At 69.1% G+C, this 110,787-nt stretch carries 101 protein-coding genes, 2 tRNA genes and 1 pseudogene; 42 read left to right on the top strand and 62 right to left on the bottom strand.

The window, feature by feature from the left end; translation table 11 throughout:
* Window positions 1-101: 101 nt before the first annotated feature.
* From ACFSVL_RS03585 to ACFSVL_RS03575, 3 genes are read right to left on the bottom strand one after another with little or no spacing between them, the layout of a single operon-like run.
* Window positions 102-692 (bottom strand): TetR/AcrR family transcriptional regulator, encoded by a 591-nt coding sequence (locus tag ACFSVL_RS03585; RefSeq protein ID WP_378300368.1) that lies wholly within the window; start codon window positions 690-692, stop codon window positions 102-104.
* An 18-nt stretch (window positions 693-710) separates the two neighbouring features.
* The gene (locus ACFSVL_RS03580) at window positions 711-3,281 is read right to left on the bottom strand and encodes an FtsX-like permease family protein (protein WP_378300411.1); all 2,571 of its coding nucleotides are present in this window, start codon (window positions 3,279-3,281) and stop codon (window positions 711-713) included.
* Window positions 3,282-3,286: 5 nt separating this feature from the next.
* Complete coding sequence (locus ACFSVL_RS03575) at window positions 3,287-4,027, bottom strand: ABC transporter ATP-binding protein (protein WP_378300366.1); 741 nt, start codon at window positions 4,025-4,027, stop codon at window positions 3,287-3,289.
* Between the two features lie 150 nt (window positions 4,028-4,177).
* On the opposite strand from ACFSVL_RS03575, the gene ACFSVL_RS03570 reads away from it, so the two are divergent.
* From ACFSVL_RS03570 to ACFSVL_RS03560, 3 genes are all read left to right on the top strand, one after another.
* On the top strand, window positions 4,178-5,377 hold the full coding sequence (locus ACFSVL_RS03570) for a sensor histidine kinase (RefSeq protein WP_378300364.1): 1,200 nt from the start codon (window positions 4,178-4,180) through the stop codon (window positions 5,375-5,377).
* Window positions 5,365-6,000 carry a response regulator gene (locus ACFSVL_RS03565; RefSeq protein WP_378300362.1) on the top strand — a complete coding sequence of 212 codons (636 nt, stop codon included), beginning with the start codon at window positions 5,365-5,367 and terminating at the stop codon, window positions 5,998-6,000. Before ACFSVL_RS03570 ends, ACFSVL_RS03565 begins: the two co-directional genes overlap by 13 nt.
* Window positions 6,001-6,113: 113 nt before the next feature.
* The gene (locus tag ACFSVL_RS03560) at window positions 6,114-6,305 is read left to right on the top strand and encodes a hypothetical protein (RefSeq protein WP_378300360.1); all 192 of its coding nucleotides are present in this window, start codon (window positions 6,114-6,116) and stop codon (window positions 6,303-6,305) included.
* Here ACFSVL_RS03560 and ACFSVL_RS03555 read toward each other — a convergent pair whose 3' ends face one another.
* From ACFSVL_RS03555 to ACFSVL_RS03485, 15 genes are all read right to left on the bottom strand, one after another.
* Window positions 6,306-7,472 (bottom strand): 4-hydroxybenzoate 3-monooxygenase, encoded by a 1,167-nt coding sequence (locus ACFSVL_RS03555; protein ID WP_378300358.1) that lies wholly within the window; start codon window positions 7,470-7,472, stop codon window positions 6,306-6,308. It abuts the gene before it with no gap.
* Between the two features lie 73 nt (window positions 7,473-7,545).
* The gene (locus ACFSVL_RS03550) at window positions 7,546-8,319 is read right to left on the bottom strand and encodes an AraC family transcriptional regulator (protein WP_378300356.1); all 774 of its coding nucleotides are present in this window, start codon (window positions 8,317-8,319) and stop codon (window positions 7,546-7,548) included.
* 336 nt (window positions 8,320-8,655) lie between these two features.
* The gene (locus ACFSVL_RS03545) at window positions 8,656-11,958 is read right to left on the bottom strand and encodes a serine hydrolase (protein ID WP_378300354.1); all 3,303 of its coding nucleotides are present in this window, start codon (window positions 11,956-11,958) and stop codon (window positions 8,656-8,658) included.
* Window positions 11,955-12,920 (bottom strand): ABC transporter ATP-binding protein, encoded by a 966-nt coding sequence (locus ACFSVL_RS03540; protein WP_378300352.1) that lies wholly within the window; start codon window positions 12,918-12,920, stop codon window positions 11,955-11,957. The genes ACFSVL_RS03545 and ACFSVL_RS03540 overlap by 4 nt, the downstream gene beginning before the upstream one ends.
* Window positions 12,921-13,020: 100 nt before the next feature.
* On the bottom strand, window positions 13,021-14,922 hold the full coding sequence (locus tag ACFSVL_RS03535) for a dipeptide/oligopeptide/nickel ABC transporter permease/ATP-binding protein (protein WP_378300350.1): 1,902 nt from the start codon (window positions 14,920-14,922) through the stop codon (window positions 13,021-13,023).
* A 1-nt stretch (window position 14,923) separates the two neighbouring features.
* Entirely contained in the window at window positions 14,924-15,904 is a 981-nt protein-coding gene (locus ACFSVL_RS03530) for an ABC transporter permease (RefSeq protein ID WP_378300348.1), read from the bottom strand.
* Window positions 15,904-17,496, bottom strand: a complete 1,593-nt coding sequence (locus tag ACFSVL_RS03525; protein WP_378300346.1) for an ABC transporter substrate-binding protein — start codon at window positions 17,494-17,496, stop codon at window positions 15,904-15,906. The genes ACFSVL_RS03530 and ACFSVL_RS03525 overlap by 1 nt, the downstream gene beginning before the upstream one ends.
* Before the next feature lie 10 nt (window positions 17,497-17,506).
* Window positions 17,507-18,400, bottom strand: a complete 894-nt coding sequence (locus ACFSVL_RS03520) for a serine hydrolase (RefSeq protein ID WP_378300344.1) — start codon at window positions 18,398-18,400, stop codon at window positions 17,507-17,509.
* A complete protein-coding gene (locus tag ACFSVL_RS03515) occupies window positions 18,397-19,782 on the bottom strand; it encodes a serine hydrolase (RefSeq protein WP_378300342.1) in 1,386 nt (461 codons plus the stop codon). Before ACFSVL_RS03515 ends, ACFSVL_RS03520 begins: the two co-directional genes overlap by 4 nt.
* 119 nt (window positions 19,783-19,901) lie before the next feature.
* A complete protein-coding gene (locus ACFSVL_RS03510) occupies window positions 19,902-20,789 on the bottom strand; it encodes a serine hydrolase (protein WP_378300340.1) in 888 nt (295 codons plus the stop codon).
* A 175-nt stretch (window positions 20,790-20,964) separates the two neighbouring features.
* Window positions 20,965-22,617, bottom strand: a complete 1,653-nt coding sequence (locus ACFSVL_RS03505; RefSeq protein ID WP_378300338.1) for a PucR family transcriptional regulator — start codon at window positions 22,615-22,617, stop codon at window positions 20,965-20,967.
* A 77-nt stretch (window positions 22,618-22,694) separates the two neighbouring features.
* Window positions 22,695-23,801: an o-succinylbenzoate synthase gene (menC, locus tag ACFSVL_RS03500; RefSeq protein WP_378300336.1), complete on the bottom strand. Its 1,107-nt coding sequence runs from the start codon at window positions 23,799-23,801 to the stop codon at window positions 22,695-22,697.
* The gene (locus tag ACFSVL_RS03495; RefSeq protein ID WP_378300409.1) at window positions 23,798-24,664 is read right to left on the bottom strand and encodes a GNAT family N-acetyltransferase; all 867 of its coding nucleotides are present in this window, start codon (window positions 24,662-24,664) and stop codon (window positions 23,798-23,800) included. Before ACFSVL_RS03495 ends, menC begins: the two co-directional genes overlap by 4 nt.
* Window positions 24,665-24,711: 47 nt before the next feature.
* Entirely contained in the window at window positions 24,712-25,869 is a 1,158-nt protein-coding gene (locus ACFSVL_RS03490) for a M20 family metallopeptidase (protein WP_378300334.1), read from the bottom strand.
* The gene (locus ACFSVL_RS03485; protein ID WP_378300332.1) at window positions 25,866-27,341 is read right to left on the bottom strand and encodes an amidohydrolase family protein; all 1,476 of its coding nucleotides are present in this window, start codon (window positions 27,339-27,341) and stop codon (window positions 25,866-25,868) included. The genes ACFSVL_RS03490 and ACFSVL_RS03485 overlap by 4 nt, the downstream gene beginning before the upstream one ends.
* A 150-nt stretch (window positions 27,342-27,491) precedes the next feature.
* On the opposite strand from ACFSVL_RS03485, the gene ACFSVL_RS03480 reads away from it, so the two are divergent.
* Window positions 27,492-27,899: a VOC family protein gene (locus ACFSVL_RS03480; protein ID WP_378300330.1), complete on the top strand. Its 408-nt coding sequence runs from the start codon at window positions 27,492-27,494 to the stop codon at window positions 27,897-27,899.
* 3 nt (window positions 27,900-27,902) lie between these two features.
* On the opposite strand, the gene ACFSVL_RS03475 is transcribed toward ACFSVL_RS03480, so the two are convergent.
* The 6 genes from ACFSVL_RS03475 to ACFSVL_RS03450 all read right to left on the bottom strand — a co-directional run bounded on the left by ACFSVL_RS03475 (window position 27,903) and on the right by ACFSVL_RS03450 (window position 33,963).
* Window positions 27,903-28,784, bottom strand: a complete 882-nt coding sequence (locus ACFSVL_RS03475) for an MBL fold metallo-hydrolase (protein ID WP_378300328.1) — start codon at window positions 28,782-28,784, stop codon at window positions 27,903-27,905.
* Window positions 28,759-29,994 carry an MFS transporter gene (locus ACFSVL_RS03470; protein ID WP_378300326.1) on the bottom strand — a complete coding sequence of 412 codons (1,236 nt, stop codon included), beginning with the start codon at window positions 29,992-29,994 and terminating at the stop codon, window positions 28,759-28,761. Before ACFSVL_RS03470 ends, ACFSVL_RS03475 begins: the two co-directional genes overlap by 26 nt.
* On the bottom strand, window positions 29,991-31,220 hold the full coding sequence (locus ACFSVL_RS03465; protein ID WP_378300324.1) for a carboxylesterase family protein: 1,230 nt from the start codon (window positions 31,218-31,220) through the stop codon (window positions 29,991-29,993). Before ACFSVL_RS03465 ends, ACFSVL_RS03470 begins: the two co-directional genes overlap by 4 nt.
* A gap of 590 nt (window positions 31,221-31,810) precedes the next feature.
* Entirely contained in the window at window positions 31,811-32,359 is a 549-nt protein-coding gene (locus tag ACFSVL_RS03460) for an RNA polymerase sigma factor (protein ID WP_378300322.1), read from the bottom strand.
* A gap of 6 nt (window positions 32,360-32,365) precedes the next feature.
* On the bottom strand, window positions 32,366-32,557 hold the full coding sequence (locus ACFSVL_RS03455) for a ferredoxin (RefSeq protein WP_378300320.1): 192 nt from the start codon (window positions 32,555-32,557) through the stop codon (window positions 32,366-32,368).
* On the bottom strand, window positions 32,557-33,963 hold the full coding sequence (locus ACFSVL_RS03450) for a fatty acid desaturase (protein ID WP_378300319.1): 1,407 nt from the start codon (window positions 33,961-33,963) through the stop codon (window positions 32,557-32,559). Before ACFSVL_RS03450 ends, ACFSVL_RS03455 begins: the two co-directional genes overlap by 1 nt.
* Window positions 33,964-34,082: 119 nt before the next feature.
* Between ACFSVL_RS03450 and ACFSVL_RS03445 the strand changes: the two genes are divergently transcribed.
* From ACFSVL_RS03445 to ACFSVL_RS03430, 4 genes are all read left to right on the top strand, one after another.
* Window positions 34,083-35,324 (top strand): PucR family transcriptional regulator, encoded by a 1,242-nt coding sequence (locus ACFSVL_RS03445; protein ID WP_378300317.1) that lies wholly within the window; start codon window positions 34,083-34,085, stop codon window positions 35,322-35,324.
* 150 nt (window positions 35,325-35,474) lie between these two features.
* Window positions 35,475-37,193 (top strand): GMC oxidoreductase, encoded by a 1,719-nt coding sequence (locus ACFSVL_RS03440; RefSeq protein ID WP_378300315.1) that lies wholly within the window; start codon window positions 35,475-35,477, stop codon window positions 37,191-37,193.
* Between the two features lie 298 nt (window positions 37,194-37,491).
* On the top strand, window positions 37,492-40,977 hold the full coding sequence (locus tag ACFSVL_RS03435) for a polymorphic toxin type 44 domain-containing protein (RefSeq protein ID WP_378300313.1): 3,486 nt from the start codon (window positions 37,492-37,494) through the stop codon (window positions 40,975-40,977).
* A 23-nt stretch (window positions 40,978-41,000) separates the two neighbouring features.
* Entirely contained in the window at window positions 41,001-41,606 is a 606-nt protein-coding gene (locus tag ACFSVL_RS03430; RefSeq protein ID WP_378300311.1) for a hypothetical protein, read from the top strand.
* 31 nt (window positions 41,607-41,637) lie between these two features.
* On the opposite strand, the gene ACFSVL_RS03425 is transcribed toward ACFSVL_RS03430, so the two are convergent.
* The 3 genes from ACFSVL_RS03425 to ACFSVL_RS03415 form a co-directional block, all read right to left on the bottom strand.
* Window positions 41,638-41,711: transfer RNA gene (locus ACFSVL_RS03425), tRNA-Leu, on the bottom strand.
* 570 nt (window positions 41,712-42,281) lie between these two features.
* The gene (locus ACFSVL_RS03420; protein WP_378300309.1) at window positions 42,282-43,610 is read right to left on the bottom strand and encodes an NAD(P)/FAD-dependent oxidoreductase; all 1,329 of its coding nucleotides are present in this window, start codon (window positions 43,608-43,610) and stop codon (window positions 42,282-42,284) included.
* Window positions 43,611-43,694: 84 nt separating this feature from the next.
* On the bottom strand, window positions 43,695-44,378 hold the full coding sequence (locus tag ACFSVL_RS03415; protein ID WP_378300307.1) for a uracil-DNA glycosylase: 684 nt from the start codon (window positions 44,376-44,378) through the stop codon (window positions 43,695-43,697).
* A 53-nt stretch (window positions 44,379-44,431) separates the two neighbouring features.
* Between ACFSVL_RS03415 and ACFSVL_RS03410 the strand changes: the two genes are divergently transcribed.
* A complete protein-coding gene (locus ACFSVL_RS03410; protein WP_378300305.1) occupies window positions 44,432-45,922 on the top strand; it encodes a S10 family peptidase in 1,491 nt (496 codons plus the stop codon).
* A 40-nt stretch (window positions 45,923-45,962) separates the two neighbouring features.
* Here ACFSVL_RS03410 and ACFSVL_RS03405 read toward each other — a convergent pair whose 3' ends face one another.
* A complete protein-coding gene (locus tag ACFSVL_RS03405) occupies window positions 45,963-46,565 on the bottom strand; it encodes a response regulator transcription factor (RefSeq protein WP_378300303.1) in 603 nt (200 codons plus the stop codon).
* Entirely contained in the window at window positions 46,562-47,701 is a 1,140-nt protein-coding gene (locus tag ACFSVL_RS03400; RefSeq protein ID WP_378300301.1) for a sensor histidine kinase, read from the bottom strand. The genes ACFSVL_RS03405 and ACFSVL_RS03400 overlap by 4 nt, the downstream gene beginning before the upstream one ends.
* Window positions 47,702-47,836: 135 nt before the next feature.
* Here ACFSVL_RS03400 and ACFSVL_RS03395 point away from each other — a divergent pair, with 135 nt between their 5' ends.
* The 4 genes from ACFSVL_RS03395 (at window position 47,837) to ACFSVL_RS03380 (ending at window position 52,734) form a co-directional block, all read left to right on the top strand.
* A complete protein-coding gene (locus ACFSVL_RS03395; RefSeq protein WP_378300299.1) occupies window positions 47,837-48,721 on the top strand; it encodes an ABC transporter ATP-binding protein in 885 nt (294 codons plus the stop codon).
* A 24-nt stretch (window positions 48,722-48,745) separates the two neighbouring features.
* Entirely contained in the window at window positions 48,746-49,465 is a 720-nt protein-coding gene (locus ACFSVL_RS03390) for an ABC transporter permease (protein WP_378300297.1), read from the top strand.
* Between the two features lie 152 nt (window positions 49,466-49,617).
* Window positions 49,618-51,132, top strand: a complete 1,515-nt coding sequence (locus ACFSVL_RS03385; protein WP_378300295.1) for an alpha/beta hydrolase — start codon at window positions 49,618-49,620, stop codon at window positions 51,130-51,132.
* A gap of 129 nt (window positions 51,133-51,261) precedes the next feature.
* Window positions 51,262-52,734 (top strand): alpha/beta hydrolase, encoded by a 1,473-nt coding sequence (locus ACFSVL_RS03380; RefSeq protein WP_378300407.1) that lies wholly within the window; start codon window positions 51,262-51,264, stop codon window positions 52,732-52,734.
* A gap of 44 nt (window positions 52,735-52,778) precedes the next feature.
* Here the strand turns inward: ACFSVL_RS03380 and ACFSVL_RS03375 are convergent, their stop codons facing one another.
* From ACFSVL_RS03375 to ACFSVL_RS03345, 7 genes are all read right to left on the bottom strand, one after another.
* Window positions 52,779-54,494, bottom strand: a complete 1,716-nt coding sequence (locus ACFSVL_RS03375) for a S8 family serine peptidase (RefSeq protein WP_378300293.1) — start codon at window positions 54,492-54,494, stop codon at window positions 52,779-52,781.
* Between the two features lie 83 nt (window positions 54,495-54,577).
* Window positions 54,578-55,576, bottom strand: a complete 999-nt coding sequence (locus ACFSVL_RS03370) for an ABC transporter ATP-binding protein (protein ID WP_378300291.1) — start codon at window positions 55,574-55,576, stop codon at window positions 54,578-54,580.
* Complete coding sequence (locus tag ACFSVL_RS03365; protein ID WP_378300289.1) at window positions 55,569-56,594, bottom strand: ABC transporter ATP-binding protein; 1,026 nt, start codon at window positions 56,592-56,594, stop codon at window positions 55,569-55,571. Before ACFSVL_RS03365 ends, ACFSVL_RS03370 begins: the two co-directional genes overlap by 8 nt.
* 5 nt (window positions 56,595-56,599) lie before the next feature.
* Complete coding sequence (locus tag ACFSVL_RS03360; RefSeq protein ID WP_378300287.1) at window positions 56,600-57,556, bottom strand: ABC transporter permease; 957 nt, start codon at window positions 57,554-57,556, stop codon at window positions 56,600-56,602.
* Window positions 57,549-58,475, bottom strand: coding sequence for an ABC transporter permease (locus ACFSVL_RS03355; protein ID WP_378300285.1), 927 nt, complete (start codon window positions 58,473-58,475; stop codon window positions 57,549-57,551). The genes ACFSVL_RS03360 and ACFSVL_RS03355 overlap by 8 nt, the downstream gene beginning before the upstream one ends.
* A 103-nt stretch (window positions 58,476-58,578) precedes the next feature.
* Window positions 58,579-60,207: a peptide ABC transporter substrate-binding protein gene (locus ACFSVL_RS03350; protein WP_378300283.1), complete on the bottom strand. Its 1,629-nt coding sequence runs from the start codon at window positions 60,205-60,207 to the stop codon at window positions 58,579-58,581.
* A gap of 205 nt (window positions 60,208-60,412) precedes the next feature.
* Window positions 60,413-61,366 (bottom strand): Ppx/GppA phosphatase family protein, encoded by a 954-nt coding sequence (locus tag ACFSVL_RS03345; RefSeq protein WP_378300281.1) that lies wholly within the window; start codon window positions 61,364-61,366, stop codon window positions 60,413-60,415.
* 179 nt (window positions 61,367-61,545) lie between these two features.
* Between ACFSVL_RS03345 and ACFSVL_RS03340 the strand changes: the two genes are divergently transcribed.
* The gene (locus ACFSVL_RS03340; RefSeq protein WP_378300279.1) at window positions 61,546-62,289 is read left to right on the top strand and encodes an oxidoreductase; all 744 of its coding nucleotides are present in this window, start codon (window positions 61,546-61,548) and stop codon (window positions 62,287-62,289) included.
* Window positions 62,286-63,020 (top strand): SDR family oxidoreductase, encoded by a 735-nt coding sequence (locus ACFSVL_RS03335; RefSeq protein WP_378300277.1) that lies wholly within the window; start codon window positions 62,286-62,288, stop codon window positions 63,018-63,020. Before ACFSVL_RS03340 ends, ACFSVL_RS03335 begins: the two co-directional genes overlap by 4 nt.
* A gap of 3 nt (window positions 63,021-63,023) precedes the next feature.
* Here ACFSVL_RS03335 and ACFSVL_RS03330 read toward each other — a convergent pair whose 3' ends face one another.
* Window positions 63,024-63,911 (bottom strand): LysR family transcriptional regulator, encoded by an 888-nt coding sequence (locus ACFSVL_RS03330; RefSeq protein ID WP_378300276.1) that lies wholly within the window; start codon window positions 63,909-63,911, stop codon window positions 63,024-63,026.
* A 197-nt stretch (window positions 63,912-64,108) separates the two neighbouring features.
* Between ACFSVL_RS03330 and ACFSVL_RS03325 the strand changes: the two genes are divergently transcribed.
* On the top strand, window positions 64,109-64,339 hold the full coding sequence (locus ACFSVL_RS03325) for a hypothetical protein (RefSeq protein WP_378300415.1): 231 nt from the start codon (window positions 64,109-64,111) through the stop codon (window positions 64,337-64,339).
* Between the two features lie 74 nt (window positions 64,340-64,413).
* Here the strand turns inward: ACFSVL_RS03325 and ACFSVL_RS03320 are convergent.
* A pseudogene (locus ACFSVL_RS03320) lies at window positions 64,414-64,938 on the bottom strand (lytic murein transglycosylase); the annotation flags it as partial.
* Between the two features lie 252 nt (window positions 64,939-65,190).
* Here ACFSVL_RS03320 and ACFSVL_RS03315 point away from each other — a divergent pair.
* The gene (locus ACFSVL_RS03315) at window positions 65,191-65,712 is read left to right on the top strand and encodes a hypothetical protein (protein ID WP_378300275.1); all 522 of its coding nucleotides are present in this window, start codon (window positions 65,191-65,193) and stop codon (window positions 65,710-65,712) included.
* A gap of 81 nt (window positions 65,713-65,793) precedes the next feature.
* On the opposite strand, the gene ACFSVL_RS03310 is transcribed toward ACFSVL_RS03315, so the two are convergent.
* From ACFSVL_RS03310 to ACFSVL_RS03295, 4 genes are all read right to left on the bottom strand, one after another.
* Window positions 65,794-66,315, bottom strand: coding sequence for a DUF501 domain-containing protein (locus ACFSVL_RS03310; protein WP_378300405.1), 522 nt, complete (start codon window positions 66,313-66,315; stop codon window positions 65,794-65,796).
* 273 nt (window positions 66,316-66,588) lie between these two features.
* Window positions 66,589-66,954: a septum formation initiator family protein gene (locus ACFSVL_RS03305; RefSeq protein WP_378300403.1), complete on the bottom strand. Its 366-nt coding sequence runs from the start codon at window positions 66,952-66,954 to the stop codon at window positions 66,589-66,591.
* Window positions 66,955-67,147: 193 nt separating this feature from the next.
* A complete protein-coding gene (eno, locus tag ACFSVL_RS03300) occupies window positions 67,148-68,434 on the bottom strand; it encodes a phosphopyruvate hydratase (protein ID WP_378300273.1) in 1,287 nt (428 codons plus the stop codon).
* A 115-nt stretch (window positions 68,435-68,549) separates the two neighbouring features.
* Window positions 68,550-69,041, bottom strand: a complete 492-nt coding sequence (locus ACFSVL_RS03295; RefSeq protein ID WP_378300271.1) for a VOC family protein — start codon at window positions 69,039-69,041, stop codon at window positions 68,550-68,552.
* Between the two features lie 70 nt (window positions 69,042-69,111).
* Between ACFSVL_RS03295 and ACFSVL_RS03290 the strand changes: the two genes are divergently transcribed.
* Window positions 69,112-69,516, top strand: coding sequence for a tetratricopeptide repeat protein (locus ACFSVL_RS03290; RefSeq protein ID WP_378300269.1), 405 nt, complete (start codon window positions 69,112-69,114; stop codon window positions 69,514-69,516).
* A gap of 204 nt (window positions 69,517-69,720) precedes the next feature.
* The gene (locus ACFSVL_RS03285; RefSeq protein WP_378300267.1) at window positions 69,721-69,903 is read left to right on the top strand and encodes a hypothetical protein; all 183 of its coding nucleotides are present in this window, start codon (window positions 69,721-69,723) and stop codon (window positions 69,901-69,903) included.
* A 352-nt stretch (window positions 69,904-70,255) separates the two neighbouring features.
* Here the strand turns inward: ACFSVL_RS03285 and ACFSVL_RS03280 are convergent, their stop codons facing one another.
* Window positions 70,256-71,056 carry a murein transglycosylase gene (locus ACFSVL_RS03280; protein WP_378300265.1) on the bottom strand — a complete coding sequence of 267 codons (801 nt, stop codon included), beginning with the start codon at window positions 71,054-71,056 and terminating at the stop codon, window positions 70,256-70,258.
* Window positions 71,057-71,323: 267 nt separating this feature from the next.
* Here ACFSVL_RS03280 and efeU point away from each other — a divergent pair, with 267 nt between their 5' ends.
* From efeU to ACFSVL_RS03255, 5 genes are all read left to right on the top strand, one after another.
* The gene (gene efeU / locus ACFSVL_RS03275) at window positions 71,324-72,175 is read left to right on the top strand and encodes an iron uptake transporter permease EfeU (RefSeq protein WP_378300263.1); all 852 of its coding nucleotides are present in this window, start codon (window positions 71,324-71,326) and stop codon (window positions 72,173-72,175) included.
* Window positions 72,176-72,177: 2 nt separating this feature from the next.
* Window positions 72,178-73,329, top strand: a complete 1,152-nt coding sequence (gene efeO, locus ACFSVL_RS03270; protein WP_378300261.1) for an iron uptake system protein EfeO — start codon at window positions 72,178-72,180, stop codon at window positions 73,327-73,329.
* The gene (gene efeB, locus ACFSVL_RS03265) at window positions 73,326-74,600 is read left to right on the top strand and encodes an iron uptake transporter deferrochelatase/peroxidase subunit (RefSeq protein ID WP_378300259.1); all 1,275 of its coding nucleotides are present in this window, start codon (window positions 73,326-73,328) and stop codon (window positions 74,598-74,600) included. Before efeO ends, efeB begins: the two co-directional genes overlap by 4 nt.
* Before the next feature lie 105 nt (window positions 74,601-74,705).
* Window positions 74,706-75,770 (top strand): LLM class flavin-dependent oxidoreductase, encoded by a 1,065-nt coding sequence (locus tag ACFSVL_RS03260; RefSeq protein ID WP_378300257.1) that lies wholly within the window; start codon window positions 74,706-74,708, stop codon window positions 75,768-75,770.
* Window positions 75,771-75,774: 4 nt separating this feature from the next.
* A complete protein-coding gene (locus ACFSVL_RS03255; RefSeq protein ID WP_378300255.1) occupies window positions 75,775-76,185 on the top strand; it encodes a PPOX class F420-dependent oxidoreductase in 411 nt (136 codons plus the stop codon).
* Window positions 76,186-76,244: 59 nt separating this feature from the next.
* Here ACFSVL_RS03255 and ACFSVL_RS03250 read toward each other — a convergent pair whose 3' ends face one another.
* From ACFSVL_RS03250 to ACFSVL_RS03220, 7 genes are all read right to left on the bottom strand, one after another.
* Window positions 76,245-76,808 carry a hypothetical protein gene (locus ACFSVL_RS03250; protein ID WP_378300253.1) on the bottom strand — a complete coding sequence of 188 codons (564 nt, stop codon included), beginning with the start codon at window positions 76,806-76,808 and terminating at the stop codon, window positions 76,245-76,247.
* Complete coding sequence (locus ACFSVL_RS03245; protein ID WP_378300251.1) at window positions 76,808-78,154, bottom strand: hypothetical protein; 1,347 nt, start codon at window positions 78,152-78,154, stop codon at window positions 76,808-76,810. Before ACFSVL_RS03245 ends, ACFSVL_RS03250 begins: the two co-directional genes overlap by 1 nt.
* On the bottom strand, window positions 78,154-78,957 hold the full coding sequence (locus ACFSVL_RS03240; RefSeq protein WP_378300249.1) for an ABC transporter ATP-binding protein: 804 nt from the start codon (window positions 78,955-78,957) through the stop codon (window positions 78,154-78,156). Before ACFSVL_RS03240 ends, ACFSVL_RS03245 begins: the two co-directional genes overlap by 1 nt.
* A gap of 21 nt (window positions 78,958-78,978) precedes the next feature.
* Complete coding sequence (locus ACFSVL_RS03235) at window positions 78,979-79,767, bottom strand: zf-HC2 domain-containing protein (protein ID WP_378300247.1); 789 nt, start codon at window positions 79,765-79,767, stop codon at window positions 78,979-78,981.
* 38 nt (window positions 79,768-79,805) lie between these two features.
* Window positions 79,806-80,360, bottom strand: coding sequence for an RNA polymerase sigma factor (locus ACFSVL_RS03230; protein ID WP_378300401.1), 555 nt, complete (start codon window positions 80,358-80,360; stop codon window positions 79,806-79,808).
* 381 nt (window positions 80,361-80,741) lie between these two features.
* The gene (locus ACFSVL_RS03225; RefSeq protein ID WP_378300245.1) at window positions 80,742-81,656 is read right to left on the bottom strand and encodes a MazG family protein; all 915 of its coding nucleotides are present in this window, start codon (window positions 81,654-81,656) and stop codon (window positions 80,742-80,744) included.
* On the bottom strand, window positions 81,653-82,651 hold the full coding sequence (locus ACFSVL_RS03220; protein ID WP_378300243.1) for a hypothetical protein: 999 nt from the start codon (window positions 82,649-82,651) through the stop codon (window positions 81,653-81,655). The genes ACFSVL_RS03225 and ACFSVL_RS03220 overlap by 4 nt, the downstream gene beginning before the upstream one ends.
* Before the next feature lie 81 nt (window positions 82,652-82,732).
* On the opposite strand from ACFSVL_RS03220, the gene ACFSVL_RS03215 reads away from it, so the two are divergent.
* Window positions 82,733-83,146: a hypothetical protein gene (locus ACFSVL_RS03215; RefSeq protein WP_378300241.1), complete on the top strand. Its 414-nt coding sequence runs from the start codon at window positions 82,733-82,735 to the stop codon at window positions 83,144-83,146.
* A gap of 6 nt (window positions 83,147-83,152) precedes the next feature.
* Here the strand turns inward: ACFSVL_RS03215 and ACFSVL_RS03210 are convergent, their stop codons facing one another.
* Window positions 83,153-83,944 carry an NAD(P)H-binding protein gene (locus tag ACFSVL_RS03210; RefSeq protein WP_378300239.1) on the bottom strand — a complete coding sequence of 264 codons (792 nt, stop codon included), beginning with the start codon at window positions 83,942-83,944 and terminating at the stop codon, window positions 83,153-83,155.
* A gap of 109 nt (window positions 83,945-84,053) precedes the next feature.
* On the opposite strand from ACFSVL_RS03210, the gene ACFSVL_RS03205 reads away from it, so the two are divergent.
* Complete coding sequence (locus ACFSVL_RS03205; protein ID WP_378300237.1) at window positions 84,054-84,947, top strand: LysR family transcriptional regulator; 894 nt, start codon at window positions 84,054-84,056, stop codon at window positions 84,945-84,947.
* Between the two features lie 6 nt (window positions 84,948-84,953).
* Here ACFSVL_RS03205 and mfd read toward each other — a convergent pair whose 3' ends face one another.
* Together mfd and ACFSVL_RS03195 are read right to left on the bottom strand one after the other, a co-directional pair.
* Window positions 84,954-88,514: a transcription-repair coupling factor gene (gene mfd, locus ACFSVL_RS03200; RefSeq protein ID WP_378300399.1), complete on the bottom strand. Its 3,561-nt coding sequence runs from the start codon at window positions 88,512-88,514 to the stop codon at window positions 84,954-84,956.
* A 24-nt stretch (window positions 88,515-88,538) separates the two neighbouring features.
* Window positions 88,539-89,480 carry an LLM class flavin-dependent oxidoreductase gene (locus tag ACFSVL_RS03195; RefSeq protein ID WP_378300235.1) on the bottom strand — a complete coding sequence of 314 codons (942 nt, stop codon included), beginning with the start codon at window positions 89,478-89,480 and terminating at the stop codon, window positions 88,539-88,541.
* Window positions 89,481-89,568: 88 nt separating this feature from the next.
* Here ACFSVL_RS03195 and ACFSVL_RS03190 point away from each other — a divergent pair, with 88 nt between their 5' ends.
* The gene (locus tag ACFSVL_RS03190; RefSeq protein ID WP_378300233.1) at window positions 89,569-90,345 is read left to right on the top strand and encodes an MmyB family transcriptional regulator; all 777 of its coding nucleotides are present in this window, start codon (window positions 89,569-89,571) and stop codon (window positions 90,343-90,345) included.
* Here the strand turns inward: ACFSVL_RS03190 and ACFSVL_RS03185 are convergent.
* A complete protein-coding gene (locus tag ACFSVL_RS03185) occupies window positions 90,323-90,829 on the bottom strand; it encodes a DedA family protein (RefSeq protein ID WP_378300231.1) in 507 nt (168 codons plus the stop codon). The two genes, ACFSVL_RS03190 and ACFSVL_RS03185, sit on opposite strands and share 23 nt — an antisense overlap.
* Window positions 90,801-91,406, bottom strand: a complete 606-nt coding sequence (locus tag ACFSVL_RS03180) for a class I SAM-dependent methyltransferase (RefSeq protein WP_378300229.1) — start codon at window positions 91,404-91,406, stop codon at window positions 90,801-90,803. Before ACFSVL_RS03180 ends, ACFSVL_RS03185 begins: the two co-directional genes overlap by 29 nt.
* 131 nt (window positions 91,407-91,537) lie before the next feature.
* On the opposite strand from ACFSVL_RS03180, the gene ACFSVL_RS03175 reads away from it, so the two are divergent.
* Genes ACFSVL_RS03175 through ACFSVL_RS03165 form a run of 3 tightly spaced genes read left to right on the top strand, consistent with a single transcriptional unit; the run spans window position 91,538 to window position 94,498 of the window.
* Window positions 91,538-92,677, top strand: coding sequence for a sensor histidine kinase (locus ACFSVL_RS03175; RefSeq protein WP_378300227.1), 1,140 nt, complete (start codon window positions 91,538-91,540; stop codon window positions 92,675-92,677).
* Window positions 92,674-93,327: a response regulator gene (locus ACFSVL_RS03170; RefSeq protein ID WP_378300225.1), complete on the top strand. Its 654-nt coding sequence runs from the start codon at window positions 92,674-92,676 to the stop codon at window positions 93,325-93,327. The genes ACFSVL_RS03175 and ACFSVL_RS03170 overlap by 4 nt, the downstream gene beginning before the upstream one ends.
* A 19-nt stretch (window positions 93,328-93,346) precedes the next feature.
* The gene (locus ACFSVL_RS03165) at window positions 93,347-94,498 is read left to right on the top strand and encodes a PQQ-dependent sugar dehydrogenase (protein ID WP_378300223.1); all 1,152 of its coding nucleotides are present in this window, start codon (window positions 93,347-93,349) and stop codon (window positions 94,496-94,498) included.
* A gap of 2 nt (window positions 94,499-94,500) precedes the next feature.
* Here the strand turns inward: ACFSVL_RS03165 and ACFSVL_RS03160 are convergent, their stop codons facing one another.
* Window positions 94,501-95,217, bottom strand: coding sequence for an SDR family NAD(P)-dependent oxidoreductase (locus ACFSVL_RS03160; protein ID WP_378300221.1), 717 nt, complete (start codon window positions 95,215-95,217; stop codon window positions 94,501-94,503).
* Between the two features lie 31 nt (window positions 95,218-95,248).
* Between ACFSVL_RS03160 and ACFSVL_RS03155 the strand changes: the two genes are divergently transcribed.
* The 3 genes from ACFSVL_RS03155 to ACFSVL_RS03145 are packed head-to-tail and all read left to right on the top strand — an operon-like array spanning window position 95,249 to window position 96,571.
* Window positions 95,249-95,782, top strand: coding sequence for a MarR family winged helix-turn-helix transcriptional regulator (locus tag ACFSVL_RS03155; RefSeq protein WP_378300219.1), 534 nt, complete (start codon window positions 95,249-95,251; stop codon window positions 95,780-95,782).
* Between the two features lie 10 nt (window positions 95,783-95,792).
* The gene (locus ACFSVL_RS03150) at window positions 95,793-96,191 is read left to right on the top strand and encodes an NUDIX hydrolase (protein WP_378300217.1); all 399 of its coding nucleotides are present in this window, start codon (window positions 95,793-95,795) and stop codon (window positions 96,189-96,191) included.
* Complete coding sequence (locus tag ACFSVL_RS03145) at window positions 96,191-96,571, top strand: VOC family protein (RefSeq protein ID WP_378300215.1); 381 nt, start codon at window positions 96,191-96,193, stop codon at window positions 96,569-96,571. The genes ACFSVL_RS03150 and ACFSVL_RS03145 overlap by 1 nt, the downstream gene beginning before the upstream one ends.
* Window positions 96,572-96,575: 4 nt before the next feature.
* On the opposite strand, the gene ACFSVL_RS03140 is transcribed toward ACFSVL_RS03145, so the two are convergent.
* Entirely contained in the window at window positions 96,576-97,166 is a 591-nt protein-coding gene (locus ACFSVL_RS03140; protein WP_378300397.1) for a TetR family transcriptional regulator, read from the bottom strand.
* Between the two features lie 141 nt (window positions 97,167-97,307).
* Window positions 97,308-98,267, bottom strand: a complete 960-nt coding sequence (locus ACFSVL_RS03135) for an acyl-CoA desaturase (RefSeq protein WP_378300213.1) — start codon at window positions 98,265-98,267, stop codon at window positions 97,308-97,310.
* Between the two features lie 197 nt (window positions 98,268-98,464).
* On the opposite strand from ACFSVL_RS03135, the gene ACFSVL_RS03130 reads away from it, so the two are divergent.
* The 4 genes from ACFSVL_RS03130 (at window position 98,465) to ACFSVL_RS03115 (ending at window position 102,825) form a co-directional block, all read left to right on the top strand.
* Window positions 98,465-98,536: transfer RNA gene (locus tag ACFSVL_RS03130), tRNA-Gln, on the top strand.
* A gap of 90 nt (window positions 98,537-98,626) precedes the next feature.
* Complete coding sequence (locus tag ACFSVL_RS03125; protein ID WP_378300211.1) at window positions 98,627-100,306, top strand: GGDEF domain-containing protein; 1,680 nt, start codon at window positions 98,627-98,629, stop codon at window positions 100,304-100,306.
* 45 nt (window positions 100,307-100,351) lie between these two features.
* Complete coding sequence (glmU, locus tag ACFSVL_RS03120) at window positions 100,352-101,848, top strand: bifunctional UDP-N-acetylglucosamine diphosphorylase/glucosamine-1-phosphate N-acetyltransferase GlmU (RefSeq protein WP_378300209.1); 1,497 nt, start codon at window positions 100,352-100,354, stop codon at window positions 101,846-101,848.
* Window positions 101,845-102,825: a ribose-phosphate diphosphokinase gene (locus ACFSVL_RS03115; RefSeq protein ID WP_116200125.1), complete on the top strand. Its 981-nt coding sequence runs from the start codon at window positions 101,845-101,847 to the stop codon at window positions 102,823-102,825. The genes glmU and ACFSVL_RS03115 overlap by 4 nt, the downstream gene beginning before the upstream one ends.
* 626 nt (window positions 102,826-103,451) lie before the next feature.
* Here ACFSVL_RS03115 and ACFSVL_RS03110 read toward each other — a convergent pair.
* Window positions 103,452-103,877 carry a pyridoxamine 5'-phosphate oxidase family protein gene (locus tag ACFSVL_RS03110; protein ID WP_378300207.1) on the bottom strand — a complete coding sequence of 142 codons (426 nt, stop codon included), beginning with the start codon at window positions 103,875-103,877 and terminating at the stop codon, window positions 103,452-103,454.
* 96 nt (window positions 103,878-103,973) lie between these two features.
* Here ACFSVL_RS03110 and ACFSVL_RS03105 point away from each other — a divergent pair, with 96 nt between their 5' ends.
* On the top strand, window positions 103,974-104,846 hold the full coding sequence (locus tag ACFSVL_RS03105) for a TIGR03621 family F420-dependent LLM class oxidoreductase (RefSeq protein ID WP_378300205.1): 873 nt from the start codon (window positions 103,974-103,976) through the stop codon (window positions 104,844-104,846).
* Here the strand turns inward: ACFSVL_RS03105 and ACFSVL_RS03100 are convergent.
* The gene (locus ACFSVL_RS03100) at window positions 104,782-105,459 is read right to left on the bottom strand and encodes a TetR/AcrR family transcriptional regulator (RefSeq protein ID WP_378300203.1); all 678 of its coding nucleotides are present in this window, start codon (window positions 105,457-105,459) and stop codon (window positions 104,782-104,784) included. The two genes, ACFSVL_RS03105 and ACFSVL_RS03100, sit on opposite strands and share 65 nt — an antisense overlap.
* A 123-nt stretch (window positions 105,460-105,582) precedes the next feature.
* Between ACFSVL_RS03100 and ACFSVL_RS03095 the strand changes: the two genes are divergently transcribed.
* A complete protein-coding gene (locus ACFSVL_RS03095; RefSeq protein WP_378300201.1) occupies window positions 105,583-106,428 on the top strand; it encodes an esterase/lipase family protein in 846 nt (281 codons plus the stop codon).
* A 7-nt stretch (window positions 106,429-106,435) separates the two neighbouring features.
* Here ACFSVL_RS03095 and ACFSVL_RS03090 read toward each other — a convergent pair whose 3' ends face one another.
* Window positions 106,436-107,080, bottom strand: a complete 645-nt coding sequence (locus ACFSVL_RS03090) for an NAD(P)-dependent oxidoreductase (protein WP_378300199.1) — start codon at window positions 107,078-107,080, stop codon at window positions 106,436-106,438.
* A 102-nt stretch (window positions 107,081-107,182) separates the two neighbouring features.
* Window positions 107,183-108,298, bottom strand: coding sequence for a hypothetical protein (locus ACFSVL_RS03085; protein WP_378300197.1), 1,116 nt, complete (start codon window positions 108,296-108,298; stop codon window positions 107,183-107,185).
* 325 nt (window positions 108,299-108,623) lie between these two features.
* Here ACFSVL_RS03085 and ACFSVL_RS03080 point away from each other — a divergent pair, with 325 nt between their 5' ends.
* The 3 genes from ACFSVL_RS03080 (at window position 108,624) to ACFSVL_RS03070 (ending at window position 110,413) form a co-directional block, all read left to right on the top strand.
* Window positions 108,624-109,223, top strand: coding sequence for a 50S ribosomal protein L25/general stress protein Ctc (locus ACFSVL_RS03080; RefSeq protein WP_378300195.1), 600 nt, complete (start codon window positions 108,624-108,626; stop codon window positions 109,221-109,223).
* A 10-nt stretch (window positions 109,224-109,233) separates the two neighbouring features.
* Complete coding sequence (pth, locus tag ACFSVL_RS03075; protein ID WP_378300193.1) at window positions 109,234-109,827, top strand: aminoacyl-tRNA hydrolase; 594 nt, start codon at window positions 109,234-109,236, stop codon at window positions 109,825-109,827.
* Window positions 109,828-110,044: 217 nt separating this feature from the next.
* Complete coding sequence (locus ACFSVL_RS03070; RefSeq protein ID WP_378300191.1) at window positions 110,045-110,413, top strand: DivIVA domain-containing protein; 369 nt, start codon at window positions 110,045-110,047, stop codon at window positions 110,411-110,413.
* Window positions 110,414-110,787 lie beyond the last annotated feature (374 nt).

Below are 110,787 nucleotides of genomic sequence, written 5' to 3'. Positions count from 1 at the left end.
CAGACCGGCCCGGTGACCCCGCCCCCACATCCTCACAGTGGCGTTCGGTGCATGCCACGCACCCAAAGTGGCATTGGGGCGCGAGTCGCGGCGGGGCGGCGTCAGTCCAGCATGGCCAGCCGGTTCACCAGAACCTCCAGAACTCCGGCTGGCCAGGGGAACTTCGGGGAAGCTGGGCGTAGTTCGGCTAGGCCGTGCAGTCCGACCCAGAGGGCGGTCGCGTCCGAGAAGGCGGAGGTGCTGCGCGACAGGCCCGCGTCCGCGCAGTCCTGTACCGCTTGCACCAGCAGGCCGAACACGTCCTGTCCGATCGGCTCCGCCACCGGGGCCATCTCCGCGGTCCGCGAGGCGTTCAGGATGCGGTAGCGCTCCAGGGCGAAGCCGAGGTACGTCGTGCATATCGCGCGCAGCCGCTCGTCCGGCCGGTCTGACTTGGCCAGTTCGGTCTCGATCCGGTCCTTCAGCTCGGCAAACGCTTCCTGCACCACCGCCAGCAGGATCTGGTCGCGGTCGGCGAAGTGCCGATAGATCGACGGGGCCGCGATGCCGATCCGGCGGGCGACCGCGCGCAGGGTGACCGAGTCCTCGCCGCCGCCTTCGGCGAGGATTTCGGTCGCCGCTCGCACGATCTCCTCCCGCAGCCGGGCACCTTCGCCGCGGCGGTTTCGGGAGCGTCCTTCCGCTGCGTTCACCAGCGTTAGGCTATCGGGCTATTCGCGAAGGCCGATGGCGTCGATGGGCTTGGCGCGCAGAGTGACCCGAGTGGACAGTCCCAGCGAAACCAGGCTCAGCAGGAACGCGCCGGCGATGATTCCGCCGAAGACCGCAGGCGTTCCGGACGGCAGCGGGGTGCCGCGCAGTCCGAGATTCAGCAGTACCAACGGAATTGCCGCCACCACGGTGCCGAGCAGGGCCGCGATCCCGGCGGTCGTCAGTGCTTCCAGCCGCATCATCCGGACGACCTGGCCTCGCGTGGTGCCGATCAGCCGTAGCAGGGCGAATTCCCGCGATCGTTGCGCTGTGCTCATCACCAGTGTGTTGGCTACCGAGATCACTACGTAGCCGAGGATTACCCCTACTGCGACCAGGTTTAGGTAGAACTGCTGTTGCCCTGCGGCATTGTTGGCGGCGGTCACGGTGGAGCCGGGTGCCACGGTGAGACCCGGGTAGCGGATGCTGAGGTCGCGCAGGGCAGCGGTGACCGCGGCTGGGTCCGCGTTCGGGTCTTGGCGCACCAGAACGGAATTGTCCATCCGGTCGCCGGTGTGCGAGCGGGCGAGATCGGCGGGCAGTACGTATTCGCCGAACGCCTGGTTGTGCGTGTAGACCGCGACCAGTTTCACCTTGGCCGGGCTGCCGTCGGCGAACCAGAAGTCGACCTCGTCGCCGATTTTCTTGTCGTACCAGTCGGCTTCGCCCTTGCTCATCGCGACGGTGTCGCCGCGCAGGTCGGCCAGGTTCCCGGACACCACGCCGAGATCGAGGACGCCGCGCACCTGGTCGCCGTTCAGGCCCTGCGCCGGGTATTTCATGACCCGCAGCCGGCGTTCCTCCGGGACGGTGGTGACCACGTCGGTGCGGATCACCGACGTTGCCGCCGCGACGCCGGTGATCCGCCGCGCGGCGGCGGCGACTTCCGGGGACAGCGCGCCGGTGGTGCTCGTCAGCACGTGGTCCGCGGTGGTCGAGCGGACCGCCTGTTCCTGCCTCGCGGCGGCGGCGGACGTCTGGCTGTAGAACATCGAGATCGCGAACGCGACCGCCAGCATCACCGGAGTCACCGCGGACGCGAGCCGCCGGGCGTTGGCCTGGGTGTTCGCCGCGGCGAGGTAGCCGCTGATCCGGGAGACCCCGGTGTACACCGGGGCGATGATCCGGGTCGTGAAGGCGACCACCTTCGGCCCGAGCACCGACAGTCCGATCACGACCACCAGCGCGGACATCGACGAAGCGGCGAGGGCACCGTCGCCGGTCACGTACATCGGGACTGTCGCGCCGCCGAATCCGAGCACCACCAGCAGCCAGCCGATGAGCACGCGGGTCCGGCCGAGTTCGCGACGTTCGACCGCAGCTTCGCCGAGCGCTTCGATCGGGCGGATCGACGCCGGGCGGCGCGCCGCCGACCACGCGGCCACTCGTGCCGCGCCCAAGCCGAGCAGGAACGCGACGACGAGCGGAAGCGGGCCGATCGCGAGGTCGAAGTCCGGCGGGATGACGCCGATCCCGGCGAACGCGTTGCGCAGTCCGTAGCCGACGGCCACGCCAAGGCCCGCGCCGAGCACTCCCGCGGTGACCGCGACCAGCATGGTCTCGGCGCTGATCAGCTTGCGGATTTGCTTCGGGGTGGCCGCGATCGCCCGCAGCAGCGCGAATTCCCGGCGCCGTTGGTTGATCACCAGGGCAAGCGTGCTCGACACGACGAAGATGGCGACCAGGATCGCGAATCCGCCGAAGGAGCCCGCGAGGGCGAGCAGCAGCATCCGGGTCTGGCTGACGTCAAGGAATTCGACGGTGCTGCGCCCGACGCCGGTCGTGACCGTGACCCGTTCTCCGCTGACTGCCGCGCTGATGCGGTCTTCCAGGTCGTCGGCGGACACTCCAGGATCGGCCAGCACGCCGATCGCGTGCACCTGACCGGGTTTGCCGGACAGGTCAGCGGCTCGTTCGGCGGAGAAGAACACCGCTGATTGCCGCTCCAGACCGTTGCCGGTTTTGGGCGCGGCGATGCCGGTGACGCGGAAGTCCATCGGCGTGGAGCGGGTCGAGATCCGTACCGTGCTGCCGACCGTGACCCCGCTGCGAGCCGCCAGCTCCGCGTCGAGAACGACCTCGTTCGCGGCGGCGGGAGCGTGGCCTTCGCGCAGCGAGAACGGGGCCAGCGCGGCCGCGTCCCAGTTGTGTCCACGCGATTGCGTGCCGTTCGGGCCGGTGAGCACCTGGCCGTCGGACGTCACGACGTTCGCCGGGAAGCTTTGCTCTGGAACCGCGCGCCGCACTCCCGGCACTTCGGCGATCCGGCTGACCAGCGTCTCCGGCACCGTCGTCTGTTCGGTGACCTGCTCGGACTCGCCGAAGTCCGCGCCAGGCGGTTTCGTGGTCTGCACGCCGCCGACGACCACCGGCGCTTCGGCGTAGCGCTGGGTCGGAACTCCGGCGCGCAGCCCGGATTCCATGAGAATGCCGCAGCCCGCGACGAGCGCGGTGCCGCAGAGGATCGCGATGAACGCGCCGACGAACCCGCTCAGCCGGGCTTTCGTCGTCTGCCAAGCCAACGACCACATGGCGGTCACCACTCCCCGAGGTGGGTCATCCGCTCCGCGACCCGTTCCGGGGTCGGCTGCGCGAGGTGGCCGGCGAGCTTGCCGTCGGCGAGGAACAGCACGCCGTGCGCGGCGGACGCGGCGACCGGGTCGTGCGTGACCATCAACACGGTCTGGCCCATCTGATCGACCACGGCGCGCAGCAGGTCGAGCACCTGGCGTGCGGTGCGGGTGTCGAGCGCGCCGGTCGGTTCGTCGGCGAGCACGACCTCGGGCCGGGTGATCAGCGCGCGGGCGATCGCGACGCGCTGCTGCTGACCGCCGGACAGTTCCGCTGGACGGTGCTCCAGCCGCTTCGCGATGCCGACGCCGTCGACGATCTCGCGCAGCCAGGCGGGGTCTGGTTTCTGGCCGGCCAGCCGCATCGGCAGTGTGATGTTCTGCAGCACGTTCAGCGACGGCAGCAGGTTGTAGGCCTGGAAAATGAACCCGATCCTGGTCCGGCGCAATTCGGTGAGCGATTTCTCGCGCAGCCGGCTGAGTTCGGTGTCCCCGAGCAGGACGCGGCCCGAACTCGGCCGGTCCAATCCGGCCGCGCAGTGCAGGAAGGTGCTCTTGCCGGATCCGGACGGTCCCATGACCGCGGTGAAGGAGCCCCGCCGGATCTCGGCCGACACGCCGTCCAGCGCGATGACCGCGCCGTCGCCGGAGCCGTAGATCTTGCGTACCGCTTCCAGCTTCAAGGCGTTCGCGCCGCCTGTGTTCATCTTCGTGTCGCTCCTCGGACCGGCAGGGTTCTCTGTCGGTACTGAAGCTATGGCGGCGCGCGGGCGGAAACGATCCCGGGAACGGGAGTCTCGGGGGTAGCGCAGGCACCACCATGCCGGCGCGCGAAGTGCTGATGGGAAACTGTGCGGGTGAAAAACCGGCTGCGTTCGTGGTGGTCCGGCCTCCGCTATCTGCTGGTCGGAGCCGCGACGTCATTCCTCGCGATGCTGCTCTTTTTCGCGATGGGCATCGTGCTCGTCACCTGCTTGATCGGTGTCGGGATCCCGGCGCTTCCGGTCGCGCTGAAACTGATCCGCTACCCGCTGCGCTTCGAACGCCGCCGCGCCGCCCGCAGGCTCGGCGAGCCGATCGCGGAGCCGTACGCCGACGTCTCTCCGATCCGCGATCCGGCGAGCCTGCGAGACCTCGCGTGGCTGGCATTGCACGCCGTGTTCGGCTTCATCGTCGGCGTGCTCGCGTTCAGCCTGCCGCTCGGCGGACTGCGCCAGATCCTCACCGGGATGTTCTGGTGGCTGGTGCCCGGCGGGATCCCCAGTTCTCTGGCGTTCGTGGTGGACTCGTGGCCGCTCGCCGCGCTCTGTGTGTTCAGCGGCCTCGTCATGATCGCGCTCACGTTCTGGGCCGCGCCGCTGGCCCGCTGGCAAGCCCTTGCGACGCGGGCACTTCTCGGCCCGCGACCGGGCACTGGGCTCACCGACCGGGTCGTCGAACTGACCGCGACCCGTGCCGCCGCGCTGGAGGCGCACGGTGCCGAACTTCGCCGCCTCGAACGTGATCTGCACGACGGCACGCAGGCGCGGCTGTCCGCGGTGGTGCTGCAGATCGGGATCGCGGATCAGCTTTTCGAGCGGAATCCGGCCAAGGCACGGGAATTGCTCGGCAAGGCGCAGGACGCGGCGACCGAAGCACTCGCCGAATTGCGCACCGTCGTGCGAAGCATCCACCCGCCGCTGCTGACCGACCGCGGCCTCGACGGCGCGATCACCGCGCTCGCCGACCGATGCGCGGTTCCGTGCACTGTGGACGTTCGCAGCAGCGCGCGCCGGCCAGCCGCGGTCGAGGCGGCGGTGTACTTCATCGTCGCCGAAACGCTGGCGAACGTGACCAAGCATTCCCGCGCCGAGCAGGCGTCGATTGTGCTCGACGGCACCGTCGACACCCTGCGGATCGAAATCCGCGACGACGGCCGCGGCGGCGCGGACGAATCCCAGGGCAGCGGACTGGCCGGGATCCGCAAACGCGCCGAGGCCTTCGACGGGACGGTGACGCTCACGAGCCCGCCCGGTGGACCGACTGTTCTGGAAGTGGAGTTGCCATGCGGGTCGTGATCGTCGAGGACGACGCCCTGCTGCGGGAGGGTCTCGTCCTGCTGCTGGACACCTCGGGCATCGAGGTCGCCGCGGCCTTCGACAACACCGACGAGTTCCTCGCGTTCGTCCGCGAGGACCGGCCGGACGCGGTGATCACCGACGTCCGGCTGCCCCCGACGCACACCGACGAGGGCCTGCGCGCGGCCGTCCAAGCTCGACAGCTGCACCCAGGGCTGCCGGTGCTGGTGCTGTCCGCGCACGTGGAAACCGGGTACGCGGCCGAACTGCTGGCGGACGGCAAGGGCGCGGTCGGCTACCTGCTCAAGGAACGCGTCGGCAAGGTCGCGAAGTTCCTCGACTCGCTGCAGCGGGTGGTCGAGGGCGGCACGGCGATGGACCCCGAGGTGGTGACCCAGCTGCTGGCGCACCGCCGCGACCCGATCGACGCCCTCACCGCACGCGAACGCGAGGTGCTCGGGTTGATGGCGGAGGGGTACAACAACGCCACGATCGCCGAACTGCTCGTGGTGAGCGACGGGACGGTGCTCAAGCACATCCGCAACATCTTCGCGAAGCTGGGGCTGCCGGAGGACAGCGGACATCGGCGGGTACTGGCAGTGCTGGCCTACCTGCGGTCGTGAGTGGCAATCCCGGTTAGAACCGGGATTGCCACTCACGAGGTAGCGCAGGCACCACCTCAAGTTGGGTGTCCACAGCATGGCCGCGCCCTGCCACGCTCCCTAGGGTTTTCGCCATGGAGACTTCCCGAAGCCGCACCCCCGCCGTAACCGCCTCGCTGTGGCTGTTTTTCCTCGCTGGCGCGGCTACCAACACGATTGGCCAGTTCACCGGACTGGACGAGACTTACCGGCTGGTCGCCGGTGGCGTGGCGGCGGTGTGCCTGGTGCTGTTGCTCGTGCGGTTCCTGGCCCGCCGCAAGGACTGATCAGTTCAGCCCGGCGATGAACTCGCTCAGCAGCCGGTTCGCCGGGCCGGGCTCGAACAGCCGCTCCAGCTCCGCGCGGGCGGCCTGACGGCGGAATTCTCCCGCGTACGAAGCGTCCCCGGCGTTGTGCACCAATTCGGTCCACCACATCGCGAAAGCCTGGTAATTCCACACGTGCCGCAGCGCGGTCGCCGAATAGCTGTCCAGCAGGCTTGAATCGTTTTCCTTCCGATAGCGGACTACCGCGTTCGCGAATAGCTCAGCGTCGTGCAGGGCAAGGTTCATTCCTTTCGCGCTCATCGGCGGGATGATGTGCGCGGCGTCGCCAAGCAGGTACAGGCGGCCGTGGTTCATCTTGCTATGTACGACGCTTCGCAGCGGGACCAACTGGGTGCTGGCGATCGGGCCCCGCGTGGCGGGTTCGCCGAAGCGGGCTTCGATCTCATCCCAGATGCGCTCGTCGGTCCATTCTTCCAGGGTGCTGTCGAGCGGGCATTGCAGATAGAACCGGCTCGCCTGCGGGCCACGCGCGAATTGCCCGGCGAATCCGCGGTGGTTAAGCGCCATCATGGACTGGTGGTTGGCGGGCACTTCCGCCAATACGGTCAGCCAGGCGTAGCCGTATTCGTGCGTGTGGCGCGTGAGATCGGGAATGGCGGCTCGGCTGACGCCCCGGTCGCCGTCGCATCCGGCGATGAACTCACAGCTGATTGTCCTGGCTGCGCCGGTGTAGCGGACGAGCGGGCGGTCGAGGTTCTCGATCGATACTTCCGCAGAGAAGCGGAGATCTCCGCCGTCGGCGAGGAAAACCTCGATCAGGTTGCGGACCAGGACCTGCTGCGGGCAGAACCGGCCGTCGCCCTGGTCGCCCGCGTCCAGGGCGAGCGGGCGGGTTTCGCCGTCGATCCGGAAGTTCAGCACCGGCTGGGTCGGGACGCCGCCGACTACCCGGTCTTCGAGGCCGTGCGCTCGGAACATCCGGGCGGCGCGGGTGTCGATGACTCCGGCACGCTGCCGCTGTTCGACGTACTCGCGGCTGCGCTTCTCCACCACGACGCAGTCGATTCCGCTGTGCAGCAGGAAAATTCCCAGGGTGAGCCCGGCGACCCCGGCGCCTACGATCACGACGGTGGTGTTCTCGTCCACTTCGGACAGTGTTGCGGTCATGTCTCCAGGTTCGCCCGTCGCGGCGGCCAGTGGTACCAGCGGCCCGACTGGCTATTCCGGAAACCCGCCAACCTCACCGGTCGCCGCGGCGCAGCTCCTGCTGATAGCGGCCGGGGGTCTGGCCGACCACGGCGGTGAACGCCTCGATGAAGCTCGTCGGGTTGGCCCAGCCCAGCCGCGCCGCGGTGTCGATGACCGCGTCGCCCTCGGCGAGCCGGATGAGCGCGTGCTGGACCCGCAGCAGGCTCCGCCACTGATGAAAGCTCATCCCCAGCTCGGTCTGGAACAGCCGGCTCAAGGTCCGCTCGCCCGCGCCGACGGTCCGGCCGAACTCGGCCAGGGTCAACGACGCCGCGGGGTCGGCGTGGAGGAGATCGGTGACCGCGCGCAGGCGGTCGTCGGACGCGGCCGGGAGGTACATCGCCTCGTCCCGGCCGACGACCAGCTCGTCCACGACCACGCCACGGAGCCGCTCCCGCGCCTCGGGCCGGAGCGTCCGGCCGCTGGTGAGCACCAGCAACGCCTCCCGCAGCAGCGGCGACACGGCGAACACGGTCGGCTGGTCCGGCAGCGACGCGGACAGTTCGCCGGAGAACTCGAGCACCCGGACCTCGGTCTGCCCGTACGCGCGGTGATAGTGCTCGAAACCCGGCGGCGTCCAGGCGACCCGGTTCGCCGGGGCGACCCAGGTGCCGCGCTCGGTGGTGGTGGCGAGGACGCCCGCCGACGGGTACAGCAACTGGCCCTGGACGTGCCGGTGCGGCGCGATGCCGTCGCCGTGCGCGAGCTGGCCGCGCTTCTCCACGATCTGCGAGACCAGAGCGGGCCTCGGGCGGATTTCCGGCACGGTCCGAGTTTACTCGGAGTGACCAGCGGAGGGGCTGGGCTGCAGCGGCCCACCCGGCACGTAACCGTTGCTATGAAGCCATTAGGCCGTGACTGTGGTCGGATTGGTAACGACCTGCACAGCCAAGCGGCGCGATGGGTACGGTTTCAGGTGCGTCCGCCCAGGCCGAAGGAGTCAGGGCAGGCTCTTGCTGGGCTGAGCACGGGGTGACGGGAGCGGGGTCGTCGTCTGTGAGGGCCTCCCTGAGGGAATCTGATTCTCTCAGGGAGGCCCTCACAGACCTGCACACACTCGGCAAGCGTGCGGCCGCACAGCTTGCGTTCCTGGCATCAAGCCTCAGGACACCTTCGGCGTCGCCCGTGCACCGAAGTGCATGTACGGCTCCCCCGTCGGCAGCGTGTAGAACAGCACCGGCGTCCAGAACTGCCCGCCCGGCATCCGGAGCACGAACAGCGTGTCCGAGACCGCCTCCAGGTCGTACTCCTGGGTCTTGTCCGGCATCAGCTCCGCCAGCGGTCCGGTAACCGTGTACAACACGCGCAACCCACCCTCGCGCTCGACCACCTCGACATGCGCGCCAGCCCGTTCGTACACGCCAAGGTGGCGGCTCCCGTCCACCTTCACCGGAGTGGCCGGGGGTTCGAGCGGACGCGGCATGGCGACGTCGGCGAGTTCGGCGAAGACCTCCCGGTACAGCTCGGTGTACAGGTCCCGCGCGTGGCCGCCGTTCGTCAGCAGTGTGACGGCGAGACCGGCGTCCGGCAGCAGGCGCAGGAACGCCGACTGGCCGATCGTGTTGCCGTCGTGGCCGATGACGCGGCGGCCGTTCCAGTCGTCGCGGATCCAGCCGAGGCCCCACGAATCGCCGAGGGTGTGCGTGTCCGGGAGGTCGGCCTGCTTCTCCGCCATCGCCGCGGCCGATTCCGCCGACAGGATCCGCTCGCCGTCGCTGGTCAGGCCGCCGGCGAGGTGCAGGCGGGCGAAGGCGAGGACGTCCTTTGCCCGCGCGGTGATCAGGCCGGCCGGTCCGGCCGAGCGCGGCAGCTGCCAGGCGGGAGCCGGGGCCGGGTCCTCGCCGTCCGGCGCGACGTGTCCGACAGCCGCGCGGAACAGCAGCGCCTCTTCCGGCAGCGTGACGGTGTGGGTGAGGCCGAGCGGGGTGTACAGCTTCTCCCGCATCGCGACGTCCCAGGTCTTCCCGGTGAGCTTCTCGATCACCCGGCCGATGAGGACGAAACCCGAGTTGCAGTAGGAGAAAGTCGCGCCGAGAGGATGGTTCTGCGCGGCGTCCTCCAGCTGGTCGACGAACTTCTCGACACAGTCGTCGCCGCGGCCGGTGTCGGTGAAGATGTCGCCGTCGATACCGCTGGTGTGAGTCAGCAGGTGGCGCATGGTGACGCGCTTGGTGACGTCCGGATCGGACAGTCGCAGTTCGGGCAGCACGTCGATGATCGGCGCGTCGAGGTCGAGCAGGCCCTCGTCGACGAGCTGCATCACCACGGTCGACGTCCAGACCTTGGAGATCGAGCCGATCTGGAACAGCGAGTCCTCGGTGACCTCGACCTTGGTCGCCTTGCTCAGCACGCCGTGGGTCGCGAACACCTCCTCGCCGGTCTCCACGCGCAGGATCCCCAGCGACGCACCGGGAACGTCGTGTTTGCGCGCCAGTTCCGCCAGCCGTCGGCTCCAGTGCGCGGCGTCGATCGGCACTCGCGAACCCGCGTACTGCTCGATCCAGTCGACCACGCGCTGGTTGTAGTCGGCGCGGTGCGACGGCGGACCGTCCAAAACGAACAGATGCGCGCCGCCGGGGTACAGCACGAGCCGGGACGGGACATCGCGCTCGCGCAGCGCGGTGAACCACTGCTCAGCCTGTCCGACCGGGCACCGGACGTCTTCGCCGCCTTGCAGAATCAGCGTTGGCGTGCGGACGTTCTCGACCTGCGCGTGCGGCGAGGAGTTCTCGTACTTGCCCCACGAAAGCCCGGCGAATTCGTTGACCGCCATGAAATGCCCGCCGTCGGACGTGCCCGCGAGGCTGGTCAAGTCGCTGACGACGCCACCGGCCACGGCGGCGGCGAAACGGTCATCGCGGCTGGTCAGGTAGCAGGTCATGTAGCCGCCGTAGCTGTAGCCGGTGACGGCGAGACGGTCCGGGTCGGCGAGGCCTTCGGCGACCAGCTGGTCGATCGGTTCCAGGAAGTCCGGCGCGTCCGCGTGGCCCCAGGCTCCGATCGCCGCGGTGAAGAACGCTTCGCCGTAACCGTCGCTGGCTCGCGGGTTGATCAGCAGCACTGCCCAGCCGCGCGCGGCGAGCGTCTGGTGGTACAGGTGGATCGAGTCCGCCGCGCCATTCCAGGAGTTGTGCGGGCCACCGTGGATGTCGATCAGCAGCGGCTGCGGGCCGGTGCGTTCAGTGTCGCGGATCAGCCAGCCCTGGACGACAGTGCCGTCGCTGATGGTGAATTCCCGCGACTCGCGAGCGAACAAGTCCACTTCGGACTCACTGTGCTTCGTACGCACGTCGACCGAACCCGTGGCGCGGTCGAGGACGGCGATCTCACCGAAGGATTCGGCGGTAGCCAACACAATCGCCGCGCGATCGCCGACCAAGTCCACTCCGGACACGACGTTGTCGTCGCCAGTCAGCACCGCACGAGGTTCGCCACCGACAATGTCCACTTCGTACAGATGAGTGCAGCCGCGGTCGCGGATCGCGAACAACACCGCGTCGCCCGTCGCGGTCACCTGCGGCAGCGCGCCCGGGTAACCGGGGCCGCCGGACATCACGTTGCGGTCGAGGCTGGCGGCCAGGTTGACCGTCTCGCCGCCGTCTAGCGGAACGCGCAGCAGACCGAGGTGCCCGGTGGTGGTGTCGGTGCGGCCGACCACGAGCAGCGCCTTGCCGTCTGCGGTCCAGCCGGCGGTGCCCGCCATGCCCTTGTCGGTGCCGACCCGCTGGGGTTCGGCGTTCCGCTCGGTGACGTCGAGGACGTAGGCGGCGGACCGGAAGGTGAGGTCGGCGTCGTCGTCCAGGGCCGCGGTGAGCGCCACGTGCGTGCCGTCGGGCGACCAGGCGGGCTGGCCCGCGTGCCAATCGCCGAAGGTGCGCTGCTGGACTTCGCCGGTGGCGACGTCGAGGACGTGCACGTGGCTGCGGAGAGTCTTCAGCAGGCCGGGGCCGTCGGACTTGTAGTCCAGCCGCTCGGCGACGATCGGCGTGTTCGCCGGCGGCGCTTCGACAATCGCGGCGAGATCGATCGCGGCGGAGAACGCGATCTTGCTGCCGTCCGGGCTCCACACCGGTGCGCCCGCGCCGAGCGGAAGCTTCGTGAGCTGCTCGGCCTCGCCGCCGTCCGCCGGGAGGACCCAGACCTGCGGCGGACCGTCCTGGGCGCGCAGGAACGCGAGCCGGGAGCCGTCCGGGGACCATTTCGGTGCCGCGTCGCCGTTTCCGCGGGTGAGCTGGCGAGCCTCGCCCGAGGAAGTGCCGACCGTCCAGAGCGCGTCGACGTTCCGGTCCGCCTCCCGGTCCGCGGTACGCAGCACGTAGACGATCCGGCTGCCGTCCGGGGAAAGCGCGGGCTGGCTTGGCGCGGCGAGGTCGTACAGGTCATCGATGCCGAGACGGCGGGTCATACGCTGGCTCCTCTGGGGATCGCGGGCTCGTGGCCCTCACTGAAATGGCAGGCTGCCGCGTGCTGCCGGGACGCGGAGTCCTCGGATGGATCGGCCCGGAGGCAGATCTCGCGGTCGCTCCGTACAAGCGGGCCGACCGGGCATCGCGGGTGATATCGGCAGCCGGCCGGCGGATGGTGCGGATCCGGCGGTTCCGCGTCCGCGGTCGCGCCGGGTTCGAGGTCGAACAGCGACTTGTGCGCCGACGGGGCGGCGTCGAGCAGGTCGCGGGTGTAGGGATGCTGCGGATCGGTGAGCACCTGCGCGGCCGGGCCCGCTTCGACGATCCGGCCCAGGTACATCACCGCGACGAAATCGCTGAGGTAGCGGACCACGGCGAGGTTGTGCGAGATGAACAGCATCGACAGGTCGAGCTTCCGCTGCACCGACCGCACGAGGTTGAGCACCGCGCCCTGCACCGAAACGTCGAGCGCGGAGGTGATCTCGTCGGCGATCAGCGCTTCGGGCTGGCCCGCGAGCGCCCGGGCGAGCGCCACGCGTTGCCGCTGCCCGCCGGACAGCTGGCCCGGCAGGTGCGCGGCCCGTTCCGGATCGAGATTCACCAGCTCCAGCAGCCGGGCGACCTCGGCGCGGCGTTCTGTCCCGCGCGGCATGGCCTCGGCGATCGAGTCTCCGATGGTCATCCGCGGGTTGAGCGAGGAATACGGATCCTGGAACACCATCTGCAGCGGACGCCGGCGCGGCAGCTTCCGCACGTCCACGCCGCCGAGCAGAACCCGGCCCGCACTCACCGGCGACAGTCCGACGGCCGCTTTGGCGAGCGTCGACTTGCCCGAGCCCGATTCGCCGACGAGGCCGACGACTTTGCCCGCCGGGACGGTCAGCGAGACGCCGTCCACGGCGGTGAGCCCGCGCCGTCCGCCGTACCGGACGCTGACCGAATCGAAGACCAATTCGCTCATTCCGCCCCCTCTCCTTCGCGGTCCGTGAGGGGAACCCTGAGGGACTCTGATTCCCTCAGGGTTCCCCTCACGGACTTTGACCAGAGACAGTGCGCGGCGGTCATTCCGCACCTCCCGACATGGCCACAGAGCCCACCACTTCTTCCGACAGTGCCTCATCCGGATGCCAGCACGCCACCCGATGTTCCGGCGCGAGCACGGTCAGCTCCGGGTCCTCCTCGCGACACTGATCGGTCGCCACCGGGCACCGGCTGGCGAACGCGCAGCCGGCCGGCAGCCGATCCGGTTCCGGTGGCCGGCCGGGGATTACCGCGAGCGGTGCGTCCGGATCGGTCTCCAGGTCGAGAGTCGTGGCCAGCAACGCGCGCGTGTACGGGTGCCGAGGCGGGCCGGCGACGGGCAGATCCTCCACGATCCGCCCGGCGTACATCACCAGAATCCGTTCGCACGTCTGGGAAACGACCGCGATGTCGTGGCTGATCAGGATGATCGCGGTGTCCCGTTCGGCGCGGGTCTGGGCCAGCAGCCGCAGCAGCTGCCGTTGCACGGTCACGTCCAGCGCGGTCGTCGGCTCGTCCGCGATGATCAGCCGCGGGTCGCCCATCAGGCCCATGCCGATCATCGCGCGCTGCCGCATGCCGCCGGAGAACTCGTGCGGGTACTGCTTCGCCCGCCGTTCCGCCGCCGGGATCCGGACCGCGCGCAGCCGGTCGACCGCTCGCTCGAACGCCTTCGCCCGCGAAAGTCCTTGGTGCTGCTCGGAAACCTCGGCGAGCTGACGGCCGATCCGCCGGGTCGGGTTGAACGACGTCATCGGGTCCTGGAACACCATCGCCAGCGACGTCCCGAGCAGGGCGCGCAATTCGCGTTCCGGCGTCGTCAGCACGGGAGTGCCGGCGAAGTCCAGCCGATCCGCGGTCACCGAGCCGGGCGATTCGATCAGCCGCGACACCGCGAGGCCGGTCAAGCTCTTGCCCGAACCGGATTCGCCGACGACTCCGATCGCCTCGCCCGCTCGCACGGTGAAGCTCACGCCGCGTACCGGCACCGTCCAGCCGGTCGGACGAGGGAAGGCGACTTCCAGATTCTCCACCACCAGAACGGCGTCTTCCGAAGCGGCAGAGTCCACTTTGGACTTCCGCCGCACCCGGGGAGCCAGCCGCGGCAACCGGGTCCGCACGCCGATCACTCCGGCGACCGTCTCGCCGAACAGGTTGAACGCGAGCCCGGCGAGGACCACCGCGAGGCCGGGCGCGAGCGCCGCCGCCGGGTTGACGTAAATGCCGTTGAGCCCCTCGTTGAGCAGCCGTCCCCAGTCGTAATCCGGGGCCTGCACGCCGATCCCGAGGAACGACAGCCCGGAGAACGCCAGCAGCGAACCGCCGGCTCCGATGGTGGCGTTGACCGCGAGCGGTTCGCCGATGTTCGGCAGGATGTGCCGGAACAGCAACCGGATCCGGCCCACTCCGGCGACCCGCGCGGCGGCCACGAAGTCCCGCCCGGCCACCGAGGCCGCCAACGTCTGGGTCAGCCGCGCGAACTGCGGAGCCAGCGCGAACCCGATCGCCATCACCGCGCCTTGGGTGCCCACCCCGAAAATCACCGCGAAGAACAGCACCAGCAGCAGTCCGGGGAACGCGACCGCGATGTTGATCGCCGCCGTCAGCAGTCGTCCGAGCGGACGCGGCAGCACCGCGGGCAGCATGCCGAGCACGAGACCGGTCGCGACGCCGAGTGCGGCCGCGATCAGCGCCAGCAGCACCGAAAGCCGGGTCGCCACCAGCGCGCGGTAGAAAATGTCGCGGCCCAGTTCGTCAGTGCCGACCCAATGATCGGCCGACGGACCCTGGCTGATCGCGTTCGTGTCGACCGTCGAAGCCGCGTCGTGCCACAGGATCGGGCCCAGCACCGCGAGCGCGAGCACCAGCACGAGCAGGGCGGCGGAGAACGCGCCGAGCGGGGTGCGCACGGCGGCCAGCCACTGTTGTCCCCGTTTCGCCATCTCAGTTCTCCCGGATCGTCGAACGCGGATCGAGGACCGCCAGCAGGAAGTCCACGATGAGGTTCACCAAAAGCACGCCGATGCCGTACACGAGCACGATCCCCTGCACCAGCGGATAGTCCTTCTGCAGAATGGATTGCGAGATCGTCGAACCCAGTCCGGGCCAGGCGAAGACGTTTTCCACCAGCACGGTGCCCGCGACCAGGGTGGTGAGCATCATTCCGCCGAGCGTCAGCGTCGCGGTCAGCGCGTTCGGCAGCGCGTGGCGCAGGTAGACTAGCCGGGCGGGCAGCCGTTTCGCCCGTGCGGTGCGGACGAAATCGTTGCCCAGCACGGAAAGCGTCTCCACCCGGACGATCCGGGACAGCGTCGAGGCCGGGCCGAGTGCCAGCGCGATGATCGGCAGCACCAGCGAACCCGCGCCGTCGTGTCCGGCCACCGGGAACCAGCCGAGCTGCACCGCGAAGAACGCCACCAGCGCCACCGCGACCAGAAACTCCGGGATCGCGGCGAACAGCACGGTGGCCGAGGTGAACCCCAGCTCGGTGCCGCGCCGCCGGCCGCCGCGGGTCAGCACCGCGAAGGTCAGGCCGAGCGGGATCGCCAGCCCGATGACCACCACGAACGCGGGCAGCGCCAGCTGCAGCGTCGCGGGCAGCCGGTCCGAGATGACGTCGCCGACCGGCTGCCCCGTCAGCATCGACGTGCCGAAATCACCGCGGAACAGCCCGCCGAAGTAGTCGAGGTACTGCTGCCACAGCGGATGATCCAGCCCGAGCGCGGCACGCCGGGCGTTGACCATCTCGATCGGCGCGGTCAGGCCGAGCGCCGAGCGCACCGGGTCGCCCGGGATCAGCTGGATCATCAGGAACGCCATGGTCACCAGCACCCACAGCGACACCACGAACCGCCCGAGGCGGCGGGCGCCGAAGGTCAGCCATGGACTGACCTTCGGGCCCGCGACGGCGATCGTGCCGGTCATCAGGCGTACATCCGGATCGTGGTCGGCTTGAGGTAGCCGTTGACGATCTCGAATTTCGCGTTGCTGCCGTAGGTCGGGACCACCGTGTTCGCGAACTGCACGACGTCCTGCTTCTCGAACAGCGCCGATTCCGCGGCCATCCAGTCCGCGCAGCCCGCCTGCCCGGCTTGCGTGGAAGCCTTGGCAACCAGCGCGTCGTACTGCGGGTTCTTGATGTGCGCGAAGTTCGTGCCCTGCGGCGGCTGCCCGCCGGACACGAACGGCACCAGCTGGCTGGGCAGGGTGAGGCCGAGCGGAGCCATCGAGATGTCCCACTCTCCGGTGGCGAACAACAACTGGCTGAGCCCCGGGCTGTCGACGCCCTTCAGCGTGACGTCGACGCCGGCGCTCTTCCAGCCCTGCTGCATCAGCTCCGCGCCAGGGGGCATCGTCGGACCGGCCTGCGTGCCGTAGATCGCGGTCAGCGCGAGCCGCTTCCCGTCCTTCACCCGGATGCCGTCCGCACCCGGTTTCCAGCCCGCCGCGTCGAGCGCCGCCTTGGCCGCGGCGACGTCGAAGCCGGGGATCTTCCCGGTGACCGAATCGCCCTCGCACGGCCGGGGTTCGATGGTGACCATGCCCTTGACCGGCGCGCTGCCGTCGCGGGTCAGCACCTTCGCGACCTGCGGAAGGTCGATCGCCTGGATCAGCGCGCGGCGCATCGCCTGGTCCGCGCCGAACCGGCCGGGCGCCTGGTTGAAGAACAACTCGCCGAACGGGGAGACGATGTCGGCGTGGTACAGCCGCTGCGCCTTCAGCCGCTGCTGGTCCTGGCCGATCACCGAGCCGGCGTTGACCTCGCCGGACAGCAGCAGGTTCGACATCGTGGTCATGTTCGGGATGACCCGGATGTTGACCTTGTCCGGCAGGCCCTTCTGCTTGGAGTCGAACTGGCCCGCACCCCAGGTGTAGTCCTTGCGCCGGGTCAGCGTGTAGTGGTCGTTCGGCACGATCTCGGTCATGGTGAACATGCCGGTGCCGTTTTCGCCCTTGGCGAGCGTCTTCCGGTCGGCCAGTCCCTTGGCGCAGACGATGGGCAGGCCGGCGAGATTGCGGAGCAGGAACGCGTCCGGAGCCCCGCTGGTGATCGTGACCTTGTCCGCGTCGGCGGCCGCTTTCGTGCCAGTCTTCACCGTGACGCCGGCGAGCGGGGACTTGTTCGCCGGGTCGCCGACGAAGCTGATGTTCGCCGCCACGTCGGCCGCGGTCAGCGGGCTGCCGTCGGAGCAGGTGACGCCCTTGCGCAGGGTGAAGGTCGCCGTCGTCGTGGTGGCTTCCCACTTCTCCGCGAGCGCCGCCTCCGGCTGGCCCTTGGAGTCGAGGTTGATCAGGCTGTCGTAGAGGAACCCGTCGAGGTTGCGGGCGACCGACAGCACGGTGATCGCCGGGTCGAGCGTCCCCGGGTCGGTCGGGATGGCGTAGGTGAAGGTCTTGCCGTCGACCAGTTTCTGATTCGCGGTCCGGTCCGTCCCGGATTGCGCTGATCCCCCGCACGCGCTCACGGTCAAGGCCACCACGCCCGCCATCGCGGCGGTGAGCCGGGCAGTTTTCATGGGATTTCTCCTATGGGGTCGCGCTCTGGAGGTAGTCGATCGCCAGCCGGGCGGCGGCGCCGATGGACGCGTCGACCGCGGGAAGGCGGTCTTCGAGCGAATGCGCGCGAGTGAACACCGCGACCGCGAACCGGCGGCCGTCCCCCAGGGTCACCACGCCCGCTTCGTTGCGGATTCCGGGCAGCGTCCCGGTTTTCGCCGCGATCGCCACGCCGGACGGGAAGCCGGACGACAGCCGGTGCGGCCAGATCTGCTGCGCCATGATCGTGCGCACCCGTTCGCAGGCCTCGGGTTCGCCTGCCCGGTCGGTCCAGATCGCGTCGAGCAGCGTGGTGATCTCGCGCGGTGTGGACGACGTGGTGCGTTCCGGGTCCCGCACCGAAAGCTTGTCCAGCTGCTCCGGCGTGGCCCCGCCAAGCAGGGCTTCGAGGTCGGAGTCCGGGGTGCCGCCGAGATCCGTGACGACGGACGCGAACAGGTCCTCGCAGCAGCCGATCAGCCGGGTGCGGGCGAGCCCGAGATCGGCCAGCACCTGGTCCACGGTTTCCTGGCCCAGCCGGTGGTAAAGCACGTCGGTCGCGGCGTTGTCGCTCATCGTGAGCATGAAGTGCGCGAGGTCGCGCCAGCTCATCTCGACGTCGTCGGCGCAGCCCGCGGTGCCGATGCCGCCGATCCGGTACCGCGCGGTCACCTTGGTCCGTTCGGTGTCGTCCAGCCGTCCGGCCGCGACCTCGCGGGCGTAGGCGAGCGCCACCGGGATCTTGAACACCGACGCGAGAACGACCGGGGCGTCCCCGCCCGCGGACACTTCGGGACCCGGCACGCCGATTTCCCGGGCATGCAGGAATCCTTCCGTGCCAGCGTCGGCGAAGACGGCCTCGATCTGTGCGCGGATCCCGCTCACTGCCCGACCCGTCGGTCGGCGCGACCGGTGTGGATGAACTGGGCGCGGCCGGTTCCGTCGTCGCCGACGAACGCGTGTGCCATGTAGACACCCGGCAGCTGTTCGGTCTTGGCGACGAACGTGTCGCCCTGGCTCGGCAGCAGTTCTTCCTTCCCCGAGGGCGCGCCGATTTCGGCGAAGATTCCCTTCGGGGTGCGTTCCATCCAGAGCTTGCCGTCCTCCTCCGTGACGACGGTGTCGGCGACCATCGACGAGTACTCGCCCACGTACCGGGAAAAGTCGGCCGGAGCTTCGGCGGGATTCGGCTCGGGCCGCGCCGGAACGGTGACGCCCGCGAGTTCGTCCAGCAGCTTGGTGAAGATCTCCTGGTACACGTGCATCGGCTGGCCGCCGTTGGTCAGCAGCGCGACTGCCACGTCCTGCTCGGGCACCACGCGCAGGAAAGCCGACTGGCCGATGGTGCCGCCGTCGTGGCCGATCACCGTGCCGCCGTCCCAGTCGAAGAGCATCCAGCCGAGGCCCCAGCGATCGGCCATCCCGAGGTGGGGCACGTCCACCTGCGCTTCGCGCATCGCGAGCAGCGACTCCGGCAGGACGACCTGGGTGCCGTCGTCGGCCTTGCCTTCGTTCAGGTGCATCCGGACGAAGGTGAGCAGGTCGCGCGGGCGCATCGCGAGCGTCGACCCGGCCGGCGAGTTGGAGCGGGTGAGCGCCCAGATCGGCGCGGGCACCGGGTCCTCGTCCGGCTTCGGGGAGATGTGGCCGATCGCGGCGCGGTAGCGGATCGCGTCATACGGGCCGGATGCCGCGTGGGTCAGGCCGAGCGGGGCGAAGAGGTGCTCGCGCACGCAGTCGTCCCAGCACTTGCCGCGCAGCACCTCGATGACGCGGCCGAGCACGCAGTACCCGGCGTTGTTGTAGGAGAATCGCTCGCCGGGCGGGAAGAGCTGCGGCACGTCGGACAGCGTCGCGACGAGCTTCTCCACGCAGTCGTCGCCGGGTCCGGTGTCGGTGAAGATGTCGCCCTCGAAGCCGGCGGTGTGGCAGGTCAGCTGACGGACGGTGATGGCGGCCGCGGCCTCCTCGTCGCCGAGCGCGAACTCCGGGAGGTAATCGCGCACCGGCCGGTCGAGGTCGAGGCGGCCCTCGTCGACGAGCTGCATGGCCAGCGTGGTCGTCCACACCTTGGTGATCGACCCGATCTGGAACACCGAGTCCACAGTGGACTCAACGCCGGTGCCCTTGTTGACCACGCCCGCCGCGTGGTCGATCACCTCGCCGTCGGCGAGCACCGCGATCGCGGCTCCGGGAACCTGATGTCTGGCCAGCAGAGCGGCGAAATTCTCCTGAAGCCAGGTCTCGATTTCGGAAATTTTCGACATGTGCACCTTCTGTCCGGGGGAGGGTGGACCGGCGTTTCGGAAATGCTAGGTCCGTGGCGGACGTCACTAGTTCGTCCGGACCGAGGAGAGCGCGGGGAAAGTTCCTCCGCTCCGACGAATCAGGCCGCTCGCAGCGACTCCACCGCCGTCGCCGCGGCGAACCCGATGAACGCGTCCCGCTCGGGCACCCGGGAGCGGGAATCCCCGGCACGGGTGAACACCGCGACCGAGTACCGGCCGCCGTCCGGGTACTCGACCACGCCGACCTCGTTGCGCACGGCGGGCAGCGTCCCGGTCTTGCCGCTGGTGCGGATCCCGTCGTCCGGGAACCCCGAACGCAGCCGGTGCGGCCAGACCTGCAGTTCCATCCAGCGTCGCACGTCCGCGCACGCCTCGGGCGCGGCCGCTTCGTCGCGCCAGATCAGGCCAAGCAGCCGGGTCATTTCGGCGGCGGTGGTGCGGCAGGACTTCTCCGGCTGCAGCGCGCGCAGCCCGGAAACCTGTTCGTAGGTCAGTTCGGCGAGCGCCCGTTCGTCGTCCTCGTAAGAGACGCCGAGATCTTCGCCGATGGTGGCGAGCAGTTCGCCGCAGTCCTGCGGCACGACGGTTTGGGTGAATCCGAGGCGGCGCAGCGTGCTGTTCACCGCGTCCTTGCCGACCTCGGCGAGAATCAGGTCGGTGGCGACGTTGTCGCTGATTCCGATCATCAGAATCGCCAAATCGTGCCAGGACATCAGGACTTCGTGCCGGAAGGTGGCGAGGCCGTACGGGCTCGGCGTCGGATGCCCCGGCTTGACCGCGATCCGGGTGCCGAGGTCGAGCGTCCCGGCGGCGGCCTGCCGGGCGAGTTCGAGCGCGATCGGGACCTTGAACACCGACGCGGGAACGACCGGGACGTCCTCGCCGATCCCGATGCTGCGGGTGCCGTAGACCTCGGCGGCGTGCAGCCGGACCTCGACGCCGACCTCCTTGGCGCGGCGGGTGATCGTTTCGGATGCGGTGGCCATGGCCCTCCTGTCTACTGTGGACTTCTCCGGCAGCAGGAGGGAAGTTCTTGGTGCGCCCGGAAACCACGCTGTCCCGACCTGCCGGGTTCCCATTGTGTGGGAGGTCGGCCGACCCGGAGTTGGTGCGATCGTAGGAAGGTTGCTCGGCGATTCCCGTCAGGAGAGCAAGACGGGCTCAGACTTCTTCGGGCCGTTCCACGCGCGGCAGCAAATGCAGCTGCAGCATCGCCGCGAACCGATCCCCCGGATCGTCGAGATCAATCCCGCCGACCTCAGCAAGCCGGCGCAACCGGTAGCGGAAGGTGCTCGGATGCACGTACGCGGCGGCCGACGCGGCACTGATGTCCCCGAACGAATCAAGCCAGCACCGCAGCGTGTGCACCAGCTGGGACTGATGTTTGGTGTCGTACTCCAGCAGCCGCGCGATCGGCCCGGTCGCGACGTCGCCGCGTGCTGCGGAAAGATCGGCCAGCTCCAGCATCAACGCCTCGATGTGCGCGTCTTCGGAGGTGATCACCCGCTTCGAACCGCCGTTGGTGAGCAGCACCCGCAACGCCCGATCGGCCCCGTCGCGGGACGCGTGCAGCCCGGATCTGTCTAGCGCCAGCGGGCCGATGCCGATCGCCGCGGCGACCCGGCGGCCGGTGCGCTCCAGGAAGGTCGACGCGACGCGCACCGAGCGTTCACGGCAATCTCCGTGATTCCCTGGCATCGGGACGATGCCATACGCGACATCGCCGACCAGCGCTACCGCCGATCGGGGCTGAACGGCGCTGAGGTGCATGGCGAACGCGTCGGCGACTCGCTGGCGTTCCGCGACCAGCCGGATGTCGTCGTCCGGCGCTTCGAGCAGCCCCATGGCGAGCACGATCGTCGGCTGCCCGAGCAACCCGAGGCGCGCGATGGCTTCCTGCGCGCCGGAACCGCCTTCGAGCGCCGTGCTCACCAGATCGGCCCGCAGCCGGCGTTCGACGTCGGCCCCGGCGCGCAGCCGAAGCATATGCAGCGCAACGATTTTCGACGCGTCGATCAGGGCCGCGGTGCGTTCTTCGCTGAGCTCTTTGTCGACAGCGGCCCAAATCGACCCGAGGATCTCGTCCCCCGCCCGGACCGCGAGCGCGGCGCGGATCATGACGATCTTCTTGTCGTAACCGTCTCCCGGATAGACGTAAACCGGGCCCTGATCGCGGTAGAGCCGCTCGAAAATGCCATCGTTTTCCAGCTGGCGAGTGAACCGTTCGGGCACTTGGCGGCCGAGGATCGTTTCGACGCGGGAAGGATCGGCCTCGTCCTGACGACCGGAGAACGCGAGCACCCGCGAGTTGCGGTCCTCGATGGTGACCGGCGCGTCGAGCAGCGCGGCGACGGCGTTGGCGAGGGCGAAAAGGTCACCGGACGGCATCCCGCCGAGGGTCTGCGGGGAAACGTCGCCGACGTCGCCCTCCGCGAGCAGCGTGCGGAGCATGGCGGCCAGCTGCGCCCACGACGCGCCGCTGGCGAGCCCGAGCAGCGCGACCCCGGACGAACTGGCCGCCCGGGACAGTTCCGTCGAGGCGGCGACCGGCGACCGCACGACCAGCGCGGCGGCCCCGCGCGCCGCGACGGTGTGCAGCAGCTGGACGATCTCGGCGGATTCGCGCACGCCGACCCCGAGCACCACCGCCTGCGCCGGAAACTCGGCGTCGTCGTGCGGGTCGTGGATCACCACGCCGCCGAGCTGCCGTCGCGTGTCGCGGCCGACCGCGACCGGCTCGAGGAGCACGTCCCCGAGCGCTTCGAGGACGCGTCCCAGACTCGTGTGCGGTTTGCTCGGCACCGGTGTCAGCACCCCCCGAAGGTAGATCCGGCCTCGCCCGGACCGGCTGGTCCGATCCGACCAAATCTACCTCCGGAATTCGTAGCGGGCTACGAACCGATCCACACCTTTTCCGAGGTCACCTCGTCGAGCAGCTCCGGAATCGGGGCGACGCCGAGGCCCGGTCCGGTCGGCACCGGAAGGTGGCCGCCGGACAGCACGAACGGTTCGGTGATGTCGGTCCGGTAGAACCGGTCGGACGCCGAGGTGTCGCCGGGAAGGGTGAAGTTCGGCAGCGAGGCCAGCGCGACGTTCGCCGCCCGGCCGAGGCCGGTTTCGATCATCCCGCCGCACCACACCGGAATCCCGTGCGCCGCGCACACGTCGTGCACGCGCCGCGCTTCCAGGTACCCGCCGACGCGGCCCGGTTTGATGTTCACGATCTGGACCGCGCCGAGTTTGATCGCGTCCGCCGCCGCGCGCGCCGACACAATCGACTCGTCGAGGCAGATCGGCGTCTGGATCCGGCGCGCCAGTTCGGCGTGGCCGAGCACGTCCTCCTCTTCCAGCGGCTGCTCGATCAGCAGCAGGCCGAACGGGTCGAGTCGGGCCAGCTGCGGCGCGTCGCCGAGGGTGTACGCGGTGTTGGCGTCGACCTGCAGCAGCACGTCGTCGCCGAAGCGTTCGCGGACCGCGCGCACCGGTTCGACGTCCCAGCCGGGTTCGATCTTCAGCTTGATCCGCACGTAACCCTCGTCGAGGTACCCGCCCACGACGTCGAGCAGCTGCGGGATCGTGTCCATGATCCCGACCGAAACGCCGCACGGCACGGAATCGCGCACCGATCCCAGCTCGGCGGCGAAAGACCGTTCGTGCGCGCGGAGTTCGGCGTCGAGCACCGCCATCTCCAGCGCGCCCTTGGCCATCCGGTGGCCCTTGAACTTCGCCAGCAGCGGAGTCACCTTCGCCGCGGTGATGTCGTCCTCCGCCAGCAGCGCCGGCACCAGGTGGTGGCGCAGCACGTGTTCGGCACCGTCGTTGTACTCCGAGGAGTACAACGGCCCGGCCATCGTCACGCATTCGCCCCAGCCCTCGCCGGTCGGCGTGACCGCGCGCAGCAGCAAGAGCTCGCGGACGGACTGGGTGCCGAACGAAGTCCGGAACGGGGCGACGAGCGGCATCTGCACCCGGCGCAGTTCCACACCGCTGAGTTTCACTGCTCCTCCTTGGAAATCACGTAAAAGCCGGCTCGGTCGAAGCCGGTCACCCGGCCCCCGGCGGCCATCAATCCGCCGAGCGATTCGCGCAGCGCGGCCCGCCACGCGGCGGCTCGGCCGGGATCGGTGGTGCGCAGGCCTTCGATGTCGGGCGGGACGGCGACGAGCACTGTCGGTCCGTCGGCGGAACCGGCGGCTGGGCCACCGTCCGCACCAACGGAGAGGGCCACGTTCGCGCCTTGGCTGATTAGCGCTTTGGCGTCCGTGCGGATCGGCTCGCCGAACGCGGCGTTCCGCACGGCCGGACTGGTCAGTTCCCAGGACACCATCAGCCGGTCGGTGTCGCCGGAACCGTTGATCCCGTCCGTCATCGGCCCGTAGAAATCCCGCAGATAACGCACCGGGAGCGCGCCGAGCTTGCCGAGGTTGAAATACGCGTTCCGGCGGACCAGCGGGTCAAAAGTCCATTTGACCGCCGAGACATCCTGTTCCAGCGCCCAGCCTCGCTGATGCAATTTCAGCGCGTAGCCGATTCCGCGTCCCACGCCCGCCTTGGCGACTCCGGCGATGTGACTGTGCAGGCTGCCTTTTCCGGGGTTGCCGAAAAATCCGACGCACGCACCGAGCAGCTCGCCGCCGGCGAACGCGCCCGCCACGTAATTCCCCGCCGACGAAAGCGCGCGCAGCAGCTCCGTAGTCACCGGGCGGGTGCCCGGCGCGGACCGCCAGATCGTCTCGAACAGCACTCCGACCGCGGTCATTTCCGCGATCTCGGTGATCTCCCGGACTTCGACCCCCGACGCGGCGGCGGCCGCCCGCGCCGCCGCGACCGCTTCCGCCGCGACGGGTCTTTCCGTGTTCATCGCAAGATTCGTCACGGGATGATCCTTTCCCGGCTTCCCCACCGACGTCACCGTCGTGCTCGACCAGAATCGCCCGCCGGATTCGTCGGAACCGACGGACTTCCCTTCGTCAGCACGTTCTCCACCAGCGCGGCCAGCAACGCGGTCCGTCGCGGCAATTCCTCGACCAAGACATGTTCGTGATCCGCGTGCGCGCCGCCGCCGACCGCGCCGAGACCGTCGAGGGTCGGCACGCCCAATCCCGCGGTGTAATTGCCGTCCGAAGCCCCGCCGACAGCCGCCTCAGTCAATTCCGGCAATCCCAGTTCCGCGGCCAATTCCTGTGCCAGCCCGAACAACGCGGCCGAGGAAACCGAGTCCAGCGGCGGACGGTTGATCCCGCCGGTTATTGTTATCTGCGCGTCCGCCAGCACCGGTTGCAACGCGCGGACCTCGCGGTCAACGCGAAGCTGTTCTTCCTCGTTCCACACCCGCACGTCAACCTCGACGTCGGCGGCTGCTGGCACGGTGTTTACCGTGGTACCAGCCGAAAGCACCGTCGGCACCACACTGGTGCCGCGTGCCGGATCGGCGAGCGCGGCGACCGCGAGCACCTGATGCGAGATCTCGATCCCGGCGTTGATCCCCTTCTCCGGTTCGAGCCCGGCGTGCGAGGCGCGTCCGGTCACCTCGATCCGGTAGTGGGAAACGCCTTTGCGGCGGGTCTTGATCGCACCGCCGTCCGCCGACGCTTCGAGGACGAACGCCGCCGCACAGCCGCGCGCCTCCTCCTCGATCAGCCCCCGGGACGACGGCGAGCCAAGCTCCTCGTCGCCAGTGACCAAAATGGACACTCCACTTCGGTCCGGAAGCGCCGCCGCGACGTGCAACGCCATCACGACGCCGGTCTTCATGTCGAAGCAGCCCGGACCGCGCAAAACGCCGTCCCGCACGGAAAACGGATGCGTCTCCAGCGAACCCATCGGCCAGACCGTGTCGTGGTGGCCGAGCAGCAGCACGCGCGCCGGTCCGTCGCCGAACCGCCAGCACAGATGCGTCCGTCCATCCAGGACGATCCGTTCCGGCTCCACGCCGAGCAATCTCTTGCCGACCTCGGTCAGCACGTCCGCGCTGTGCGCCACCGCGTCGAGGTCGGCGGACGGGGATTCGCAGCACACCAACGTTTCGATGTCGGCGAGCAGCGCGTCCACATTGAACTCGGTCATCGCGGCTCACCCCGCAACGGCTGACCGGGGAACGCGTCGGTGAGCAGCTGCCCGTCGCGTACCACCGGCGTACCCGCGACGAACAGGTGCCGCACCCCGACGGCAGGCCGGGTCGCATCGAAATACGTTGCGGTGTCAGTGATCGTGGCCGGATCGAGAACGACGATGTCCGCGTCCGCGCCCACGTTCAAGCGGCCCTTGGTCCGCGCACCCGGCGCGACCTCGTCCAGCACCCGCGCGGGCAGGTAGGAGCAGCGCCGGAACGCCTCCAGCCAGGTCCAGACCCCGGCCTCGCGCACCATCAGCCGCAGCGACTTGGAGAACGTCCCCGCCGTGCGCGGATGCGTCGCGCCACCCGGCGGCAGCGGCCATTCGGTGGATTCGTTGGCCCCGTTCTGCCAGTACACCGGCATCGCGTCGCTCGCGACGATCGAGTCCGGGAAGGCGAGCGCCTGGTGCAGCAGGGTGCGGTCGGCCGGGTCGTCCTCGTTGAGGAACTCGAGGATGCACGGCGCTCCCGGCGTCTCGGCCCGGACCTGCAGCAACCGTCCCTCGTCGGCGATCCGCTCGCCGGTCTCCAGCAGGATCACCCGGGACGGGTTGAGGCCCTTCATCTTCAGCCGCTCCGGCGAAATGAAGGCCGCGCCGACCGCGGTACTGCCCGCACCGTACGGATAGGCCTCGACCGTCACCCGCGACCCGGCGGAACGGCCCGACTCCAGCGCGCCGAGCACGCGGTCGATGTGCCGTCCGGAAGTGCTGTTGACGTGGCAGTGGTGCATCGCCGCACCGGTCTCGGCGGCGACGATCGCGATCTCCTCGGATCCGTCGGCCGGCGTGCCCGGATCGACCTCGACCAGCTCGCGGACGTGCGTGTACGTCGGCGCTTCGGCCTGCTTGGCCAGCTTCGCCAGTGCCAGGAACTCAGCCGGATCGCTGGCCGGCGCGTACCCGAGCAGCACGCCGACGCCGAGCGCGCCCGCCGCCAGCTCACCCTCCACAAGGGACAGCCAGGCGGCCAGCTCGGTCTTCGACGACGACCGCTGCCATTCCGGAATGCCGAGCACGGAGAGCCCGGTGTTGATGTTCGCGTCCGGCTCGATGCCGGCGAGCACCTTCGCCCGCGCGGACCCCCACGAAGCCGAGAACCCGTAGTGCAGCGGACGACCCGCCGCGGCTGCCTCGGCGTACGCCCGTTCGACCGGCATCAGCCCGGCCTCCAGGTCGAGCGCCGTCGTGACGCCGTCCATCGCCTGCAGCCGCTGTCCGGCGATCGTGTGCACGTGACTGTGCAGATCGATGAACCCCGGACCGACGATGTACCCGGCGACGTCGATCTCGACCTGGTCGTCCGCACTCGGCAGCCCTGGTCCGACCGCGATCACCTCGCCGTCGGCTACCAGCACGTCAGCTGTGCCGTCGAAGCCCGTAGCCGGGTCGATCACGCGACCGCCACGCAGCAGTGTCCGCATGCTTGCCTCCTCGCCTCGCTGCTGGCGACCCTAGGAGGTTTCCCGGACAGTCCGTTCGTACGCGCGGACGAATCCGGGGCGGCAGATCTATCCGCGCGCACAAATCGGAATCCGCTGGGCCAGGCTCCCCGGCGGCCCTAAGCTGCGCACATGGCCTGCCGGATCACCGAACTCGTCCTCGACTGCGCCGACCCGCAACGGATGGGTGATTTCTGGTGCGAAGTCCTCGGCTACGTCGAACTCGGCTGGGACGGCGACGACCTGGAAATCGGCCCGCCCGGAGCCGGTTTCGGCGGCCCGCAGCCGACGCTGATCCTCAGCCGCAGCACCGACCCGAAACCCGCGAAACTGCCGCTGCACCTGGACGTGAACCCGACCGACCGGGACCAGGACGCGGAACTGGAACGCCTGCTCGCGGCCGGGGCCCGGGCCGCCGATGTGGGGCAGACCGGCGAGGAGTCGTGGCACGTGCTGGCGGACCCGGAGGGGAACGTGTTTTGTCTCCTCCGGCGGCGGGTGGGGGTCGTGAGTGCTAATCCCGGTTCTAACCGGGATTAGCACTCACGACCCCACCCACTCCCGATACCGAAACTGCCCACCCCGCACCAGCTCGTCAGCAAACTCGAACCCACTCCGCCGCACCCGCCCAGCCGACGGCGCCGGGAAATGCGACGGAAGCAAAACCGCCCCGCTCTCCTCCGTCAGCAACCGCCTCCGCACCTCCGCCGCCGCTCCTGGATCCACGCAATACCGGGTACTCAACTCCGGATGCCGAACCTGCACCCCGTGGTGCAGCGTGTCCCCCGCCAGCAGAACAGTCCCCGCACTGCCGCGAACCCGCACGCAGACATTCCCCGGCGTATGCCCGGCCGCGGGAACAAGCTCCGCGTGCTTGCCCACCACCGCATCCGGAGCGACAAAGCTCAACTGCCCGGCCTGCTCGATCGGCAGGACGCTGTCGGCCAGGTAATCGCCAGTCCGGCGCATGGCCGCCGCACCGGCTTCACTCGACCAATAGCGGAACTCCTCCTCGACCACGTAGTGCGGCGCGTCCGGGAAAACCAGCTCCCGCTGATCAGTCGCGGCACCGACGTGATCGGTGTGCAGATGTGTGAACACGACAGCGTCAACATCCCGGACCCCGGTCGCGCGGAACTGCCGCATCCACCGGTCCGGCAGCTGGTCGAACTCCGCGCGCTGACGGTCCTTCCCCGCCCCGACGCACGCGTCGACCACCAGCACCTCGTCCGCCGAGCAGACGAGAAACGACTGGATGACGAAGACCAGCTTCCCCGTCGCACGGTCGAACCACGGCTCCTGGGCGTACCAATCGGCCAGGTCCGGCTCTAGTCCCGGGAAGAACTCCCCGGGCTCGATCAGCAGCCGGTCGTCCTCGATCAGCGGAACGACCGCGACGTCACCGAGATCGAACCAGTGCGCCATCTCGCTCCTTCCTCGTGGCCGAGCGCACCCGGCTCAGCCCCACCGCGCACGCGATCGCGACGAGCACGGGAACGGCGGTCACCAGGACAATGGTCTGGGCCGACAACGCCAGCGCGAGCAGGACACCCGCGACGCCCGGCCCGACGATCGACCCGATGCGCCCGAGCGCGGCCGCCCAGCCGACCCCGGTGGTGCGAGTGCGAACCGGATAGATCGAGACCGCGAGGGTCAGCTGGCCGATCTGCCCGGCCGTGACGCCGAACCCGGCCCCGGCCAGCAACACGAACAGCAGCACCTCGCCGACCGGGACCGTCGCGACGAGCACCATGCACACCGCGCCGATGGCGGGCATCAGGATCAGCGCGCGGGCAATCCCGATCCGCGCGGCCAGCGGGATGAGCACCAGGCCGCCCGCGATCCCGCCGAGGGTCAGGAACGCGAGCCCCAGCGGGGCCTTCCCGGCGGCGAAGCCATATCCGGTGAGCAGCGTGGGAACCCAGGAGATCAGGACGTACGCGGTGATGAAGATGAGGAACGAGAACGCCCAGATGAGCGACGTCGGCAGGCGCAGCCCCGGCCCGAACAGCCTGCTCACCTTGGCCTCCTCCTTCGCGCCGCTCGCAGCTGTCCCGGCGGGCTCGCGAGCGGGCAGCACCATCGCCATGACCGCGGCTAGCAGCAACGGAGCCAGCCCCGCGACGTAGAAGACCCCGGCGGAGCCCACGCTGTGCAGCAGCTTGCCGCCGAAGAACCCGCCGAGACTGCTCCCGGACGCAAGACCGAGCGTCACCGCCACGGAGACCAGCTCGCGGCGGCCCTCCGCGCTGTGTTTCGTCGCGAGGGCCACCCCGGCCGGCAGCACCAACCCGAGGCCAAGACCAGTCACGAGGCGGGTCGCGGCGAAGACCGGCATGGACTTCAGGTGCAGGATCACGGCAGTCAGTACGGTCGCGCCCGCGAAGATCAGCACGCCGGTGAGCACCACTGACCGCGCCTTCATCCGGGCTCCGACGTAACCCGCGGCCAGATATCCCGCGACGACCCCGATGTTGGTCAGCACCAGCGGCAGGGTGAAGGCGGCGGGCGCGGCACCCCATTCGTGGGACAGCGTCGGGATCGTGAACGACAGTGCGGCGGTGTCGAAGCCGTCGAGGAGGACCGCGAGGAAGCAGAGCACAACGACTGGCCAGTGGATACCGGGCTTGCTCATGGCGTGTTCTCCAGTGCGTGCGTGATCCGGAAGCTGGGTTGGGTGCCCGGCGAACCGGACCGCGCGAATTCGGTCCACCACAAGCGCATCTGGGCACCGAGGCGTTCGACGTCCGCCCAGCTCGTGTCGCCGAGCATCGGGCTGTCGCGCCAGGATTCGCGAGTGCCCAGCAGGAACGGCAGTTCGAGGCAATGGATCGCGCCGTATCCGCCGTGTTCCGGGGTCCAGGCGAACTCGTAGGAGTACGCCGCCCCGCCATACTGCTGAGCCAACGCACGAGACGGACGGCCGAACAGCGGCTCAGTCTGGTCCACGATCGCCTGCCGGATCTCGGCGTCCTGAACCCCGATCGCGAACGCCGAACACTCCTGCGTCGTGTACCCGATCATCAAGTCCGGCAACGGATCGGACAGCCGCACATCGAGGTCAACGAGCCCGAACGGCGGCCGGGTCGACGTCGGATCCTTCGCGGCGTTCCACCGAAGCGTGCTCCGCTGCGCGGAAAGCAACTGCTCGACTGACGCGGTCACCGGGTCCTCGCCAAGCGTGTCGGCGAAATACCGGCCGATCTCCAGCGCTTTCTCGCGCTTCTGGATGATCGCGGGGTCCGGGGAACTCTGGACGATCGCCCGCTGGAAGAGCGGACGGCTTTCCGGCTTGGACGCCAGGGCGAGCGTCGAAAGCGCCCCCGCGGACTGCCCGAAGACGGTGACGTTCCCCGGATCGCCGCCGAACGCCGCGATGTTGTCGCGCACCCATTCGAGCGCGAGGGTCTGGTCCGCCAGTCCGAGATTGCCCTCGCTGACGCCCTCGTGGACCAGGTAGCCGAACACCCCCAGCCGGTAGTTGACCGACACCACGACGACGTCGCCGTCCGCCGCGAGCCGTCCGCCGTCGTACCAGGGCAGAGTGCCGCCGCCGCTCAGGAAACCGCCCCCGTGCAGCCACACGAGCACCGGACGCGCCCCGGTCAGCGCGGGAGTGGCGACCGCGAGGTAGAGACAGTCCTCGGACTGCGGCGGTTCCTCTCGCGGCGGCCCCATCGCGGCCTCCAACCGCGAGCCGAGCTGCGGACAGATCGGGCCCGGCCGCATTGAGTCGGAGGAATGCGCGGCTGGTCGCGGCGGCTGGAACCGCTCAGCGGTGCCGTAGCGCACCCCGGGGAAACGCAGGACACCGTCGGGACCGGACGGCGGATGGGCAGTGACAGGCTGGCGCTCGGGCATCTCGGCTCTCCTTTGAGCGTGCGTCCGACGCCAGCCCGGAGACCGCCGTCGACCCGCAGTCAGGCTAAGAAAGTCCGGAATGCCTGGCCAATGCTCTTTACCACCCGAGACATGCTTGCCCGGCTATACCTCACCGCGCGACTCTCCGCTCCCGCCGCGGTCCGTGAGGGGAACCCTGAGGGACTCTGATTCCCTCAGGGTTCCCCTCACGGACATGACGACCAGGTCAGGCGGGCACGAAACGAGCATTTCGGCAGCCTCACCATCCTTTGTGGACGGTCGGCATAGCTTAGCCGGGCAGTTTCAGCGCTTGGCGTGGGCAGCGATGGTCGTGAGGGGCACCTTCACGGAATCTGATTCCCTCAGGGTTCCCTTCACGGACCCTCACCGGGTAACGCGGCTCCCCGCCCTCCGCCGGTTCAGCACGCACCGCCCGGGACGCGCGCACTGGCTCGGCCCGCTTGCCCCCGCCGGAAAGGATCTCCGCGAGCTTCCCGATCAGCATCCCCAGCAACGGAAGCCAGATCGGGCACAGCATCAGCACCAGCAGCGGCCCCATGATCTTGAAAATCTCCAAAAATCCGTGCATTTCAGCGGTCCGCCTTCTCGTTCTCGGCCAGCAGCGTCGCGAGCGCGCGCACCGCACGGTGCTGCAGTGCCCGGACGCTGTTGGGGTTCTTGTGCATCGTTTCGGCCACCTCGGCGACGGACAGCCCGGCGAAAAACCGCAGCCGCAGGCATTCGCGCTGCGGTTCGCTCAGGCCGGACAGGCAGCGCCGGAGCCCGGCGGCTTCGATCCGGGCCAGTGCGAGCCGGTCGGCCCCGCCCCGGACGTCCGGGCCGTCGTGGTCCTTGCCGTCGAGCAGTTCCCGCCGGTAGCGGGCCGATTTTCGGTGGTCGCGCAGCAGGTTGTCGGCGATCGTGTACAGCCAGCCGGTGAACGAGCCGACGTCCGGGCGGAAGTCCGGCAGCTTCCGCCACGCACGCAGGAACGCCTCGCTCGTCAGGTCCTCGGCCACCGTCGCCGTCGGCACGCGCATCCGCAGGTACCGGAAGACCGGCGACGCGTGTTCCTGGTAGATGACGGCGAACGCGGCCTGATCACCCGACCGCGCCCGTCCCAGCAGCTCCGTCTCCACCGGGCCTCAGTCCTGCAGCCGCAGCGCCGCGACCGGGCACGCGCGCACCGCCGCGTCGACGAACTGCCGGTCCGTCTCGGGTGGAGTTTCGTCGAGGACCTGCACCACGCCCTCGTCCCCGACCTCGAAGAACTGGTCGGCCATCGCCTCGCACATCCCGAGGCCTTCACACTTGCCGGTGTCCGCGACGATCTTCATCACGCCGCCTCCCGCACCACGGGCACGAAGTCGACCTTGTCCCGCACGCCGCAGTCCGGGCAGGTCCAGTCGTCCGGGATCTCCGACCAGGCGGTTCCGGCGGCGAAGCCCTCCAGTTCGTTGCCCTCCGCGACGCGGTAGACGTAGCCGCAGCCGGGGCACCGCGCGGCGTCCACGTCGTCGGCCAGCTTCGCCCGGCGGTCCGCGGCGGGCTCCTCCGCGGCGGCAGTGACGACCGGGTACTTCTTCAGCAGCGACGGCAATTTGCCCGGCTGGACGTTCGCCTGCCGGAGATCGCCGTCGAAGTGCCGGTAGACCCGCGGATCCATCACCTTCCGGAACCAGGCCGGGACCAGCGCGACGACCATCATCCCGGTGTAGCCGGTCGGCAGGACGGGGCTTTCCTTGAAATCGCGCAGGGTCTGGAACCGGCGCGTCGGGTTCGCGTGGTGATCGCTGTGTCGCTGCAGGTGGTACAGCAGCACGTTCGTCGCGACATTGTTGGAGTTCCAGGAATGCGCCGGAGTGACCCGCTCATACCGGGTCTTGGCACCGGTGGTGACCTGCTTGCGCAGCATCCCGTAGTGCTCCATGTAGTTCACGATCTCCAGCAGCGAGAACCCGAAAACGGCCTGCACCACCAGATACGGCAGGATCCCGGCACCGAGCCAGGCGATCAGCCCGCCCCACAGCACCACGCTCATCAGCCACGCGTTGAGCACGTCGTTGCCGAGGTGGAACGGGTGACTTCCCTTGCGGGCATAGCGTTTCCGCTCGACGCCCCAGGCACTGCGCAGCGAGCCGAAGACCGTACGCGGCCAGAACCGGTAGAAGCTCTCGCCAAGCCGGCTCGACGCCGGGTCCTCCGGAGTCGCGACGCGGACGTGATGCCCGCGGTTGTGCTCGATGTAGAAATGCCCGTAGAAACACTGCGCCAGCGCGATTTTCGCGGCCCAGCGCTCGGTGCTTTCCCGTTTGTGGCCGAGTTCGTGCGCGGTGTTGATCGCGATGCCGGCGACCGTGCCCAGCGTGACCGCGAGGCCGATCTTGCCGCCGACGGAAAGATCGCCGCGCGCCAGCATCCACGCGCCCGCCACGAATCCGGCGTACTGCAACGGCAGGAACAGGTAGGTGATCCAGCGGTAGTAGCGGTCCTCCTCCAGCGCCTCCATCACCTCGTCCGGCGGATTGGTGTGGTCGTAGCCCGCGACGAGGTCGATCAGCGGGACGAGGACCAGCACCACAAGCGGGCCCAGCCACAGCACGGCGTCGGATCCGGTCGCGGCGTGCAGCCCGATCGCACCGAACGGAAGCAGCGGCACCACCAGCCCGAGCAGCCACAGGTGGCGCTTGCGGTCGTGCCAGGCGGTTTCGCCGTTCGCGCCGGCGAGGCGGTACTTCTTCATGGCGGCCTCCTGTCGTTTCCCCGAAGGTAGGAATCCGCGTGCGGCGGAGCACTGTGCGCGAAACCGAAACGTCCGGCTGCGTTGGGTCCCGGGCACGAACCGGGCGTACGGTGCTGCCTGTGACGTCGACGGCTGCCGCCACACTGGCCAAGGTCGCGGACTCGGTCCTGGCCGAGATCGCGCTGCTCCGCGCGCGGATCGTGGCAGAAGTCGCCGCCGAACTGCCCTCACTCGCGCCCGACGCGCAGGCCGCTGAGCTGCTGGACAGCACGGTCCAGGAAAACCTGGTCGCCGCGCTGGGCGTGCTGGGCGGCGCGACGGAGCCGGTGGACGTCGGGGCGCCGCCGGTCGCGCTGGAGTTCGCGCGGCGGCTGGCCCAGCGGCGGGTGCCGATCACCGCGATGCTGCGCGCGTACCGTCTCGGCCAGGCGGCTTTCCAGCAGGAGATGATCGCGCGGATCGCGGTCGAGCCGGTGGAGGCCGCGGACGTCGCGGTCGCCGCCACCGAACTGTCCCAGGTGGCCTTCAACTACATCGACAAGATCTCCGAGGAGGTCGTCGAGGCCTACCAGCTGGAACGCGACACCTGGCTGCGGCATCGCAACGCGGCCCGGCTCGCGAAGGTGCAGGCCGCGCTGTCCGGCAAGCCCGTGGACACCGCCGACGTCGAGAAAACCCTCGGCTATGCGCTGTCGGACCGGCACGTCGGCGCGGTCCTGTGGTGTGGCCCGGAGCTGGACGAAAGCGACCGCCTGACCACCCTCGAACAGCACGCGGCCCTGCTCGCGAACGCCCTCGGCGCCACGCCGCTGGTCGTCGCTCCGGACGCCTCGACCGTCTGGGCCTGGTTCCCGGCCTCGGCGCTCGACCTCGACGCGGTGTCCGCCGCGCTCGCGAGTTCACCCGATCCGGTGCGCGTCGCGCTGGGCGACCCGGCGAGCGGACTGGCCGGCTTCCGCACCACCCACCAGCAGGCCCGCCAGGCCGAGGCGGTCGCGCAGATGACCGAACGGACCCAGCCGCGGCCAGTGACCGCCGCCGCGCAGCTCGGGCCGTTAGCACTGGTCGCGGCCGATCCGGCGGCGGTCGCGGGCTGGGTCCAGTCGGTGCTCGGCACGCTGGCCGACGACGACGAGGGGCACCACCGGATGCGCGAGACGGTGTGGGCGTACCTGTCCAGCGGGAGCAGCCTGATGGTCGCCGCGCAGGAGTTGCACCTGCACAAGAACACCATCCAGTACCGGCTCCGCAAGGCCGAGCAGGAACGCGGCCGTCCGCTCTCGGAGGGCCGGATCGACGTCGAGGTGGCGCTACTGGCGTGCCGGCTGCTCGGCCCGGCGGTGCTCCGGCCGGTGGACTGACGTTTTGTGCCGCGGGACCAAACGGGTCCCGCCGTCCCGGTCCACAGACCGATGCTCACGCCCCGGCCGCGCGGGGAGACTCCGCGGAACGTCGCCGGACGGTGCCCAATCGCCGTCCGGCGGCGTCCCCAGACTCCTGCGAGGACAACGATGAACGACACCACCCGTGGCGAGACCGACGTCCTCGTGATCGGCTCCGGCTTCGGCGGTTCGGTGAGTGCGCTCCGTCTTGCTGAAAAGGGCTACCGCGTCACCGTGCTGGAAGCCGGCCCGCGCCGTACTGAAGAGACTCTGCCCAAAACCTCGTGGGACGTCCGGAATTTTCTCTGGGCCCCGCGTCTTGGCTGCTACGGAATCCAACGCATCCACCTGCTCCGCGACGTCGTCATCCTCGGCGGCGCCGGAGTAGGCGGCGGTTCCCTCAACTACGCCAACACCCTCTACGAACCGCCCGCACCGTTCTTCGAAGACCCGCAATGGGCACACGTCACCGACTGGCAAGCCGAGCTGAAACCGCACTACGACCAGGCCCGCCGGATGCTGGGCGTCACCCAGAACCCCACCGTCACCGCCGCGGACCAGGTGCTCCGCGAGGTCGCCGACGACCTTGGCGTCGGCTCGTCCTTCCGGCTCACCCCGGTCGGCGTTTTCTTCGGCGACAAGGAAACTCCCGCTGGAACCGTCGTGCCAGACCCGTTCTTCGGCGGTGCCGGACCGGCGCGCCGCACCTGTACCGAATGCGGCTCCTGCATGACCGGCTGCCGGGTCGGGGCCAAGAACACCTTGGACCGCAACTACCTCTACCTAGCCGAACAACGCGGCGCGAACGTCGTCCCCATGACCACGGTGCTGGACGTGCGCCCGGCGGACGGCGGCTACCTCGTCACCGCGGTCCGCACCGGCAAATCGCCTCGCCGCCGCAAAAACCTGCGTACCTTCTTCGCCCGCGACGTCATCTTCAGCGCCGGCACCTACAACACGCAAAAGCTGCTCCACCAAGCCCGCGAAACCGGTGCGCTGCCCCGGATTTCCGTCAGCCTCGGCCGGCTGACCCGAACCAACTCGGAATCCATCCTCGGCGCGAAGTCGAAACGCAAGGACGTCGACTTCACCCGCGGCGTCGCCATCACGTCGTCCATTCATCCCGACGCGCACACGCACATCGAACCGTGCCGCTACGGCAAGGGCAGCAATGCGATGTCACTGCTGCAAACCGCGCTCACCGACGGCGGCAAGCCCGTCCCGCGCTGGCTGACCTGGCTGGGCGCGTTCGCCAGGAACCCGCGCAATTTCACCTGGTTCTCGCCGCGCCGCTGGTCCGAGCGCACCATTATCCTGCTGGTAATGCAAACGCTGGACAATTCCATCACCGTCGCCAGCAAACGCACCCGCACCGGACGGCGAAAACTGACGTCCGCGCCCGGCCACGGCGAACCGAACCCCACCTGGATCCCCGCCGGAAACGACGCGGCCCGCCGGGTGGCGGAGAAAATCGACGGGATCGCCGGCGGCACCACCGGCGAGATCCTGAACATCCCGATGACCGCCCATTTCATCGGCGGATGCGCCATTTCCGACGATCCCGCACGCGGCGTCCTCGACCCGTACCAGCGCGTGCACGGCTACCCCGGCCTGCACGTCGTCGACGGCTCCGCGATCTCGGCGAACCTCGGCGTCAACCCGTCCCTGACGATCACCGCACAGGCCGAACGGGCGATGTCCCTGTGGCCCAACCGCGGCGAAACCGACCCTCGACCCCCGCTCGGCGCGCCGTACGAGCGCGTCGAAGCGGTGGCCCCACGACAGCCCGCAGTTCCGGACGGCGCTCCCGGCGCACTCGGCGACCACAGTTTTCCCGGCATTCCGTAACCGTCTGCCCGCCCCGGCCGCCGCCCGCTATCCCGGCCACCGGGCCGCCGCGCTCCGATTACCCTGATCGGCTGCTTGTCGCCGCGTTCGGCCACCGGCAGACTTGATCGAAGATGGTACGGACCATTACCGGTCCGCCACCTGATATTCCTGCATTTCTTCGGGGGAAATCCGGACGATGTCCGGTCTCGCAGCACGGGGGCTGCGGTTCTGTCGCGCGGTGCCCGGCTCCGGTTCCACCCTGCCCGCGACAGGCCGCGATCTCGCTGCGCGTGCCGGTCAGAGGGGGAGAAACGGGATGAGCTTTCTTCGCAGAAACAGAGTCCGCGCCGCGGTTTCGGTGCTGACCGCGGCGCTGCTCGCCACCGGCGTCTCAGTCACGCCCGCCGCCGCGGATCCCGCGCAGGACGAGCGGGCGCAAGCCGTCCAGCTGCTCGCTTCGGGTGGCCCGGCGGTAGCCGCCGCCGCGGAAACCGCGTTGACCGGCACCGACGCGGACGTGCACGCGTTTCTGACCACCGCGCTGACGCAGTGCCAGATCACCGACGACCGGATCAGCGCGCAGCGCAGGCTTTCCGCCGGTGGACCCGCGACCCGGTTCGCGGCGAACCAGGCGCTGTCGAGCACCCCGGACGCGGTGAAGTCGTTCCTGGACAACGGCTGGGTCCAGCCGTGGAAGGACGACCAGCGCATCAAGGCCACCCAGCTGCTGCAGGCGGCGACCGGCCCGGCCGTCAAAGCGGCCGCCAACACGGCGTTGAACGGCACGATCACCGACCTCGAAACGTTTCTCGGCCCTGGCGTGCGCAAGGCGCAGGACGACGACGACCGGATCGCCGCGCAGCAACTGCTGAACTCCGGCGGCCCGGAGGTGCGCAAGGCCGCGAACCAGGCGCTGAACGGCACCCCGGACGATGTCCGCTATTTCCTGGAAACCGGCTGGCAGGTCGCCGCGCAGCGGGATCAGGAGACGCTGAGCATCTCGCAGCTGGCCGACCTCGCGCACTCCGCGGCACAACGCGCGGCCACCCAAACCCAGAACGCCAAAGAAGCAGCGGACCGAGCCGCAGCCGCCGCTAAGGCCGCCAAGGACGCGGCGGAACGTGCGGCGCAGGAAGCACAGGAAGCCCAGAAATCCGCTGGTCAAGCCGCCGACGCCGCCAACCGGGCAGCAGACGCGGCCAACCGCGCCGCGGACACCGCCCGGACCGCGATCGAGGCGGCGGAAGCCGCAACGTCGGCCGCGCGAACCGCTTCGGCTGCAGCCCAGCAGGCAGCCTGGGCAGCTTCGATGGCCGGACAAGCCGCAGCCAGGGCCCGCAACGCCGCTGCGGCAGCACGCCTGGACGCCGCCAACACCGCCTCCATCCGAGACGCCGCCCGCGCCGCAGCGGCGAATGCCCGTGATGCTGCGAACGGCGCCCGCTCAGCGGTAGCAGCGATCGGCGACGCCCTCGCCGCACTGGGTGCCGCGATCCAGGCCGCCATCGGTGCCGCCGCCACCGCGAACGACGCCGCCGCAGCAGCAGCCGCGGCCGCCGACGCCGGCGAATGGGCGAAACGTGCCGGAGCCAGCGCCGCAACCGCGCAGCGCGCCGCCAACAAAGCTCGCGCCTACGCCGGAGAAGCGACCCGGGCCGCAGCCGCCGCCCAGTCCATCGCCAACGAAGCCCAAGCCAACGCGAACCAGGCCCGCGACGCCGCGAACTCAGCCGCCGCCCACGCCGACGCCGCCGCGCAAGCCGCCCAGGACGCGGCGAACGCGGCCTACGACGCCGAGCGCGCCGCAGGACAGGCGCAGGAGGCCGCGGACGCCGCCAAGCTCGAAGCCGCTGCCGCGCAGACCGCGTCCGACCAGGCCACGGCCACCGCCGCGACCGCGCGCAAGGCCGACGCGGAACGGCTCACCGCCCAGCAGAACCAGGGCGTCCGCGACGCTGAGGCCGCGAAGCAGGCCGAGCAGGACCAGCAGGCGAGCACCGACTGGAAAGCCGGGGAAGCCGCGAAACTCGACGCCGAAGCACAGCGGCTGCTCGCCGAAGCACAGTCGCCGACGACGCCCGCCGAAACCGTCGTAGCCGACGGCCGCAAGGTCGCCGCCCGCCTGTGGCACACCGGCGGCCCCTGGGTGAAATCCGCCGCCCGGGACGCCCTCGCCGGCTCGCCGACGGACGTCACCTCGTTCGTCCACAGTGGACTAGCGACCGCCACCGAACAGGACGACCGCGCGAGCGTCGCCTCGATCGCCGACACCACCACGATCCCGGCCCAGCGCACCGCCGCCAACGCCGCGCTCGCCGGAACCTACGACCAGGTCAAGGAATTCCTGCGCACCCGCTACTACCCGGGCAAGAACGACGACGACCGGGTCGCGGTCCAGAAGATCCTGAACACCGGCGGCCCGGCCACGAAGGTCGCCGCGAACAAGGCGCTGTCCGGCACCATCGACGACGTCCGGGAGTTCCTCGCCACCGGCCAGTACCGCGCGGCCGAGGACGACGACCGCGTTGCCGCACAACAGGTCCTCAACACCGGCGGCCCCGAAGTCCGCGCCGCCGCCAACGCCGCGCTGTCCGGCCCGTGGTCCTTCGTCAAGCAGTTCGTGCGCGTGGACCAGTACAAGGCCGCGATGCGCGACGCCGACACCGCGATGCACAACGCCCAGATCGACGGCTACCTGGCCGACGCAGCCAAATCAGCGGCCCAAGCCCGCGCCGACGCCGCGAACGCCGCCCTCTACGCCGCCAACGCACGCAACGACGCCAACGCCGCCGCAGCAGCGGCCGCGGCAGCACAAAAGGCAGCCGACGACGCGTCGAAAGCCGCGACCGACGCGAAGAAGTCCGCCGACGACGCACAGGATTCCGCTGACCAGGCCGCACACTCCGCGCAACAGGCCCGAGACGCCGCCCGAAACGCCCAAAACGCGGCCAACGACGCAGCCCGCTCAGCAGCCGCCGCCCGCGACTCCGCCTCCCGCGCCGCCGGCTACGCCGCAGCAGCCCGCGCCTCCGCGGAACAAGCCCGCGCGGACGCGATCGCCGCGCACAAGTCAGCGGAGGAAGCAGCACAGGCGGCCGCGGAGGCGTGGAAGTCAGCCGTCATCGCACTGCAAAACGAGGAAAACGCCCGCCGCAACGCCGGCCCGGTCACCGGGGCCGACGGCGGCTTCGACTGCCCGCCCAACTGCATCCCGCCCGGGCAGCGCCTCCCCGACAACTCCGCTTGGGACCAGGCAGTGGCCCTGATGACCAGCGAAATGTCCAACAACCCCAACAGCGACATCGCGAAATCGATCCGGTACCTGCTCTCCCCGTGCCATGGCCTCGGCTGCATCGGCTACGACCCGAACCAGATCAACGCCGGCATCGTGATGTTCGGCCTGCAGGTGAAAACCGGCGGCCCGTGGGATCACAAGGGACGGTTGAAGGCCATCCTGGACTCGACCACCGGCGGATACTATTTCCCGATCCCGGGGACGAACGAGGACCTGAACTATGATTTCTGGTCGAACCTGCACTACGGATACGTCGGCGCGACCTGCGGCTTCTCCGAGGGCGACCTCGTCGGCGGCGCCAAAGCGTTCCACTATCTGTCGCCGGGCAACCACTGGGGCCCCAGCAAGGAAGCAGCGATCCGCGCGGGCGCCCGGCTCTTCCAGTCCCACCCGAACTCCGCCGACCTGCGGGACCCGAACGTCATCCTCCAGGTGATCAGAGACAACCGGAACGTCTTCCGGCAAAGCACCAACGAGGAACCCGCATACCTCCGCCCGCACCGCTGATCACCTGGAAGGCACCTCCCCCGATGACTAGCAACACCCATGGCCGCCGGCACCTCGCGCCGGCGGCCATGGCCCTGCTTCTCGTCCTGTCCGCCTGCGGTGGCCGGTTCTCCGACACCCACCGCCCCGACACCGGCCCAGTCACCGAGAAAGCCGCCGACCTGGCCAAGCAGTACCGACTGGGCCCGCACGGTTTCGGCAAGATCACTCTCGGCATGAGCGTCGCTGAAGCAACGGCCACCGGGCAAATCCGCGTGAACGACCTAGCCGGCCTGTCCGGCTGCACAATAGCCACGGAAACCGGAAAAACCCCCGACGGCGCGGTGTCCATCTCCGCTTCGCGCGGCGTCGTCAAGATCGCGAGCTACACCGGGGTGCGCACCCCTGAAGGCATCGGCCTCGGTGCGAGCCTGGATGACCTGCGCAAGGCCTACCCCGACGTCAAGGCGGAAACCGAGGCTGACATGGGGAACGGCCAGATCCAGATGGACGACCACTACCGCGCTCCGGTCCCGGGCAATCCGCAGGCGGCGTACCGGTTCTTCGTCGACCACGACAACCGGGTGGACGCGATGCTGCTGGTAACCGCCAAACCGGACCCGGACTGCGACGTGGGCTACTCCAACTGACCCGGCGCTCGTCTGCCGGAGAGGTCACCAGTGCCCCCGACGGGGTTCGAACCCGCACTGGGTCGATTTTAAGTCGACTGCCTCTGCCAATTGGGCTACGGGGGCCCTTCCACCCTAGCGAACCCCATGCCCGGGACCTAAGCTGCGTGGCCACCCGCCCGCCGACCATCCACAAAGGACGCCACAACCGCCGAAGCGCCCAATTGATGCCCAGGTGACCGTATTCGCAGGTCGCGAGGACCCCCTGGAGGGAATCTGATCCCCACGGCGAAGCCTTAAGACGGCATTTCGAGTGTGACTGAGGCGCGCCCGCCCAGGCCGAAGCCGCCGGCGGACCGCTGGCTTGCGCCGGGCTGCCACAGGCGGCGGGAGCTGGCGCGCCGTCCGTGAGGGCCACCCTGAGGGAATCAGATTCCCCCAGGGTGGCCCTCACGGCCTTCGGGAAACGGTCATACTGGCATCGATCGGGCATTTCACTGACCTGGTCGTCCTTTGTGGACGGTCAGCAGGAGGCCCTCACAGACGACAAGCCCGCTCCCGGCACCGGCAAGAGCCGGGCCGCCCCCTCCGACCTGGGCAGAAGCACCCCAGCCGAGGCCTTAACCCCGGGCATCCCACCCCGCACACGACAAAGCCGGGCCGCCACCAAGCAGCCCGGCTTCCCCAGAAAGAGACTCAGCCCTTGCTAGCCCGATCGAACTCTTCCTTCGGGTTGTTGATCTGCCCCAGCGAGATGACCTCCCGCCGGAACAGCCCGCCCAGCATCCAGTCGAACAGGATGCGGATCTTGCGGTTCCACGTCGGCATCGCCTTGAGGTGGTACGCGCGGTGGAAGAGCCAGGCCGGGAAGCCCTTGATCTTCAGGTTCAGCGCATCCGCCACGCCCTTGTGCAGGCCGAGGCTCGCGACCGCGCCCAGGTTCTTGTGGTAGTAGTCCTTCGGCTGCCCGCCGCGGATCACCTTGATGATGTTCTTCGCCAGCAGCCGGGCCTGGCGGACCGCGTGCTGAGCGTTCGGCGGGCAGGTCGCCGTCGGGTCCGCCTCGGTGCGCGACAGGTCCGGGATGGCCGCGTTGTCGCCCGCGGTCCAGACATCCGGGTGGCCGACGACCTGCATCGCCGCAGTGGCCTCGACGCGGCCGCGCTTGTCGAGCGGCAGGTCCGAGCCGGCGAGGACCGGGTTGGCCTTCACGCCCGCGGTCCAGATGATCGTGTCGGTGTCGAACTCGGTGCCGTCCGACAGCACCACGTGGCCGTCTTCGAACGACTTCGCCGCCGTCGACAGGTACACCTCGATGCCGCGCTTCTCCAGCTGCTGCACCGTGTACACACCCAGCGTCTCGCGCACCTCGGGCAGGATCCGCCCGGCCGCCTCGACCATCACCCAGCGGATGTCCGCCGGCTTGATGTTCGGGTAGTAGTTCTCGACCGCGAAGCGGGTCATGTCCTCGAGTTCGGCCAGCGCCTCGATGCCCGCGAAGCCGCCGCCGACCACGGTGAACGTGAGCAGGCGCTTGCGCAGCTCGGGGTCGAGCGTGCTGGCCGCCTCGTCCAGCTTGGTCATGATGTGGTTGCGCAGGTAGATCGCTTCGCCGATGGTCTTGAAGGCGATGCCCTGCTCGGCGAGGCCGGGGATCGGCAGGATCCGCGCGACGGCGCCGAGCGCGACCACGAGCACGTCGTAGTTCAGCGTCTCGATGTGGCCGTCGGCCGCTTCGACCGTGACGGCCTTGCGCTCGTTCTCGATCTTCGTGACCCGCGCGGTCAGCACGTGGCAGCGCTTCAGCACGCGGCGCAGCGGCACGACCACGTGCCGCGGCTCGATCGCGCCGGCCGCCGCCTCGGGCAGGAACGGGGCATAGGTCATGTGCGGCTGCGGGTCAACGACGGTCACGGAGGCCTCGTTGGCACGCAGCATCTTCTGAAGCCCGTACGCGGTGTACAGGCCGACGTATCCACCACCGAGGACGAGGATCCGAGTCGGTTCCGACTTCGCAGCAGCCATGTACCTATAGTCGCACTTCCGAAGCGGCTCCGCTCGGGTACCCCACCCCGCTGTGACCAGCATCGCCACGCTGGTTGTCACGATTCAGATGAGGCCCGCCGCCGAGGCAGCGGAGGTGAACGCGGTCACCACCATGGGCTGTGTCACACGACCGGTCTGGACATTTCGCGGCGACACGTGATAACAGCCGAACACAGCAAGGTCGCCGAACTGCACGCGGGCGCCGTGCGCGAACGCTGGTCGCGGTTTCGGCACCGGCCAGCCCGCGGCGGCGAGCACCGGCAGCAGTGCCTGCCAGCCGAACGCGCCGAGCACGACGATCGCGCGCAGAGTCGGCCGCAGCAGGTCCAGTTCGCCGGCCAGCCAGTGCCGGCAGGTGTCCCGCTCAGCGGGGGTGGGCCGGTTCTCCGGCGGCGCGCAGCGGACCGGCGAGACGAGCCGGGTGCCGCGCAGCGTGAGGCCGTCGCCGATGGCCGTCGAGTCCGGCTGGGACGCCAGACCGACCTCGTACAGCACGCGAAAGAGGAAGTCGCCGGACGGGTCGCCGGTGAACATCCGGCCGGTGCGGTTGGCCCCGTGCGCGGACGGCGCGAGCCCGACCACGGCGAGCGCGGCGTCCTCCGCCCCGAACCCGGGAACCGGCCGCGCCCAGTAGCGCTCGCCAGCGAAGGCCGCCTTCGTCCCGGCCACGCCTTCGCGCCATTCGACCAGGCGCGGGCACGCCCGGCACTGCACCAGTTCCGCGTCGAGGCCAGCGAAAGTGCGCATCGATCTCCTCCGCTCTGGTGTGCTGCCACGGTAACGCGGGATAGGTTGGGGCCATGGCCGACACCACCGCGGACGAGACCGCCGAGAAGACCAAGGACGAGGAGACGAAGGCGGCGGAGCCCGTCGACGACCTCGTCACGACGCAGCACACCCTCACCGTCAAGCGGCGCAAGCTCGCCTACACCGCCCAGACCGGCCGGATCGTGCTCCGCCAGGAGGTCAAGAAGGACGGCAAATCCGAGGGCCACCAGCCGAAGGCCGAGGTCTTCCTCACCGCGTACACCCTCGACGACGCCGACCCCGGCACGCGCCCGGTCACCTTCGCCTTCAACGGCGGCCCCGGTTCCTCCAGCATCTGGCTCCACATGGGCCTGCTCGGGCCGCGCCGGGTGCTGTCCGGCGACGTCAACGACCCGGTGCCGCCGCCGTACGGGCTCGAGGACAACCCGGAAAGCCTCCTCGCACACAGCGACCTGGTGTTCATCGACCCGGTCCAGACCGGCTACTCGCGGGTGACCGAGGGCGGCGAATCCCAGCCGTACACCGGATTCCAGGGCGACGTCGAGTCGGTCGCGGAGATCATCCGGCTGTGGGTTTCGCGCAACCAGCGCTGGCTGTCGCCGAAGTTCCTCGCCGGTGAGTCGTACGGCACGCTGCGCGCCGCCGCGCTGGCCGGGCATCTGCAGGAGCGCTACGGCCTGTACCTCAACGGCTTGATGCTCATCTCGTCCGTTCTGGACCTCGGCACGCTGCGCTTCCACGAGGGCAACGACCTGCCGTACTCGCTGTTCCTGCCCACGTACGCGGCGATCGCGCACTACCACGGCCACCATGGCGACCGTCCGCTCGACGACGTGCTCGCCGACGCCGAGGACTTCGCCTCGAAGGAACTGCCGTGGGTGCTTTCCCGCGGCGCCCGGCTGTCCACTCAGGACCGTACGGAGGCGGTGCAGACGCTCGCGTCGCTCACCGGGCTCAGCGAGTCCTATGTGGACCGGGTGAACCTGCGGATCGAGCACATCCGGTTCTTCACCGAACTGCTGCGCGACCAGGGCAAGACGGTCGGCCGGATGGACGGCCGGTTCACCACCTGGGAGCCGGACGGCGGCGTCGAGCACATGAGCGACGACCCCTCGGTCTCGCGGATCATCGGGGCCTACTCGGCCGGGTTCAACCACTACGTGCGCGCCGAACTCGGCTACGAGAACGACCTGCCGTACGAGATCCTGTCCACCGACGTGTTCAAGGCCTGGTCCTACAAGGAGTTCGAGGGCCGGTCGGTGTCCGTTGTGGACACCCTGAGCGCGGCGATGCGGGCCAACCCGCACCTGCAGGTCCACGTCGCCTTCGGGCACTACGACGGCGCGACGGCGTACTATGCGTCCGAGTACGTGCTGTCGCAGCTGAAGATTCCCGAGGAACTGCGGGAAAACCTCGACACCGCTTACTACCCGGCCGGGCACATGATGTACGTGCACGAACCGTCGCGGGTGCAGCAGTCGAAGGACCTCGGCAAGTTCGTGAAGAAGGCGTCCAACCGCTGACCTCGTGAGTGCCTATGCCGGTTCTAACCGGCATAGGCACTCACAACCAGTCATGCTCCCGGGCGTACCGCGCCGCCTCGTGCCGCGTCCGCGTCTGCGTTTTCTGCATCGCGTTCGACAGGTAGTTCCGCACCGTCCCCTCCGCCAAGTGCAGCTGCGCCGCGATGTCCGCGACCGAGTACCCCTCCCGGGTCGCCCGCAGCACGTCGATCTCCCGCACGGTCAACGGACAGTCGTCCACCACCGCGAGTGCTGAGACATCCGGGTCAATCCAGCGTTTGCCCTCGTCCAGCGTCCGGATCACCGACGCGATGTGCGCCGGTTCCGCCGATTTGCTGACAAATCCCTGCACGCCGAGCTTCAGAGCCTTGCGCAGCACTCCCGGCCGTGCGTGCCGGGTCAGCATCAGAATCACCTGCTCCGGCCTTTCCCGCCGGATCCGCGCGACCGCGCCCAGACCGTCCACATTGGGCATCTCCAGGTCGATCACCAGCACGTCCGGCCGATGCTCCACAGTGGCCCGTACCGCCTCCTCGCCGTCTTCGGCCTCGGCCAGCACGGTGATCTCGCCCTCCATCGGCAACAGCGCGGCCATCGCCTTGCGGAGCAGGGCCTCGTCGTCGGCAAGCACCACCGTCGTCATCGCGACCCCTTCTCCGGGAAGGCCGCGGCCGTAACGAATCGGCCGTCCTTCTGCTCCACCGTCAATTCTCCGCCCTGATCCGCCAGCCTGGTGCGCAATGTGGACAGTCCACTCAGCACTGGAGTGTCCGCGTCCGGGGCACCGTCGTTGACAATGCTGATCCCCGCTTCCGTCAAGGTGATCCGCACCTGCCGTGCTTGTGCGTGCCGGAGGATGTTCGTCGTGGTCTCGCGCAGCACCTGTCCGAGCAGCTCGTCGACACCCGCGCCGGCCTCGGCGAGCCGCTCGACCCGCACATGAATCCCAGCCGCCTCGAAGAGATTCTTCGCGTTCTCCAGCTCCGCGGACAGATTGAGCCGCCGCTGTGCGTAAGCGAGTTCCTTGGTCTGCACAATGGTTTCGCCGACCAGCTCGTGCACCTCGCGCAATTCCTCTTGCGCCCGGTCGAGATCCCGGTGCAGCAGCTTCTCCGCGAGTGCGACCTTCAGCTTCACCACGTGCAGGGTGTGGCCCTGGATGTCGTGCAGCTCGCTGGCGAACCGCACACGTTCCCTGGCCACCGCCAGCTCTGCGTCCTTCTCCCGCGACTCCTCCAGCTCCGCGACCAGGTCGTAAAACTTCTGGCTGGCGAACATGAACACCGTCGACAGCACCGCCCCGAGAGCCGGAGACACGACGTAAGCGACCAGCCGCTCCGCGACCTTGTCGTCGTGCACCAGCAGATTCGTCGCGCCGATCGCCCCGATCAGCACGGCGAGACCGACCAGCGCGGCGAACCGGTGCCGCACCAGCGGCGGGATCAGGAACGAGCCAACCATGGCCAGCCCGTAGAACGCCGCGCTCTTGTCGCTCAGCGCACCGGCCAGCCAGACAAACGCGGTGAGCACCAGGCACGGGCGCGCGACCCGGATGAAGTCGCCGGCGGTCCAGCGCTCCGCGGTCGCCACCGTGGCCAGCAGCCCGATCACCTGGATGACGACGTGCCACCACGTCTTCGAGGTGAAGATCACCAGAATCAACCCGACGAGCACCAGCGGCGGCATCACCGTGATCAGGTTGAGCCGCCGCAGCCGGTCCTGGACCGCGCTGCTGGTCCAGGCCGTCCGGCGAGTCCACAGGGGACGGATCTCGATCATGGTGCTCCAGCTTCGGCCACGGAATTCGACCCCAGCATGCCGCAGCCGCGCGGTGCCCACCAGTGACGCAGCGTCATGTCTTCGGCTGACGCGGCCGCACTACTCGCGGCCGCCGGATCCGGCTGGAATCGGAGCATGTCCACGACCCCAGTCATCGACGTCGACCACCTGAACCTCACCTACGGCGATTTCCAGGCCGTGCGCGACCTGTCGTTCCAGGTCGGCCGCGGCGAACTGTACGCGCTGCTCGGCACCAACGGGGCCGGGAAGACCTCCACGCTGGAGACCGTCGAAGGCCACCGCGCACCCAGTTCCGGCACCGTGCGCGTGTTCGGAAAGGACCCGCGAGACCGCGCCGCCGTGCGTCCCCGGATGGGGATCATGCTGCAGGAAAGCGGCTTCTCCCCGGACCTGACCGTACGCGAGTCGATCCGGCTGATCGGAAGCCTGACCCAGCGTAACGACAACGTCGAGCGACTGCTCGGCATCACCGACCTCACCCGCAAAGCCACGACAAGGGTCTCGCAGCTCTCCGGCGGCGAGAAGCGCCGGCTGGATTTCGCCACGGCCGTATACGGGACCCCGGACCTGGTCTTCCTCGACGAGCCGACCACTGGTCTGGACATCCAGTCGCGAGACGCGCTGTGGACCGCGGTGGACCGGCTCCGCGAGGACGGCACCACCATCGTCCTCACCACGCACTACCTCGAGGAAGCCCAGCAACGCGCCGACCGGATCGGCCTGATGCACCAGGGCGTCCTCAACCGCGAAGGCACCGTCGCCGAACTCACCCGGACCCTGCCCGCGACTATCCGCTTTGGACTTCCGCCGCGCGCCCCGGCACCGCCGCTGCAAGCGACCCGCGAGGAGGACGGCCGCTTCCTCATCGAAACCTTCGGCCTCCAGAAAGACCTGCACACCCTCCTCGGCTGGGCACAGGACCACGCGGTGGAACTGGCCGAACTGGAAGCCGGACCGACCCGGCTCGACGACGTCTTCCGCGCCATCGGCAACGCGTAACCCACTTCTTCGAAAGGCTTTCCCATGTTCTCGATCGCCCGCGGCGAACTGATCCAGCTATTCCGGAATCGCCTGGTTCTGGTGACGTCGTTGATTCTTCCCGTCGCGTTCAGCGCGTTCTTCATCGCCCGGCACGAAACCTTCGCGAAAATCGGCAGCCTCGGCTATATCGCCGCACTGACGCTTTTCTTCATCACCGCGATCGGCTTGTACACCACCACCGTCACCACGCTCGCCGCGCGGCGGCAGAACCTGTTCCTCAAGCGGCTGCGTTCCACCGCGGCGAGCGACTCCGGCATCCTCGTCGGCCTGCTCCTGCCGATCACCGCGATCGCCACGATCCAGGTCGGCGTGATCCTCGCCGTGCTCGGCGCGGTCACCGGCCTGCCGAAGAACCCGCTGCTCCTCGTCGTGGCGGTCGTCGCGACCGTCGCCATGATGCTCGCGCTCGGCCTCGCCACCGCAGGTCTCACGAACTCCCCCGAGCACGCACAGGTCACCACGCTGCCGATCACCGTCCTGGTGCTCGCGGTGGCGAGCTGGATCGGAATCACCGGGACGGACCAGCTTTCCTTGCTGAAACGCCTCCTGCCCGGCGGCGCGGCCACCGAACTCGTGCTGAATTCCTGGAATGGCGGAACATCGGCGGCCGACTCACTCGTCCTGCTCGGCCCGATCGCGGCGTGGCTGATTCTCAGCGTCACCATGGCGACCCGACTATTCCGCTGGGAACCGCGCCGCTGAAACCTCTTCCGGCACCGAGGAGATCGTAGTAACGTCGGCGATGCTCTAGATCGTCGACGTGCCTGCGGCAGGTCCGCGGGCACAGCTTCTGTTTCGTGCACTTTCCCTTCAGCTTCCTGAGTTCGATTGACCTCGGCAAAGGACGGAAATCCGTGCGAAAACAATTACTCGTCGCTCTGGCGGCCGCCGCGCTGACGGCAACCGCTGTTCCGGCGTACGCGAGCCCCACGAAATCGGCGGTGAACTGGGGCGCGTGCCCGGCCGACGTCCCGGCGTCGCTGCAGTGCGCGTCCGTCGAGGTTCCGCTGGACTACCGGAACCCGGACGGCAAGAAGATCAGCGTCGAGATCTCCCGGCTGCCCAGCACCGAACCGGCCAAACGGCGCGGCGTGCTGCTGCTCAACCCGGGCGGCCCCGGCGGCCTCGGGCTCGCTCTGCCGTTCACCTTGGCCCAGCTCGGAGTGCCGGCGAGCCTGCTCGCCGAGTACGACCTGATCGGCTTCGACCCACGCGGCATCGACCACAGCAGCCCGGTGAACTGCGATCTGAAACCGGACCAGATGTCGTTCACCCCGAGGTACGCGCATAACCGCGAAGAAGTCGTCCAGGCCTCAGCGGCCGCGAAGCAGATCGCGCGGCAATGCGCCGCTTCCGCCTCGGCAGCGGTCCTGCCGTACCTCACCACCGCGAACACCGCGCGGGACATGGACCAGATCCGCACGGCGCTCGGCGAAGCGAAGATCTCCTACTTCGGCCTCTCCTACGGCACTTACCTGGGAGCGGTCTACGCCTCGCTGTTCCCGGACCAAACCGACCGGTTCGTGCTCGACAGTGTCGTCGGCCCGACCGGGGTCGACCTCACCACAGCACGGCGGTTCGCCGAGGGAATGCAGGATCGGTTCCCGGACTTCGCGAAATGGGCCGCCGTGCGCAACGGGATCTACGGTCTCGGAGCCACTCCCGCCGAAGTCACCGCGAATTTCTCGAGGATCGCGGACAAACTCGACCAGCACCCGGCTTGGGGCGTCGACGGTTCGATCTTCCGGCTGGGCACGCACAGCCTGACCTACCAGACGCAGACGTTCCCCGTGCTGGCGCAGGCGTGGCAAGCGCTCCTCGGCAACCAGGCCCCGCCGGCCGGCGTCTTCCAGCCGCGCGCCACTGGCCCGGAGCAAAGCCAGCGCGCGACGATGCTTTCGGTCGTGTGCGGCGACAACGCCTGGCCCCGGTCGATTTCAACCTACCAACGGAATGTCGTGGAAGACCGGGCCGCGTACCCGATGATCGGCGGCGCGACGGCCAACGTCTGGCCGTGCGCGCACTGGCCCTACCAGCCGATCGAACCGCCAGTGCAGTTCAGCGACCAGGGACCGTCGAACCTCCTGCTGGTCCAGAACACTCGTGACCCCGCGACGCCGCTGTCCGGCGCGCTGGAGACGCGCGAGGCGTTCGGCGACCGGGCCCGGATGGTCACAGTCGACCAGGGCGGCCACGGTGTCGGGCTGCCGCACCTGAACAGCTGCGGTTTCGGCGCCGTCGCCGACTACCTGGTCAACGGAACCCGTCCAGCGACCGACAAGTTCTGCGGTGCGGAAACGAACGCCGCGCCTACCCCGCAACAGCAGCAGGCCGCCAGCAAGCTGATGGAGCAGCTGCGGCAGCACTGAACCGACGATGGGTGGGACGATGAACCGGCGGTGGGGCGAGCTTTCGCCCCACCGCCGTTTTCGCGCGCCCGGCTAATCGACAAAGAAAGGAAGAAAGTGCGAAGACAATTGCTAGCCGTACTCGCCGCCATGGCCTTGGCGGCGATCGTCATTCCGGCACCGGCCGCCTCCGCAAAGTCCACAGTGGACTGGGGACAGTGCCCGAACGACATCCCCACCGCCTTCCTGCAGTGCGCGGCGGTCGAAGTCCCGCTCGACTACCAGCATCCGGACGGCAAGAAGATCAGCATCGAGGTCTCCCGCGTCCCCAGCACCGAACCGGCGAAACGGCGCGGAGTCCTGCTGTTCAACCCCGGTGGCCCCGGCGGTCTCGGCCTCACGTTCCCGTTGGAACTGGCTCAGGCCGGTCTGCCCGCGAACCTGCTCGCCGAGTACGACCTGATCGGCTTCGACCCGCGCGGCGTCGACCACAGCAGCCCGGTGAGCTGCGAACTGAAACCGGAACAGTTCTACACCATCGTGCCGAAATACGCACACAACCCCGCCGAAGTCACCAAGGCCGCGGAATCCGGCAAGCAGATTTCGCGACAATGCGCGTCCGCGGCGTCCTCGGCGGTCCTGCCCTACATTTCCACCGCGAACACCGCACGGGACATGGACCGGATCCGGGCCGCGCTCGGCGAGCCGAAGATCTCCTACTTCGGCCTGTCCTACGGCACCTACCTCGGCGGGGTGTACGCGACGCTGTTCCCAGACCGGACCGACCGAATAGTGCTCGACAGCGTTCTCGGCCCGGACGGATACGACATCACCGCGTCACGTCGCTTCGCCGAAGGAATGCAGGACCGCTTCCCGGATTTCGCCAAGTGGTCCGCCGCTCGTAATTCTTCCTACGGTCTCGGGGCCACTCCGGCCGAGGTCACCGCGAATTACTTCCAGCTCGCGGACAAACTCGACCGGCATCCGGCCGGAGGATTCGACGGTTCGCTCTTCCGGTCGGCCACGCACAGCCTGATCTACCAAACCTCGGCGTTCCCCCGGCTGGCCCAGCTGTGGCAAACGTTCCTCGCGAACCAGGAACCCCCGGCTGATTCGCTGCCGAGCACCGGCGGCCCGATTCAGAGTCAGATCGCCACGATGCTCTCGGTGGTGTGCGGGGATCACGCGTGGCCCCGGCTGATTTCCACCTACCAGCGGAATGTCGTACAGGACCGGGCCGCGTACCCGCTGCTCGGCGGTGCGACCGCGAACGTCTGGCCGTGCGCGTCCTGGCCGACGAGACCGATCGAACCGCCCGTGGAGTTCAGCGACCAGGGTCCGTCGAACCTGTTGCTGGTCCAGAACACCCGGGACCCAGCCACCCCCTTGGTCGGCGCGCTGGAAACCCGCGAAGCGTTCGGCGAGCGGGCCCGGATGGTCACAGTGGACCAGGGCGGGCACGGAGTCGGGCTGCCGTCCCTCAACAGCTGCGGCTTCAACGCCGTCGTCGACTACCTGGCGACCGGAACCCGTCCGGCCACCGACAAATTCTGCGCCGCGGAAGCGAACGCCGCACCTACCCCACAGCAACAGCAGCTCCTGGACCGGCTGCGACAGTACTGAACTAGGCGGTGGGGCGGGAGAATGCCGCCCCACCGCCTATCGGCTCAGCGCAGGAACGCCGAACCCCGCGTCACCGCGGAATAAGCGTCCACCGAACCATGCCCGTAGAACCCGTTGAACGACGCGTCACCCAAGCAGGTCGCGGTAAACGAAGCGTCCCGGCCTTCCTTGAGGTAATCGACCGTCCGCGGCACCGGGCACGCGATCGGCGCCGCCGTGCCTTCCAGCACCCGCTGCACCGCGTCCGGATCCATCGACACCGAATGGCCGGTCTTCTTGCCGTACTGGGAAACGATCAGCGCCGCGACCCCAGTCGCATGGGGAGCCGCCATCGAAGTCCCTTGCAGCCACTGGTAATAACCGACCCGGCCGTCGCTCGCGGTCGCCTTTTGCACCCCGAGCGCGACCCCAGCAGGCGTCAGATTGCCTGCGGCGTCGATGTTTCCGGCCACCACCCCGACATTGCGCGGGTACGAGGACAAGATCTCGTTCTCGACCGTCCGGTACCACGGCGTGCCGTAGCCGTCACGGAAGAACCCACCCGGCGCGGAAACGGAAATCTGCTCGGTTCCGTAGTTGGAGTAGTCCGCTTTCGCCTGCGTCGGACCGAACGAACCAACACCGATGGTGTGCGGTCCTTCGATCGGCAGCGAGAAGCACGAAGTGTTGTCGATCTTGCGCGGGTGCGGTCCGTTGGCCGGGTAGTCCGGGCTCGTGACGTCGTCGTGCGGCGCGGCCAGTTCGTCGTGCTGGTTGCCGAGCGCGACCACCATCGTCACGCCCTTGCGGTGCGCGTAATTCAACGCCCGCGTGGTCGCCTCGATGATCGTGCGCTGTTCGGCCTGTTCCGCGGCGGAATCCGCCGGGTTCGAACGGCAGTTGTACAGCCACGGGTCCACGTAGAAGCTCATGTTGACGACGTCGATCCCCGCGTCGCCGGAATACGTCAGCGCGTCGACGGTCGGCTGCAGGAAGAAGAACCCGGCGTCCTGTCCGGCGCGGATGTTCACCAGCGTCACGTTCGGCGCGACCCCGGACACCCCGAATCCGTCGGCCGCGGCGGCGATCGTGCCGGCGACGTGTGTGCCGTGGCCGTTGTCGTCGTGGTCGACCGGGTCGACGCAGCCGCGATATTCGCACGGCCCGTCGACCACGGTGCCGTTGACGTCCGCGACAATGTCCTTGGTGAAGTTGCGCGAATCGGCCTTGTCGAAGTTCGGCGCGATGTCCGGGTGACTGCCGTCCACCCCGGTGTCGATGATGCCGACCTTCACCCGCTTGTCGCCCGCCTGCTTGGTGCGCGCGAGGTCGGAGCGGGTCGACTTGAGGCCCCAGAGCTGGTCGTCCAGCGGGTCGGTGCCGACCGCCTTGTTCGCCGCGGCCTTGCGCGACACACTGCCGCGGCCTTCCTTCTCGACCGCGTCCGGCTTCTCCTTCTTGCCGGCCTTGGGCGCGCTGCCGATCGCTTTCGCCTTGGCCGCGCCGAATACCGCACGGTTGGCCGAAACCCGCTCAGTGAAGCCCACAGCGGGCGCGGTGGCGGTGATGAGCCCAACCGCAGCGTTGGTCGCGACGACCGTGCCGCCGGCAGCGCGCACCGCCTGCTGCGCGGCGGCGACGCTCTGGCCATCCCGCGCCAGGACGCTGAATTCCGTTACTGGCCCGGCCGGCTGGGCCGACGCCGCCGGAAGGGCGACGCCGGACACCGCGCCGAACAGTGGCACCGCGAGTGCCACAGCGAGCAGTCTTGGTCTTTTCACGAGTCCTCCTCACGAAAACCGACAATGCAACGTACATAGCGGACACTGCGTGCGGCAATCGGCGAACCGGAGGAATTGCCTCGTTACGGAACCACCGACTGTACCTCCGCGAAGTGACAAGCCGACAGATGCCCGTTCGTCCGCGGTTCCAGCTTCGGCACCTCCGATGCGCAAATGTCCGAGGCTTTCCAGCACCGCGTGCGAAAACGGCATCCCGACGGCGGGTCGATCGGGCTCGGCACGTCGCCCTCCAGCCGGATCACCTGCCGCTGCCCGCGCACCGCCGGGTCCGCGACCGGCACCGCGGACAGCAGCGCCTGCGTGTACGGATGGGACGGTCGCTCGTAAATCTCGTCCTCAGTCCCGATTTCGACGATCTTCCCGAGATACATCACCGCGACCCGGGTGGACAGATGCCGCACCACCGACAGGTCGTGCGCGATGAACACATAGGACAGTCCGAACTCGCCCTGCAGTTCGCCGAGCAGGTTCATCACCTGCGCCTGGATCGAGACGTCCAAAGCGGACACCGGCTCGTCGCAGATGATCACCTTGGGCCGCAACGCCAGCGCCCGCGCGATCCCGATGCGCTGCCGCTGCCCGCCGGAGAACTGGTGCGGATACCGGTTCACGTGCTCGGGATTGAGCCCGACCACCTCCAGCAATTCCTGCACCTTCTTCGCCCGCGAACCCTTCGGCGCGACGTCGGTGTGGATCTCGAACGGCTCGCCGACGATATCGCCGACGGTCATCCGCGGATTCAGCGACGTATACGGGTCCTGCAGCACAATTTGGATCTCCCGCCGCATCCGCCGCAGTTCCGCGCCGCGCAGCTTGAACAGATCGCGGCCCTCGAACGTCGCGCTGCCGCTGGTCGGCTCCTCCAGGCGCATCAGCACCTGGGCGAGCGTCGACTTGCCGCAGCCGGATTCGCCGACCACGCCGAGGGTTTCGCCCGGCTGCAGGTCAAAAGACACGCCGTCGACGGCCTTGACCTGCGCGATGGTCCGCTTGAACAGCACGCCGTCGCGCACCGGGAAGTGCTTGACCAGGTCGCGCACGCTGAGAATCGGCTCACCCATGGCTTTCCACCACCTCCTCGGCGAAGTGACACGCACTGACCCGGCCGAACCCGAGCGCGTGCGAGGACGGCCGCTCGTCGCGGCACCGCTGCTCGGCCCGCTTGCAGCGCGGGTGGAACGGGCATCCGGACGGAATGTCGAGCAGGCTCGGCGGCAGGCCCTTGATCGTCTCCAGGGTCTGTCCTTTGAGGTCCAGCCGCGGCAGCGAATCCATCAGCGCTGCGGTATACGGATGCCCTGGCGAACTGAACAATTCCCGCACGTCGGCCTGCTCCACGATCCGCCCGGCATACATCACCGCGATCCGGTCCGCGACCTCCGCCACCACGCCGAGGTCGTGCGTGATCAGCACGAGCCCCATCCGCCGCTCCCGCTGGATGTCCGCGAGCAGGTCCATGATCTGCGCCTGCACAGTCACGTCCAGCGCGGTCGTTGGCTCGTCCGCGATGAGCAGATCCGGGTCGAGGGCAAGGGACATCGCGATCATCGCGCGCTGCCGCATCCCGCCGGAGAACTGGTGCGGATAGTCCTTCACTCGCCGCTGCGCCGCCGGGATGCGCACCAGGTCGAGCAGTTCGATCGCCCGCTTGCGCGCGTCCTTTTTAGACATGCCAAGCCGGACCCGCAGCTGCTCTTCGATCTGGAACCCAATGGTGAACACCGGGTTCAGCGCCGAAAGCGCGTCCTGGAAGATCATCGCGATCTCCGCGCCGCGGATCTGCCGCCGCCGGTCCGCCGACGCGGTCAGCAGGTCCTCGCCGCGATAGCGGATCGACCCGCCGGTGATCACGCCCGGCGGCGTGTCGAGAATTCCCATGATGGTCTGCGCGGTGACACTCTTGCCGGAGCCCGATTCGCCAAGCACGGCAAGGGTTTCCCCGGCATGCACCGAATAGCCGACGCCGTTGAGCACGTTGGCCACGCCGTCGGAAGTACGAAACTCCACCCGCAGGTCTTCGACTTCGAGCAGCAGCTCGCCCTCGGCAGTCGGACCGGATTCAGTGGACACTGTGGACATCGCGGCTACCTCGACTTCGGGTCGAGCGCGTCGCGGATACCGTCACCGAGCATCACGAACGCGAGCACGGTGACGGTGACGAACGCACCAGGGAACAGGAGCATGTGCGGCACCGCGCGGAAATAGTCGCGCGCGTCGCTGATCATGACGCCCCACGACACCACCGGCGGCCGCACTCCGATGCCGAGATACGCCAGCGTCGCCTCGGCCCCGATCGCCGCGCCGAGCGCGATCGTGGCGTACACGAGGACCGGCGCGAGCGTGTTCGGCAACAGGTGCCGGAACACGATCCGCGGCGTGCTCGCGCCGAGCGCGCGGGCCGCTTTCACGTAGTCCAGCTGCTTGGCCACCAGCGTCGCGGACCGCATGATGCGCATCGCCACCGGCCAGGTCAGCACCGCGATCGAGCACACCACCTGCACGATGATGGTGAACTGCCCGGGGTTCGTTCCCGGCGCGTTGAACGTGGTGAGGATGACGATCGCGCCGAGCACGAACGGAAGGCCGGCGAAGATGTCGCCGAGCCGGGACAGCAGGCTGTCGATGATCCGGCCGTAGTACCCCGAGACGATGCCGATCAGCGATCCGAAAAGGACAGTGAGCAGCGTCGCGAAAACCCCGACCAGCAAGGATGCCCTGGCACCGTAAATGGTGCGCGCGTACACGTCGTAGCCCTGGTTGTCGTAGCCGAACCACGCGTCCCCGGACGGTCCTTCGTTGGCGTGGGTCAAATCGCTGTAGCCGGCGTCGCGGTGCGAGAACAGCCCCGGCGCGATCGCGATCAGCACGACCAGCAGGATGATCAGCGCGGAAATCACGAAGGTCGGCTTGCGGCGCAGCTGCCGCCACGCGTCGCCCCACAGGCTGCGCGGTTTCTTCGGACCGGCGTCGGCCGAGCTGTCCACATGCGACAGCTGTGCCGCGTCGAGTCCCCCGCCGCCGACGAGATTCGGGTCAGTCATAACGGATCCTCGGGTCGAGAACGGCGTAGAGCAGGTCGACGATCAGGCTCATCAGCAGATACACCAGCACCAGCAGCACGACGACGCCGACGACGGTCGCGCTTTCCCGGTTCTGGAGGCCGCGGAAGATCAGCCCGCCGAGACCGTTGATGTTGAACACGCCCTCGGTCACGATCGCCCCGCCCATGAGCGCGCCGAGGTCGGTGCCGAGGAAGGTCAGCACCGGGATCACCGAATTGCGCAGCAAGTGAATGCCGATGACCCGGCTGTTGGGCTGTCCCTTGGCGATGGCGGTGCGGATGTAGTCGGCGTGCCGGTTCTCCGCGATCGACGTTCTCGTCAACCGCGCGACGTAAGCCATCGAAAGGCTGCCCAGCGCGATCCCCGGCACGATCAATTCGCCGAAACTCGGGTCGTCCGAGACGCTCGCGTCGATGATGCCCAGGTTCACGCCGAGCACGATCTGCAGCACGATCGCGGTGACGAACACCGGAAGCGAGATCAGGAACGTGGTCGAGACCAGTACCAGGTTGTCGAGGAAACCCTTGCCGCGCAAGCCGGTCAGCACGCCGGCGCTGAGGCCGATGACCGCTTCGATGAGCACCGCGACGAGCGCGAGGCGCAGCGTGATCGGGTAGGAGGTGGAGATCAGCTCGCCGACCGCGGAGCCGTTGAAAGTCTCGCCCCAGTCGCCGCTGAACAGGCTTCCGAGGTATTTGAAGTACTGGACGAACAGATTGTCGTTGAGGTGGAACTTCTCGGTCATCAGGTCGATGTAGGCCTGTGGACAGGCCTGCTGACCGCATTTGCCGGAGAACGGATCCCCGGGTACGGCCCACACCAGTGCGTAGATCAGGAAGGTGGTGCCGAAGAACACCGGGATCAGCTGGAGCAGGCGACGCAGGACGTAACGAATCATGCGTGGTTCCTAAGAGTGCGCGCCGGGCTCGTGAGTGTTCACGCCGGTTCTAACCGGAATGAACACTCACGAGCCGCGTGGTGGGAACGGACGAGTCAGCGCGTCACTTCTTGAGGACCTCGACCGACGAGTAGTCCGCGCGGCGGCGGAAGTCGAGGACCACGGTCTTGGTGTGCTTCGACTTGGCCGCGACGCCCTTCTCGTCCCACACCGGGATCGAGGGCAGGTCCTTCGCGATCAGGTCCTCGGCCTGCTGGTACAGCTTCAGCGCGGCGTCCTTGTCCGCGGTCGAGTCGGCCTGCTTCAGCAGAGCGTCGACCTGCGGGTTGGAGTACGTCGAATCGTTCGACGACGCCCCGGTCCGGTAAAGCGGGTTGAGGAAGTCCTCAATGGACGGATAGTCCGCCGACCAGTCGGAGCGGCCCATGCCGGTCAGCTTGTGCCCGGTCACGATGCTGCGCCACTGGCCGAAGTCGGTCGCCGGAACGAAATCGCATTCGACGCCGAGCGTGTTCTTGATGCTGTTGCACGCGGCCACGAGCGGTTCCTTGCGTCCGCCGTCGGCGTTCGAGGCGATGGTGAGCTTGCCCTTGAACCCGGACTTCGCGAAGAGTTCCTTCGCCTTCGCCGGGTTGTACTTGCAGTACTCGCCGCACACGCCCGGCCGGTAGCCCGGAATGCCCTGCGAGATATAGCCGTCGGCCGGGACGTAGGTGTCGTGCATGACCGTCTTGGTGATCTGCGGGCGGTCGATCGCCATCGAGATCGCCCGGCGCAGGTCGAGGTTGTTGTAGCCGGGAACGTAGTACGGCACCGCGATCGTGCTGATGCCGAGCAGGTGCCCGGTGACCAGGTTGTCCTTGAGGTCGGTCTTGTACTTCTCCGCGGTGAGCGCGGACGGCGGCAGCGTCTCGATGAAGTCGAGCTTGTTGCTCAGCAGGTCCTGGTACGCGGTTTCCTGGCTGGCGTAGATCTTGACGTCGAGGTCCTTGAACTTGACCTTGTCCTGCCCCTGGTAGTCGTCGAACCGGGTCAGCTTGATCTCGACGTTCGGCGTGCGGCTGACGAACTTCATCGGGCCGTTGCCGATCGGATGCTTCGCGAAGGCCGCGGGGTCCTTGAAGAAGGAGTCCGGCAGCGGCGAGAACGCGGTGTAGCCGATCTTGGTGGTGAACACGGAGAACGGCGCGTCCAGCGTGACCTGGAATTCGTAGTCGCCCTTCACGACCAGCCCGGACATCTTGTCCTTGGCCGGCTTCGCGTTCTTGTCGGCCGGGTGGACGTCGGAGTAGCCCTGGATGTTCTCGAAGAACGTGCTGTTGATCTGGCCGTTCGCCGAGTTGGCCCCGTAGTTCCAGGCGTCGACGAAGTTCTTCGCCTTGACCTCGGTGCCGTCGTGGAACTTCCAGCCGTGCTTGATCTTGATGTCGAAGACCTTGGAATCGGTCGTGTTGATCGACTCCGCCATCTCGTTGTACGGCTCGCCGTTCTCGCCCTTGTACGCGACGAGCCCGGCGAACATCGGGTCGACGGCCTTGGAGCCGCCCAGCTCGTTGGTGTTCGTGGGGACCAGCGTGTTCTGCGGTTCCGTGCCGTAGACGGTGAAAGTCCCGTTCGGGTCTGCCTCGCCTGACGACCCACTGCCGGATCCGCCGCCCCCACAGGCAGTCAGGAGCAGTGACAAGGTTGTCACGACAGCGGCCGCGCTCCAGAGCCTGGATGAACCCCGCATGTCCCCTCCGTTTCTAGCGTCCGAATAGCGACATGGAGGCTAGCGTGATCGGCCCTTCGTAACCGGATCACCGGGTTGCACATGAATAACGACGCCGACCGTCACCCGGACAGCTCACGACGAACTGCGGTTGATGACTTTCGGTCATTTTGGTACGGGTCCGGACCCGGGGTGCGCGCCCGGTCACCGCGGGGCTGCGGAGCGTTCAGGCGAGCGACAAAGCGATGCCGTCCAGGATGTCGTGCTCGCTGACGACCAACTGGTCCGGACCACCGCGCGCGGCGAGTTCCTCCGCGAGCACCTGGACGACGACCGCGCCGCCGCCGATCACGTCGACCCGGCCGGGGTGGATCACCGGGTTCCCGGCGCGGGTCGCGCGGTCGGCCGCAAGGAGGTGCCCGGCGAGCCGGTCGATCTCGCCGTGGCTCAGCTTCGACAGGTGGACGCGTTCCGAGTCGTACTCGGGCAGCTCCAGCGAAACCGCCGACAACGTGGTCACCGTGCCGGCGACGCCGATCCAGGTGCGGGCCTTCGCGACGTCCACGACGTCGAACGCCTCGGTGAGGATGCCGCGGGCCAGTTCGCGAGCCGCGGCGATCTCGTCGGCGGTCGGCGGGTCGCCCTTCAGCGCGCGCTCGGTGATCCGGACGCAGCCGATGTCGACGGACTTCGCGGCGAGCACCTCGGCCTCGCGGCCGTTCCAGGTGCCGAGGACGAGTTCGGTGGAGCCGCCGCCGACGTCGACGACCACGAACGGCCCGTCGTCCGGGTCCTGCTCGCCGACCGCGCCGGTGAAGGAGAGCCGGGCCTCCTCGTCGCCGCTGATCACCTCGGCTTCGACGCCGAGCGTTTCGCGGGTCATCGCGAAGAACTCGTCGCGGTTGCTCGCGTCGCGGGTCGCCGAGGTGGCGACCATGCGCACCTTCTCGACGCCCTTGCGCCGCGCGGCGACGGTGTAGTCGGCGAGCGCGGCGCGGGTGCGCTCGAGCGCTTCCGGCGCGAGCCTGCCGGTGGCGTCGACACCCTGGCCGAGCCGCACGATGCGCATCTCACGGTGCAGGTCGCGCAGGTCGACCGTGCCGTCGTGGCGCGGCGTCAACTCGGCGACGAGCAGACGGATGGAGTTGGTCCCACAGTCGATCGCAGCTACCCGAGGCATGGCTCCGACTTTACTTGGTCGCGGGCGGTTCGCGGGGCAGGCGGGCATAGGCAGGCCCTATGCCCCTTCGCCGACATTTGGTCTTTGCTTTCCGATCTTTTCCCGACGTACGGTTTCCGTGTTCGCCGCGTTTCTTCTCGCGGCGGTTCTTTCTCCCTTTATCGAGAGGTTTCAGTGGCATGCCCACGATCGAATACGGAATAGCCGGAAAACGAGCGGTCGTCACCGGCGGTTCCCGCGGAATCGGCGCGGCAATCGTGCGCCAGTTGCTGGCCGCGGGCGCGTCGGTGCTCACCACCGCCCGATCGGCCGGCCCGGTGCCGGAGGGGGCGTCGTTCGTCGAGGCCGACGTCCGCACGCAGGACGGGGCCCAGACGATCGCCTCCGCCGCGCAGGAGGTCCTCGGCGGCGTCGACCTGCTGGTCCACAACGCGGGCGGCGCGCGCCCGCACCCCGGCGCGCTGGCCATTCCGGACGACGAATGGCAGGACGCGCTGGCGGTGAACTTCCTGGCCGCGGTCCGCCTGGACGCGCTGCTGGCGCCGGGCATGCGGGACCGCCGATCGGGCGCGATCGTGCACATCTCCACGGCCGCGACCCGTCCGCCGTTCCCGCCGTTCCTGCACTACGTGACGGCGAAAACGGCGCTGGAGGCGTACAGCCAGGGCCTGGCCGCCGAACTGGCCCCGGCCGGAGTCCGCGTCAACGCCGTGTCACCCGGCCGAACCGCCACCCCCGGCGGCGTGGCGACGCGGGAACAATGGGCGAGCCAGTCGCCCGGCTTCGCTCTCCCGGAGGTCCCGCTCGGCCGCGACGGCGAACCCGACGACATCGCCAACGCGGTGCTGTTCCTGCTGTCCGACCAAGCGAGCTGGCTGACCGGAAGCGGGCTGTCCGTCGACGGAGGCGAATTCCCGCGATGAACGCTTATCAGGGCAAGACCGCCGTAATTACCGGCGGCAGCACCGGAATGGGTTTCGCCACCGCGAAATTGTTCGCCGACGGCGGTGCCAAGGTAATCATCACCGGCCGTTCTCAATCTCGCCTGGACACGGCCCTGGCCCAACTCGGCCCGCAGGCGACGGCTATCCGCGGCGATGTGGCGTCGCTCTCCGACCTGGACACGCTGGCCGGCCAGGCGCCCGGCCCGATCGACGCCCTGTTCGTCAACGCCGGGATCGCCCGGACCGAACCGTTCGAGTCGGTCACCGAGCAGCAGTACGACGAGCAGTTCGCGATCAACGTCAAGGGCGCGTACTTCACCGTGCAGAAGCTCGCACCGAAGCTGCGCTCCGGGGCAGGCGTCGTGCTCACCACCTCGACCGCGAACGTCATGGGCATGCCGACCAGCAGCGTCTACTCGGCGGGCAAGGCCGCACTGCGATCGATGGCCCGCACCCTCGCCGCCGAACTGCTCCCGCGCGGCGTCCGGGTCAACGCGATCAGCCCCGGCCCGATCGACACCGAGATCCTCGAAGCCGGGATGACCGACGAGGAAGCCGCGCAGTTCAAGGCGGAACGAGCCGCCGCCAACCCGATGAAGCGGCTGGGCACCCCCGAAGAGATCGCCCGCGCCGTCGCCTTCCTTGCCTTCGACGCCACCTTCACCACCGGCATCGAACTGGTCGTGGACGGCGGCGACACGCAACTCTGACGGTTAGGCGGCCGCCGGCTGGTACCAGCTCTCGTGCCGCAGAAACTCCAGCAACGCCATCTCCGCGGGCCCCGCACCAGGCCGAACTGCCGCGACGACGGGCTGGGACACGACCGGAAACACCGGCCGGACAAGCTGCTCGTGCCCCTCCGGCACCGCCGACGCCGGAACGAGCGTCACTCCCAGCCCGTGCGCGGCCCACCGCACCGCCGTCGAGGTCTGCGACACCCGCGCGACCGCGGTGGGCGTCAACCCGTTGTCGCGCAACACTTCGGTGAGGAACCCGTCGAGCGCGCTGTCCTGATCGAACCTGATCCAGTGTTCTTGTTCCAGCTCCCGCAACTCGATCCGGTCCTTCTTGAGCAACCGGTGCCCCGCGCCGAGGACGACCACGAACTCCTCGTCCCCGAGGTGATGCCCCTCGTACAGCCCCTCGTCACACGCCGATCCCAGCAGCGCGAAGTCCAGCACCCCATGCCGGGCGAGCTGCTCCAGCTCCGCCGGATTCGGCTCCTCGAAAACCGTCACCGCCAGCCGGGGAAACCGCTCCCGCAACGCCGCCAGCGCGCCCGGCAGCTGCCGCGTCCCCAGCCCCATCTGCGCCGCGACCCGCAACTCGCCGACCAGCTCGTCCGCCCCCGCCCGAGCCGTAGCCCGCGCCCGCCGCGCCGCCCGGACCGCGACCTCGGCGTCCTGGAGAAACGCCCGCCCGACCACCGTCGGCACCAACCCGGTCGGCGTCCGGGAAAACAGCTGCACGCCGAGTTCCCGCTCAAGCCCCCGAATCTGCTGCGAAACCGACGGCTGGGCAACGTGCAGCAACTCGGCCGCCGCGGTCACCGAGCCCGCCTCCGCGACCGCCAAGGCGTACTCGAACTGACGAAGGCTCATCGGTTCTCCTGCAGGTCGCGACGGTAGTAATGATGTAAGCGAGGCTACCCGGATCGAACCCGTCTCAGCCGTCAGCCGCCCCACTGCTACTCGGCCCAGCACTGCTCGACGAAACGCAGGTCGACGTTGTCGGCGTCGTCGATGCCGAGGTCGACGTCGCCGAACTGCTGGAACCACACGTCGGAACACTCGACCCGGTGGTCGGCAAGCTTGTCGGCCCGCCGGACGTCGGCGTCGGCATCCCAGTAGGCGTCACCGAGGGCCCACCACTGGAAACCGGCGGCAACGACACCCCCGGCGGCGGCCTGTTCCCCGGACGAGCCGAGGGCACCGCACTGGACGTCGCCGGCGCGGGAACCGAACTGTTCGGCACCTGCACGAAGCCCTTGCGGTACGCCTCAGCCCAGAGGATGACCGTGGTGACGTAAGCGTCGGAGTTGTTGTAGCGGTAAATGGCCGTCCGCAACTGATCCGGATTAGCCAGATCGAGCCCACCGGAGCACAGATAACGCGCCGCCGCGAGCGAGGAGTCGAACAGATTGCCGGGGTCAGCCTTGCCGTCACCGTTGCCGTCCGCCGCGTAACTCCGCCAGGTCGCAGGGATGAACTGGAACGGCCCGACCGCACGATCCCAGACCGGATCCTGATCAAGCACCCCGTGGTCAGTGTCCGGAATCGCCGCGTACTGGCCCGTCCCGTTGAGCTGAGGCCCGAGGATCGGCTGAAGCGTCGTCCCAGCCGCGTCGACATACCCGCCCCGCGCGTGATCCGACTCGATCCGCCCGATGCTCGCTATAAGCGCCCAGTCGATATGACAGCCCGGCTGCTCTTTCCCCAGCACATCAGCCGCATGCCGATACGCGACGAGCGCGGTAGCCGGAATCCCGAGCGGCCCGTCCGGAAGGTCATCCGCAGGCAGGGGAACCAGCGCCGGCGCATTAGGCAACCGCCCGTCGACCGCGACGCCGCGAATGCCCGGGTCATACCCCTGATCAGGCAGCACGTCCGCGGTATGCACCACCGGCATCCGCCCCGCCCACCCGACGATCAATCCCGCCCCAAGGGACGCCGGAAGCACTCCCAGCACCCCCGCGAGCAGCGCGACGACCGTCCGATGCCGAGAGACCACACTCCGGGCCCGATAACGCCCCCGCCGCGCCCGAACCCTCGCGCGGCCGATCCATCTCGGCTTTTCCGGTGGTGGGGCGATTAGCGCGCGCTTCTTGGTTCTTGCTGAGCTGGTATCCGCGGAACCGGAGGTGGTTTCCTCGCCCGCTACTTGAGCACCAGCGGCGTCGTCTTCGGCGCTTGCCGCGTCCGACTCCCTGCGGTTGGCTCGACCGCCAGTCGCTTCGGTATCCGCCGCCTCATCGTTGGCGCGGTCCCCGTCGGCTGTCGCTCCAGTGGCGGTTTCGCTTTCGAAGCCACCGCCACCGCTCTCCTCGCCGCCAGCCGCAGCCCCTTCAGCCGCCCCGCCAGCGGCTACCTCGGCAACTCCACGTTCACCGACTTCCTCGCCACCAGCCCCGTCACCCGCTCCACCGATCGCTTCGGCAACCCCATCGTCAGCACCAGCCTCGCCAATGGCCCCGCCGCCAACCGAGTCACCTCCGCCGCCAGCGCTCCCCGCACCACCAGCAGCACCGTCGGCAGCCCCGGCAACCGCACCACCCGCCGCCGACTCAGCCCGCCCCTCCGCGCCGGAAGTCCGCACCGAACGCCGGAATCCGCGTGGCACCCGCACTGTCCGCCCCTCCCCGGCGCGCCCGGCGGTGCACCCAGGCTCGCCTGCTCGGTGTGAAGCTCCGGTGCTCGCCACGAAGCATTCCCACCCAGGCAGGCACCGCCTCTGCTGTGCCTATCCGTGCCCGAGACCGGAGCGTTACCCGGCGCAGTCGCCCGCCGGCCAGCCCTGCTCGCGGACCCAGGCGAGGGTCTCGTCGCCGAACGGGTTCACCCCCGGGCCTGCCGCGAGCGTGTGCGCGAGGTGGACGTGCAGGCATTTCACCCGCCCGGGCATTCCGCCCGCGGTGACCTGCGTGCCGAGCGACTCGATGGCGTCCCGCTCAGCCAGGTACGTCTCGTGCGTGCGCTGGTACGCCGCCGCGAGTTCGGGATCCGTGGTGAGCCGTTCGGTCATCTCCTTCATCACGCCGGACGCCTCCAGCGTGCCCACCATCGACGACAACCGCGGGCAGGTCAGGTAATACAACGTCGGGAACGGCGTCCCGTTCTCCAGTCGCGGACTGGTCTGGACCACCGAGGGATGCCCGCTCGGACACCGCGCGGCCACCGCCCGCAAGGCCCGCGGCGGCCGTCCGAGCTGCTGCGCGATGACCTCCCGGTCGGCATCGGTGACGGGCTCGAATCGGGGTGTCTCCGTGCTGCTGTTCACGCTCTCCAGGCTAATGCCGCCATCCGCCCGGCCCCTCTCGACCTCCGCCGAAACGGCCGAGTTGTCCACAACCCGCACACCGTGTGGACAACTCGCCGCATCCGGCTCCGCGGCTCTTCCGGTGTGGTTAACGTGGAAGGCAGTCGAAGCTTCGCCACGAAATCAAGAGAAGTCAGCCTACGCCAGCAAAACCCCGCCGCGAGAAAACGACCAGCACCCACGCCAGGTAAGGAGCGCGCCTAACGAACCGAAAACCAACCGGCGAAAAGCCAGCCGGACACCTCAGCCGCCGGCCACCTGCGCCCACAGGTTCTCGTACCAAGGCGCCTGCGGGGCGGGCGACTGCCCAGGCTGCGCGGCCGTCGGCGAACCGGGCTGGTCCTCGGGCAGCTGGACCATCCACGGGGTCTCGCCGGGCTTCACGTACCGGAGCCGGCGGCGGGCTTCCGCCTCGATCTGGGCCGGGTCGCTCAGCTGGGCTTTGCGGTCGCGCAACTGGGCGACCTCGTGCTGGAGCTGGGCGAGCTGCGCTTCCTGGTCCCGGACCTCGGAGCGCTGGGAAAGGTAGGTGCGCAACGGGACCGCGACGGTGAACGCCAGCGCGCACACCACGATCGCCACCACGGCGGCGCGCCGGGTGGTCGACATGCCGAGCACCTTGGCCGCACCGGAGGCGCGTTTCGCCGCCAGGCCGCGGCGAAGCCGGGCCCTGGTCGTCTCCGTCGCGTCCGCGCCGGTGCGGCGCCGGGCCGACGCGGGACGGCGGGCCCTGGTGGACCCGCTTCCCGAAGCCCGGCCGCCGCGGCGGCTGCGCGCCCTCCCCCGGTCGGCCATGTGCCCCTCAGGCCTCCGCGCTGAACCGCGGGAAGGCGAGGTCGCCGGCATAGCGCGCGGCGTCCGCGAGGGTTTCCTCGATGCGCAGGAGCTGGTTGTACTTCGCGATCCGCTCGCCGCGCGCCGGGGCCCCGGTCTTGATCTGGCCGACGCCGGTGGCGACCGCGAGGTCGGCGATGAAGGTGTCCTCGGTCTCGCCGGACCGGTGGCTCATCATCGACTTGTAGCCGTAGGAGGTGGCCAGCGACACCGCGTCCAGCGTCTCCGAGAGGGTGCCGATCTGGTTGACCTTCACCAGCAGCGCGTTCGCCGCGCGGCGGGTGATGCCTTCTTCGAGGCGGTCCGGGTTGGTGACGAACAGGTCGTCGCCGACGAGCTGGACCTTGTCGCCGATCTCGGAGGTCAGCTGGACCCAGCCGTCCCAGTCGTCCTCGCTCAGCGGGTCCTCGATGGAGACCAGCGGGTAGTCGCGCAGCAGTTCGCCGTAGTAGGCGGACATCTGCTCCGCGCTGCGCTTCGTGCCCTCGAAGGTGTAGGCGCCGTCGGAGTAGAACTCGGTCGCGGCGACGTCCAGCGCGAGCGCGACGTCGCGGCCCGGCACGTAGCCCGCCTTCTCGATCGCGGCGAGGATCAGGTCGAGCGCTTCACGGTTGTTGGCGAGGCTCGGCGCGAAGCCGCCCTCGTCGCCGAGTCCGGTGGCCAGGCCGCGGCTCTTCAGCACGGACTTCAGCGCGTGGTACACCTCGGTGCCCCAGCGCAGCGCCTCGCGGAAGGACTCCGCGCCGATCGGCGCGATCATGAATTCCTGGATGTCGACGTCGGTGTCGGCGTGCGCGCCGCCGTTGAGGATGTTCAGCATCGGCACCGGGAGCACGTGCGCGTTCGGCCCGCCGAGGTACCGGAACAGCTCCAGCTCGGCCGATTCCGCGGCGGCCTTCGCGACGGCGAGCGAAACGCCGAGGATGGCGTTCGCGCCGAGCCGCGACTTCGCCGGCGTGGCGTCGAGGTCCACCAGCTTCTGGTCGACGATCCGCTGGTCGACCGCGTCGACGCCGACCAGGTCCGGCCCGATCTCGTCGAGCACCGCGGCGACCGCGCGCTCCACGCCCTTGCCGTTGTAGCGGCCGGTGTCCCCGTCGCGCAGTTCGACCGCTTCGTGTTCACCGGTCGACGCCCCGGACGGCACCGCCGCCCGAGCCAGGGTGCCGTCGTCGAGCGCCACCTCCACCTCGACGGTCGGGTTCCCGCGCGAATCGAGAATCTCGCGCGCGCCTACCTGCTCGATGAGAGCCACGCTCTGCTCCTTGGTGGGTCGTGCCTGCGGTGACGCCGCCCAGAGTAACTGCCCAGCGTGTTCACCCGTTGGAGGCCAGGCCGGTGCCGAGCCGTTCCGCTGCGTGTTCTCCAGCTCAGTCGGGCACTTCACCGGTCTCGTCGGCGGGCGGGTCCTCCGGCCGTACTTCGCGCCACCCCGACGGCAGTTCGACCTGGTCGGTCACCTGCTGCCAGAACGTCCAGCTGTTGCCGCCCGGATCGGCCACGGTGAAAATCCGCGCACCGTAAGGCTGGTCCTGCGGCGGCTCCGGCGCGGCGTCCTCCCCGAGCGCCGCGGACACGCGCTCGTGCTGCGCGTCGACGTCGGTCACGTACACGACGTTCAGCTGTCCGACCGGCCCTTCGACCCCTTTGGCCTCCCAGTATTCGGGACCGACCCCGGCCAGCTGGAGACGCGCGTCACCGGCGCGGAGCGTCGCCTGGAAGACCTCGCCTGCCCCGTCCTCGAAGCGGACTTCCTCGGTGAAGCCGAACACCCTGGTCAGCCACGCGAGCGCGGCCGTCGCGTCGCTGTAGTAGAGGTACGGCGCCAGTCCCACGTAGCCGGGTTCCTGATCGCTGCTCATGGCGGAACAGTCCATCACGACTCCTCTGCCGGTCGTGCAACGCCCTCCGCGCCGGTATCGTGAGGCGACCATGACGGACGCCGCAGCAGCCCCCGAACCCGACGGCGAATCGCGCTTCCGCAGGTTCCGCAACGCCGAGCACCTGGTCGCGCGGCGTCGCCCGCTCGACGCGCTCAAAGAGCTGGAACCCCTGCTCGACGACGAACAGGACAAGCCGAGCGTCCAGCTGCTCGCCGGGCGCGCGTACTTCCACTCCGCCCAGCTGCGCCGCGCCGAACGCGCCTTCACCCGCGTGCTGGAGCTGGACCCGACCGACCATTACGCCCGGTTCGTGCTCGGCCGCACCCTCCAGCGCCTCGGCCGTTTGGCCGAGGCGCTCGCACAACTGCGGATGGCGTCGGCGATGAACCCGGTGCCGGAGTATCTCGAAGCGATCAGCGAGGTCAGGGCGAGGATCACGCTCAGCGACCACTGAGCCGCACGTCCCGAACGTGCAGCCGCGGAAGCACACACGTGCAACCGAAGGATCCAGCCCGGCTTCAGCGCGTCTTCTGAAGTGAAAGGGCAACGGGGAAGCCCAGCCATCCGGCGACGCGGCTCGGCCAGTCGGCCGATCCGGACGGACCGGCCGAAGCGCGATCCTTGGTGTCATCACAGAGAGCGATTAGAGGAGGCCGACATGACCGCGCTGACCGTGATCGGAGCGACCGCCGGGCTGCTCGTGCTGGTGCTGATGGCGCTGGCGCCGGCGCTCGTGGAACTGAACGAACGCCACCCGGTCCAGCCCCGCAAACAGCCCGCGCGCGCCGAGGCCCTGCCGCCGAAGCCGGTGCGGGTGAGCGCCGCGCTGACGACCCACTGACTGCCGAACCGTTGATCTGGCCGGAGCGAGCCGCGGATTAGGCCGCTCCCCGAGCCTGATGCAGCAGTAGGACCGGCTGAGGCATTGCGGGCAACCCATCCCACCGGTTCGAACCGCCCCACCGGCTGGCCGCCGACCGAACCCGGCCAAGCCGTCCGCTCGCCGACCAGGCCCAGCCACCGCCCCCGGTCAAACCGCCCGTGCAGGAACCAAGTCAGGCCGTCACGCCACCGAAACCAGGCCACGCCCTCGACTCGCCGACCACACCCAGCCACCGCCCCGGTCAAGCCACCCACCCGCAAGCGGATCAGGCGGCCAGGCCATTCACCGCGGCCAGATCAGGCCGCCGGACTCAAGGCGCAACACTCGCCGCTGCATAAGAATCCGCCGCCGTGAAAACATCCTGCACGTAGTTGACCGCCGGGTTGTAGAACAGCATCGCTTTCCACCAGCCTGCCGGGGTGCCCAGGTCGTCGTTGCCGGAGCAGAGGTAGCGGGCGGCGGTGAAAGCCGCGTCGTCGAGGTTGCGGGGGTCGGCGGGTTTGCCGTCGCCGTTGGCTCGCTGGGCGTGCTTGTGCCAGGCGTCCGGCAGGATGCGCAGCGGGCCGATGCGGTGATCCGCGGTGCGGTCGCCGTCGAGTTTTCCGGTGTCGGTATCCGGGGCTTCCGCCCTGTCAGGCTTCACCGTCATGGTGCCGTCGGGGCCGGGTTTTTCCGCCCCGAAGGCCAGGTTTCCGATCGCCGCGAGCGTCGCCCACGACAGGTGGCACGACGGTTTTTGCCGCTGCATCCACATTTCCGCGCGCCCGTACGCGGCGAGCACTCGCGCGTCCAGGTGCGTCTTGTCGGCGACCCGGTTCGCCCACGCGTCCAGTTCCGCTTGGTCGGACACGAGCGGGCGGTCCGGCGGTGCGGCCAAGCCGACTCGCGGGGCTTCGGAGCCGGGTTGCGGGCGCGGCTCCTTCTTCGCGGCGGCCGGGGGCGGAGCGGCCGCGGCGGGCGGGGCCGGCGGGTCCGGGTTCTCGATCCCGATGGTCACCACCAGCACGACCCCGGTCAGCACCAGACCCAGCGACATCGCGATTCGGCTCGGGTAGCGGCGCGGCGGGTACGCCGGGGACGGGGTACTAGTCGGCTGAGTGGTATCGGCCACCCGGACAGGTTACTGATGAACCCGGCAGTGGGACGCTGGACTGGGCGAATGGCAAGCGGATGGTTAACTCTCCGGCCAAGCCGCCCAGGTCACACAATTCGTTACGTGACCTGTCGGCGACGCTCTGACCTGCGGTTACCCTAACCTAACCCGGCAAGAAACGTCGTTTTGCGTATTTTGCCGCACCCGGCCGGGGAACCTCCCTCTGGACTTACAGGCAAGCCTTACCTAAAACATCAGGTCAGGTAGTCGAAGGAGGGCTGAACAGTGGTGTTTTCCAGCGCGCTCATCGGGCTGCGCGAAGGCCTCGAAGCCGCGCTTGTGGTGAGCATCCTGGTCGCCTTTCTGGTCAAGACCGACCGGCGGCACGCGCTGCGGTTCGTGTGGCCCGGGGTCGGCGCGGCGGTGCTGCTGTCGGTCGCGGTCGGCGCGGTCCTCACCTACAGCACCGCGCAGCTGAGTTTCGAGCATCAGGAACTGCTCGGCGGCAGTCTTTCCATCGTCGCGGTCGTCTTCGTCACCGCGATGATCTTCTGGATGCGCAAGGCTTCCCGGCACATCGCGGCCGAATTGCGCGGCAAAATGGAGGACGCGCTCAAGGTCGGTCCGGCGGCGGTGCTGCTGCTGTCGTTCCTCGCGGTGGGCCGCGAAGGGCTCGAAACCGCCGTTTTCTTCTACTCGGCCGTGCAGACCGCGCAGTCCGACACCTTGCAGCCGCTGATCGGGTTCGTGATCGGGATCGCCGCCGCGATCGTGCTCGCCTACCTGCTCTACCGCGGCGCGGTCCGGTTCAACCTGGCGAAGTTTTTCACGATCACCGGCGTGCTGCTGGTGTTCGTCGCCGCCGGCGTGCTCGGCTACGGCCTGCATGACCTGCAGGAAGCCGGATTCATCCCGGGACTGACCACGCTCGCCTTCGACGCGTCGAGCACGCTGCCGGAAACCTCCTGGTACGGCGCGCTGCTCAAGGGGATCTTCAACTATTCGCAGCAAACCACTGTGCTGCAAGCGATCGCGTGGGTCGCCTACGTGGCGATCGTGCTGCCGCTTTTCCTCAAGCCCGCCCGCAAGAACAAGACCGAAGCGGCTCCTGCCGCACCGGCCGCTGCCAAGGAGTGACCGTGCCCCAGTTCCGCAAAACCTCGACGGCTGTGCTCACCGGCCTCGGCGCGCTCGTCGCGCTGACCGCCTGTGACAGCACGAACTCCGCGTCCGGTCCCTCCGGCGCGGCCTCGGGCGGGCCGATCAAGGTCGAGGCGTCCGACACCGCCTGCTCGGTGTCCGCGACGACCGCGGCCGCGGGCAATCTGACCTTCGAGATCGCCAACAAGGGCAGCAAGGTCACCGAGTTCTACCTCTACGCCGAGGGCGACCGGATCATGGGCGAGGTCGAGAACATCGCGCCAGGACTGAACCGGCGGCTCATCGTCGAGGTCCCGCAGGCGGGCAAGTACCAGACCGCGTGCAAGCCGGGCATGGTCGGCAACGGCATCCGCGGTGACTTCACCGTCACCGGCGGCGCGCAGAGCGCGAACGACGCCAGCGCGCAGAAAGCCGCCGCCACCAAGAGTTACGCGACCTACGTCGAGAACAACAGCTCGGCGCTGGAGACCGAAACCGCGAAGTTCGTAACCGCGGTCAAGGCGGGCAAGACCGACGAGGCGAAGGCCGAATACGCGCGCACCCGGGTGTTCTACGAGCGGATCGAGCCGGTCGCGGAGAAGTTTGGCGACCTCGACCCGGCCATCGACGCGCGCGAGGCCGACCTCGAACCCGGCCAGCAGTTCACCGGGTTCCACCGGCTGGAGAAGGACCTGTGGAGCACCGGGCTGAAGCCGGACAGCCCGCAGATCGCCGACAAGCTGCTCACCGACGTGAAGTCACTCGTCGCCAAGGCGAAGACGCTGCAGCTGAGCGTGCTGGACCTGGCCAACGGCGCGAAGGGCCTGCTCGACGAGGTCGCCACCGGCAAGATCACCGGCGAGGAGGAGACGTTCTCGCACACCGACCTGTGGGACTTCCAGGCCAACCTGGACGGTTCCAAGGGCGCGATCGCCGCACTGCGGCCGATCCTGCAGGAGCGCGACGCGGCCCTTGTGTCCACTTTGGACAAGCAGTTCGCGAACGTGCAGGCACTGCTGGACAAGACCCGCTCCGGCGACGGCTTCAAGTACTACAACGAGCTTTCCCAGGAGCAGATCAAGGCATTCGCCTCCGCCGTGGACGCGCTGAGCGAACCGCTCAGCAAGGTCGCCGAGGTCGTGGCCAAGTGACCGCGCGAGCGGAATCCGAAGAGGGGGCCCAGGTTTCCCGCCGGAGGCTGTTCGGACTGGCCGGCGCGGGAGTCGCGCTGGCCGGTGCGGGCGCGGCGGCCGGGGTCGGCATCGACCGGCTCGGCGGCGGCACCCCCGCCGCGGCCGCGGTGTCCACTGTGGACTTCCACGGCGAGCACCAGGCTGGGATCGTCACGCCGACGCAGCAGAACCTGCACTTCGCCGCGCTCGACGTGACCACGAAGGACGCCGCCAAACTGCGCGAACTGCTGCGCACCTGGACGGCCGCGGCCCGGCGGATGACGGCGGGCCAGGACGTCGGCCCGGACGGTGCGCTCGGCGGATCCGCGCAGTCCCCGCCGGACGACACCGGCGAGGCGCTCGACCTGCCCGCCGCCGATCTGACGCTGACGATCGGCTTCGGCCCCTCGCTGTTCGACGACCGGTTCGGCCTCGCCGCGAAACGCCCGCCGCAGCTGATCGACCTGCCGCTGTTCCCGAAGGACAAGCTCGACCCGGCGCGCAGCGGCGGCGACCTGTGCATCCAGGCCTGCGCGAACGATCCGCAGGTGGCGGTGCACGCGGTGCGCAACCTGGTGCGGCTGGGCTTCGGCGTGACCGAGGTGCGCTGGTCGCAGCTCGGGTTCGGCCGCAGTTCGTCGACCTCGCGCTCGCAGCAGACGCCGCGCAACCTGTTCGGCTTCAAGGACGGCACCAACAACGTCAAGGCCGAGGACACCGACGTGCTCCGCGACCAGGTGTGGGCGCGGGCAGGCGACGGGCAGGCCTGGATGGCGGGCGGCACCTACCTGGTGGCGCGCCGGATCCGGATGCACATCGAGACCTGGGACCGCGAGACGCTCGCCGGGCAGGAGCAGATTGTCGGGCGCACCAAGGGAACTGGTGCGCCGCTCGGGCAGACCGGCGAGTTCGACCAGGTCGACCTGCAGGTCGGCGGCGAGGGCGGGACCCCGCTGATCGCCGAGGACGCGCACATCCGGCTGGCCTCGCGCCAGACGCGCAAGGGCGTGCAGATCCTGCGCCGCGGCTACAACTTCGTCGACGGTTCCGACGGTGTCGGCCACCTCGAGGCCGGGCTGTTCTTCCTCGCGTTCAACCGGGACACGCGCTCGCAGTACGTCCCGATGCAGCAGGCGCTGTCGTCGAAGGACGCGATGATGGAGTACCTGCAGCACACCGGTTCCGCGCACTTCGCGATCCCGCCCGGCCTCACTCCGACCAGCAACTGGGGCGACGGGCTCTTCGCCTGACCAGTACAAACCTCCCCGCCCCGCCACTGCGTGGGACCGGTTGCCGGTGCCTTCCGGGCAAGCGACGGTGACCGCGTTCATCCGCGCGAGGTGAGGAGTTCGGTCGTGGTCGCTGTGGCACAGCCGCGGTTCGGGGTGTGGGCGGTCGTCTACGGGTCGTGGGGCCCGTTCGATCATCCGGACGATCCGGTGGACGCGAGCTGGGAACGCAACCGGCGGCTGATCGTCGAGGCCGACCGGCTGGGTTTCGATTCGACGCTCATCGCGCAGCACGTGGTGAACCCGTTCGGCGACGAGCTGGACCAGCTGGAGACGTGGACGTCCGCGGCCGCGCTCGCCGCGCTCACCGAACGGATCGAGATCATCGCGGCGATCAAGCCGTATCTCGTGCACCCGGTGGTGCTGGCGAAGCAGGCGCTGCAGATCCAGGAGATCAGCGGCGGCCGGTTCGGGCTGAACCTGGTCAACGCCTGGTACAAGCCGGAATTGGCACGGGCGGGCATTCCGTTCGCCGAGCACGACGAACGGTATGCCTACGGCCGTGAATGGATCAGTGTCGTGCGCGGGCTGCTGGCAGGCGAGCGGGTTTCGTTCGGGGGCAAGCACTTCCAGGTCGACGGGTACCAGCTACGCCCGGCCGGTTCGCCGCCGACTGTGTACGTCGGCGGGGAGTCGGACCCGGCGCGAGCGCTGGTCGCGGACAAGGCCGACGTGTGGTTCATCAACGGGCAGCCGAAGGAGAACGTCGCCCGGCTGATCGAGGATGTCGAGGCCCGCCCGCGCACCGGTCCGCCGGTCCGGTTTGGACTGTCCGCCTTCGTGGTGGCCCGCGAGACCGACGCCGAGGCGGAGGCCGAACTGGCGGCGCTGTGGGAACTGGCCGAGGCGGGCAAGGCGCGGTGGGAGGCGCTGGTCGCGGACGCCGATCCGAAGGCGGTGATGTTCCAGACGTTCGCGAAGTACCCGCACATCGGCACGAACGGCGGCACCGCGGCCGGTCTGGTGGGCAGTTACGACACCGTCGCACAGCGGATCCGCGAGTGGGCTGACCTGGGCATCGAGACGTTTATGCTGCAATTTCAGCCCTTCGAAGCGGAGATGCGGCGGTTCGCCGAACACGTAATTCCCCGCGTGCGCTTGACTTCAAGCAAGCTTGAACTTGCACGGTAGGTGCATGTTCACCGAAGCAGAACTCAGCTACCTGGCCGACCAGACGCTCGGCCGGGTAGCGACCCAGCATCCGGACGGCACCCTGCAGGTCAGCCCGGTCGCGTTCACCTGGAACGCGGAGACGCAGACCATCGACGTGTCCGGCTACAACCTGGCGAAGAGCCGGAAATACCGCAACGTCGAGGCCAACGGCCACGTCGCCATCGTGATCGACGACGTGCCGTCGACCACGCCGATGCGCGTTCGCTGCCTGGAAATCCGAGGCCGCGGGGAAGCCGTGCCGGATGCCTTCGCCTCGGACGGCCACCTCGACGGAGCCGTGATCCGCGTCTATCCGCGACGCATCATCAGCTTTGGCATCGACGACCCCGACCACGAACCGCTGGAAACGAAAACGAACAACCGGAACGTCTGAGATCGCGCCGGTTCGCAGTCCCGCCCCTGCCTGGGGGAGGGACGGGACTGCGCCTGTTCTCAACGACGTGCACCCGCACCCGCATACGCCGCCGTGCCCACCACGAACAACAGCCCGGCCATCCACCACGCCGCCTCAGCGTCCGCCGTTGCCATCGGCCAGGCCACGATGTCGTAGACCTCGTCAGCGAGCTTGGGCACGAACGCCGCCACCATCGCCCAGCCCAACGGCAGCGTCCAGCCGAACTGGCCGCCGAACAGCGTGGCCGCCAGACCGGTCAGGCCGAGGAGTCCGGCCGCGTTGCGGAGAACCCAGCCGGTGTCCATCGGGGATTCGACAAGTCCTTGTGCGGCAAGCATTACTCCACCGGCTAGCGCACCGATCAGCAGAAGGTGCACCAGTCGCCGGGGCGGCCAGCGGAAGGAGGCCGTGCGGTCGAGGTCGAGATCCTGTCCGCCGAGGCCCACGCCCGCCACCGCTATCGCGGAACCGAGTGCGATTGTCGCGAAGAACGCCGACCAGTTGTCGCCCAGCAGCGGCGGGAAGGCGACGGCGCAGACCAGCAACGCCACCAACGACGCGGTGAGGTGCCGCGAACGCGCGTACAGCGCTATCCAACGCATTAGCGCGCGCCCTCCATGAGGACCTTCAACGGGTCGCCGGTGCAGGTCAGCTCCATCTGCCGGGCCGCGGCGACCCGGGCGGTCTGCTCCGCTTCGGGCGCGGCCTTCAGCGCTGCCCACGCTGGATCCGTCCGAGTCTGCAGCGGAGGCTGGGCGTAGGAAGTCGGTGGCGTGTACGAGCCCACCAGCCACCGCGCCATCACCCAGCGCGCGGCGTCCTCCCGGTCGTTCTTCTCGCCGCTGTAGGAGGTGGGATGACAGGCTATCGTCCCAGCACCACTCAGCAGCGCGACGGTGAGGCTCGGGCCGCTTTTCTCCTGTAGCGCATAGTCGTCCTGCTGGATCAACACGCGGGACGGATCTCGCGGACCGGTCTTGTTGCTCCGGTACGGCGCCGTTGACTCCTCGACCTTGGTCGGATGCTGGGGCAGCTTCTCCAGCCGTTGCAAGGCTTCCTTGCCCGGACCGGCCACAGTGGACATCCAGTCCTCGTGCAGCCGGGTCACGCACACCGGGCCGTCGCAGACGAGCGCGGCCGCCGTCTGGTCCGGGGCGTGGTTGTCCGTCGACGAGGCGGGGAAGAGCGGCAAAGCCACCGCCAGCCCGGCCGCCACCGGCAGCAGCGCGAGCACCTTGGTCCGCGCCGACCTCGCCAGCAGCAACAGGATTCCGGCGACAGTGAGCCCGAGCAACCAGCTCAACTGCCCGATCTCCACCGCGGGCCTCGGCAGATCGAACGGACCGCGCGGCTCCACCTGCCCGATCCCCAGCAGCACCACCGCGTTCGGTCCGTCGCCGTTCACGCCCGACATCTGCGCGAAAAGCCCGGCGGCCAGCGCGAGCACGGCCAGCGCCGGAGCGGTGATCGGATACGGCAGCAGCCGCCCGAGACCGAGCCCCAGTGCCACCCCGGCGAGCACGGACAGCACACCGAGGACCAGCTGCATGACCCACGCCGTGGTGAACAGCCCGCCGTGCGCCACGACCTGCCCGACCCCAGCGGCGACGAGCACCAGATAGCCCACCACCGCGGCGATCCCGAGAGCCAGGCTGAGCGTCATGGCTCGGTGCCCGGCGGGCCGGGGCGTGGAACCGAACAGTTCGCCGACCCCGGCGCGGGTGTCCCGCATGCCCTGGATCGCCGAGGCGCCGACGATGATCGGCCACATCAGCACCAGCAGATAGCGCGGCCATCGCACCGCGGTCAGCCACGTCGCGTTCCAGGCCGCGGAACCGTGGGCCCACGGCCCGCGCGAGATCAGGAGCATCCCTAGGCTCACCACCAGCATCGCGACCGGCACCCACGGTGCGATGGTGCGCCGGAGTTCGATCCGGAACGCGCTCATCACCACGCCCCCTTCCCCTGCGCGTGGCCGAGCAGCGCCGAATAACCGCGCTCGATGGGACTGTCGCCGACGTCCGCCTCGCTGCCCGCCGCGGCCAGATCGCCTGGCGTGCCTTGGAAAACCAGCTTCCCGGCGGCGAAGAGGACAACGTCCGAGCACGCCGCGGCCACGTCTTCGACCAGGTGGGTGGACACGATGACGCACGCGTCCCTGCCGATTTCCTGCAGCAGCTCCCGGAACCGCACCCGCTGCGCCGGGTCGAGCCCGGCGGTGGGCTCGTCGAGCAGCAGGAGCACCGGGTCGTTGACGATCGCCTGCGCGATGCCGACCCGCCGGACCATGCCGCCGGACAGCGTCTTCATCTTGTCGTCGGCGCGGTCGGCGAGACCGACCCGCTCGATCGCGCGCTGCACCGCGCCCGGCACCTCCGTTTTGGGCATTTCCTTGAGCCACGCCATGTATTCGACGAACTCACGGATGGTGAACCGCTTGTAGTACCCGAAAGACTGCGGCAGATACCCGATCCGGCGGCGCAGGCCGCGCTGGTCGAAGCGCGCCCCGACCGGCGCTCCGAGCAGCGCCAGCTTGCCCTCGGCCGGCCGCAGCACCGTGGCCAGCGCGCGGATCAAGGTGGTCTTGCCCGCACCGTTCGGCCCGAGCAGCCCGTGCACCCCCGTGCCGAGCGCGAGGTCGAGCCCGTCGACCGCCATCCGCTTGCGGCCGACCCGCACTTTCAATCCCTCTGCCTGGACTTCCCAGGCGTAGGTCGCCGGAGCGACCTCGGCGGCTTCCACAGCCCGCATTGGTTTCCCCTCTCGTTTCCGTCAGTGTTGGGCGGCGAGCCGCGTGAAGGTGTTCCGGCGAAGCGCGACGAACACGGCCGCGACGACGGCGGCCACCAGCCAGCCCGGCCAGGCGACCGCGTCCAGCAACACCGAGCCGCCGAACGCGACGCTCGGCACCACCAGCGCGCCAAGCCACAGGCCGACCAGGATCGAGGCCGCCCAGGCGACGCCGATGAACGTGCCGAGCGCGAGCGTCCCCGTGGTGAACGCGAGACTCGGCAGCAGCGACAACCCCAGCTCCGCGCCGACCAGCCAGCCCGCGAACAGCAGCACCGCCAGCACCGGCACCACGACCGCCGTGGTCCGCCGCAGGATCAGCTCCAGCCCGGCACGCGGGGTGGCCATGGTGAGTTCGTACGCCGGGTCCAGCCCCCGCGACCACGCCGCCGCCACCCCGAATACCGGCAGCACTGGGGAAAGCACCTGCACGAACGACAGTCCATAGTGGAGTGACTGGTCGAGGTAGATCGACAGCGCGCCGACCACGAGGACCATCAGCAGCCACGGCACCATCACCGGCGTCGCCCAGCAGCGCAGCCACGCCATGGCCCGGCGCGGCGCCGGCTCCGGCGCTTCGGCGAGTTCCTGTTCCAGCCCGGCCCACACGGCGCCGAGCAGATCGGACACCTCGGCAGGGGCCGCGCCGGAGAGCCGGGCCCGGCACTGCGCGCATGTCTCCAGGTGCCCCTCGACCGCCCATGCCTCGTCTCCCGGCAGTTCGCGCCCCTCGACGTAACCGGCGAGCATCCGATCGGACAGGTGATTCATGGCGTGCCCTCCTTCAGCCGGACCTGGTTCCTCGACGTTCACGACAGCGCCTCCCGCATCGCGATCCGGGCGCGGCGGGCCCGGGTCTTGACCGTGCCCTCCGGCAGGTCCAGCAGGATCGCGGTCTCGCGCACCGACAATCCGTCGAGCACCATCGCCTGCAAGACCTCGCGCAACTCCGGCGCGAGGGCACGCAACGCGTCGCCCACCGAATCGCCGACCGTGCCCGCCAGCGCCTCCTCCTCGGCGGCCGGAGCCACCAGCGACTGCCGCGCTTCGGGAGGCGGCTGCGCGTGATGCGCCCGCCGCCGGAACGCGTCGATGAGCCGCCTCGCCGCGATCGTCCAGACCCAGCCCACGGCGGAGCCGCCGGCGACGACGCCCGCGAACGAACTCGCGGCACGCCACACGGCGAGGTACGTCTCCTGCATCACCTCCATGACGATCTGGTCATCGGAGCAGCGGTGACGCAGGCGAATCGCGAGCCACGGCGACGTGCGGCGGTACAACTCCTCGAACGCCGCACGGTCGCCGCGGGCGATACGCCGGAGGAGGTGCTCCTCGTCCGGCTCCCTGGGTGGCTTGTGCTTCACACCCGGCAAGACGCCACCTCCGCGCTTCCGGTTCTCAGATTCAAGTGATCTGGATCACAGTTACTGAGCCGGGGTTATCCGGCCGCCGAGGGCCATCGTGCCCGGCGACGGATGGAGGTGCGGGTGGACGGGAGAGGGCTCCGTCGTTCGGGTGAGGACGGGCGGCCCGACAGCGGGGCGGGAAGCAATGTCAGGGACTTAAGCCGGGCAGAGTCAGCCTGCCGACCGCCCACAAAGGACACCCAGGCCGGTGAAATACCCGATTAACTACAGAATGACCGTTTCTGCAGGTCTGTGAGGGGAACCCTGACGGAATCTGATTCCCCCAGGGGTCCCCTCACGGCCGACACGCTCAGCTCCCGCCAACCCTCGGCTGCTGACTCAAGCCGAAGGCCAGAACTTCCGCCAGCCCTCGGCCTCCAGCGTCGCCGGTTCCACCCCGGCCTTCCGCGCCGCCGCCTCAGCCGCCCGGATGTCGCGGGCGAACTGCTTCGCCACCGCCCGCAGCTCGCCCTCCGGATCCAACCCGCCCCGGCGCGCGGTCGCCGCCGTCCGGAACAGCTGGGCGGGGGCGGAGGAATCCTGCGGGAACAGGTCGAGCGGGATCCCGGCCCGGCCGCTGCGCTGGCCCAGTTTCCCGGCCAGCGCGACCGCGGGCTGGCCGAGCGCCACACCGTCCACAATGGACTTGCGCTGTTTCTCGGCCTGCTTCAGCTCTTCCCACCTGAGTTCCTGATGCTCAGCGGTGGCGATCCGGGCCGCGTCGGCGAACACGTTGGGGTGGCGGCTGACCAGTTTGTCCACGAGATCACCGGCGACGTCGTCGATGGTGAAGGGGGCGCGGCCGTGCTCGGCGGCCACGCGGGCGTGAAAAAGCACCTGCAGCAGGACGTCGCCCAACTCCTCGCGCAGGGCCGCGCGGTCGTTGTCCTCGATGGCTTCCAGCAGTTCGTACGTTTCCTCGACCAGGTACTGCCGCAGGGATTCGTGCGTTTGCCGGGCGTCCCACGGGCAGCCGCCCGGGGAGCGGAGCCGGTCCATGACCTCGACCGCCTCGACCAGCGGCGGCACGGGCGTTTCGATGAGCTGTGCGCCGGCGGCGAGCATCGCGGCGGCGGTCGGTTCGGTGCGGGAAGCAGCGAGCAGCACGATGTTCCCGGAGTACTGGCCTACCGGCGGGACGCCGAACTGCGCGGCATCAAGGTCGGTTCCGGCGTAGACCGCGCCATTGCGCAGGAGAGGCAGCGCGGCCGCGGGCAGCGTCTCGCCGCGGACCAGGACGACGGTGCCGGTCACTGCTGCGCCGGGGCACCGCCGCGCACCGGCACGGCCACGCCCGTGACCTCGGCCGCACTGGGAGCGAGGTTCATGCCGACCGGGTCCCACACGCCATAACGCGGGTTGATCTTGAAGTCCACATCGCCAACATACGGCTGCAGCATCCGCACGCCGATCGCGCCCAGCTGAGCCGCGGTCGGCTGCTGGACCTGGTCGGTGGCGACCTTCGAGTCCGTCGTCCGCTTCCGCACCACGGCGGTGACCCACCAGGTCGGCGCGCTCGCCGGGTTCGGCTGGAAGGCGATCGCGGTGTTCGCGGGCACGCCGAACAGCACGGTCGCGGCGTCCTGCGGCGACGACAACGCGGGAGCCTGCTGGCCGACATTGCCCTGCGCGCCGCTCTGGAGGTCGGCCTGGAGCTTGCCCGGATTGCCCGCGTATTCCTCGGCCTTGGCGATGGCCTGGCTGCGCGCGGCCTTCGGGTCGATCGACGGGGCCTGGCTCTCCGAGGTCGGCGCGCCGATGCTGGTGTAGTCGAAGTTCACCGACAACGTCGGCAGGTACTTCAGCGCGATCCGCTGCTGCAAGTACTGGTCGGTGATGGCCTCGCGGTGATCGCGCAGCCGCCAGACGAGCTGGGTGACCGCCGCCGACTGGTCCTGCGTGACGGCCTCGGGCACCGGCGACACGAGCGGATCCTGTTGCATGGCCTCGCTGACAGTGGCCTGGTCGACCGCGATGCCTTCCTTCTGCGCGGCCTTCGCGACGACCTCGTGCAGCAGTTCCTGCCGGACGATCTCGCGCCCGACGAGGTCGAGCTGATGCCGCGAAGCGAGCTGCCGGGCGTACGGATGCTCCTGCACGGCGCGGTCGAGCAGCGCCTGAACCTGGTCAATGGTGGTGACCTGACCGTCGACGACCGCGGCAGTGCCCACCTGACTGGGACCGGTACCGCATCCGGCGAGGAGGAAAGCTCCGGCGAGAACGGCGCCCAGCGCACGGCGGCGCCCCATGATCCGCATCACAGGCCCTACCCTCTCACATGCCCTCGAAACGCAACACCATCGAGGCATTCAGCGGGCTATTGTCGACATATGGACTCTTGGTTGTCGATCGAAGTCCTTGACGGGGCCTTCGCGGCGAGCGCGTGGCAACGTGCTCACGGCGACCGCCTGACCGAGGCCGCGCTGACCCACGGCGCCGAGCAGTGGACCTGGCATGTCCATCGCTGGGGCGTGACACTGGAGATCGAGTTTTCGTCGGAGGAGAAACGGGATCGCTTCCGGGGCCTGCCCGCTGTGACCGCCGCGCTCGACGCGGTGCCGGACCCCGAACACGGCCTGCTGGTGTATCCCGGCCGCGGCGGCGGTTCGGGGTCCCGGGTACCGCGGCGTCCCCGGCCGTTGCCGATGTCCGGCTGCGGTGCGCTGCCGACGCCGCAGGAGGACGTGTCGCTGCGGCTGGCCACGGCGGAACCGCCGGGCATCGAGATCTGCCCTGCGAGCTGAACGCGATCACCGGAACGCCGCGAGGTTCTCCGTTGCCCACTGACGGAAAGTGCGGCCGGGACGACCGGTGATCCGCTCGACGCCGCGGGCGGACTCGCCGGGCAGTTGCGCCCAATAGTCCAAGATCGCCTCGGCCAACGGCGTCGGCAACTGCTGGACCGCCTCGTGCCGGGTCGGTTCGCGCAGCTTGATCTCCCGGCCGAGCACTTCTGCCAAGATCTTTGCCTGGTCCCGGAAACTGAGTAGCTCCGGCCCGCCCAGACTGATCGTCTCGCCGTCCAGTGTGCCGGTGGACAGCGCGAGTTCGGCGACGTCGGTGATGTCCTCGGGGTGGATGACGTCGAGCCGGGCGTCCGGGTACGCCTGCTCGACCGGCCTGCTGGCGCGAACGAAATCGGCCCACCGCAGGGTCATCGTGGCGAAACCGCCGGGGCGCAGAACGGTCGAGGTCAACGGCGCGGACCGGAGCGCCTGTTCTACCAGCAAGTGGTGGCGGGCCAACGCATTGTGCTCGGCGTCGGGCAAGGTCACCGAGTCCGAGGACAGCAGCACTACCCGGCGGACTCCGGCCGAGACGGCAGCGTCAAGCAGCTCTTCGATACCGGTCGGCTCGGCGTAGAGGAACATGCCGGTGACCCCCGCCAGCGCGGGAGCGAACGTCGCTGGGTTGGCAAGGTCCAGTTCGACGGCCGGGAAATCGAGCTGTTCCGGAGCGCGGCTGGCAGCTCGGACGCCGGGCAGGCGGTGCAGCAGGCTCGCGCCGATGCCGCCACGAGCGCCGGTGATCAAGATCGTCAAGGGGTACCTCCGCGGGAATTCGGTCCTGTGCCCCACTTTTCCCGCGCCCGCTGATCGAGTCCAACAAAGAATACTGGTCACATTGATCGAGCAGTGCTATGAATCCCGCATGGAGTTGCGGCAGCTGGAATGCTTCGTCGCGGTCGCGGAGGAGGCCAGCTTCACCCGCGCCGCGACCCGGCTGCACCTCGTGCAGGCCACGGTGTCGGCGACGATCGCTTCCCTGGAACGAGAGCTGGACGCGCCGTTGTTGTTGCGCACGACCAGGCGAGTCAGCCTCACTGACGCCGGTCTCGCGCTTCTGCCGAAAGCGCGCGCCGCGCTCGATGCCGCCCGCGATGCCCGCGACACCGTGCACGCCGTCCGGGGCGGGCTGCGCGGCACGCTGCGCATCGGGACCATGAGTTCCCTCGGATTGATCGACTTGCCCGCGTTGCTAGGCGGCTTCCACCGCGAACATCCTCGGGTGTCAGTGCACCTCGCGACCGCGTCGTCCGAAGGCGGATCTCCCGGACTGGTCACGGCGATCGCCGAAGGGCGGCTCGATCTCGCCTTCGTCTCGCTTCCCGGCCACCCGCCCGCCACCGTGCACCTGCGGACGCTGACCACCACGCCGCTGGATCTCGTGGTTCCCCGCGATCACCCGTTCGCCCACCGAAACGACCTGACTCTGACTGATCTGGCGGACGAACCGTTCATCGATTTCCCGCTCGGCTACGGAAACCGTGCCGTGACCGATCGCGCGTTCGCCGTGGCCGGGGTACGACGGCACCTCGCCATCGAAATCACCGACCTCGCCGCGGGCACCGATTTCGTCCGGCAGCGTCTTGGCGTGGCGCTGCTGCCCCGGGCGATCCTCCTGCCCGACGCCGACCTCATCGCACTTCCGATCACCGACGCCGACCTGAACTGGCCTATTTCCCTGGCCACCCCGGCGGGCCGCACCGCCGGGGCCGCCGCCAAGGCGTTCATCGACCTAGTGCCGCAGCACCTCCAGGACTAGCGACGATCACACCGCCGCCGGAGTTTTCGTCAACTGCGCCAACAGCTTCGTGCACCAGTCGAGCAGTTCCTGGTCCCGCAGCACCGGCGCGCCCATCCGGCCGCCCGCCGGGCCCTCGGTCGGCTTCGGCACCGACACGGTGTTGGTAACCGCCTTGTACAACGCCTTGGGGTACAAGCGTTTCAGCCGCACCAGCTGCGAGTCCAGCAACGGCAGCGGCGCGAACCGGATCGTGTTGCCCTGCACCGCGACCTCGGTGACGCCGGCCGCGCGGCAGGCGTGCCGGAACGCCGCGACCGCGAGCAGCCGGGTGACCGGGGCGGGCGGCTGGCCGTAGCGGTCGATCAGTTCCTCGCGCACCGCGTCGAGCGCTTCGGTGTCCGGGGCGGACGCGATCTTGCGGTACGCCTCCAGCCGCAGCCGTTCGCCAGGCACGTAGTCGTGCGGGATGTGCGCGTCCACCGGCAGGTCGACGCGGACTTCGGCCAGTTCCTCGTCCTCCGCCGGCTCCGCGCCCGCGTGCCGCCGGAAGGCCTCGACCGCTTCGCCGACGAGCCGGACGTACAGGTCGAACCCGACGCCCGCGATGTGCCCGGACTGTTCCGCGCCGAGGATGTTGCCCGCGCCGCGGATTTCCAGGTCCTTCATCGCGACCGCCATGCCCGCGCCGAGTTCGGTGTTCTGCGCGATGGTGGCGAGCCGGTCGTGCGCGGTCTCGGTGAGCGGCGCTTCCGGCGGGTACAGGAAGTACGCGTACCCGCGTTCACGGCCACGTCCGACGCGGCCGCGCAACTGGTGCAGCTGGGCGAGGCCGAGCATGTCGCCGCGTTCCACGATCAGCGTGTTGGCATTGGAGATGTCCAGCCCGGTCTCGACGATCGTGGTGCAGACGAGGACATCGTACTCGTTCTCCCAGAAGCCCTGGATGATCTTTTCGAGCTTGTCCTCGTTCATCTGCCCGTGCGCGGTGACGACGCGCGCCTCCGGCACCAGCTCGCGGATCCGTTTCGCCGCCTTCTCGATCGACGACACCCGGTTGTGCACGTAGAACACCTGGCCGTCGCGCAGCAGCTCCCGCCGGACCGCGGCACCGACCTGTTTGTCGTCGTACGCGCCGACATACGTCAAGATCGGGTGCCGGTCTTCCGGCGGAGTGAGGATGGTCGACATCTCGCGGATGCCCGCCAGCGACATCTCCAGCGTGCGCGGGATCGGCGTCGCCGACATGGTGAGCACGTCGACGTGCGTGCGCAGCGCCTTGACGTGTTCCTTGTGCTCCACGCCGAACCGCTGTTCCTCGTCGACGATCACGAGGCCGAGGTCCTTGTAGCGGATGCCGGTCTGCAGCAGCCGGTGCGTGCCGATGACGATGTCGACCTCGCCGTCGGCGAGCTGTTCGAGGATCCGGTCCGATTCGGCCTTGTGCGTGAACCGCGAAAGGCCCTTGATGGTGACCGGGAACGACCGCATCCGCTCGGTGAACGTGTTCAGGTGCTGCTGCGCGAGCAGCGTGGTGGGCACGAGCACGGCCACCTGCTTGCCGTCCTGCACCGCCTTGAACGCCGCGCGCACCGCGATCTCGGTCTTGCCGTAGCCGACGTCGCCGCAGATCACCCGGTCCATCGGGACGCCGCGTTCCATGTCCGACTTGACCTCGTCGATGGCCGCGAGCTGATCGTTGGTCTCGGTGAAGGGGAAGGCGTCTTCCAGCTCGCTCTGCCACGGCGTGTCCGCGCCGAACGCGTGGCCGGGCGCGGCCTGGCGGGCGGCGTAGAGCTGCACCAGTTCGGCGGCGATCTCCTTGACCGCTTTTTTGGCGCGGGCCTTGGTGTTCTTCCAGTCCGAGCCGCCGAGCTTGTTGAGCGTGGGCAGTTCGCCGCCGACGTAGCGGGACACCTCGTCGAGCTGGTCGGTGGGCACGAACAGCCGGTCTCCCGGCTGGCCGCGCTTGGACGACGCGTACTCCAGCAGCAGGTACTCGCGGGTCGCGCCGGCGACCGTGCGCTGCACCATCTCCACGAACCGGCCGATGCCATGCTGGTCGTGCACCACGTAGTCGCCCGCCTTGAGCGCCAGCGGGTCGACCGCGCCGCGGCGGCGCGACGGCATCTTCGTGTTCAAGTCCTTTGTGGACGATCCGGCCGTGGCACCGCGGCCGGTCAGATCCGCCTCGGACAGCACCACGAGCGCGCGCTCCGGCGAGACGAAGCCCTCGGCGAGCCCGCCGCAGGTGACCGTGACGACGCCGGCCGCCGGTACGTCGGCCAGCTCCTCGACGTGCTTCGCCGGGACCTCGGCCGCCATCAGCTGTTCCACCGCGCGGCTGGCGGTGCCCTGCCCGGCGACGACGAGCACGCCGGTGCCGCCGGACGCCAGGTGCGCGCGCAGGTCGGTCATCGCGCGCTCCAGCTCGCCCCGGTACGCGGGAGCCGGCTCGATGGCGACGCGGTACACATCCGGGTCTTCGCTGGTCAGCTGGGTGAGCGTCCACCACGGGCGCTTCGTCTCCTGCGCGTGCGCGGCGATCTCGGCCAGATCGCGGTACGCCGACGCACCGAGGTCGATCGGGGCCTGCCCGCCCGCCGCGGCAGTCGTCCAGGACGCTTCGAGGAACTCCTGGCCGGTACGGACGAGGTCGGCCGCGCGGGCGCGGATCTTCTCCGGATCGGCCAGCAGCACGTGACTGCCCTGAGGCAGGGCATCGGTGAGCAGCGCGAGTTCGCCCTCGCAGAGCACCGGGATGAGCGCCTCCATGCCCTCGACCGGGATACCGCCGGAGAGCTTGGTGAGCATTTCGGCCAGGTGCGCGTCGGCCTCGTACGTGGTGGCCAGCTCGGCGGCGCGCGCCTTCACGTCCGCCGTGAGCAGCAGCTCCCGGCACGGCGGCGCGGTGACCCGCTGGATCTCGCCGGGGAGCGATCGCTGGTCGGCCACCGCGAACGCGCGGATCTCGCTGACCTCGTCGCCCCAGAACTCGACGCGGACCGGATGCTGCGCGGTGGGCCCGAACAGGTCGAGGATGCCGCCGCGGACCGCGAACTCGCCGCGCTTCTCGACCATGTCCACGCGCGTGTAAGCCAGCTCGACAAGCCGTTCGAGCAGGTCCTCGAAGCTCTGTTCCTCGCCGACGACCAGGTCGATCGGCGCGAGCGAGCCGAGCCCGGGGGCCATCGGCTGGATGAGGCTGCGCACGGTGGCGACCACGACCCGCAGCTGTTCGTCGCCGACGTGCAGGCGGTGCAGCACTTCCAGCCGCCGCCCGACGGTGTCCGCGCGCGGCGAAAGACGCTCGTGCGGCAGCGTCTCCCAGGACGGGAAGTCGGCCACGCGCTCGCGGCCGAGCAGCGCGCCGAGCGACGCGGTCAGCTCGTCGGCCTCGCGCCCGGTGGCGGTGACGGCCAGCACCGGACGGCCCGCGCCGCCGCGATCGGGGTCTTCGGCCAGCGCGGCGGCCACGAGCTGCCGTACGGCGACAGCGCCTTGCAGTTCGAGCAACGGGGCTCCGGCGCGCTCGACAACACCGCGCAGCGCCGGGTCGGGAAGGATGGCTTGGAGGAGTCCGGACAGTACAGCGTCGGTCACCGTCCCAGCCTACGTCGCGGCACCGACAGGTTTCCGCTCCCCGGCGATCACCTCCGCCAACAGGGGCAGTTGCCGCTCCACCGCACCAGGCTCCAGGGAGCCGACCCGCAACAGCACGTGTTCGGCCCCAGCCTCGGCGTATCGGCGCACGGTCGCCGCGACTTCCGCGACCGGACCGGTCACCGTCGCCTGAATGGTGCTGATCTGCGCCAGCGACCGCTGATAAGTCGCCTGCGCGTAGTCCTCCAGTACCCGCCGGCCGCGGCGCGGATCGGGGTCGACGTAGACGGTCAGGAACAGCGACGGGGTGACTGGGCGGTCCGTGGCGGCGCGGATCGTCGCCAGGCCGGCCGCGTAATCCGCGGGATCCGGCGGATACGGGAGCCAGCCGTCGTAACGCAGCGCGGTGCGGCGGAGCGCGGCCGGGGTCGCGCCGCCCAGCCAGATCGGCGGGCCGCCGGGGCGCGCGGGCCGGACCGCGGGCGGCAGCCAGTCGTAGTGCAGCACCTTGCCGTGGAACGAGCGCGGTTGCCCGGTCCACAGCTCGCGCCAGAGCGCGACCACGTCGTCCAGCTGCGAGAACCGGGTCCGGAAATCGACCCCGGCCAGCTCGAACTCCCGCTCGCTGAACCCGGGGAAGCCCGCGCCGACGCCGACCGCCAGCCGTCCTTCGGAGATGAGATCGACCGACGCGAGCGTCATCGCGGTCTGCACCGGATTGCGGTGCGCGGGCAGCAGCACCGCGGTCCCGACGGTGACGCGTTCGGTCGCCTGCGCGACCGCGGTGAGCAGGGTGAGCGGTTCGATCCGGGGCCGGGAAAGCGAGTCACCGGCCCAGATCGACGCGAACCCGAGCCGTTCGGCTTCGCGGGCCACTTCGACGAGGGCACGCGGGGTGCCGCCAGCTTCGAGCTGCGCCTGTCCGGCGGGAAGAAGAAGTCCGAATTCCACGTCGCCGACGATCCAGCGCGGCCCGGTGTCCCGGCAATTCCCTGCGGGGAATGGCCCGGCGTCAGCGGACTCGGCAAGAATCGCGCAGGTGCCCACTTCGTTCGCCGACGCCCTGCGCGACGCCCGTTCCCGCCGTCGGCTCAGCCAGCTCGACCTCGCGCTGAAAGCCGGGACGACGCAGCGCCACGTCAGCTTCATGGAACGCGGCCGTTCGCTGCCCGGCCGCGGCATGGTGGTGCGCGTCGCCGAGGCGCTCGGCCTGCCGCTGCGCGAGCGCAACGCCCTGTTGCTGACCGCCGGATACGCGCCGGTCTACCCCGAAACGCGGCTGGACGACCCCGCGCTCACGCCGGTGCTGGAATCGCTGCGTGCGCTGCTCACCGGGCACGAGCCGTATCCGGCGCTGGTGGTGAACCGCTACGGCGATCTCGTCGCGGCGAACGACGGTTTCGACCTGCTCACCGAGGGCGTCGCGGCGGAGCTGCTCGAACCGCCGATCAACGTGCTGCGGCTGGCGTTGCACCCGCGCGGGATGGCCCCGCGGATCCAGAACTTCGCCGATTGGGCGCAGCACGTGCTCGAACGCCCTCGCCGAGGTCTGGCGAACGGACCCGATCCACGGCATCAGGCGCTGCTGGACGAACTCACGGGCTACCTGCCATCGCCGGGAGAACCGTCAGGCGACCACCTCGGCTTCGCCGTGCCGTTGCAGCTGTCCAGTTCAGCGGGTGAACTGCGGCTGCTCACCGCGATCACGCAGTTCGCCACCGCAGTCGACGTGACGGTCGCGGAGCTGAGCCTCGAAACCTTCCTGCCCGCCGACGCTTCGACGGCGGATCTGCTCAAGGCGCAACCCAGCCGGTGACCTGCCCTATCGTCAGCTCCACACCTGCCCACAGCACCGCAGCGCAGAGGCTTCCGACGAAGAAGCGTCGGTACGACAGTCCAGCGGAACCGGCGACGCGCGGCACGAGAGTGCGTACGCCGGCGAGGCACCGTCCTAGGACGACTGCTGGCACGCCATAACGCGCGACGGTCGCTTCGGCCTTGTCCCACTTCGCTTCGCCGATCCGCAGTCCTACGCGAGACCGACGCAGCTTCGGCCCCAGCAGTCGGCCCTCCCAGTACGCGAGCTGGTCCCCCGCGAGCGCCGCCGCGACGCAGACCGTGAGGGCGAGCCACAGCTGTAAAGTGCCGCGCTGCACAAGAAAACCCATGAGCAGCAAAGTGGACAGCGTCGGCAGCACGATGCCCGGCAACAGCGCTGTCTCGGCCATGATCACCAGCGCGCAGACGCAGTAGACGAGCGGCGCGGGAGCGTCAAGAAGTGGCTGAAGCAGGCTGCCCATAGCGGTCCAGTCCCGACCGCACCGGCAAAGCCGCGCGGTACACGTACGCAGGCGGCAGGTTCCGCCAGACCACGCTGGTGCGTTCGACCACCGCGAAGCGGCTTCGCAGCAACCGTGCGAACCGACGCGCTGGCGGCGTCCACGCGGTGTGCGCGTACGCGAAGGTGGTGAAGCGGCCTTGCGGCGAAAGCACCTCGCAGACGGAGTTCAGTACTGCCCTCTGGAGCGCGGCGTGCATGGCTGTCCACGGCAGACCGGAGACCACCACGTCGACCGGCATCGTCACGTACGCAGCGACGTGCTCTGCAGAGCCTTCTGCGACGTGCAGCGACGGAAAGCGCTCGCGTAGCTCCTGTACGAGATGCGCGTTGATCTCCACCGCGGTGAAGTGCGCGTCGCGCTGAAGCATCCGAAGCAGCACCTCGGTGAACACGCCCGTTCCCGGCCCTAACTCCACCACGCTGTGCGCGCTCTCGACGCCTAGCCCCGCAGTCATCACCCCGGCCAGCCGCTCCGAACTGGCGGCGATCGCGCCGGTGCGCATCGGATGCCGGAAGAACTCCCTGGTAATCGACATGTTTTCGACGGTAGGAAGCACCTCGGTCGTCGCGGATCGGCTCGGTCGGCGGGAAAAGTCGTCCGCTCGGAGGACCACGGCCATCCTCCGGAACGACGCACGCGACGACGATCCCGCGTTACGTTCGTCTTGTGCGTGGACTGGTTACGTGGGTGCGCAAGCAGCGCTGGTTGCGGGACTTGCCGCTGTACGCCGTCTTCGTCACCCTCGGGCCGAACATCATGGAGCAGGACACGTGGCTGCTGAAGATGTTCCCGACGCTGTTTCTGCTGCCGCTGTTGCTGCGTCGCCGCTACCCACGCACGGTCGCGGTCCTGATCCTCATCGGGGTGCTGATCGTCTACACGAACGAGGTGTGGGCGCATGACCGTGGCCGTAGCGACCTCGCGATGGCAGTCGTTCTGTACACGCTCGTCAAAGCCGGCGACAGATGGTTCATCGCCTTCGCCGTAGCCGTCGCGGGGCTCGACACGCTGTGGGGGTTCACCTGGGGGGTTAACACCCTGAACCCCACACTCACCGTCTTCGGCGCACTGCCGCTGTACCTAGCGGCCTGGGCGCTCGGCGCGTTCTTCCGCGCGAGAGAGCAACTCGCCGAAGAAGAACGGCTAAGAGCCGAGCTGGCAGCGTCCGAGGAACAAGCCCGTAGCCGCGCTTCAGTCGCCGAAGAGCGCACGCGGATCGCGCGCGAGCTTCACGACGTACTCGCACACAGCATGAGCGTGATCGTCCTGAACGCCGAAGGCGCGAAGCTCGCACGCCACCAGGACCCCGACGCTGTCGACCGTACGCTCGACACCATCAGCAAAACCGGCCGTTCCGCGCTCGCTGAGCTGCGACGGCTGTTGGAAGTCATGCACGCTGGCGAACCCGCACGCGCTCCGCAGCCGACCCTCGACCAGCTGCGCACGCTCGTCGCGCAGTCCGGTCGCGATATAACGCTAGAAGTCGACGGCGACATCGCCGACCTGCCCGCCGGCGTCGCGCTGCAGGCGTACCGCATCGTCCAGGAGGCACTGACCAACATGCTCAAACACGCGCCGCCCGACGCGAGCGGCCGGGTCCAGGTCACGTTCACCGGCCCGGAAATCCGCGTCGAGGTCACCAACTCCGGCGGACGGGAGCCGGCCGCGGCGGGGCTGCCCGGATCCGGACGCGGGCTCACCGGCATGGCCCAGCGCGTCGCGATGTACCACGGCAAGCTCGAAACCGGCGCGCTGCCGGACGGCGGCTACCGGGTGGCGGCCACGCTGCGGACGGACGCCGCATGACGTCCGTGCTGATCTGCGACGACCAGGAACTCGTGCGCGTCGGGCTGCGGATGATCGTGGACAGCCAGCCCGACCTGGAGGTGATCGCCGAAGCGGGCGACGGCGCGGAGGCCGTCGAACTCGCCCGCGCGCGGCGGCCGGACCTCGTGCTGATGGACGTGCGCATGCCGGTGCTCGACGGCGTCGCGGCCACCGCGCAGATCTGCGCCGAACTGCCGGACACCTCGGTACTGGTGATCACGACGTTCGACCTCGACGAGTACGCCTACTCCGCGCTTCGCGCCGGCGCCAGCGGATTCCTGGTCAAGGACGCGCCGTCGGACGAGATGCTGGTGGCGATCCGCGGCGTGCTGCGCGGCGACGCGATGGTGTCGCCGTCGGTCACGAAACGCCTGCTCGACCGCTATCTCAGCGCCCACCGGACGCCGCTGGACGAGCAGAAACTCGAGACGCTGACCGAACGCGAGAAGGACGTGCTCGGCCTGATCGCGCGCGGCCTGTCGAACACCGAGATCGCCGGGACGCTGTTCATCGGCGAGACGACGGTGAAGACGCACGTCGGACGGCTGCTGAGCAAGCTCGGGCTGCGGGATCGGGTGCACGCGGTCGTGTTCGCGTACGAGTCCGGATTGGTACGTCCCGGCGGCTGAATCGGGGCATGCTGGACCCATGCGTCTCGTCGCGTTGTCCGCCGCCGTCCTGCTGCTCGCCGCCTGCTCGGCCGCGCCCGCGAGCGCGCCGGCGAAGCAGGAGCCGGGCCGATTCGCCGTGCAGCAGGTCGCGGACGGCCTCGAACACGGCTGGGACGTCGCCTTCCTTCCCGACGGTTCGCTGCTCGTCCCGCAGCGCCCCGGCAAGCTCGCGCTGATCCGCGACGGCCGGAAGACCGACGTGCGGGCCGATTTCTCCGACGTCCTTGTGCAGGGCGAAGGCGGTCTGATGGGCCTGGTCCTGGCGGCGGATTTCGCGAGGTCGCGCGAGTTCACCACCTGCCAGACCCACCAGGAAAACGGCCGCGCGGAGGACGTCCGGCTCGTCACCTGGCGGCTCGCCGACGACGGCGCGAGCGCGGCCAAGGCACGGGACCTGCTGACCGGCCTGCCGGTGAACCCGAGCGGACGGCACTCCGGCTGCCGCCCGACGCTCGCTCCCGACGGCGCGCTGCTGGTTGGCACCGGCGACAGCGCACGGTCCACCGTGGCGCAAGACCGGCACCTCCTCGGCGGCAAAGTGCTGCGAATCGACCCGAAGACCGGGGAACCGTTGCCGGGCAACCCGTTTTTCGCTTCCGCGGACCCGAACGAACGCCGGATCTACACCTACGGCCACCGCAACGTGCAGGGCGTCGCGATCCGGCCGGGCACCGGACAGGTGCTCACCGCCGAGCACGGCCCCGCCTTCGACGACGAGGTGAATCTCCTGCGGGCAGGCGGAAACTACGGCTGGGATCCGTCGAAGGGCGGCACCGACGCCGACTACGACGAGAGCGTGCCGATGACCGACACCACCCGGTTCCCGGACGCGGTCCGTCCACTGTGGACCAGCGGCTCGACCACCGAGGCGATCAGCGGCGACGCGTTCCTCGCCGGCAAACAATGGGGCACGAACGAAGGCGCGCTGGCGGTGGTGGCGTTGAAGGGCCAGAAACTCCTGCTGCTGCACCTGGACGCCGCCGGGAAGGTCACCAGCGTCACGCTGCCCGCGGAATTCAACGACAAATTCGGCCGGTTGCGAGCCGTCCGGAGCGGACCGGACGGCTCGCTGTACGTGACGACCTCCAACGGCAGCAACGACAAAGTGCTGCGCGTGACCCCCAGCTGAGGTCAGCCGACGTACGCTCCGCCGTTCACGTGCACCACCTGGCCGGTGACGTGTCCCGCTTCCGGGGAGGCCAGGAACCGCACCACCTCGGCGACGTCGTCCGGCTTGCCCGCCCGCTTCGTCATCGTGTTCTCGACCAGCCATTCCCGCCGCTCCGCGGAGAGTTTGCCGCGGAAGAATTCCGTGTCCACGATCAGGCCCGGCGCGACAATGTTCGCGGTGATCCCGCGCGGACCGAATTGCCGGGCGGTTTCGGTATTCCACACCTCCACGGCGGCTTTCGCCCAGCCATACGACTCGGCGCCGGTGTGCCCCGCGATCGAACCGATCGTGACGATGCGGCCATTGTCAGCCAGCCGCTCCCGCAGCGCCGACGTCATGAACGCGGCGGAGAACAGATTCGCCCGGATGTTGGCCGTCCAGGCCGCGTCGAGCGCCTTCAGATCGCCGCTGTCCTCGCGCAGGAAATCCGTGTTGCCACCAGCGTTGTTCACCAGCACATCGACCCGCTCCGGCAGCTGATCGCGCGCCGCTTCGACCGCCTCGGGATCGCTCGCGTCGAAGCTCACCGCACGCGCGCCGAGCAGCGTCGCCGCCTCGGTGAGCACGTCCTCTCGCCGCCCGGTGATGGTGACCCGATCCCCGGCCCGGACAAACGCCGCCGCGATCGCGTACCCGATTCCAGTGCTGCCCCCGGTCACTACTGCTTCCCGTTTCATCCCCACGTCCTTTATTGCTAAAGTACCTCTCGTGAACGACGGTACCGGCGGCGGGGAAAACCCGTCAAGCGACGAAGTGGACGAGATCCAGCGAGCGTGGCTGAGGGAGCAGCCGGGCACGCCGGTGTCGTCGATCGGCGTGATCACGCGGATCTGGCACATCGCGAAGCTGCTGGAGGACGACCGGCGCGCGACCATGCTGGAACTCGGTATGGACGCGTCCACCCGCACCCTGCTCAGCACGCTGCGCCGGGCCGGGCCGCCGTACCGGCTCAGCGCGGGCGAACTCGCGAAGCAGTGCCGGGTCAGCCCTGGCGCGATCTCGCAGCAAACCGCCCGCGCCGAACGCGACGGCCACGTCCGCCGGGTCAAGTCCACTTCGGACCGTCGCGGGGTCTATGTCGAGCTGACCGAGGCCGGGCACGAGCTGATCGAACGAACCGTCGGGGATCTGCTGGAGCACGAGGAAACCTTGGTGTCCGCCCTGTCCCCGGCAGAACGCGACCAGCTGGCCGGTCTCCTGCGCGTTCTGCTCGCGGACCTGGACCGGCGGGCGCGGAGGTAGGATGGCGGACATGTCCTCAATCGACAAAGTCGCCTGGCTGCACCTGGTCGACGGCAAGCTGCTCGCCGCGCGCTCGGCGGGCAAGGACACCTGGTACCTGCCCGGCGGGAAACGCGAAGCGGGCGAGACGGATGTCGAAACGCTGGTCCGGGAGATCGCCGAGGAGCTGAGCGTGCAGCTGGACCCGGCTTCCGCGCAGCCAGCTGGGGTATGGGAAGCGCAGGCGCACGGCAAAGCGGACGGTGTCGTGGTGCGGATGACCTGCTACACCGCGGATTACACCGGCGAGCTGAAGCCGAGCAGCGAGATCGAATCGTTCGGCTGGCTCGCGCACGCTGACCGCGACCAGGTGTCAGCGACGGTCCAGCTGATCCTCGACGACCTGCACGCACAAGGAAAACTGGTCTGATGCTGCGCCTCGGGATCACGGTGCTCGGAGTCGCCGACGTCGAACGGGCGCTGCGGTTCTGGTCCGAGGCGCTCGGGCTCGTCGAGGACCCGGAATGGGCGAGCGGAACGTGGCGGACGCTGGCCCATCCCGGCGGCGCGCACGCGCTGGGTTTGATGCGCAGCGAATCGCCCGCCGAACTGCGGCCGCGGCTGCACCTTGACCTCTATACCGACACCGCGGACGAACAGCGCGCCGAGGTCGAACGGCTTCTCGGGCTCGGCGCACAGCGGGTCGACTGGGAGCTTTACCCGCCCAAACCGGACTTCGTGGTCCTGGCCGACCCGGACGGCAACCTGTTCTGCGTCGTGGATCTGAGCAACGCGCCGTCCGGCGGCTAAGGATTCAGCCGAGCAGCCGGGGCTTGTTTTCCAAGTGGGACAACCCGTTCCAGGCGAGGTTCACCAGATGCGCGGCGACCTCGTCCCGCTTCGGCTTGCGCGCGTCCAGCCACCACTGCCCGGTGAGCGCGACCATCCCGACCAGCGCCTGCGCGTAGAGCGCGGACAGCTTCTCCTCATACCCGCGCGCGGCGAACTGCTGGGCGAGGATGTGCTCGACCTGGCTGGCGATGTCGTTGAGGACCGTCGAAAAGGTGCCGGTCGAACTGGCGACCGGGGAATCACGGACCAGAATGCGGAACCCGTCGTGGGAATCCTCGACGTAACTCAGCAACGCGACGGCGGCCTGCTCCAACATCACCCGCGGGTGTCCACCATGGAGCGTCGAAACCATCCGATCGAGCAGCAGCTGCGTTTCGCGGTCGACGACGACGGCGTAAATGCCTTCCTTGCCACCGAAGTGCTCGTAGACGACCGGCTTGGACACGTTCGCCCGCGCGGCGATCTCCTCGATGGAGGTGCCGTCAAAACCCTTCTCGGCGAACAACGCGCGTGCCACGTTGAGCAATTGCTGTCTGCGCTCGGTGCCCGTCATGCGCACCCGCGCGACCGGTGCGGCCGGCCGCGCCCCGGTGACCGCCGCCGCTTCTCGTTTCGCCCGTCGTCTCCCCGCCATTCGCAGCAGGGTAGTCGTGCGTGGTAATCCCGGTTCTAACCGGGATTACCACTCACGACGTTATTTGCTTTCGGTCGCGATCCGGGCCAGCCGCTGCGGAGTCGGCCACCGCACGTCGTGCACCCAGCCGAACTTCTCGAACATCCAGATCAGCCGCGCCGACATGTCGATCTGGCCGCGCTTCACGCCGTGCCGGGCCGAGGTCGGGTCGGCGTGGTGCAGGTTGTGCCAGGACTCGCCGAAGGAGAAGATCGCCAGCGGCCAGAAGTTCGCCGAACGGTCGCGCGCGGCGAACGGGCGCTCGCCGATCATGTGGCAGATCGAGTTGACCGACCAGGTCACGTGGTGCAGCACGCAAATCCGGACCAGGCCCGCCCAGAAGAAGGCCGTCACCGCGCCCCACAGCGACCACGAGATCAGCCCGCCGAGCAGCGCCGGCAGGAACAGGCTCACCAGCGACCACAGCCAGAACAGGTCGTCGACCTTGCTGATCGCCTTGTCCTTCACCAGATCCGGCGCGAACCGGCCCTGGTTGCTCTTGTCGCGCTCGAACAGCCAGCCCATGTGCGCGTGCCAGAAACCCTTGGCGATGGCCAGCGGCGAGGTGCCGTACGCCCACGGCGAGTGCGGGTCGCCGTCGCGGTCGGAGAACGCGTGGTGGCGCCGGTGGTCGGCCACCCAGGTGATCACCGGTCCCTGCAACGCGATGCTGCCCGCGATCGCCATCACGACCCGCAGCCACGGTTTCGCCTTGAACGAGCCGTGGGTGAAGTAGCGGTGGTAGGCGACCGTGATGCCCAGCCCGCTGATCCCGTAGAACACGACGAAGAGCGCGACGTCCAGCCAGGTCAGCCCCCAGCCCCAGGCGAACGGAACCGCGACCAGCAGCGCCACGATCGGCAGCAGCACGCCGAAGTACACCGAGAACTGGACCCCGATCGACCGCTGTCCTTCGATGATCGGCTTCGGGCCCTTCGGCGGGTCGCCCGCTGACTGAGAACGATCGAGGGTGGCCGTCATGCGCTCACTTCTTTCCTCTCACAACCCCTTGTGAAGGGTGCCCTAACCTACGGTGTCGTAAGTTACGGTACAGGAGGTTTCCGGCACTGTGGAGGCCCGAAAAGTCCGATTCCCCGGTGCCCGCCGCGACGCTGTGGCCCACGCCTCCCCCTCCTGGCGCCCCCGTCCCCGATCATCGCTATCCTGACCAGGACCGATCCGCCGTAGTGTAATCGGCAGCACTTCAGATTTTGGTTCTGACAGTTCAGGTTCGAATCCTGGCGGCGGAGCTGCACATCCGGCGAGGGCGATGGGAGTGGGGGCGGCTGAGCGAGGAACCGAGCGACCCCGCGGGCGCCCGTCGCCCGACCCTGGTCGAGATGTCGGACGCGTGGCTGGTCGGGCGTGCGCGGGAACTCATCGCGGCCGTACAGCGCCAGGAGCACGAGAATCAGCTCGAGATCGTCAAGATCATGGACGAGCTGCTCGACGAAACCCTCCGCCGGGGGGAACCCACCCTCGTCGCCCAGCTGCTGCGCGCCTCCGCTTTCTCCCGGCTCGTCACCCGCGGCCTCGCCGCCGAGGCCGAGCCCCGGCTCGACGAGATGCTCGCGCACACCCGGCGGCACGGCTTGTCCCTGCTGCGCGCGGACGCGCACGCGCTGCGCGGACGCCGTCTCGTGCTCGCCGCGCAGGAGGACGCCGCGCTCACCGAGATCGCCCGCGCGCTCGCGATCCTCGACGACTCCACGATTCCGGACCGCCAGGTCGGCGTCCGCAACTGGAACCGCATGCAGTCGATGGCGCTCATCGACTGCTGGATCGTGCTCAACCAGCTCGGCGTCTACGAGGCCGCCGAAGAGGTGATCGGCCGCGCGCACCAGGCGATCCGGGAAAGCGCCAGCCCGCACGAGATCACGCTGCAGCTGATGAACCGGGTCAAGATGCTGCTCGGCTGGGGCCTTCGGCTCGAGCGGATCGAGCAGTACGACGAGTCGGCGGAGAAGTTCCGCACCGCCGCGTCGATGGCGGTGGCCGCGGAAGGCCCGTTCGCCGAATCGCTGTTCCCGCGCAAGATCGGGGTGTCCGCGGTCGACCAGGTCGGCGTGCTGGCCGCGGCGCTCGCGCTGCACGATCCGTCCGCCGAGCACGTCGAACGCCTGCAGGGCATGCATCTCGGCCACCACTATCCGCACGAGCAGGAGCTGGTCGCGATCGCGCTGGCCCGCTGCCTCGACCAAGCCGGCCGCCGCAGCGACGCGCTGCAGGTGCTGTACGAGGCTCGCGACGTGCTGGCCGAAGACGTCTCGCAGCCGTCGATGCGGCTCACCCTCTCCCGCGAACTCGCCCGGCTCGACCCGGAGGCCGCGAGCCAGTCGCTGATCGACTACGCGACCGCGCTGGAAACCGAAATGTGGGCGCTGCGCGAATCGCAGATCGCCACGCTGAACGCGCGCCGCGAGCATGAACGGCTTTCCGCCGAGCACGGCGCGATCACCCAGCAGGCACTGCAGGATCCGCTCACCGGCCTGCCGAACCGCCGCGCGCTCGACGAACGGCTGCGCTCGCTGGCGTCGTCGGCGGACGCGCAGCCGCTCGCGGTCGCGCTGGTCGACCTCGACGGGTTCAAGGGCGTCAACGACAAGCAGTCGCACGCCGAGGGCGACAACGTTTTGCGTGTTGTGGCAAGCACTCTGCGCGACGCTTTGCGCGGCGACGACGTGGTGGCCCGCTACGGCGGCGACGAGTTCATCGTGCTGCTGCCCGGCGCGCCGGCGTCGGCGGCGAAGATGGCGCTCGGCCGCGCGGCCAAATCGGTCGCGACACTGCCGCATCACCTGTCGCACGGTGTGACGTTGTCCATTGGCCTGGTGTCGCTGCGTCCGCAGGAGCGGGCCGAACAGGTTCTCGCGCGCGCAGATGCGGCGATGTACGAAGCGAAACGCGGCGGGGGCAACCAGGTGGCGTCGGCCAATTCGATGGCCGGCGACGGCATGGGCGGCTGGCCTGGGGAAACCGCTCCGACCGACCCCGCGTGGAGCGCTGAGGACCCCACGTAGGATCGTTGGTGCTCGTCAACGCACCGGTGAATCGTTGGGAGACTCGTGAGCGGCCCGCTGAGCACGCTGATCCTCGCTGCGGGTGAGGGCACCCGCATGCGTTCCTCCACTCCTAAGGTGTTGCACCCGATCGCCGGAAGGCCGCTGGTGGAACACGCTGTGCGCGCCGCCGCCGGCCTCGCGCCGCAGCATCTGGTGGTCGTGATCGGACACGGCCGCGACGCCGTGCGCGCCGAACTCGACCGGGTCGGCGAGGTGCTCGGCCGCGAGGTCGCCACCGCCGTGCAGGAAGAGCAGAAGGGCACCGGGCACGCCGTTTCGTGCGCGCTGGCGGAGCTGCCGGAAGGACTCACCGGCACCGTGGTCGTCAGCTACGGCGACGTTCCGCTGCTGGACACCGAAACCCTGGAATCGCTGCGGGCCGAGCACGCCAAGACGGGCAACGCGGTCACCGTGCTCACCGCCGACGTCGCCGACCCGACCGGCTACGGCCGCATCGTGCGCGGCTCCGACGGTTCGGTCAGCGCGATCGTCGAGCACAAGGACGCGACGCCGGAGCAGCGGGCGATCACCGAGATCAACTCCGGTGTCTACGCCTTCGACGCGGCCGTGCTCATCGACGGCCTGACGCGGCTGTCCACCGACAACGCGCAGGGTGAGCTTTACCTCACCGACGTCCTCGGCATCGCCCGCGAGGATGGCAAGGGCGTCGGCGCGCTGGTCGTCGAAGACCCGTGGGTGACCGAAGGCGTGAACGACCGCGTGCAGCTTTCGGTGCTCGGCGCCGAGTACAACCGCCGCATCGTGCGCCGCTGGCAGCGCGAAGGCGTCACGGTCACGGACCCGAACACCACCTGGATCGAGGCGGACGTCACGCTCTCGCGCGACGTGCTGATCGAGCCGAACACCCAGCTCAAGGGCCGTTGCTCGGTCGGCGAGGGCTCCGTTGTGGGTCCGGACACGACGCTCACCGACGTGCAGATCGGCTCGGGCGCTTCGGTCGTGCGTGTGCACGGTTCGGGCTCTGAGCTGGGCGACGGCGTCAACGTCGGCCCGTACACGTACCTGCGGCCGGGCACGAAGCTCGGCGCGAAGGGCAAGCTGGGCGCGTTCGTCGAAACGAAGAACGCGCAAATCGGCACCGGAACCAAGGTGCCGCATCTCACTTATGTAGGCGACGCGATCGTCGGCGACCACAGCAACATCGGCTGTTCCAGTGTGTTCGTGAACTACGACGGGGTGGCCAAACACCAGACCGTTGTCGGCTCGCATGTCCGGCTTGGGGCGGACAACACGCTGGTCGCGCCGGTGCGGATCGGAGACGGCGCTTACAGTGGAGCCGGTGCGGTGATCCGCGACGACGTCCCGCCTGGCTCACTGGCGCTGTCGGCCGGTCCGCAGCGCACCATCGAAGGCTGGGCGGTCCGGCGCAGGCCGGGCACGCCCGCGGCGGAGGCAGCGGAAGCTGCTCTCGCCGCCCAGCAGCAGGACACCGTTGTGTCCGAGTCAGCAGCAGGAACCGACGGGGAGTCGCCAGCATGAGTCCGAAGTCAGGTACGCCGAAGAAGAATCTGATGCTCTTCTCCGGCCGTGCGCACCACGAGCTCGCGGAAGAGGTCGCCAAGCACCTCAACGTGACGATCACCCCGCAGACCGCGCACACGTTCGCCAACGGCGAGCTGTTCGTGCGGTTCGAGGAGTCGGTGCGCGGTACCGACGCGTTTGTGATCCAGGCGCACACCACGCCCATCAACGAGTACGTGATGGAGCAGCTGATCATGGTGGACGCGCTGAAGCGCGCGAGCGCCAAGCGGATCACCGTGGTCATGCCGTTCTACCCGTACGCGCGCCAGGACAAGAAGCACAAGGGCCGCGAGCCGATCTCGGCGCGGCTCATCGCGGACCTGTTCAAGACCGCGGGCGCGGACCGGATCATGACGGTCGACCTGCACACCGCCCAGATCCAGGGCTTCTTCGACGGCCCGGTCGACCACCTGATGGCCCAGTCGGTCCTCGCCGACCACATCAAGTCGACCTACGGCAACGCCGACATCACGGTCGTCTCGCCGGACTCGGGCCGCGTGCGGCTGGCCGAGAAGTGGGCCCAGCAGCTCGGCGACCGGCCGATCGCGTTCATCCACAAGACGCGCGACCCGGACAAGCCGAACCAGGCCGTGGCCAACCGCGTGGTCGGCAAGGTCGAGGGCAAACTCTGCGTGCTGATCGACGACATGATCGACACCGGCGGCACGATCGTGAAGGCCACCGAGGCCCTGCTGGAGGAGGGTGCGGCGGACGTGGTCATCGCGACCACGCACGGCATCCTCTCCGACCCGGCCACCGAGCGGCTGTCCCAGTGCAAGGCCCGCGAGGTCATCGTGACGAACTCGCTGCCGATCCCGGAGGAGAAGCGCTTCCCGGGCCTGACGGTGCTGTCCATCGCGCCGATGCTCGCGGAGGCCATCCAGCAGGTCTTCGAGGACGGCTCGGTCACCTCGCTGTTCGACGGCAACGCGTGACGCTGGCTGCCTGACTGAAGCAGTGGCACCCCGGGCCCTTGGCGGAAACGCCGGGGGCCCGGCGTCGTGTCGGGGCCCGGCGTCGTGTCGGGGCCCGGTGTCATGTCGGGGCCCGGCGTCATGTCGGGGCCCGGCGTCGTATCAGGGCCGTGTCATGTCAGGGCCTCGGCGTCGTGTCAGGGGCCCGGTGTCGCGTCAGTGCCCGTGTCGTGTCAGGGCCTAGCGTCACGTGAGGGGCCCGTGCCGTGTCGAGGCCCGGCAGCGTTCCGGTTAGTTCCGGTAACCCGGGAGCGACCTCGCGACCACGGCGGTACGTTCGGGCCCGGCGGGTCGGCCAAGCCCAGGAAGTCGCGCCGATTCCGGCCGCGACGCCTCATTTCAGCGGCACCCACGAGGACCTGCCAGCTACGCCCTGACAGCTACCGCCTCGACGGCACCGCAACGATCCAAACACCACCTCCTGCCTAAGTCGCCACGCTCGCTCAACACCTTTTGCCGTGGGCTCACCCCACGCTCGTCAGCCGACGCTTCTCACCCAGGACCCCTCGCCCTTCGCCTCTCACCTCACTCCCTCTCTCGCTACGAGCCCCTCACCCACCAAGCCTCGCCACTTCACCGCACCGCCGTCACACCGCTCCCATATCCCCAGACAGCCACCTCTCCGGCCGCAGGTGGATCGCCATGTGCTCCCCCAACTGCGTCCGCTCGAACTCGACATACCCGGCCACCTTGTCGGCGGGCAGGTACCGCGAGGCCATCTCCCACGTCAGCTCGCGGCTGCCCGGCCGGGTGCGCACCACCGGGCCCTCCACCGAGACGTACCGCACCGTCGGCTCGACCCGTTGCACCATCAGGCTGAACCGGCCGGCCGCCTCGATCGCCTTCGCCTTGCGCGAGTCCGGTTGCGTGATCACCCACAGCTCGCCGCCCGGCTCGTACTGGTACCAAATCGGCACGGTGAGCGGCGCTCGGTCCGGCCGCTCGACCACCGAGAGCGCGCCGATGTGCGGCTCCGCCAGAAACTGTTCCCGTTCTTCGATCGACAACACCATGCCTCCGAAGCTAACGACGGGGTACGACAAAAACCGGGTTCCGCCGGGGGCGAAAACCGATGCGTCACCCATCCGGGACTGACTAGCGTCACCGACATGGGGAAATTCGAATTCGGCGTCAGCCTGCGGCTCACGGCCGACGGCACCGAGTGGACCGAAAAAAGCAGGCGCGCCGAGGAACTCGGCTACGACCACCTGACCGTGCCCGATCATCTCGGGGCGGGGCGGCTGTCGCCGTTTCCCGCGCTTACCGCCGCCGCGGCGGTGACCGAGCGGGTGCGGGTCGGCACGCTGGTGTCCAACGTGCCGTTCTACAACCTGGCGCTCTTCGCCCGCGACGTCGCCACCACCAACAAACTCACCAACGGCCGCTTCGAACTCGGTCTCGGCTCAGGCCACATGAAGCACGAGTTCGACGACGCCGGGCTGCCGTGGCGCAAAGCGGCCGACCGGATCGCCTATCTCACCGAAGGTCTCGCTGAGCTGCGCACGCGCGTCGAGGACGAGGGCGGCATGCCGAAGCTGTTGATCGCGGGCAACAGCGACGGCGTGCTGAAGCTCGCGGCGGAGCAGGCGGACATCGTCGGATTCGCTGGTCTTCGCCAGGATCGCGGGCGTCCGCCGGGCACGTTCGTGCTCGACAATGACGTCGCGATGGACGAGCGGGTCAAGTATTTCCGTTCCCTGGCAGGGAATCGCGAGATCAACTACAACATGCTGATCCAGCGCGTAATAGTCACCGACGACCGGCGCGAGGCTGCCGCGGAATGGCACGCCGAGACAGAGGAACGCAGCGCGGCGAACGTCGACGAGCTGCTGAGCGCACCACAGCTTCTCTTCGGCACAGTGGACGAAATGGTGCAGCAGCTCATCGCACAGCGCGAACGGTACGGCTTCTCCTACTTCACCGTGTTCGAGGGGATGATGGAGACGTTCGCCCCGGTGGTGGCTGAGCTGCGGGGTCGCTAGCCGCCGCCTGCACCTTCGCGACCGCGTCGCCGGCGATCAGCGTGAGCACCCGGCCGAGGAGACCGTCTGGGACAGCTTCGTCGTCGATGTCGGCCTCCACGGCCAATCCGTTGCTCAACGCGAGCAGCACGACGGCGAATTCCTCAGCAGGCAACGGAAGTTCGAGGTCCAGCCCCTCGGCGAGCCGGTTCAAGGCACGCGCGATGGTGTCGCGGACCTCCCGGCGGCGCCGGCGCAACGCGTCGCGCCGCCGGTCGTCGTGGTGCGCCATCGCGAAAAATTCGGCCAGCAGCCGGTGCCACACCGCGTCGGTGCGCATTTCGTACATCAGCACCGCGGCGACGTTCGCCAGCCCCGCGCCGCCGTCGTCCGCTTCGGCGAAGCTCGCCAGGCTTGCCTCAAGCCGGTGCGCGGCGTGCTCCTCCATCAGCGCCAGCACCAGCTCGTCTTTCGACGCGAAACTCGAGTAGACCGCGCCTTTCGTCAACCCAGCCGCGGCGGCCACCTCGGTCAGCTTCGTCGCGGCGATGCCCTGTTCCCCGAACACGGCGAACGCCGCGTCGAGGATGCGCCGCCGGGTCTCCGCCCGCGTCGGCCGCGTCCGGCCGGTCATCGGCTTCTCCCTCATCCAGGGGGTTGACACTGCCTCAGCCCGCTCAATACCTTCAGGTATCCAATACCCACGGGTATCCAGTGTCAAGGACGCTGTCAAGGATGACAGGGAAGGACCGCCCCGATGAGGTTGCGCATAGTCCTGGCCGCCGCGGCACTGCTGACCGCCGCGCTCGCTGCCCCCGCCACTGCCGCTACGACCGGCGGCGTCAACGATCCAGCGTGCCAGCCGAGTTCGGCGCATCCACGTCCGGTGGTGTTCCTGCACGGGCTCGGCGCAACGTCCTATGAGGACTTGAACTTCCTGCAGGATCACGTTGCCGCCAAGGGATACTGCACGTTCAGCCGGACCTACGGAGCATATCCGCAGTTCCCGGTCGTCGGCGGACTGCGCCCGATCGCTGACTCCGCAACGGAAATCAAGCAGTTCGTCGGCGAGGTGCTAGCGGAAACCGGTGCGGCACAAGTGGATCTCGTCGGCCACTCCGAGGGCGGCTTCCAATCCCTGTACGTCACGAAGACCCAGGGCATCGCGGACCGGATCGGCTCCGTCGTGGCCATCGCGCCGCCCACGCACGGCACCACGTTCGCCGGGCTGACGAAGCTGGCGTACCTGCTGGGAGTGCGCGAGGAGGTCGGCAAGGCGCTCACCGCGTTCGGCTGCCCGGCGTGCGACAACCTGATCACCGACGGCAGCGCGGTGCAGACCCTCACGAACGGTCCCATCGCGCAGCCCGGCGTGCGCTACACGGTGCTCACGTCCCGGTTCGACGAATTGGTCACGCCGACCGAGACTTCTTTCGTGCGTGAGCCGGGCGTCACGAACGAGTACGTCCAGGACACCTGCCCGTTCGACCCCGTCGGGCACATCGGCGAGGCCTACGACCTCAACGTCTGGAACCTGGTCACGAACGCGCTCGACCCAGCCCACGCCACGAAATTCGTCTGCACCGCCGGCTCTCCCGGCTGAGCCGGGCTCAGTACGCCAGCGTGAACCGGGCGCGCGAGTGCTTCGGCTCCTCGATCTCGTCCACGAACGCGATCGCCAGGTCCGCGCCGCTGATGTGCGACCGGCCGTCGGCGTCGCTGACCAGCACGTCGCCGCCGAGGCGGAACTTGCCGGTGCGCTCGCCGGGGATCCAGGAGCCGAACTCGGCGGCCGGGCTGACGTAGAACCAGTCGACGTCCGCGGGCAGTTCGCGCAGGGCCTCCAGGACGAGGACGTGGCTGCCCGCCTCCGGCTTGTACTCCTCCGGGAAGTCCGGGGTGTCGATCACGCGCGGCCCGTCCTCGCTGACCCGCAGCGAACCGGCGCCGCCGACGATCGCCAGCCGCGCGCCGTTCGCGCGGGCAGCGTCCACCAGCGTCGGCAGGGCGTCCACTAGACGGCGGCCCTCGTCGTCCGCGCGGCCCGGCGTCGCGACCACGAGCACGTCCGCGCCCTTGGCCACCGAAGCGACGAACTCCGCGTCATGCATCGACCCCGACCGCGCCTCGACGCCGGAGGGCAACCCCTCGGCCTTGCGCGCGACCCCGGTCACGGAGTGCCCGCGCCGCAGCGCCTCGTCGGTGATCCGGCTGCCGGCGAATCCCGTCGCGCCGAACACCACAAGCTTGCTCATTGCCGCTCCTCGAAAAAGAAATCGTCTCTACGCCCGCCGATGGTAAGGACCGATCTTCGGCTACTTCAACGGAAGAAACGCACCCCGAGGTGAGCGTGCAGGTCAGCCGCCGAGCGCGGCGAACGCGGTGGTCAGCTTCGCCTTCACGGCGTTCGCGTCGACCGGCGACCGCACCTCGGCGACCGCCGTCGGCTTCGCCAGCACCTGGTAGCTCGCGGTGCGGTTGGGCAGGGTGAACTTGACCGAGCAGGACATCGTGATGGTCGCGTCCGCGGCCGCGTCGCCCTCCGTGGCACAGCTTTGCGACCCAAGCGAGTCCGCGCTGATTTCCACCGAAAGCTTGATGTGCACGCTCGGTTTCGACCCCGGCTGATTGCCGACGACGCTATTCGAAACGTCCACCGTCGTCTTGCAGGAACCGACGTAATCCTGGCAATCGAGTTTGTCGTTGAGCACCGTGACACTCGCCTGAGCGAGCCCGTCGAACGGCTGCCCGATCGCGTCGACCGCGGCGTTGAAATCATTGTGGAACTGCTTTATCTCCGCCTCGGCCAGCGGCCGGACACGGAACGCCGCCCCCAGCTTCGGACCGCCGCGCGGATCGAGCAGCGCGGGCGCGAACCCGGTGACCCGGTGCGGTTCGGCGGTAGTCACCTGCAGCGCGCCGCCGAGGTCGTACACCTCGGTGCCGTCCGGCAGCTTCTGCTTCCGCGGCGCGCCCGTGCCGAGTCCGCCGAGCGACTTGCGCAGTTCGGCGGCGAGTTTCGGCGGGGCCAGCCGCGCGGCCGGGTCGAGCGGCAGTTCGCTCCCGACGGTGTGCACCCATCCGGCGCCGAACTGGGTGCTGTTCTCCTCCAGCCCGTGCGCCTTCCAGTAGTCGGCGTCGGCCGCGAGGTACAGCTGCCCGTCCGGCTCGGTGATCCGCACCGACTTGCCTTCCAGCGGCAGCGCTCCGAAGCCGTTGCCGTCGCGCGCGACGCGGTACGTCAGCGTCGCCGGGTTGCCGGCCCCGTCCTTCAGCGTCGCGTCGTATTGCAGCGCCGGTGCCTGCTCCAGCGCCTTCAGCGCGGCGTCCACCGCTGTCTGCTGCTGTGCGCGCTGCGCGGCCAGCTGCCGGTCGGCGTCGGACAGCCCCGCCGTGCCGTTCACCGCGACCTGACAGCCAGCGAGAAGCCCACCCAGCAGCACCAGTGCTGTCGCAGTCCACCTAGCTCGCATGTCAGCCGCCCCTCTTTCGCGGGAATCATGCCACCCCCAAGAGATTGACGGGCGGCACGGGAATTGTGTCGTCACCCACCCGCGCGGGGGAGAGCAGGGCGACCCGGTGCGTGCCCGCGCGGACCGGCTGGTTTACACTTCCTGGGTTGTCTCGGCGAGGCGGGTGCGCCTGTAGGTGCCCGGCGTGATCGACGCGGCGGCTCGAGAAGCCCCGTGGTCAGCTCACGCCCGCAATCTCGCCGCCGTGCACAACCGCCCCCGAGCAGAGATCGACGATCCCCGCCGCCCCCTGCCGCACGTCGTGTGATTGAAGGAGTGCTACACCGTGTCCGAGGTACGTCTTTCCGTCGAACCGCGCACCGAGTTCGGAAAGGGTGCCGCTCGCCGCACCCGTCGCGCCGGCAAAATCCCCGCGGTGCTCTACGGGCACGGCTCGGACCCGCGGCACTTCGCGCTGCCGGCCATCGAGTTCGCCCGCGTCGTCCGCGAGAACGGCACCAACGCCGTCATCACGCTCGACCTGCAGGGTTCCAGCGAGCTGGCGCTGACCAAGACCATCGTGGTCCACCCGCTCAAGAACTACATCGAGCACGTCGACCTGCTGGTCGTCAAGCGCGGCGAGAAGGTCACCGTCGACGTCCCGGTCGTCGTCACCGGCACCGCGGGCCCGGGCACCCTGGTCGCCCAGGACCTCGACACGCTGCAGGTCGAGGTCGAGGCGCTGCACATCCCCGAGCAGTTCGAGGTTTCGGTCGAGGGCATCGAGGCCGGTACCCAGATCACCGCGGGCCAGGTCACCCTGCCCGCCGGTGCCGAGCTGGTCACCGACGCCGAGGCGCTCGTCGTGGCCGTCAACGAGGCCCCGCGCGGCAGCGCCGACGAGGACGCCGAAGCCGAAGCGGCCACCACCGAAGCCGCCGAATAAACTCTCTTCCGTGAGTGAAGACCTGCCCGGGGCCGGCGAGCTGATTCTGCTCGCCGGCCTCGGCAATCCCGGGCCGCAGTACGCCGGAAACCGGCACAACGTCGGGTTCATGGTGCTCGACGAGCTGGCCCGCCGGATCGGCGGGAAGTTCAAGGCGCACCGCAGCGGAGCCGAGGTACTCGAGGGCAGGCTGTCGGGCTCCCGCGTGGTGCTGGTGAAGCCGCGGTCGTTCATGAACCTTTCCGGCGGCCCGGTGGTCGGCGCGGCCCGGTTTTTCAAGGTGCCGCCGTCCGGCGTCGTGGTGGTGCACGACGAGCTGGACGTCGATTTCGGCGCACTGAAGCTCAAACTCGGCGGCGGCGACAACGGCCACAACGGCCTCCGGTCCATCACCAAATCTCTCGGCACGCGTGACTACTACCGCGTGCGCTTCGGCATCGGCCGCCCGCCCGGTCGGCAGGATCCGGCCGATTTCGTGCTGAAAGACTTCTCGACGGTCGAGCGCAAAGAACTCCCGTTCGAGATCGACCGATGCGCGGACGCCACCGAGGCGCTCCTCTCGCAGGGCCTCGCCGCCGCGCAGAATACGTTCCACGCAGCCTGAGGCTTTTGCCCGATTCCGCACGATTGGCGGTCTCTGCAACGGTTGTGCGTGTGGGTGAGCCGCGATCGCGGTGCGTGATGGAATTCTCACTCGATGGGCGGCTTCTGAGGCCCTAATCGAGTCGTCCGGCCCGGTGCGGGCTTCCGGGCGTGGCCGGGACCAGTTAGGACGGAGTTCAGGAGTTCGCACACCCCGACCCTGAATCGGAGAATGATCCATGTCGTTTACCGCCGAGGATCTCGCTGAGGTCGCTTTCGGTAACGCCCCGATTGGCCGCCGCGGCTACGCCAAGCAAGAGGTCGACGACTTCGTGCGCCGCATCGCCAAGACGATCGCCGATGAGGACGACCTCACCGCGGCCGAGGTCCACCACGTGCTGTTCTCCAAGCCGTTGATCGGCAAGCGCGGGTACGACGAACGAGAGGTCGACCAGTTCCTCGATGAGGTGGAGACACAACTAGCCGATCTGTCCGGACGCCGAGCCCCGATGATCCCCGGGACCAGGGACCACAGCGAGGCCACCGCAGGCCGCACCTCGTGGCCAGTCGTCACCGAGGCCCCCGCCGAGCGCTTGCCCGGCCGATAAGTCCGCTCGCGTTCTGACGCCCGCCGAAGGCCGCTTTGAGGACCCCCGACTCCCTCAAAGCGGCCTTCGCCGTGCTTCCACCTCTTCAGCGGTCCGTGAGGGGAACCCTCACAGCCCCAGATTCCCTCAGGGTTCCCCTCACGGCCCTTCGCCCGCCCCGCCCGTCCGTGAGGGCCCCCTTCACAGACCCAGACTCCAACGCCGGGGCCTTAAGGCGGCGCCGTGGGTGCCCGTTGAGGTTCGTCAGCTCAGGCCGAAGGGGCTGACCAGGGCCAGTGCGGTGCCGCTCTTGGCAGGTCGGCGGGAGCGGGCTGGTCGTCCGTGAAGGACTCCTTGAGGGAACCTGATTCCCTCAAGGAGTCCTTCACGGACCC

It is taken from the genome of Amycolatopsis silviterrae, from assembly GCF_042684085.1.
Lineage (GTDB): Bacteria > Actinomycetota > Actinomycetes > Mycobacteriales > Pseudonocardiaceae > Amycolatopsis > Amycolatopsis silviterrae.
Note: the sequence above shows the minus strand (reverse complement) of the source record. Positions and strands in the feature narration are given on the sequence as shown.

Bases quoted from the DNA above. Each gene is read 5' to 3' on its own strand.
- ACFSVL_RS03580 (WP_378300411.1), bottom strand. From the start codon at position 3,281: ATGTGGTCGTTGGCTTGGCAGACGACGAAAGCCCGGCTGAGCGGGTTC.
- ACFSVL_RS03575 (WP_378300366.1), bottom strand. From the start codon at position 4,027: ATGAACACAGGCGGCGCGAACGCCTTGAAGCTGGAAGCGGTACGCAAG.
- ACFSVL_RS03565 (WP_378300362.1), top strand. From the start codon at position 5,365: ATGCGGGTCGTGATCGTCGAGGACGACGCCCTGCTGCGGGAGGGTCTC.
- ACFSVL_RS03560 (WP_378300360.1), top strand. From the start codon at position 6,114: ATGGAGACTTCCCGAAGCCGCACCCCCGCCGTAACCGCCTCGCTGTGG.
- ACFSVL_RS03555 (WP_378300358.1), bottom strand. From the start codon at position 7,472: ATGACCGCAACACTGTCCGAAGTGGACGAGAACACCACCGTCGTGATC.
- ACFSVL_RS03545 (WP_378300354.1), bottom strand. From the start codon at position 11,958: ATGACCCGCCGTCTCGGCATCGATGACCTGTACGACCTCGCCGCGCCA.
- ACFSVL_RS03540 (WP_378300352.1), bottom strand. From the start codon at position 12,920: ATGAGCGAATTGGTCTTCGATTCGGTCAGCGTCCGGTACGGCGGACGG.
- ACFSVL_RS03535 (WP_378300350.1), bottom strand. From the start codon at position 14,922: ATGGCGAAACGGGGACAACAGTGGCTGGCCGCCGTGCGCACCCCGCTC.
- ACFSVL_RS03530 (WP_378300348.1), bottom strand. From the start codon at position 15,904: ATGACCGGCACGATCGCCGTCGCGGGCCCGAAGGTCAGTCCATGGCTG.
- ACFSVL_RS03525 (WP_378300346.1), bottom strand. From the start codon at position 17,496: ATGAAAACTGCCCGGCTCACCGCCGCGATGGCGGGCGTGGTGGCCTTG.
- ACFSVL_RS03515 (WP_378300342.1), bottom strand. From the start codon at position 19,782: ATGTCGAAAATTTCCGAAATCGAGACCTGGCTTCAGGAGAATTTCGCC.
- ACFSVL_RS03510 (WP_378300340.1), bottom strand. From the start codon at position 20,789: ATGGCCACCGCATCCGAAACGATCACCCGCCGCGCCAAGGAGGTCGGC.
- ACFSVL_RS03495 (WP_378300409.1), bottom strand. From the start codon at position 24,664: ATGAACACGGAAAGACCCGTCGCGGCGGAAGCGGTCGCGGCGGCGCGG.
- ACFSVL_RS03490 (WP_378300334.1), bottom strand. From the start codon at position 25,869: ATGACCGAGTTCAATGTGGACGCGCTGCTCGCCGACATCGAAACGTTG.
- ACFSVL_RS03485 (WP_378300332.1), bottom strand. From the start codon at position 27,341: ATGCGGACACTGCTGCGTGGCGGTCGCGTGATCGACCCGGCTACGGGC.
- ACFSVL_RS03480 (WP_378300330.1), top strand. From the start codon at position 27,492: ATGGCCTGCCGGATCACCGAACTCGTCCTCGACTGCGCCGACCCGCAA.
- ACFSVL_RS03475 (WP_378300328.1), bottom strand. From the start codon at position 28,784: ATGGCGCACTGGTTCGATCTCGGTGACGTCGCGGTCGTTCCGCTGATC.
- ACFSVL_RS03470 (WP_378300326.1), bottom strand. From the start codon at position 29,994: ATGAGCAAGCCCGGTATCCACTGGCCAGTCGTTGTGCTCTGCTTCCTC.
- ACFSVL_RS03465 (WP_378300324.1), bottom strand. From the start codon at position 31,220: ATGCCCGAGCGCCAGCCTGTCACTGCCCATCCGCCGTCCGGTCCCGAC.
- ACFSVL_RS03455 (WP_378300320.1), bottom strand. From the start codon at position 32,557: ATGAAGATCGTCGCGGACACCGGCAAGTGTGAAGGCCTCGGGATGTGC.
- ACFSVL_RS03450 (WP_378300319.1), bottom strand. From the start codon at position 33,963: ATGAAGAAGTACCGCCTCGCCGGCGCGAACGGCGAAACCGCCTGGCAC.
- ACFSVL_RS03440 (WP_378300315.1), top strand. From the start codon at position 35,475: ATGAACGACACCACCCGTGGCGAGACCGACGTCCTCGTGATCGGCTCC.
- ACFSVL_RS03435 (WP_378300313.1), top strand. From the start codon at position 37,492: ATGAGCTTTCTTCGCAGAAACAGAGTCCGCGCCGCGGTTTCGGTGCTG.
- ACFSVL_RS03430 (WP_378300311.1), top strand. From the start codon at position 41,001: ATGACTAGCAACACCCATGGCCGCCGGCACCTCGCGCCGGCGGCCATG.
- ACFSVL_RS03420 (WP_378300309.1), bottom strand. From the start codon at position 43,610: ATGGCTGCTGCGAAGTCGGAACCGACTCGGATCCTCGTCCTCGGTGGT.
- ACFSVL_RS03415 (WP_378300307.1), bottom strand. From the start codon at position 44,378: ATGCGCACTTTCGCTGGCCTCGACGCGGAACTGGTGCAGTGCCGGGCG.
- ACFSVL_RS03410 (WP_378300305.1), top strand. From the start codon at position 44,432: ATGGCCGACACCACCGCGGACGAGACCGCCGAGAAGACCAAGGACGAG.
- ACFSVL_RS03405 (WP_378300303.1), bottom strand. From the start codon at position 46,565: ATGACGACGGTGGTGCTTGCCGACGACGAGGCCCTGCTCCGCAAGGCG.
- ACFSVL_RS03400 (WP_378300301.1), bottom strand. From the start codon at position 47,701: ATGATCGAGATCCGTCCCCTGTGGACTCGCCGGACGGCCTGGACCAGC.
- ACFSVL_RS03395 (WP_378300299.1), top strand. From the start codon at position 47,837: ATGTCCACGACCCCAGTCATCGACGTCGACCACCTGAACCTCACCTAC.
- ACFSVL_RS03390 (WP_378300297.1), top strand. From the start codon at position 48,746: ATGTTCTCGATCGCCCGCGGCGAACTGATCCAGCTATTCCGGAATCGC.
- ACFSVL_RS03380 (WP_378300407.1), top strand. From the start codon at position 51,262: ATGGCCTTGGCGGCGATCGTCATTCCGGCACCGGCCGCCTCCGCAAAG.
- ACFSVL_RS03370 (WP_378300291.1), bottom strand. From the start codon at position 55,576: ATGGGTGAGCCGATTCTCAGCGTGCGCGACCTGGTCAAGCACTTCCCG.
- ACFSVL_RS03365 (WP_378300289.1), bottom strand. From the start codon at position 56,594: ATGTCCACAGTGTCCACTGAATCCGGTCCGACTGCCGAGGGCGAGCTG.
- ACFSVL_RS03360 (WP_378300287.1), bottom strand. From the start codon at position 57,556: ATGACTGACCCGAATCTCGTCGGCGGCGGGGGACTCGACGCGGCACAG.
- ACFSVL_RS03355 (WP_378300285.1), bottom strand. From the start codon at position 58,475: ATGATTCGTTACGTCCTGCGTCGCCTGCTCCAGCTGATCCCGGTGTTC.
- ACFSVL_RS03350 (WP_378300283.1), bottom strand. From the start codon at position 60,207: ATGCGGGGTTCATCCAGGCTCTGGAGCGCGGCCGCTGTCGTGACAACC.
- ACFSVL_RS03345 (WP_378300281.1), bottom strand. From the start codon at position 61,366: ATGCCTCGGGTAGCTGCGATCGACTGTGGGACCAACTCCATCCGTCTG.
- ACFSVL_RS03340 (WP_378300279.1), top strand. From the start codon at position 61,546: ATGCCCACGATCGAATACGGAATAGCCGGAAAACGAGCGGTCGTCACC.
- ACFSVL_RS03335 (WP_378300277.1), top strand. From the start codon at position 62,286: ATGAACGCTTATCAGGGCAAGACCGCCGTAATTACCGGCGGCAGCACC.
- ACFSVL_RS03330 (WP_378300276.1), bottom strand. From the start codon at position 63,911: ATGAGCCTTCGTCAGTTCGAGTACGCCTTGGCGGTCGCGGAGGCGGGC.
- ACFSVL_RS03305 (WP_378300403.1), bottom strand. From the start codon at position 66,954: ATGTCGACCACCCGGCGCGCCGCCGTGGTGGCGATCGTGGTGTGCGCG.
- ACFSVL_RS03295 (WP_378300271.1), bottom strand. From the start codon at position 69,041: ATGAGCAGCGATCAGGAACCCGGCTACGTGGGACTGGCGCCGTACCTC.
- ACFSVL_RS03290 (WP_378300269.1), top strand. From the start codon at position 69,112: ATGACGGACGCCGCAGCAGCCCCCGAACCCGACGGCGAATCGCGCTTC.
- ACFSVL_RS03285 (WP_378300267.1), top strand. From the start codon at position 69,721: ATGACCGCGCTGACCGTGATCGGAGCGACCGCCGGGCTGCTCGTGCTG.
- ACFSVL_RS03255 (WP_378300255.1), top strand. From the start codon at position 75,775: ATGTTCACCGAAGCAGAACTCAGCTACCTGGCCGACCAGACGCTCGGC.
- ACFSVL_RS03250 (WP_378300253.1), bottom strand. From the start codon at position 76,808: ATGCGTTGGATAGCGCTGTACGCGCGTTCGCGGCACCTCACCGCGTCG.
- ACFSVL_RS03245 (WP_378300251.1), bottom strand. From the start codon at position 78,154: ATGAGCGCGTTCCGGATCGAACTCCGGCGCACCATCGCACCGTGGGTG.
- ACFSVL_RS03240 (WP_378300249.1), bottom strand. From the start codon at position 78,957: ATGCGGGCTGTGGAAGCCGCCGAGGTCGCTCCGGCGACCTACGCCTGG.
- ACFSVL_RS03235 (WP_378300247.1), bottom strand. From the start codon at position 79,767: ATGAATCACCTGTCCGATCGGATGCTCGCCGGTTACGTCGAGGGGCGC.
- ACFSVL_RS03220 (WP_378300243.1), bottom strand. From the start codon at position 82,651: ATGGGGCGCCGCCGTGCGCTGGGCGCCGTTCTCGCCGGAGCTTTCCTC.
- ACFSVL_RS03215 (WP_378300241.1), top strand. From the start codon at position 82,733: ATGGACTCTTGGTTGTCGATCGAAGTCCTTGACGGGGCCTTCGCGGCG.
- ACFSVL_RS03205 (WP_378300237.1), top strand. From the start codon at position 84,054: ATGGAGTTGCGGCAGCTGGAATGCTTCGTCGCGGTCGCGGAGGAGGCC.
- ACFSVL_RS03185 (WP_378300231.1), bottom strand. From the start codon at position 90,829: ATGGGCAGCCTGCTTCAGCCACTTCTTGACGCTCCCGCGCCGCTCGTC.
- ACFSVL_RS03180 (WP_378300229.1), bottom strand. From the start codon at position 91,406: ATGTCGATTACCAGGGAGTTCTTCCGGCATCCGATGCGCACCGGCGCG.
- ACFSVL_RS03170 (WP_378300225.1), top strand. From the start codon at position 92,674: ATGACGTCCGTGCTGATCTGCGACGACCAGGAACTCGTGCGCGTCGGG.
- ACFSVL_RS03165 (WP_378300223.1), top strand. From the start codon at position 93,347: ATGCGTCTCGTCGCGTTGTCCGCCGCCGTCCTGCTGCTCGCCGCCTGC.
- ACFSVL_RS03160 (WP_378300221.1), bottom strand. From the start codon at position 95,217: ATGAAACGGGAAGCAGTAGTGACCGGGGGCAGCACTGGAATCGGGTAC.
- ACFSVL_RS03150 (WP_378300217.1), top strand. From the start codon at position 95,793: ATGTCCTCAATCGACAAAGTCGCCTGGCTGCACCTGGTCGACGGCAAG.
- ACFSVL_RS03145 (WP_378300215.1), top strand. From the start codon at position 96,191: ATGCTGCGCCTCGGGATCACGGTGCTCGGAGTCGCCGACGTCGAACGG.
- ACFSVL_RS03140 (WP_378300397.1), bottom strand. From the start codon at position 97,166: ATGACGGGCACCGAGCGCAGACAGCAATTGCTCAACGTGGCACGCGCG.
- ACFSVL_RS03135 (WP_378300213.1), bottom strand. From the start codon at position 98,267: ATGACGGCCACCCTCGATCGTTCTCAGTCAGCGGGCGACCCGCCGAAG.
- ACFSVL_RS03125 (WP_378300211.1), top strand. From the start codon at position 98,627: ATGTCGGACGCGTGGCTGGTCGGGCGTGCGCGGGAACTCATCGCGGCC.
- ACFSVL_RS03115 (WP_116200125.1), top strand. From the start codon at position 101,845: ATGAGTCCGAAGTCAGGTACGCCGAAGAAGAATCTGATGCTCTTCTCC.
- ACFSVL_RS03110 (WP_378300207.1), bottom strand. From the start codon at position 103,877: ATGGTGTTGTCGATCGAAGAACGGGAACAGTTTCTGGCGGAGCCGCAC.
- ACFSVL_RS03105 (WP_378300205.1), top strand. From the start codon at position 103,974: ATGGGGAAATTCGAATTCGGCGTCAGCCTGCGGCTCACGGCCGACGGC.
- ACFSVL_RS03100 (WP_378300203.1), bottom strand. From the start codon at position 105,459: ATGACCGGCCGGACGCGGCCGACGCGGGCGGAGACCCGGCGGCGCATC.
- ACFSVL_RS03095 (WP_378300201.1), top strand. From the start codon at position 105,583: ATGAGGTTGCGCATAGTCCTGGCCGCCGCGGCACTGCTGACCGCCGCG.
- ACFSVL_RS03090 (WP_378300199.1), bottom strand. From the start codon at position 107,080: ATGAGCAAGCTTGTGGTGTTCGGCGCGACGGGATTCGCCGGCAGCCGG.
- ACFSVL_RS03085 (WP_378300197.1), bottom strand. From the start codon at position 108,298: ATGCGAGCTAGGTGGACTGCGACAGCACTGGTGCTGCTGGGTGGGCTT.
- ACFSVL_RS03070 (WP_378300191.1), top strand. From the start codon at position 110,045: ATGTCGTTTACCGCCGAGGATCTCGCTGAGGTCGCTTTCGGTAACGCC.